Annotated in this window: 106 protein-coding genes and 2 tRNA genes (1 of these 108 only partly in view); 45 read left to right on the top strand and 63 right to left on the bottom strand. The window is 65.7% G+C overall.

Going from position 1 to position 111,428, the window contains the following annotated elements; all coding sequences use genetic code 11:
- The 3 genes from FHT19_RS20900 to FHT19_RS20910 form a co-directional block, all read left to right on the top strand.
- On the top strand, nucleotides 1–267 hold the 3' end of the coding sequence (locus tag FHT19_RS20900; protein ID WP_169476662.1) for an arginine N-succinyltransferase. 771 nt of this gene lie to the left of the window's left edge; only the last 267 of its 1,038 coding nucleotides appear in the window; the start codon falls outside the window, past its left edge; it ends in the stop codon at nucleotides 265–267.
- Between the two features lie 17 nt (nucleotides 268–284).
- Entirely contained in the window at nucleotides 285–1,550 is a 1,266-nt protein-coding gene (locus tag FHT19_RS20905) for an N-succinylarginine dihydrolase (RefSeq protein WP_169476664.1), read from the top strand.
- 224 nt (nucleotides 1,551–1,774) lie between these two features.
- Entirely contained in the window at nucleotides 1,775–2,029 is a 255-nt protein-coding gene (locus FHT19_RS20910; RefSeq protein ID WP_168556399.1) for a hypothetical protein, read from the top strand.
- Between the two features lie 36 nt (nucleotides 2,030–2,065).
- Here the strand turns inward: FHT19_RS20910 and FHT19_RS20915 are convergent, their stop codons facing one another.
- The 3 genes from FHT19_RS20915 to rplU all read right to left on the bottom strand — a co-directional run bounded on the left by FHT19_RS20915 (nucleotide 2,066) and on the right by rplU (nucleotide 3,460).
- Nucleotides 2,066–2,644 (bottom strand): GNAT family protein, encoded by a 579-nt coding sequence (locus tag FHT19_RS20915; protein WP_169476665.1) that lies wholly within the window; start codon nucleotides 2,642–2,644, stop codon nucleotides 2,066–2,068.
- Between the two features lie 226 nt (nucleotides 2,645–2,870).
- A complete protein-coding gene (gene rpmA / locus FHT19_RS20920; RefSeq protein WP_110761659.1) occupies nucleotides 2,871–3,140 on the bottom strand; it encodes a 50S ribosomal protein L27 in 270 nt (89 codons plus the stop codon).
- Between the two features lie 23 nt (nucleotides 3,141–3,163).
- Entirely contained in the window at nucleotides 3,164–3,460 is a 297-nt protein-coding gene (gene rplU, locus FHT19_RS20925; RefSeq protein ID WP_022678098.1) for a 50S ribosomal protein L21, read from the bottom strand.
- 227 nt (nucleotides 3,461–3,687) lie between these two features.
- Between rplU and FHT19_RS20930 the strand changes: the two genes are divergently transcribed.
- Nucleotides 3,688–4,242, top strand: coding sequence for a hypothetical protein (locus FHT19_RS20930; RefSeq protein WP_169476667.1), 555 nt, complete (start codon nucleotides 3,688–3,690; stop codon nucleotides 4,240–4,242).
- 1 nt (nucleotide 4,243) lies between these two features.
- Here FHT19_RS20930 and FHT19_RS20935 read toward each other — a convergent pair whose 3' ends face one another.
- The 15 genes from FHT19_RS20935 to FHT19_RS21005 all read right to left on the bottom strand — a co-directional run bounded on the left by FHT19_RS20935 (nucleotide 4,244) and on the right by FHT19_RS21005 (nucleotide 17,325).
- Nucleotides 4,244–4,687 (bottom strand): molybdenum cofactor biosynthesis protein MoaE, encoded by a 444-nt coding sequence (locus tag FHT19_RS20935; RefSeq protein ID WP_169476669.1) that lies wholly within the window; start codon nucleotides 4,685–4,687, stop codon nucleotides 4,244–4,246.
- A gap of 4 nt (nucleotides 4,688–4,691) precedes the next feature.
- Nucleotides 4,692–5,507, bottom strand: a complete 816-nt coding sequence (locus tag FHT19_RS20940; RefSeq protein WP_168556395.1) for a ferredoxin--NADP reductase — start codon at nucleotides 5,505–5,507, stop codon at nucleotides 4,692–4,694.
- 270 nt (nucleotides 5,508–5,777) lie between these two features.
- Complete coding sequence (locus FHT19_RS20945; protein WP_168556394.1) at nucleotides 5,778–6,014, bottom strand: MoaD/ThiS family protein; 237 nt, start codon at nucleotides 6,012–6,014, stop codon at nucleotides 5,778–5,780.
- A gap of 5 nt (nucleotides 6,015–6,019) precedes the next feature.
- A complete protein-coding gene (moaA, locus tag FHT19_RS20950; protein WP_168556393.1) occupies nucleotides 6,020–7,027 on the bottom strand; it encodes a GTP 3',8-cyclase MoaA in 1,008 nt (335 codons plus the stop codon).
- Nucleotides 7,024–7,815 (bottom strand): SDR family oxidoreductase, encoded by a 792-nt coding sequence (locus tag FHT19_RS20955; protein WP_168556392.1) that lies wholly within the window; start codon nucleotides 7,813–7,815, stop codon nucleotides 7,024–7,026. Before FHT19_RS20955 ends, moaA begins: the two co-directional genes overlap by 4 nt.
- Nucleotides 7,812–8,186 (bottom strand): dihydroneopterin aldolase, encoded by a 375-nt coding sequence (locus FHT19_RS20960; RefSeq protein WP_168556391.1) that lies wholly within the window; start codon nucleotides 8,184–8,186, stop codon nucleotides 7,812–7,814. The genes FHT19_RS20955 and FHT19_RS20960 overlap by 4 nt, the downstream gene beginning before the upstream one ends.
- Before the next feature lie 49 nt (nucleotides 8,187–8,235).
- On the bottom strand, nucleotides 8,236–9,138 hold the full coding sequence (locus FHT19_RS20965) for a class I SAM-dependent methyltransferase (RefSeq protein WP_169476670.1): 903 nt from the start codon (nucleotides 9,136–9,138) through the stop codon (nucleotides 8,236–8,238).
- The gene (thrC, locus tag FHT19_RS20970) at nucleotides 9,138–10,568 is read right to left on the bottom strand and encodes a threonine synthase (protein ID WP_169476672.1); all 1,431 of its coding nucleotides are present in this window, start codon (nucleotides 10,566–10,568) and stop codon (nucleotides 9,138–9,140) included. Before thrC ends, FHT19_RS20965 begins: the two co-directional genes overlap by 1 nt.
- Nucleotides 10,569–10,623: 55 nt before the next feature.
- Entirely contained in the window at nucleotides 10,624–11,262 is a 639-nt protein-coding gene (locus FHT19_RS20975; protein WP_169476673.1) for an SURF1 family protein, read from the bottom strand.
- Nucleotides 11,262–11,648, bottom strand: coding sequence for a DUF983 domain-containing protein (locus tag FHT19_RS20980; RefSeq protein WP_169476675.1), 387 nt, complete (start codon nucleotides 11,646–11,648; stop codon nucleotides 11,262–11,264). Before FHT19_RS20980 ends, FHT19_RS20975 begins: the two co-directional genes overlap by 1 nt.
- 48 nt (nucleotides 11,649–11,696) lie before the next feature.
- Nucleotides 11,697–13,133, bottom strand: coding sequence for an ATP-binding protein (locus tag FHT19_RS20985; RefSeq protein ID WP_248290586.1), 1,437 nt, complete (start codon nucleotides 13,131–13,133; stop codon nucleotides 11,697–11,699).
- The gene (locus FHT19_RS20990; RefSeq protein ID WP_168556386.1) at nucleotides 13,133–13,864 is read right to left on the bottom strand and encodes a response regulator; all 732 of its coding nucleotides are present in this window, start codon (nucleotides 13,862–13,864) and stop codon (nucleotides 13,133–13,135) included. Before FHT19_RS20990 ends, FHT19_RS20985 begins: the two co-directional genes overlap by 1 nt.
- An 18-nt stretch (nucleotides 13,865–13,882) precedes the next feature.
- Nucleotides 13,883–14,611, bottom strand: a complete 729-nt coding sequence (locus FHT19_RS20995; protein ID WP_169476677.1) for an EF-hand domain-containing protein — start codon at nucleotides 14,609–14,611, stop codon at nucleotides 13,883–13,885.
- 457 nt (nucleotides 14,612–15,068) lie between these two features.
- Nucleotides 15,069–15,446, bottom strand: coding sequence for a VOC family protein (locus tag FHT19_RS21000; protein WP_169476678.1), 378 nt, complete (start codon nucleotides 15,444–15,446; stop codon nucleotides 15,069–15,071).
- A gap of 64 nt (nucleotides 15,447–15,510) precedes the next feature.
- Nucleotides 15,511–17,325, bottom strand: coding sequence for an aminopeptidase P family protein (locus FHT19_RS21005; RefSeq protein WP_169476849.1), 1,815 nt, complete (start codon nucleotides 17,323–17,325; stop codon nucleotides 15,511–15,513).
- Nucleotides 17,326–17,447: 122 nt separating this feature from the next.
- Between FHT19_RS21005 and FHT19_RS21010 the strand changes: the two genes are divergently transcribed.
- Complete coding sequence (locus FHT19_RS21010) at nucleotides 17,448–19,517, top strand: S9 family peptidase (protein ID WP_169476680.1); 2,070 nt, start codon at nucleotides 17,448–17,450, stop codon at nucleotides 19,515–19,517.
- A 103-nt stretch (nucleotides 19,518–19,620) separates the two neighbouring features.
- Here the strand turns inward: FHT19_RS21010 and clpX are convergent, their stop codons facing one another.
- The 5 genes from clpX to FHT19_RS21035 form a co-directional block, all read right to left on the bottom strand.
- Nucleotides 19,621–20,877, bottom strand: coding sequence for an ATP-dependent Clp protease ATP-binding subunit ClpX (gene clpX / locus FHT19_RS21015; RefSeq protein ID WP_168556382.1), 1,257 nt, complete (start codon nucleotides 20,875–20,877; stop codon nucleotides 19,621–19,623).
- A 148-nt stretch (nucleotides 20,878–21,025) separates the two neighbouring features.
- Nucleotides 21,026–21,721, bottom strand: coding sequence for an ATP-dependent Clp endopeptidase proteolytic subunit ClpP (clpP, locus tag FHT19_RS21020; RefSeq protein ID WP_168556381.1), 696 nt, complete (start codon nucleotides 21,719–21,721; stop codon nucleotides 21,026–21,028).
- Between the two features lie 126 nt (nucleotides 21,722–21,847).
- On the bottom strand, nucleotides 21,848–22,789 hold the full coding sequence (locus FHT19_RS21025) for a hypothetical protein (RefSeq protein ID WP_169476681.1): 942 nt from the start codon (nucleotides 22,787–22,789) through the stop codon (nucleotides 21,848–21,850).
- A gap of 163 nt (nucleotides 22,790–22,952) precedes the next feature.
- Complete coding sequence (gene tig / locus FHT19_RS21030) at nucleotides 22,953–24,518, bottom strand: trigger factor (protein ID WP_169476683.1); 1,566 nt, start codon at nucleotides 24,516–24,518, stop codon at nucleotides 22,953–22,955.
- 76 nt (nucleotides 24,519–24,594) lie between these two features.
- Nucleotides 24,595–24,679 (bottom strand) — tRNA-Leu (locus tag FHT19_RS21035).
- A gap of 145 nt (nucleotides 24,680–24,824) precedes the next feature.
- On the opposite strand from FHT19_RS21035, the gene FHT19_RS21040 reads away from it, so the two are divergent.
- Complete coding sequence (locus FHT19_RS21040) at nucleotides 24,825–24,992, top strand: hypothetical protein (protein ID WP_168556378.1); 168 nt, start codon at nucleotides 24,825–24,827, stop codon at nucleotides 24,990–24,992.
- On the opposite strand, the gene sppA is transcribed toward FHT19_RS21040, so the two are convergent.
- Entirely contained in the window at nucleotides 24,993–26,879 is a 1,887-nt protein-coding gene (gene sppA / locus FHT19_RS21045; RefSeq protein WP_169476685.1) for a signal peptide peptidase SppA, read from the bottom strand.
- 84 nt (nucleotides 26,880–26,963) lie between these two features.
- Between sppA and FHT19_RS21050 the strand changes: the two genes are divergently transcribed.
- Together FHT19_RS21050 and FHT19_RS21055 are read left to right on the top strand one after the other, a co-directional pair.
- Nucleotides 26,964–28,007, top strand: a complete 1,044-nt coding sequence (locus FHT19_RS21050; protein ID WP_169476686.1) for an aspartate carbamoyltransferase catalytic subunit — start codon at nucleotides 26,964–26,966, stop codon at nucleotides 28,005–28,007.
- A complete protein-coding gene (locus FHT19_RS21055; RefSeq protein WP_169476688.1) occupies nucleotides 28,004–29,236 on the top strand; it encodes an amidohydrolase family protein in 1,233 nt (410 codons plus the stop codon). Before FHT19_RS21050 ends, FHT19_RS21055 begins: the two co-directional genes overlap by 4 nt.
- 53 nt (nucleotides 29,237–29,289) lie before the next feature.
- On the opposite strand, the gene FHT19_RS21060 is transcribed toward FHT19_RS21055, so the two are convergent.
- The 3 genes from FHT19_RS21060 to FHT19_RS21070 form a co-directional block, all read right to left on the bottom strand.
- Entirely contained in the window at nucleotides 29,290–29,544 is a 255-nt protein-coding gene (locus FHT19_RS21060; RefSeq protein ID WP_211185025.1) for a ribbon-helix-helix domain-containing protein, read from the bottom strand.
- Between the two features lie 42 nt (nucleotides 29,545–29,586).
- Nucleotides 29,587–30,309 (bottom strand): acetoacetyl-CoA reductase, encoded by a 723-nt coding sequence (phbB, locus tag FHT19_RS21065; RefSeq protein WP_169476690.1) that lies wholly within the window; start codon nucleotides 30,307–30,309, stop codon nucleotides 29,587–29,589.
- A 290-nt stretch (nucleotides 30,310–30,599) separates the two neighbouring features.
- Entirely contained in the window at nucleotides 30,600–31,394 is a 795-nt protein-coding gene (locus FHT19_RS21070; protein ID WP_248290587.1) for a hypothetical protein, read from the bottom strand.
- Nucleotides 31,395–32,063: 669 nt separating this feature from the next.
- Between FHT19_RS21070 and FHT19_RS21075 the strand changes: the two genes are divergently transcribed.
- From FHT19_RS21075 to FHT19_RS24800, 9 genes are all read left to right on the top strand, one after another.
- A complete protein-coding gene (locus FHT19_RS21075; RefSeq protein ID WP_246866153.1) occupies nucleotides 32,064–32,486 on the top strand; it encodes a DUF3576 domain-containing protein in 423 nt (140 codons plus the stop codon).
- Nucleotides 32,487–32,562: 76 nt separating this feature from the next.
- Nucleotides 32,563–35,103 (top strand): leucine--tRNA ligase, encoded by a 2,541-nt coding sequence (leuS, locus tag FHT19_RS21080; protein WP_169476692.1) that lies wholly within the window; start codon nucleotides 32,563–32,565, stop codon nucleotides 35,101–35,103.
- 16 nt (nucleotides 35,104–35,119) lie between these two features.
- On the top strand, nucleotides 35,120–35,653 hold the full coding sequence (lptE, locus tag FHT19_RS21085) for an LPS assembly lipoprotein LptE (protein WP_248290611.1): 534 nt from the start codon (nucleotides 35,120–35,122) through the stop codon (nucleotides 35,651–35,653).
- 9 nt (nucleotides 35,654–35,662) lie between these two features.
- Nucleotides 35,663–36,685 (top strand): DNA polymerase III subunit delta, encoded by a 1,023-nt coding sequence (gene holA, locus FHT19_RS21090; RefSeq protein ID WP_169476694.1) that lies wholly within the window; start codon nucleotides 35,663–35,665, stop codon nucleotides 36,683–36,685.
- A 224-nt stretch (nucleotides 36,686–36,909) separates the two neighbouring features.
- Nucleotides 36,910–38,331 (top strand): sugar transferase, encoded by a 1,422-nt coding sequence (locus tag FHT19_RS24485; protein WP_348981812.1) that lies wholly within the window; start codon nucleotides 36,910–36,912, stop codon nucleotides 38,329–38,331.
- Nucleotides 38,332–38,465: 134 nt separating this feature from the next.
- Entirely contained in the window at nucleotides 38,466–39,476 is a 1,011-nt protein-coding gene (locus tag FHT19_RS21100) for a cellulase family glycosylhydrolase (protein WP_169476695.1), read from the top strand.
- 360 nt (nucleotides 39,477–39,836) lie between these two features.
- Entirely contained in the window at nucleotides 39,837–40,094 is a 258-nt protein-coding gene (locus FHT19_RS21105) for a hypothetical protein (RefSeq protein WP_168556369.1), read from the top strand.
- A gap of 193 nt (nucleotides 40,095–40,287) precedes the next feature.
- Nucleotides 40,288–40,536, top strand: coding sequence for a hypothetical protein (locus FHT19_RS21110; RefSeq protein WP_168556368.1), 249 nt, complete (start codon nucleotides 40,288–40,290; stop codon nucleotides 40,534–40,536).
- A 209-nt stretch (nucleotides 40,537–40,745) separates the two neighbouring features.
- Nucleotides 40,746–42,362 carry an O-antigen ligase family protein gene (locus FHT19_RS24800; RefSeq protein WP_169476697.1) on the top strand — a complete coding sequence of 539 codons (1,617 nt, stop codon included), beginning with the start codon at nucleotides 40,746–40,748 and terminating at the stop codon, nucleotides 42,360–42,362.
- Nucleotides 42,363–42,387: 25 nt separating this feature from the next.
- Here FHT19_RS24800 and FHT19_RS21120 read toward each other — a convergent pair whose 3' ends face one another.
- The 3 genes from FHT19_RS21120 to FHT19_RS21130 form a co-directional block, all read right to left on the bottom strand.
- Nucleotides 42,388–43,212: a WecB/TagA/CpsF family glycosyltransferase gene (locus tag FHT19_RS21120; protein WP_169476698.1), complete on the bottom strand. Its 825-nt coding sequence runs from the start codon at nucleotides 43,210–43,212 to the stop codon at nucleotides 42,388–42,390.
- 10 nt (nucleotides 43,213–43,222) lie between these two features.
- Nucleotides 43,223–44,389: a nucleotide sugar dehydrogenase gene (locus FHT19_RS21125; RefSeq protein ID WP_168556365.1), complete on the bottom strand. Its 1,167-nt coding sequence runs from the start codon at nucleotides 44,387–44,389 to the stop codon at nucleotides 43,223–43,225.
- A 227-nt stretch (nucleotides 44,390–44,616) separates the two neighbouring features.
- Complete coding sequence (locus FHT19_RS21130; protein WP_169476700.1) at nucleotides 44,617–46,107, bottom strand: phosphomannomutase; 1,491 nt, start codon at nucleotides 46,105–46,107, stop codon at nucleotides 44,617–44,619.
- A 280-nt stretch (nucleotides 46,108–46,387) separates the two neighbouring features.
- Here FHT19_RS21130 and FHT19_RS21135 point away from each other — a divergent pair, with 280 nt between their 5' ends.
- Nucleotides 46,388–47,485 carry a glycosyltransferase family 4 protein gene (locus tag FHT19_RS21135; RefSeq protein WP_169476702.1) on the top strand — a complete coding sequence of 366 codons (1,098 nt, stop codon included), beginning with the start codon at nucleotides 46,388–46,390 and terminating at the stop codon, nucleotides 47,483–47,485.
- 117 nt (nucleotides 47,486–47,602) lie between these two features.
- A complete protein-coding gene (locus FHT19_RS21140) occupies nucleotides 47,603–48,745 on the top strand; it encodes an acyltransferase (protein WP_169476704.1) in 1,143 nt (380 codons plus the stop codon).
- 113 nt (nucleotides 48,746–48,858) lie between these two features.
- Here the strand turns inward: FHT19_RS21140 and phbB (FHT19_RS21145) are convergent, their stop codons facing one another.
- From phbB (FHT19_RS21145) to FHT19_RS21155, 3 genes are all read right to left on the bottom strand, one after another.
- Nucleotides 48,859–49,581, bottom strand: a complete 723-nt coding sequence (gene phbB / locus FHT19_RS21145; RefSeq protein ID WP_169476705.1) for an acetoacetyl-CoA reductase — start codon at nucleotides 49,579–49,581, stop codon at nucleotides 48,859–48,861.
- 221 nt (nucleotides 49,582–49,802) lie between these two features.
- Nucleotides 49,803–50,906 carry an acyltransferase gene (locus FHT19_RS21150; protein ID WP_169476706.1) on the bottom strand — a complete coding sequence of 368 codons (1,104 nt, stop codon included), beginning with the start codon at nucleotides 50,904–50,906 and terminating at the stop codon, nucleotides 49,803–49,805.
- 83 nt (nucleotides 50,907–50,989) lie between these two features.
- Entirely contained in the window at nucleotides 50,990–52,297 is a 1,308-nt protein-coding gene (locus FHT19_RS21155) for a hypothetical protein (RefSeq protein ID WP_169476707.1), read from the bottom strand.
- 235 nt (nucleotides 52,298–52,532) lie between these two features.
- Here FHT19_RS21155 and FHT19_RS21160 point away from each other — a divergent pair, with 235 nt between their 5' ends.
- Nucleotides 52,533–53,576 carry a glycosyltransferase gene (locus tag FHT19_RS21160; RefSeq protein WP_169476708.1) on the top strand — a complete coding sequence of 348 codons (1,044 nt, stop codon included), beginning with the start codon at nucleotides 52,533–52,535 and terminating at the stop codon, nucleotides 53,574–53,576.
- A 64-nt stretch (nucleotides 53,577–53,640) separates the two neighbouring features.
- Here FHT19_RS21160 and FHT19_RS21165 read toward each other — a convergent pair whose 3' ends face one another.
- Together FHT19_RS21165 and FHT19_RS21170 are read right to left on the bottom strand one after the other, a co-directional pair.
- Entirely contained in the window at nucleotides 53,641–54,822 is a 1,182-nt protein-coding gene (locus FHT19_RS21165) for a polysaccharide pyruvyl transferase family protein (protein WP_169476709.1), read from the bottom strand.
- A gap of 75 nt (nucleotides 54,823–54,897) precedes the next feature.
- Nucleotides 54,898–56,334 carry an oligosaccharide flippase family protein gene (locus FHT19_RS21170; RefSeq protein WP_169476710.1) on the bottom strand — a complete coding sequence of 479 codons (1,437 nt, stop codon included), beginning with the start codon at nucleotides 56,332–56,334 and terminating at the stop codon, nucleotides 54,898–54,900.
- A 3-nt stretch (nucleotides 56,335–56,337) separates the two neighbouring features.
- Between FHT19_RS21170 and FHT19_RS21175 the strand changes: the two genes are divergently transcribed.
- Nucleotides 56,338–56,670, top strand: coding sequence for a hypothetical protein (locus FHT19_RS21175; RefSeq protein WP_168556354.1), 333 nt, complete (start codon nucleotides 56,338–56,340; stop codon nucleotides 56,668–56,670).
- Between the two features lie 76 nt (nucleotides 56,671–56,746).
- Nucleotides 56,747–57,637: a glycosyltransferase gene (locus FHT19_RS21180; protein ID WP_169476711.1), complete on the top strand. Its 891-nt coding sequence runs from the start codon at nucleotides 56,747–56,749 to the stop codon at nucleotides 57,635–57,637.
- A 26-nt stretch (nucleotides 57,638–57,663) separates the two neighbouring features.
- Here the strand turns inward: FHT19_RS21180 and FHT19_RS21185 are convergent, their stop codons facing one another.
- The 7 genes from FHT19_RS21185 to FHT19_RS21215 all read right to left on the bottom strand — a co-directional run bounded on the left by FHT19_RS21185 (nucleotide 57,664) and on the right by FHT19_RS21215 (nucleotide 65,326).
- The gene (locus FHT19_RS21185; protein ID WP_169476712.1) at nucleotides 57,664–58,866 is read right to left on the bottom strand and encodes a hypothetical protein; all 1,203 of its coding nucleotides are present in this window, start codon (nucleotides 58,864–58,866) and stop codon (nucleotides 57,664–57,666) included.
- Nucleotides 58,867–58,875: 9 nt separating this feature from the next.
- Complete coding sequence (locus FHT19_RS21190; protein WP_248290588.1) at nucleotides 58,876–61,116, bottom strand: polysaccharide biosynthesis tyrosine autokinase; 2,241 nt, start codon at nucleotides 61,114–61,116, stop codon at nucleotides 58,876–58,878.
- Nucleotides 61,116–61,703 carry a polysaccharide biosynthesis/export family protein gene (locus FHT19_RS21195; protein ID WP_168556351.1) on the bottom strand — a complete coding sequence of 196 codons (588 nt, stop codon included), beginning with the start codon at nucleotides 61,701–61,703 and terminating at the stop codon, nucleotides 61,116–61,118. Before FHT19_RS21195 ends, FHT19_RS21190 begins: the two co-directional genes overlap by 1 nt.
- A 530-nt stretch (nucleotides 61,704–62,233) precedes the next feature.
- Nucleotides 62,234–63,256, bottom strand: coding sequence for an NAD-dependent epimerase (locus FHT19_RS21200; protein ID WP_168556350.1), 1,023 nt, complete (start codon nucleotides 63,254–63,256; stop codon nucleotides 62,234–62,236).
- A gap of 113 nt (nucleotides 63,257–63,369) precedes the next feature.
- A complete protein-coding gene (locus FHT19_RS21205) occupies nucleotides 63,370–63,960 on the bottom strand; it encodes an LptA/OstA family protein (RefSeq protein ID WP_169476713.1) in 591 nt (196 codons plus the stop codon).
- A 43-nt stretch (nucleotides 63,961–64,003) separates the two neighbouring features.
- Entirely contained in the window at nucleotides 64,004–64,657 is a 654-nt protein-coding gene (lptC, locus tag FHT19_RS21210) for an LPS export ABC transporter periplasmic protein LptC (protein WP_168556348.1), read from the bottom strand.
- Nucleotides 64,658–64,705: 48 nt separating this feature from the next.
- On the bottom strand, nucleotides 64,706–65,326 hold the full coding sequence (locus FHT19_RS21215; protein WP_169476855.1) for a ribonuclease D: 621 nt from the start codon (nucleotides 65,324–65,326) through the stop codon (nucleotides 64,706–64,708).
- 305 nt (nucleotides 65,327–65,631) lie between these two features.
- Here FHT19_RS21215 and FHT19_RS21220 point away from each other — a divergent pair, with 305 nt between their 5' ends.
- The 4 genes from FHT19_RS21220 to FHT19_RS21235 are packed head-to-tail and all read left to right on the top strand — an operon-like array spanning nucleotide 65,632 to nucleotide 68,825.
- Nucleotides 65,632–66,666 (top strand): mannose-1-phosphate guanylyltransferase, encoded by a 1,035-nt coding sequence (locus tag FHT19_RS21220; protein WP_169476714.1) that lies wholly within the window; start codon nucleotides 65,632–65,634, stop codon nucleotides 66,664–66,666.
- Nucleotides 66,663–67,472, top strand: coding sequence for a class I mannose-6-phosphate isomerase (locus FHT19_RS21225; protein WP_169476715.1), 810 nt, complete (start codon nucleotides 66,663–66,665; stop codon nucleotides 67,470–67,472). The genes FHT19_RS21220 and FHT19_RS21225 overlap by 4 nt, the downstream gene beginning before the upstream one ends.
- A 13-nt stretch (nucleotides 67,473–67,485) precedes the next feature.
- Complete coding sequence (gene ung / locus FHT19_RS21230; RefSeq protein WP_248290589.1) at nucleotides 67,486–68,172, top strand: uracil-DNA glycosylase; 687 nt, start codon at nucleotides 67,486–67,488, stop codon at nucleotides 68,170–68,172.
- Complete coding sequence (locus tag FHT19_RS21235; protein ID WP_169476717.1) at nucleotides 68,169–68,825, top strand: M24 family metallopeptidase; 657 nt, start codon at nucleotides 68,169–68,171, stop codon at nucleotides 68,823–68,825. The genes ung and FHT19_RS21235 overlap by 4 nt, the downstream gene beginning before the upstream one ends.
- On the opposite strand, the gene FHT19_RS21240 is transcribed toward FHT19_RS21235, so the two are convergent.
- Nucleotides 68,804–69,397 carry a TetR family transcriptional regulator gene (locus FHT19_RS21240; RefSeq protein ID WP_169476718.1) on the bottom strand — a complete coding sequence of 198 codons (594 nt, stop codon included), beginning with the start codon at nucleotides 69,395–69,397 and terminating at the stop codon, nucleotides 68,804–68,806. The genes FHT19_RS21235 and FHT19_RS21240 overlap by 22 nt on opposite strands.
- A gap of 74 nt (nucleotides 69,398–69,471) precedes the next feature.
- On the opposite strand from FHT19_RS21240, the gene FHT19_RS21245 reads away from it, so the two are divergent.
- Nucleotides 69,472–70,506 (top strand): aromatic ring-hydroxylating dioxygenase subunit alpha, encoded by a 1,035-nt coding sequence (locus FHT19_RS21245; protein WP_169476719.1) that lies wholly within the window; start codon nucleotides 69,472–69,474, stop codon nucleotides 70,504–70,506.
- A gap of 70 nt (nucleotides 70,507–70,576) precedes the next feature.
- Here FHT19_RS21245 and FHT19_RS21250 read toward each other — a convergent pair whose 3' ends face one another.
- From FHT19_RS21250 to FHT19_RS21265, 4 genes are all read right to left on the bottom strand, one after another.
- On the bottom strand, nucleotides 70,577–72,010 hold the full coding sequence (locus tag FHT19_RS21250) for a glutamate synthase subunit beta (RefSeq protein WP_168556341.1): 1,434 nt from the start codon (nucleotides 72,008–72,010) through the stop codon (nucleotides 70,577–70,579).
- 13 nt (nucleotides 72,011–72,023) lie between these two features.
- On the bottom strand, nucleotides 72,024–76,664 hold the full coding sequence (gene gltB / locus FHT19_RS21255) for a glutamate synthase large subunit (RefSeq protein WP_169476720.1): 4,641 nt from the start codon (nucleotides 76,662–76,664) through the stop codon (nucleotides 72,024–72,026).
- Nucleotides 76,665–76,868: 204 nt separating this feature from the next.
- A complete protein-coding gene (locus FHT19_RS21260) occupies nucleotides 76,869–78,449 on the bottom strand; it encodes a hypothetical protein (RefSeq protein ID WP_169476721.1) in 1,581 nt (526 codons plus the stop codon).
- 106 nt (nucleotides 78,450–78,555) lie between these two features.
- Nucleotides 78,556–79,788 carry a TIGR04063 family PEP-CTERM/XrtA system glycosyltransferase gene (locus FHT19_RS21265; RefSeq protein ID WP_169476722.1) on the bottom strand — a complete coding sequence of 411 codons (1,233 nt, stop codon included), beginning with the start codon at nucleotides 79,786–79,788 and terminating at the stop codon, nucleotides 78,556–78,558.
- Nucleotides 79,789–79,899: 111 nt separating this feature from the next.
- Here FHT19_RS21265 and FHT19_RS21270 point away from each other — a divergent pair, with 111 nt between their 5' ends.
- Both FHT19_RS21270 and FHT19_RS21275 read left to right on the top strand, forming a co-directional pair.
- Entirely contained in the window at nucleotides 79,900–80,088 is a 189-nt protein-coding gene (locus FHT19_RS21270) for a hypothetical protein (protein WP_169476543.1), read from the top strand.
- Nucleotides 80,081–81,439 (top strand): putative O-glycosylation ligase, exosortase A system-associated, encoded by a 1,359-nt coding sequence (locus FHT19_RS21275; protein ID WP_169476723.1) that lies wholly within the window; start codon nucleotides 80,081–80,083, stop codon nucleotides 81,437–81,439. The genes FHT19_RS21270 and FHT19_RS21275 overlap by 8 nt, the downstream gene beginning before the upstream one ends.
- Before the next feature lie 39 nt (nucleotides 81,440–81,478).
- On the opposite strand, the gene phaZ is transcribed toward FHT19_RS21275, so the two are convergent.
- Complete coding sequence (gene phaZ / locus FHT19_RS21280; protein ID WP_348981811.1) at nucleotides 81,479–82,756, bottom strand: polyhydroxyalkanoate depolymerase; 1,278 nt, start codon at nucleotides 82,754–82,756, stop codon at nucleotides 81,479–81,481.
- 391 nt (nucleotides 82,757–83,147) lie between these two features.
- Between phaZ and FHT19_RS21285 the strand changes: the two genes are divergently transcribed.
- The 8 genes from FHT19_RS21285 (at nucleotide 83,148) to ribA (ending at nucleotide 90,148) form a co-directional block, all read left to right on the top strand.
- Entirely contained in the window at nucleotides 83,148–84,869 is a 1,722-nt protein-coding gene (locus FHT19_RS21285) for an ABC transporter transmembrane domain-containing protein (protein WP_168556554.1), read from the top strand.
- Nucleotides 84,870–85,072: 203 nt separating this feature from the next.
- Entirely contained in the window at nucleotides 85,073–85,888 is an 816-nt protein-coding gene (locus tag FHT19_RS21290) for an undecaprenyl-diphosphate phosphatase (RefSeq protein ID WP_169476724.1), read from the top strand.
- Nucleotides 85,889–86,078: 190 nt separating this feature from the next.
- A complete protein-coding gene (locus FHT19_RS21295; protein WP_168556335.1) occupies nucleotides 86,079–86,345 on the top strand; it encodes a GlsB/YeaQ/YmgE family stress response membrane protein in 267 nt (88 codons plus the stop codon).
- 48 nt (nucleotides 86,346–86,393) lie between these two features.
- Nucleotides 86,394–86,678: a hypothetical protein gene (locus tag FHT19_RS21300; RefSeq protein WP_168556334.1), complete on the top strand. Its 285-nt coding sequence runs from the start codon at nucleotides 86,394–86,396 to the stop codon at nucleotides 86,676–86,678.
- A gap of 185 nt (nucleotides 86,679–86,863) precedes the next feature.
- Entirely contained in the window at nucleotides 86,864–87,031 is a 168-nt protein-coding gene (gene rpmG, locus FHT19_RS21305) for a 50S ribosomal protein L33 (protein WP_054132393.1), read from the top strand.
- Between the two features lie 139 nt (nucleotides 87,032–87,170).
- On the top strand, nucleotides 87,171–87,821 hold the full coding sequence (locus FHT19_RS21310) for an outer membrane lipoprotein carrier protein LolA (RefSeq protein ID WP_168556333.1): 651 nt from the start codon (nucleotides 87,171–87,173) through the stop codon (nucleotides 87,819–87,821).
- Between the two features lie 459 nt (nucleotides 87,822–88,280).
- Complete coding sequence (locus FHT19_RS21315) at nucleotides 88,281–89,075, top strand: exodeoxyribonuclease III (protein WP_169476725.1); 795 nt, start codon at nucleotides 88,281–88,283, stop codon at nucleotides 89,073–89,075.
- A complete protein-coding gene (gene ribA / locus FHT19_RS21320) occupies nucleotides 89,072–90,148 on the top strand; it encodes a GTP cyclohydrolase II (RefSeq protein WP_168556331.1) in 1,077 nt (358 codons plus the stop codon). The genes FHT19_RS21315 and ribA overlap by 4 nt, the downstream gene beginning before the upstream one ends.
- A gap of 78 nt (nucleotides 90,149–90,226) precedes the next feature.
- On the opposite strand, the gene FHT19_RS21325 is transcribed toward ribA, so the two are convergent.
- From FHT19_RS21325 to FHT19_RS21350, 6 genes are all read right to left on the bottom strand, one after another.
- Nucleotides 90,227–90,526, bottom strand: a complete 300-nt coding sequence (locus tag FHT19_RS21325) for a hypothetical protein (protein WP_168556330.1) — start codon at nucleotides 90,524–90,526, stop codon at nucleotides 90,227–90,229.
- A gap of 68 nt (nucleotides 90,527–90,594) precedes the next feature.
- Complete coding sequence (locus FHT19_RS21330) at nucleotides 90,595–90,951, bottom strand: hypothetical protein (RefSeq protein ID WP_169476726.1); 357 nt, start codon at nucleotides 90,949–90,951, stop codon at nucleotides 90,595–90,597.
- Nucleotides 90,952–90,991: 40 nt separating this feature from the next.
- On the bottom strand, nucleotides 90,992–91,996 hold the full coding sequence (locus FHT19_RS21335; protein WP_248290590.1) for a right-handed parallel beta-helix repeat-containing protein: 1,005 nt from the start codon (nucleotides 91,994–91,996) through the stop codon (nucleotides 90,992–90,994).
- 103 nt (nucleotides 91,997–92,099) lie between these two features.
- The gene (recQ, locus tag FHT19_RS21340; RefSeq protein WP_168556552.1) at nucleotides 92,100–93,899 is read right to left on the bottom strand and encodes a DNA helicase RecQ; all 1,800 of its coding nucleotides are present in this window, start codon (nucleotides 93,897–93,899) and stop codon (nucleotides 92,100–92,102) included.
- Between the two features lie 45 nt (nucleotides 93,900–93,944).
- On the bottom strand, nucleotides 93,945–94,424 hold the full coding sequence (locus FHT19_RS21345; RefSeq protein ID WP_168556328.1) for a DUF3592 domain-containing protein: 480 nt from the start codon (nucleotides 94,422–94,424) through the stop codon (nucleotides 93,945–93,947).
- A gap of 53 nt (nucleotides 94,425–94,477) precedes the next feature.
- Nucleotides 94,478–95,668 (bottom strand): cation:proton antiporter, encoded by a 1,191-nt coding sequence (locus FHT19_RS21350; RefSeq protein ID WP_169476727.1) that lies wholly within the window; start codon nucleotides 95,666–95,668, stop codon nucleotides 94,478–94,480.
- Nucleotides 95,669–95,874: 206 nt separating this feature from the next.
- On the opposite strand from FHT19_RS21350, the gene FHT19_RS21355 reads away from it, so the two are divergent.
- The 3 genes from FHT19_RS21355 to fumC all read left to right on the top strand — a co-directional run bounded on the left by FHT19_RS21355 (nucleotide 95,875) and on the right by fumC (nucleotide 97,899).
- The gene (locus FHT19_RS21355; RefSeq protein ID WP_169476728.1) at nucleotides 95,875–96,096 is read left to right on the top strand and encodes a hypothetical protein; all 222 of its coding nucleotides are present in this window, start codon (nucleotides 95,875–95,877) and stop codon (nucleotides 96,094–96,096) included.
- Between the two features lie 92 nt (nucleotides 96,097–96,188).
- Nucleotides 96,189–96,449 carry a hypothetical protein gene (locus FHT19_RS21360; RefSeq protein WP_168556325.1) on the top strand — a complete coding sequence of 87 codons (261 nt, stop codon included), beginning with the start codon at nucleotides 96,189–96,191 and terminating at the stop codon, nucleotides 96,447–96,449.
- 46 nt (nucleotides 96,450–96,495) lie between these two features.
- Nucleotides 96,496–97,899 (top strand): class II fumarate hydratase, encoded by a 1,404-nt coding sequence (fumC, locus tag FHT19_RS21365; protein WP_168556324.1) that lies wholly within the window; start codon nucleotides 96,496–96,498, stop codon nucleotides 97,897–97,899.
- 27 nt (nucleotides 97,900–97,926) lie between these two features.
- On the opposite strand, the gene FHT19_RS21370 is transcribed toward fumC, so the two are convergent.
- From FHT19_RS21370 to FHT19_RS21380, 3 genes are all read right to left on the bottom strand, one after another.
- Nucleotides 97,927–98,847, bottom strand: coding sequence for a cation diffusion facilitator family transporter (locus tag FHT19_RS21370; RefSeq protein WP_168556323.1), 921 nt, complete (start codon nucleotides 98,845–98,847; stop codon nucleotides 97,927–97,929).
- A gap of 105 nt (nucleotides 98,848–98,952) precedes the next feature.
- Nucleotides 98,953–100,689: a HAMP domain-containing methyl-accepting chemotaxis protein gene (locus FHT19_RS21375; protein WP_169476729.1), complete on the bottom strand. Its 1,737-nt coding sequence runs from the start codon at nucleotides 100,687–100,689 to the stop codon at nucleotides 98,953–98,955.
- 313 nt (nucleotides 100,690–101,002) lie between these two features.
- Nucleotides 101,003–101,992: a magnesium and cobalt transport protein CorA gene (locus FHT19_RS21380; RefSeq protein ID WP_169476730.1), complete on the bottom strand. Its 990-nt coding sequence runs from the start codon at nucleotides 101,990–101,992 to the stop codon at nucleotides 101,003–101,005.
- 80 nt (nucleotides 101,993–102,072) lie between these two features.
- On the opposite strand from FHT19_RS21380, the gene FHT19_RS21385 reads away from it, so the two are divergent.
- The 4 genes from FHT19_RS21385 to FHT19_RS21400 all read left to right on the top strand — a co-directional run bounded on the left by FHT19_RS21385 (nucleotide 102,073) and on the right by FHT19_RS21400 (nucleotide 107,085).
- Complete coding sequence (locus FHT19_RS21385) at nucleotides 102,073–103,587, top strand: NAD(P)/FAD-dependent oxidoreductase (RefSeq protein WP_169476731.1); 1,515 nt, start codon at nucleotides 102,073–102,075, stop codon at nucleotides 103,585–103,587.
- Entirely contained in the window at nucleotides 103,584–104,345 is a 762-nt protein-coding gene (locus FHT19_RS21390; protein WP_169476732.1) for a molybdopterin-binding protein, read from the top strand. Before FHT19_RS21385 ends, FHT19_RS21390 begins: the two co-directional genes overlap by 4 nt.
- Nucleotides 104,346–104,425: 80 nt before the next feature.
- Nucleotides 104,426–106,513 (top strand): DUF3857 domain-containing protein, encoded by a 2,088-nt coding sequence (locus tag FHT19_RS21395; RefSeq protein WP_169476733.1) that lies wholly within the window; start codon nucleotides 104,426–104,428, stop codon nucleotides 106,511–106,513.
- Entirely contained in the window at nucleotides 106,510–107,085 is a 576-nt protein-coding gene (locus FHT19_RS21400; RefSeq protein WP_169476734.1) for a hypothetical protein, read from the top strand. The genes FHT19_RS21395 and FHT19_RS21400 overlap by 4 nt, the downstream gene beginning before the upstream one ends.
- Here FHT19_RS21400 and FHT19_RS21405 read toward each other — a convergent pair.
- From FHT19_RS21405 to secE, 5 genes are all read right to left on the bottom strand, one after another.
- Nucleotides 107,058–108,203 (bottom strand): FUSC family protein, encoded by a 1,146-nt coding sequence (locus FHT19_RS21405; RefSeq protein ID WP_248290591.1) that lies wholly within the window; start codon nucleotides 108,201–108,203, stop codon nucleotides 107,058–107,060. The genes FHT19_RS21400 and FHT19_RS21405 overlap by 28 nt on opposite strands.
- An 86-nt stretch (nucleotides 108,204–108,289) precedes the next feature.
- Nucleotides 108,290–108,991, bottom strand: coding sequence for a 50S ribosomal protein L1 (rplA, locus tag FHT19_RS21410; RefSeq protein WP_022675307.1), 702 nt, complete (start codon nucleotides 108,989–108,991; stop codon nucleotides 108,290–108,292).
- Nucleotides 108,992–108,995: 4 nt separating this feature from the next.
- Nucleotides 108,996–109,427, bottom strand: a complete 432-nt coding sequence (gene rplK / locus FHT19_RS21415; protein WP_022675306.1) for a 50S ribosomal protein L11 — start codon at nucleotides 109,425–109,427, stop codon at nucleotides 108,996–108,998.
- Nucleotides 109,428–109,628: 201 nt separating this feature from the next.
- Complete coding sequence (gene nusG / locus FHT19_RS21420; protein ID WP_168556316.1) at nucleotides 109,629–110,165, bottom strand: transcription termination/antitermination protein NusG; 537 nt, start codon at nucleotides 110,163–110,165, stop codon at nucleotides 109,629–109,631.
- 29 nt (nucleotides 110,166–110,194) lie between these two features.
- A complete protein-coding gene (gene secE / locus FHT19_RS21425; protein ID WP_168556315.1) occupies nucleotides 110,195–110,389 on the bottom strand; it encodes a preprotein translocase subunit SecE in 195 nt (64 codons plus the stop codon).
- 308 nt (nucleotides 110,390–110,697) lie between these two features.
- Here secE and FHT19_RS21430 point away from each other — a divergent pair, with 308 nt between their 5' ends.
- Complete coding sequence (locus tag FHT19_RS21430) at nucleotides 110,698–111,237, top strand: hypothetical protein (protein WP_169476735.1); 540 nt, start codon at nucleotides 110,698–110,700, stop codon at nucleotides 111,235–111,237.
- 84 nt (nucleotides 111,238–111,321) lie between these two features.
- Here the strand turns inward: FHT19_RS21430 and FHT19_RS21435 are convergent.
- Nucleotides 111,322–111,397: transfer RNA gene (locus FHT19_RS21435), tRNA-Trp, on the bottom strand.
- Nucleotides 111,398–111,428: the final 31 nt, after the last annotated feature.

A 111,428-nucleotide genomic window follows, 5' to 3' on the forward strand; every position in this document is an offset into this window, starting at 1 on the left:
ATTTTCGATGGTGGCCCCACGCTGAGCGCGCGGACCGACCAGGTGCACTCCATCGCCGGGGTGCGCGCTGCCACGCTCGCGCAGGTGGCCGCGCCCGAAGGGCATGGCCCCGCCCGCCAGGCATTGGTCGCCACCGGGCGCCTCGCCGAATTTCGCTGCACCCTGGGGGAAGTGACCGATGGGCCAGAAGGCCTGATCCTCGATCCGGTTGCCGCTGCTGCGCTCGATGTGCGGCCCGGCGACACGGTGTGGCATGTGGACCGCTGAAGGACGGAAACAAGCAGATGGCAACGGTGGAAATCAACTTCGACGGCCTGGTCGGCCCCAGCCACAACTATGCCGGGCTGAGCTTGGGCAACCTCGCTTCGGCCAGTCACGCGGGTCAAGTGTCCTACCCGCGCGCGGCGGCACTGCAGGGCCTGGGCAAGATGCGGCACAACCTGGGCCTGGGACTGGCGCAGGGCCTGTTTGTACCCCTGCCCCGCCCCAACCCGGCGTTTCTGGCCCAATTGGGCCTGACGGACCGCGAGCCTGCCGACGAGGCCGAGCGCCGGCTGCGCGCCGCCGCCTGGTCGGCCAGCGCGATGTGGACGGCCAATGCCGCCACGGTCAGCCCCGCAGCCGATACCGCCGACGGGCGCTGCCATCTCTCGGCCGCCAACCTCGTCACCATGCCCCACCGCGCGCAGGAATGGCCCGACACCGTGCGCCAGTTGCGCCTGGCCTTTGCCAGCAGCGCGCACTTTGCCGTGCACGATGCCGTGCCGCCCTGTTTTGGCGACGAAGGCGCGGCCAACCACATGCGCATGGCCACCAGCCATGATGCGCCGGGCCTGGAAATCTTCGTCTATGGCCGCCCCGGTGGCGCCTTTCCCGCGCGCCAGCACGAACAGGCCAGCCGCGCCGTCGCGCGCGTCCACGGGCTCGATCCGGCCCGTTGCCTGTTTGTGGAACAGGCCCCCGAAGCCATCGCGGCCGGCGCGTTTCACAACGACGTTGTGGCCGTGGCGAACGAGCGCGTGCTGTTCACCCACGAACAGGCCTTTGCCGATCCCGAAGGCACTTATGCCGCGATTCGCGCGCGCCTGCCCGAGGCCGAGATCGTGGTCGTTCCTGCCAGCGCGGTCAGCCTGGCCGACGCGATTCGCTCTTACTTGTTCAACGCCCAGTTGCTCACCCTGCCCAGCGGGGAAATGGCGCTGGTGATTCCGCTGGAAGCCTGGGAAACGCCCTCGGTCCGCGGCTGGCTGGATACCATGCTCGCCGGCAATGGACCGATTCGCCAGGTCCTGCCGGTGGACGTGCGCCAATCCATGGCCAATGGCGGCGGGCCGGCCTGCCTGCGCCTGCGCGTGGTGGCCGATCCGGCCACGGTCGATCCACGCTTCCTGCTCGATACCGCGCGAATCGAACGGCTGGAGCATGTCGTCGCCACGCACTGGCCCGAGCAGATCGACGCGGCCGATCTGGGCCAGCCGGCGCTGGCGGCAACGGTCGTGGCGGCCCGCAACGCGTTGCTCGATGCGCTGGACCTGGGCGAACTGGCCTGAAGGCCGAACTTTCCCGACCAAGGAACTGGCCTGAGGCCACGCGCGTTGCTGTCCTGTCCCTGGATTGTCGCCCCCCTTTACAATGAAGGGCGCATTAAGGTTTAATGCGCCCGGAAACATTGGATTGGCACGAAGGTTGCGACAGCCTGTAGGGATCGCAAGCCGCCCCGGGGATGCCAGCCCCGGGGGTGGAGACCACCCGCGAAAGGGGACAAGGACAGGACATGCTCCGCAAGATCGGCCGCCTCTTCATGATCAAGAACCGCTTCGAGGCGTTTGCGGTGATCTATGCCCTGGCGCTGGGCGCCGTGGAGCGCGGACAGGCCTATCTCACGCGGTTTCCCGGCTTTGGTGGCAAGCTGCTGTTCCTGGCGACGACCTGCGCGGTGTTCATGGCAGGGGCCAAGATCCTGGATTGCTTGCGTTTCGAGCAGGAACGCGCCGCGCGCAACGCGGTGGAGGCAGAACCGCCGGCCTGACCGGCACTGCTGCCCCCGCGCGCGTTGCCGCGGGCCTCAAGCGGCGCGGGGCACGGGCACCATCGAACGGCAATCCCCGTCGCAATTGCCCGGCGGATCAAGATCGAGCGCGTAGCCGAGCGTGGGCGCCACGCCTTCACGCGCGGGGCTGGCACCCGGGCGGATTTCCCCGGTGGACCGAAAGCCGAGCTTGGCCAGGACGCGACCCGATGCCGGATTGTCGAGGAAATGGCGCGCGGCCACGCGACGATGGCCGAGCGTGGCGGCAAGGGCCAACACGGCGCGCGCCGCTTCGGTTGCAAACCCCCGCCCCCAATGCGCCCGCGCGATCCAATAGCCCAGCCGGGGTGGCCCGTTGGGGTCATGATCGTCGGGCATCAGGCCGACGCAGCCGATCAGCTGTGCACCTTCCGCACCGGGCAAAGTGACGAAGAAATGCGGGTACAGCCCGCTCTGCGCCCGTGCGGCATAGGCACGGGCATCATCGGGATGATAGGGCCAAGGCACGCGCACCAGATGGCGCACGACGGCTTCATCGTCGATCAGGCCAAACAGTTCGGCCCAGTCTTCCGGCCAGCCGGGCCGCAGGAACAGCCGCTCGCTGCGAATGAACATCGGTAGTCTCCAGTCAACCGCTCCCTTTCGCCGGATGCTTATGCACTTTCCGGTGACAAGGATATTGCGTGGTGCGCCAAGTGCTTCGGTTTTCGAGGCAAATGGCGCGGTTGCGGATGAGGGAGACAAAGAAAAAGGGAGATGGGGCAGGCCCCTCTCCCTCGTTCAGCCGGCGCGAAACCGGCGGGGCCATCCCAACAGGATGGCCCTTGGCATGACCATCCGATTACTCGGCAGCTTGCGCCATCAGGTCCACCGACACGTACTTGCGGCCAAGCTTGCCGGCGTGGAAACGCACGCGGCCGTTAGCAAGCGCAAACAGGGTGTGGTCCTTGCCCAGGCCAACGTTGGCGCCGGGGTACACGCGGGTGCCGCGCTGGCGGATGATGATGTTGCCGCCGACCACTTCCTGGCCGCCGAACTTCTTCACGCCAAGGCGCTTGGACTGCGAGTCGCGACCGTTGCGCGACGAACCGCCTGCTTTCTTATGTGCCATCTCTGCTTACTCCGAACTGGCGCTCAGGCGACCGACACGATGCGCAGCAGGGTCATCTGCTGGCGGTGGCCGTTCTTGCGGCGATAGTTGTGACGGCGGCGCTTCTTGAACACCACGACCTTTTCCGACTTGGCCTGGGCGATGATTTCCGCCGAGACGGTAATGGCCGAAGCATCGGCCAGTTCGCCATCCTTGCCAGCCAGCAGGACGTCACCGAGGGTGATGGTTTCACCGGCTTCACCAGCCAGCTTTTCCACCGCGATCTTGTCTCCGGCGGCCACCCGATACTGCTTGCCGCCCGTGCGCACAATTGCGAACATGGTTCTGCTATCCGTTTCAAATGCCTGGCCCACCAAGCACCCCGATCGGCCAATTCCGAATCGCGGACAGCGGGCAATGTGCCGGTTCCCCGCAATGATGCGAAGCCCCGGAAAGAGCGGCGCGGATAGTCCAACCGTGCCAGCATGTCAACGCCACAGCGCCGGGAAATCCGCAATGGCGCCCTGCCGGCACTGGCGAATACCGGTAACCATGCTATGGCACCGCCATGGCCTGCCTGTCCAATCGCTTCACCACCCTGCAACGGCTTTGCATGTTCGGGGCGATCGCTGCCCCGGCGCTGTTGCTGGGCGCCTGCTCACCCGATCGGGGGCGCTTTCCCTCGCTGGCGATTCGCCCGGCGGAACGGGCCTTTGGCCAGGCCCAGGCCGCCCCTGCCAATCCGGCCCCGGCCAACCCGGCACCGCTTCCCACCGATGCCAGCCTGCCCCAGCGCCTGGCGGCCATCGAAGGGCGCGCACGCGAGGCCGACAGCCGCTTTGCCGCCCTGGTGCCCGAGGCCACGCGCGCCGTTGCCCGCGCGCAGGGCACGGCAAGTGGCGGCGAAACCTGGAACCTGGCGCAGGTGGCGCTGGCGCGGCTCGAATCGGCGCGCAGTGAAACCGCCATCGCGCTGGCCGATCTGGACCAGATGGCCACCAAGGCCGAAATCACCGCGGTGGACCAGCCCGGCCCCGATGCCGAGACGATTGTCGCCGCGCGCGATGCGGTGGCGGCACGGGTGGCGCAGCAGGATGCCGTGCTGGCCCGCATCAAGGGTTGAATCACCAGCGCGCGCGGTCGGCAAAGTCCTCGTCGCGCGGTTCGATCCAGCGCCAGCCGGCTGCGGTCTTTTCCCGCTTCCAGAACCAGCTGTCGCTTTTGAGGTGATCCATCACGAAATCGGTGGCGGCAAAGGCATCACGGCGATGCCGTGCGGCGGCGGCGACCATCACGATCGGATCACTGGGTGCCATCACCCCGTGGCGGTGGATCACCAGCAGCCCTTCAAGATGCCATCGGGCCAGCGCGGTTTCGGCCAGCGCTTCCATGCCGGGCAAGGTCAGCGGCGCATAATGGCGCAGTTCCAGCGCTTCCACGCCTTCACCGCCGCGTACCTGGCCCAGAAAGCTGACGACCCCGCCCGCGCTGCCAAACCGCCCGGTAAAGGCGGAAAGCAGCGCGGCGGGGTCGAATGCCGCATCGGTCAGACGAACGTCTGCCGTCATGCCATCAGCCGACGAACGCGCGTTCGATAACGAAGTCGCCAGGCTTGGCATTGGAGCCTTCGACAAAGCCCAGGCCTTCGAGCAGGGCGGCGAAATCCTTGATCATTTCCATCGAGCCGCACAGCATGACGCGGTCGGTGGCCGGATCGAGCCTGGCCTCGCCCGGAATGCCCTCGAACAGCGCGCCGCTTTCGATCAGCTTGTCGATGCGCACGTTGTTCTTGAATGGCTCACGCGTGACGGTGGGCACATAGTGCAACTGCTGCGCAGCCTGCTCGCCCACCAGCGGATCCTCGGCAAAGCCGCTCGACAGTTCCTCGTGGAACGCCAGTTCGCTGACCTTGCGCACCGAATGCACCACGATCACCTGCTCGTAGTATTCATAGACATCGGGATCGCGCGCCAGCGACAGGAACGGCGCAAGGCCGGTGCCGGTGGACAGCATGAACAGCCGCTTGCCCGGCAGCAGCGCATCGGTGACGAGCGTGCCGGTGGGCTTCTTGCCGAGGTAGATCTGGTCGCCGGGCTGGATCTTCTGGAGGCGCGAGGTCAGCGGGCCATCGGGCACCTTGATCGAGAGGAATTCCAGTTCCTCGGCCCAGGCCGGGCTCGCCACCGAATAGGCGCGCAGCAGCGGGCGGCCATTGTCACCCTGCAGGCCGATCATCACGAATTCGCCCGAGCGGAAGCGGAACGAAGCCGGGCGGGTGATGGTGAAGCTGAACAGGCGCTCGTCCCAGTGCCGGACGGTGAGCACGGTTTCCACCGTGGCTGCGGCCGTGGGTTCAAGCGTGGCGACTTCCACCTGGGGCTGAGACATCGAAAGGGCTTTCCTTGGCATGCGGCCGGCAATCCGTCGCGGATCGTGGGCTTAAGGGGCCGGGCAAGCTGGCCCGGCAAGCGCCGCCCCCATACGGATTGGGGCGGCCGCTGTCAAAAACTGCCCCTGCGAAAATAGCTTTCAGGGCCTAAAGCCTTGGGCTTGTCGCTTACTGCCCGTCGACACGCTCAGGGCGAACGAAGGTGGGGGTAATCCTAAAAACCCGTTCGGGCCGGGCTTGTCGAAGCCCCTGCACCCAAACCGGCCGCCCTACCCCCCGCTCACCGGCGGCAGGAATGCCAGTTCGTCGCCCTCGCCCAGGACCATGGCTTCGCTTTCGCCCACCAGCCTGCCGTTGAGCGCCCAGCGCACGCGCTCGCCCAGCAAATCCAGCGCCAGGGCCGAATCGAGCCTGGCGAGAATGTCCGCCAGGGGCCCGGCGGGCACAGCCATTTCGGCGCAGCCCGCGCGATCTTCCAGGCGGCCGAGGAATACCAGCTTGGCCATCGCGCTCAGCCGCCGGTCATCGACATATGGCGCGATACCGCCGGCGCTGCCCCGGCACGGTCGATGACGAAGCTGTGGGCTTCCTGCTTTTCCCCCATGGCGCGGGCAAAGGCATCGGCCAGCGCGGCATCGGGATCTTGCGAACGCAAGGCCGCACGCAGATCGACGCGCCCTTCCCCGCCCAGGCACATGTAAAGCTGGCCCGTGGCAGTAACGCGCACGCGGTTGCACGTGGCGCAGAAATTGCCGGTCAGCGGGGTGATGAAGCCCAGCCGACCGCCGGTTTCGGCAATGTCGACATAGCGCGCCGGGCCGCCGCTGCTGTGCCCGTTGGGCACCAGCGTCCAGCGCTGCTCGAGATCGCGGCGCACGGCGTCGAGCGGCAGGTAATGATCGATGCGATCCTCGCCCACATCGCCCAGCGGCATGACCTCGATCAGCGTGACATCGTGCCCCTGCCCGTGGGCCCAGGCGACCAGGTCGGGCAGTTCATCCTCGTTCACGCCCTTGAGCGCGACGGCATTGAGCTTGACTTTGAGGCCCGCTGCACGCGCAGCCGCCAGCCCTTCGAGCACCTGGGGCAGGCTGTCGCGCCGGGCCAGCGCGGCAAAGCGCGCGCGGTCGAGCGTATCGAGCGAGACGTTGATGCGCCGCACGCCCGCCGCCGCCAGATCGTCGGCGAATTCGGCAAGGCGCGTGCCGTTGGTGGTAAGCGTGAGTTCCTGAAGGCCGCCCTCGCCCAGGTGCCGGCCGAGCGCGCGGACCAGGTCCACCATGTCGCGCCGCACCAGGGGCTCCCCACCGGTCAGCCGCAACTTGGTCACTCCGCGCGCGATGAAGTGCAGGCTGAGCCGATAGAGTTCCTCCAGGCTCAGCACTTCCGCCCGTGGCAGGAACGTCATGCGCTCAGGCATGCAATAGGTGCAGCGCAAGTCGCAACGGTCGGTCACCGACAGGCGAAGGTAGGTTATGGCCCGCGCGAAGCGGTCAACCAGGGGCGCGGGCGCGTTCATCTTTCCAGATATACGAAGTCACGGGGGTAGGATTCAAGGCTCGCGCCGGCATCCACGAAAAGAGTTTGTCCCGTGACGGCGCGGGCTGTCGCCAGATAGTGCACCGCATCGGCAATTTCGTCGGCGCCGGGCAGCCTTTTCAGGGGCATGATCTCTTCCAGCCGCTGCCACTGCGCCGCGTCATAGTCCTGCGTCGGCAGGATCAGGCCAGGCGCCACGCCGTTGACCCGGATGCCCGGCGCCAGAGCGCGCGCCAGCGTGCGCACCGCCGCATGCAGGGCCTGTTTCGACAGGGTGTAGCTCAACTGGTCGGGCACCGGGTTCTGCACCCGCTGGTCGAGAATGTTGACGACCGCGCCCTCGCGCGGCGCCCCAGGTCCGTCCCCGAGCGCCTGGGCAAAGGCGCGGGTCAGCAGCAACGGGGCAAACAGATTGACGCCAAAGTGCTGGTCGAGCGCTTCGGGCACGAGCGACGCGATCGTGTCGTCCTGAAACAGCGACGCGCAATTGACCAGCAGGCAAGGCGCGCGCCCGGCCCGCGCGATCACGTCAGCCAGCATCACGGCCGGAAAGGCACTGTCGCCCAGGTCTCCGGCCACCGGATAGACCGCGGCGCCCAGCCACTGCAATTGCGCGGTGAATTCGGGATCGAACGTGGCAACGTGGTGCGCGTGCAGCGCCAGGTCCCAGCCTTCGCTGGCCAGCTTGCGGGCGATCGCGGCCCCGATTCGGCGCCACCCCCCGGTGACGAGAGCGAGCGGGCGCGCCTCGCTCGTGTCCCCGCTCATCCGCGCCGTGCGCGGGTGAGCGTCATGCCGATGTCTTCACCAGCCTGGCTGATCGCCAGCTTCACGATCTTCACTTCCACTTGCTTCACGCGCGCATCCTGAACGAACAAGGTTTCACAGATATGGTCTGCAACCGATTCGATCAGTTGGAAATGCACATCTTTGGGCAAACCGTCGCTGGCGGCGTGCTTGAGGTCCATGTAGTTCTTGCTGGCGTTGAGTGGACAATCGGCCGTGTAGCGATCCTGCGGGTTGAGCCACGCCCGGATGGAAATCCGCAAGGGCTGCGGACGGCCGGTCTCCTCCGAATAGATCCCGGTCAGGACATCGGTTTCGACATTGGCGACTTCGAGGATCAGGCTGTCAGACACGCGCGCGCCCTTGGCACTTGGCGGCGCGAATGTCCAGCATCAGCCGCGCTTATGGGGTATTCCGCCAGCGCGCGAAGATCGCCGTGGGCAGCACGCGCCCGCCCGGCCCTTCCTCGGCCCCCTCTTCGGCAATGCCCAGGTCACCATGCTCGATCGTGCCGGGCAGGTGCGCCAGCGCCTCGGCGAGCAGGCCGCCGATCGCCAGGCTCGACATGCGCACGGCATAGACCGTGAGGAACAGGAAGCGGCTGTTTTCATCCAGCAGCTTGGCGCAATCGGCGATCAGGCCGGGCAGGCTTTCTTCCAGCCGCCACACTTCCCCTTCCGGGCCGCGCCCGAACTTGGGGGGATCGAGAATGATCCCGTCGTAGCGCCTGCCGCGACGCACTTCACGCGCAGTGAACTTGGCCGCATCATCGACGATCCAGCGTACGGGCCGCGCGTCCATGCCCGAAAGCGCCGCGTTGGCCCGTGCCTGCGCCACCGATTTCTTGGATGCGTCGACATGGGTCACCGGGCCGAAGCGCGACAGCGCCAGGGTGCCCACGCCCGTATAGCCGAACAGGTTGAGCGTGGCGGCATCATCGCGGCCATCAAGCTGCGAGCCCATCCAGTCCCACACCGGGGCCATGTCGGGAAAAAAACCGAGATGGCGAAACGGCGTGCACGAGGCGGTGAAGCGCACGTCATTCCACGCCAGCGGCCAGCCTTCGCGCGGGACAGGCCGATCGAATAGCCAGCGGCCGCCGCCGTCCTCGTCGGAACCGGGCACGAATTCGCCATCGGCCTGCCAGTCGGCCAGCGCGGGCGCCCACATGGCCTGCGGCTCCGGACGAATGAAGCGATGTGGGCCATAGCGCTCCAGCTTGCGCCCATGGCCCGAATCGATGAGGGCGAAATCCCCCCAGGGCGATCCCACCATCAGTTGCGGCTGGAGCGTGAGAGCCGCCATCAGCCGTTCTTCTGGCCGGTCTTGAGCCCCGTCTTGGGCGTCGCGCGCGCAGCGACATAGGCGGAAACCGCCTCATAAGTGCCGGGCAGGTGGTCGCAACGCTCCTCGCGGTCGAACAGGTCGCCCACCCGCGCGGGCAACGGCGGGCGCACACCGGTGGCGCGTTCCACCGCATCGACGAACTTGGCCGGATGGGCCGTGGCCAGCGTCACCACGGGTACGTCGGCGGGCAGATCGTCGGCCACGCGCGCGGCATGCAGGCCGATCGCGGTGTGCGGATCGAGCACTTCGCCGGCCGCTTCATAAGCCCAGCGCATCGTCTGGGCCATTTGCGCCGGATCGCAACGCGCGCTGGAAAACAGCGAACCGATCGCCTCGCGCTGGGCATTGGTGAGTTGCAGCGCCTTGGTCGCATCGAACTGTTGCATCTGCGCGGCGAGCACGCCGGCATCGCGGCCGCAGGCGTCGAACAGCAGGCGCTCGAAGTTGGAAGAGACCTGGATGTCCATCGACGGCGCGGCCGTGGGCGTCACGGTGCTGGCCGAATAGTCCCCTGCCGAGAGCGCGCGGTGCAAAATGTCGTTGATGTTGGTGGCCACGATCAGCCGCTCTACCGGCAGGCCCATGCGGGCGGCGACATAGCCGGCGAACACGTCGCCGAAATTGCCGGTGGGCACCGAAAACGCCACCTTGCGGTGCGGGGCGCCCAGTTGCAGCGCGGCGGCAAAGTAATAGACCACCTGCGACATGAGCCGCGCCCAGTTGATCGAATTGACCGCGGCAATGCCGAACGTGCCGGTCATCGCGGCATCGTTGAACATGCGCTTCACCATCGCCTGCGCGTCGTCGAAACTGCCGTCGATGGCGATGTTGTAGACGTTGGGCGCGATCACCGTGGTCATCTGGCGGCGCTGCACGTCGGACACGCGGCCTTCGGGATGGAGCATGAAGATATCCACCTTGGCGCGGCCGGCCACGGCATCGATCGCGGCAGAGCCGGTATCGCCCGAGGTGGCGCCCACGATGGTCAGGTGATCCTCGCGCCGGGCCAGGAATTCCTCGAACAGCAGGCCCAGCATCTGCAGCGCCACGTCCTTGAACGCCAGGGTGGGGCCATGGAACAGTTCGAGCACCCAGTGGCGTTCGTCCAGCTGCTTGAGCGGGGTGACGCCGGCATGGGCAAAGCGGCCATAGGCGGTGGCCGTCAATTCACGCAGCCGCTCGGGCGAAAGGCTGTCACCCACGAAAGGCGCCATGATCCGCGCGGCCAGCTCGGCATAGGGCAACCCGGCCATGGCGGCGATTTCTTCGTGGCTGAACTGCGGCCAGGCTTCGGGAACGTAGAGGCCACCGTCGGACGCAAGGCCCGCCAGCGTGACGCCTTCGAAATCGAGCGAGGCGGCCTGCCCCCGCGTGCTGACATACTTCATCGCCAATCCCCGTGTGCCGCGCGCTGCGTGCCCGCCGCCAGTGTTGGTGGGGCGCCTAGCCTTCCGGGGCGGATGTGACAACCACTCGCGAAGCTTTCACCGGTCCGTCTTTCGCGCGCCGGCGCAGGGCGAGCGGATAGATCACCAGGGCCACGGCGGCGAACAGGAACCATTGCACAGCATAGGCCAGGTGGTTGTTGGGAATGTCAGACGGGTCGGGCTGGGCGTTGGCATCGAGCCCGGCCAGCGGCGGATCGGCGATCAGGCGGGTGATCTTGTGGAACGGCGCGATTCGGCCCGTCACGCGGCCGCCGCCCCATTCCGGCGGGTGCGGATCGCGCGACCAGCCAAGCTGGACCAGCGCCGGCGTGCCATCGGCCGTTTCACAATGCGCGATATGGACATAGCCGCTGTCCCCGCCCGCGTTGCGGCCGGCCACCGAATCCCACAAGCCCGGCTGCACCCGGCAATCGAACCTGGCCCGGCGATAGAGCACCGCGCTGCCATCCCCTGACACCGGAAACGCCACCTGCGCGGGATTCACGAGCGCGGCGGCATAGCGAGCCAGCAGGTGTTCCTTCTGCGCCTTGCGCTGCAATTGCCAGAAACCCAGGCCGATCATCGTGGCAACCGCCAGCAGCACGACGATCGTGGGTAGTACGGGAAGCCGGAACGGCGCGGGCCGGTGGGGCATCAGCGCTGCCCGCGCGGGGCCACGCGCGCCGCCAGCACGGCCGCCCGCGTGGCACGCACGGCAAGGCCCACCAGCAAGGCGCTGGCCGGCCCCCACACCACGGGATAGACCCACAGCGGCAAGCGCCAGATATCGTCCACGCGCAGTGCGGAAAAAACCAGCAGCGCCAAAAGCGGAATGACCACCGGATAGAGCGCGCGGCCGCTGGCCTCGTGCACGGCCAGGGCCTCGCCGCAGGTGCGGCAATGATCGGCGAGCTTGGGGGGCTCCCACACGCGGCCGGCCCAGACCATGCCTGGCGTGCCGCAAGCCGGGCATGTCCCAGCGCGCGCCACCTGCCACCAGCCGGGCCCGTTTGCCGGCCCGCTACCGCTGCTATCGTTCATGGCCGCCGGGATAGCGCCGTGGCGCGGCGGGGTCCAGCGGGCAAAGGCTCAGGCCGCCAGCGGCAGGCACAGCGTCGCGGTAAGGCCGGTGATGCGGCCAGCCTCCCAGCGATTGGCAAGAACCAGCGAGCCGCCGTGCTGGTCGGCAATCGCGCGCGCCAGGGTCAGGCCCAGGCCGGTGCCGCCCGTGGCCGTGTTGCGCGAGGCTTCCAGCCGGGTGAACGGCTCCATCATGCGCAGGATATCGCCTTCGGGAATACCAGGGCCATCATCCTCGATGCGCAGCACCGCCTCGGCCCCTTCGCGCGCCAGCGAGACGCGCGCGCGCTGGCCATAGCGCAGGGCGTTGGACACCAGGTTGCGCATCGCACGGCGCAGCCAGGTGGCGCGCAGCGGCAAGACGATGCGCACGGTGTCTTCCAGCGTCACGTCCTCGCCCATGTCCTCGTATTCGCCCATCACATCGGCGACGAGCGCGGAAAGCTCGGTGGTTTCAAGCGGGTCGGACGGGCGCCCGACGCGAGCGAGCGAGAGAATGTCGTCGAGCGAACGATTGATGTCCTCGATCGTGGCGGCCATGCGCGCCCGTTCGGTATCATCCTCCACCGCCTCGATCCGCACGCGCAGCGCGGCGAGCGGGGTCTTGAGATCGTGGCCGATCGCGCCCAGCATCACGTCCTTTTCATCGAGCAGGGCAATGATGCGCCCTTCCATGGCGTTGTGCGCCACGATCAGGCGGCGGATGTCATCCGGTCCCTCGGGTTCCAGCTGGCCATCGGCACTGCGTTCGCGGGCAAAGGCTTCTACCCGGCCGGTCAAGGCCTTCAGGGGACGGGCGATGCGCCGCAGGATCAGCGCGACCGCCCCTACCAGCACGAGATAGAGCAGCACCGTCTGCATCAGCAACGACAGGATCACCTGGCGTTCGTTGGCCGGGGCCAGGATGCGCGCGGTCAACCACGTGCCGTCGGGCCGCTGGATCGAGGCGATGATCAGGCGCGCATCGGGGTGATGGTCGCCATAGCTTTCCAGCCGCTTGCTGACATTGCCGAACCACGGCCCGACGATGGCATCGGTGCGGGGATCGCGCTCCACCACCAGCACCTGGCGATGGACAAGCCCCTGGGTGTCGAGCACGTCGTGCAGCGCACCGGCCACGTCGTCGCGCTGCCGGTCCCCAGCCTGTGCGGGAGACTGCGCATCCACCCGCACGCGCAGGGGGCGCGGCAGGCGCCAGATGTCATCGGGCGGTGGCGGCCCATGCGGCCGGCCGTCCGGGCCATGGCTGTCGCGCGGGGGCTGGCCGATCAGGCGGAAAGCCGCCTCGTTGACCGTCAACTGCACGCGCCGCTCGTTCTGCTCGCGCCAGATCAGCCCGGCCGAAAGCCCCTGCGCCACCAGCAGCGCCAGGGCGATGGCCAGCAGCATCTGCCCTTGCAGGCTGCGTGGGGTGCGCGAAAGCGTCCAGGCGGGAAAGCGCCACATCAATCGCGGCCCGCCACCTTGCGCACTTCGGCCGCAAGCATGTAGCCACCCCCCCAGACCGTCTGGATCAGTTGCGGATTGCGGCTGTCTTCCTCGATCTTGCGACGCAGGCGGCTGATCTGGTTGTCCACCGCGCGATCGAACAAGTGCGCTTCGCGGCCCTGGACCATATCGAGCAGGCGATCGCGATCGAGTACCTGGCGCGGATGATCGAGAAAGGCCATGAGCAGGCGGAACTCGGCCGAGGAAATCGCCACGACCGCGCCCTCGCGGTCGGTCAGCCGGCGTTTGAGCGGATCGAGCGTCCAGCCTTCGAATTCATAGACTAGGGCTTCGGGCGCCTCGGTCGCCACGCGCGCGCTGCGCCGCAGGACCGACCGGATGCGCGCCACCAGTTCGCGCGGGTCGAACGGCTTGACCACGTAATCGTCGCCGCCAATTTCCAGGCCGACGATGCGATCGGTGGATTCGCCCTTGGCAGTGATGAAGATCACCGGCAGCGCGCGGCTTTCCGCCAGATGGCGGCACAGCGACAGGCCATCTTCGCCCGGCATCATGATGTCGAGCAGAACGAGGTCGAACGTATCGGCTGCGATGCGCGCGCGCGCTTCCACCGCATTGCCGGCCTGGGTCACGGCAAAGCCCTGGCGGACCAGATAGTCCGCCAGCACTTCGCGCAAGGCCGCTTCGTCATCGACCAGCAGGATGCTGGTTGCCGCTGCTTCACTCATGCCCGAATGGCCCGATGGTCAGTTGCCAGCCGGTGGCGGGGGCGGCGGCATGTCGTCGCCGTCACCCGGAGGGGGCGGCGGGCCATCCATGCGTTCGCCATCGCGGCCGCGCGGGCCGCCCTTGTGGGGCCCGTGCGGTCCGCCGTTGCGGCCGAACGCGGCGCGGATTTCATCGCGGGTAAGCTTGCCATCATGGTTGGTGTCGGCCTTGTCGAATTGAGACTTGACCGCCGCATCATACGCAGCGCGGGTGACGGCGCCATCCTTGTCGCGCAACGCATCGTGCAAAACCGGCCCCAGCAAGCCCATTCCTGCGGGCCGCGGCGGCATGCCAGGGCGGCCATCGCGCGAGCCCGGCCCGTCGCTGCCGGGCGGCGGCGGGGGCGGCATGGCGCCATCAGGCCCCGGATGCGGGCCGTGGCCCGGCTTCATGGCGCGATGGTGGGCGAGGAATTCGTCGCGGCTGATCACGCCATCATGGTTGGCATCGATGGCATCGAACCGCTCGATCAGGCGCGCATCGCGATCTGCCTGGTCGATCTTGCCATCCTTGTTCACGTCCATCCGCTGCCACAGGGCGTCTGCCTGGGCCTTGGCATCAGCCCAGGTGATCGTGCCATCGCCATTGGGACCGCCGGCAAAGCGGGCCGGATCGGCACCAGGGCCGGCCGGGGCAGCGGCGCAAAGCACACCGGCACCCGCCACGGCGACAACCGCCGTAGACAGACCGAGCACGAGTTTCTTCATTTCGGCAAGCTCCCGAAGAATTCAGGCCGTTCGCCATCGAGGGCGCGACGGCAGGCGTAAGGGGGATGAGGAAGCTGCGGCGCCGCCTTGCCGAAAGAGGCTAGGGACTAAGGGGGGAGGGACACCCCTTCCGGCCGTGGGGACTGAGGTGGCGGGCACCGCAGCTTCCATGTCCCAATATATAGTCGGCGGATGTCGCGCGATTATGTCGGCGCAGGGGGTATTTTGTCGCCAATTGTCGCATGGTGTTGCTGGCGCCCCAGGCAGCGGAACAGCTGCATCATTTTATATATAAATCAAATCTTTAAAATTATAAAAGCGGCGATATCCGGCCGGTGATGCGGGGTTGCCGGCCGCATTTCCCAGGCTTGGGTGCAATTCGGCTGAAACATGGCCGATACATTCGCGACAGGCCGGGATCGGCCCGGCCTGCGCCCGAACGCTTCGTATGCCGCGCTTATTCCGTGCCCATCACGAAGGCGTTGAGCTTGTTGCCATCGGGATCGCGGAAATAGGCGGCATAGAAACCGCCTTCGCCGCGTGGCCCGGGTGCGCCTTCGCACACGCCACCATTGGCCAAGGCCAAGGCATGCAACCGATCGACCTGCCCGGGGTCCTTGGCCTCGAACGCGACCATCACGCCATTGCCCACGGTGGCAGGCTGGCCATCGAACGGCGTCATCAGCGCCACGCCAGCCGCGCCGCCTGCCGTCCCCCAGGCGATCGCCCCCGGCCATTCGTACATGCGCCCCGTGCCCAGTTCGGCCGACAGCGCATCATAGAACGGCGCGGCGCGCGCCAGGTCGTTGGTGCCCAGAGTCACATAACCGATCATCGTCGTTCTCCCTGCCGCGAATCGCGACAAAGAGAACGTACCATGAACGATGCGCCCATCAAACTCAGATCGCGGCGCAGGCCCCATCCAGCCATGCCAGGTCTGCCCCATCGAGCAGCGGCGCCAGCAAGGCGTGGGTGCGGGCGTGGTAATCGTTCCACCAGGCGCGTTCGGCCGGCGTCAACAGCGCCACATCGACCAGCGCCCGGTCGATCGGTACGAACGTCAGCGTTTCGAACCCGCAGAACGCGCCTTCGGCCCCGGCGATGTCGCGCGTTTCCACCAGCACGAGATTCTCGATGCGGATGCCGTACTCGCCGGCCTTGTAATAGCCCGGCTCGTTGGACAGGATCATGCCCGGCAGCAGCCCCTGCCCGGTGCCGGCCTGCGCGCCGGTGGCCTTGGCAATGCGCTGCGGCCCTTCGTGCACCGCCAGGAAGCTGCCCACGCCATGGCCGGTGCCGTGGGCATAATCCAGGCCGGCCGCCCACAGGAACTGGCGCGCAAAGCTGTCGAGCGCGCCGCCCGGCGTGCCCAGCGGAAACACCGCCTGGTCGATGGCGATATGGCCCTTGAGCACGCGGGTGAAGCGATCCTTCACTTCGGCCGGCGCCTCGCCCGGGCCGATCCACACCGTGCGGGTGATGTCGGTGGTGCCATCCAGGTATTGCCCACCCGAATCGACCAGATAGACGCTGCCGGGTGCGATGGCGCGGTTGGACTGCTCATCGACATGGTAATGCGGGATCGCCGCGTTCGGCCCGGCGCCGGAAATGGTGTCGAACGACAGGTCCTTGAGCAGGCCAGTCTTCTCGCGCTCGGCCAACAGGCGCGCGGCGGCGGAAAGCTCGGTCTCGCCCCCCTGGGGCGCGGCCTGCGACAGCCAGTGGAGGAACCGGCTGACGGCGGCGCCGTCGCGGGCCTGGGCGGCGCGGTGGCCAGCCTGCTCCACCGGGTTCTTGCACGCCTTGGGCAGCACGGTGGGATCGGTCAGCGTCAGCACGCGCGCGCCTGCCCCTTCGAGCGCGTGGAACACGGCCGCCACCGCGCGTTCGGGATCGACCGCCACGGTCTTGCCGGCCAATGCCTGAAGCGCGGGCACGAACGCGGCGCGATCCTGCACGCGCACGGCATTTCCCAGGTGCGCGACCAGATCGGCATTGACCTTGTCCGGGGCTATGAACAGGTCGACCGTGCCATCGGCGTGGGCCACCACGAACGAGAGCGCCACCGGCGTGCGATCGACATCGGCGCCGCGCATGTTGAGCAGCCAGGCCACCCCATCGAGCGCGGTTACCACCGCCGCATCGGCGCCTTGGTCCGCCAGCCATTGTGCCAGGACAGCCCGCTTTTCCGCCACGCTTTGTCCGGCATATTGGTCGGCATGCGGCACTGCCAGGGCGGGCGAAGGCGCCGGCTGGTCTTCCCACACGGCGTCGATGGGATTGCTCTCCACCGCCACCAGCGTGGCGCCCTTGGCGGCCAGCGCCTTGGCCACGCCATCGGCCCAGGGCTTGGCATGCAGCCAGGCATCATAGCCGATCCTGGCGCCCGCGGGCGCATTCTGCCCCAGCCAAGCGGCTGGGCTGGTCTGCGGCACGGACTGGTATTCATAGAGCCGCCCATCGACCTGCTCGCGCACCTGGATGGTATAGCGCCCGTCGACGAAGATCGCGGCCCCAGGCCCGTTCACAGCGTCCTTGAGCACCACCGCCGTGCCGGCCGATCCGCCAAAGCCGGTCAGCCAGGCCAGCCGCTGCGCATAGCCACCGACATATTCGCTCATGTGCTCGTCGGAGATCGGGATGACAAAGCCATCCAGCCCCCGGCGCCCCAGTTCGGCGCGCAGCGCTTCCAGGCGGGCTTCGTGGGTTTGCATCAACATGGCAGAACGTCCTTGAGCGGTGATGGCAGGTAACTGGTTCACGTTGTAACCAACCGGGGCGGTGGACGCCAGAGGCGCGCCTTGCAGGCCGGGCACAGGCACCATAGATGGCGGTGATGAACACTGCCGCCAAGCCCCCCGTCGCCGCGAAAAAGCCCCAGAGCTTCACCCACCACGGCGTGACTGTCACCGATGATTACGCCTGGCTGCGCGATCCCGGCTATCCCGAGGTCAAGGACCCGGAAATCCTCGCCCACCTGGAAGCGGAAAACGCCTGGTTCCAGGCACATATGGCGCCGCGCCAGCCGCTGATCGACACGCTGTTTGCCGAAATGCGCGGGCGCATCAAGGAAGCGGACAAGTCCGTGCCGCAAAAGGACGGGGACTGGCTCTACTGGATCGAATACGAGGAAGGCGCCGAATACAAGAAGTGGTGGCGCCGCCCGGTCGATGCCGCCGCCGATGGCAGTGCGGACGAGCTGATTCTCGATGAAGTGGCGCTGGCGCAGGGCCACGACTATTTCCGCCTGGGGGCGATTTCGGTGTCGAACGACGGGCGCCTGCTCGCCTGGTCGGTGGACGACAACGGCTCGGAACGCTTTACCGCGCGGATCAAGGTGATCGCCAGCGGCGAAGTGCTGCCCGACGAAATCCCCGGCACCAATTCCGGCCTGATCTGGGTGAAGGGCGACACTGGCCTGGTCTATAGCCTGGCCAACGAGAACTGGCGGACGGACAACGTGCGGCTGCACTGGCTGGGCCAGCCGCTGGATGCCGACGTTGAACTCTATCACGAGGACGACGAAGGCTTCCGCGCCGGCGCGGCGCTTTCGGCCAACGAGAAATGGCTGCTGCTTTCCACCGGCGACCATGAAACCAGCGAAGTGCGCCTCGTTCCGGCCGATGATCCGCTGGCCGCACCGATCCTGGTGCGACCGCGCGAAAAGGGCGTGGAATACGATGTGGACGTGCGCGACGACACGCTGTTCATCCACGCCAACGACACCCACGAGAATTTCCGCCTGGTCACTGCGCCGCTCGCCGATCCCGCGCAGTGGACCACGCTGATTGCCGGCAGCGACGAATTCTACCTCACCGGCTTCGAGCTGTTCCGCGATTTCTATGTGGTCGAAGGCCGCGTGCGCGGGCTCGATCGCATCGAGGTACGCTATTACGACGATCCGGCGCGGATCGAGCCGATCGCCTTTCCCGAGGCGAGCTATGAAGCGAGCCTGGGCGACAATCCCGAATGGGCGACGCAGACTCTGCGGGTCGGCTACGAATCGATGGTCAGCCCTTCGTCGGTCTATGACTATGATGTGCCCACCCGCACGCTCACGCGGCTGAAAGTCCAGGAAATCCCCTCGGGCTATGACGCCAGCCTCTATGAAACCGCGCGGCTCGACATTCCGGCCCGCGATGGCACGCTGGTGCCGGTCTCGGTGGTGTGGCGCAAGGATCGCGCGGCCGGTGGCCCGCTCCATCTCTATGGCTATGGCGCCTATGGCATTGCCATCGGGCCGGGCTTTTCCACCACGCGGCTTTCTCTGCTCGATCGCGGCATGGCCTATGCCATTGCCCATATCCGCGGCGGGGACGATCTCGGGCGCGGCTGGTACAAGGCCGGCAAGCTGGAGGCACGCACCAACACGTTCAACGACTTCGTGGATGTGGCGCGCGGGCTGATCGGCCACGGTTTCACCACGGCGGGCAAGATTTCCGCTTCGGGCGGCTCGGCCGGGGGCGAACTGATGGGCGCGGTGATCAACCAAGCACCCGAACTGTTCGGCGCCGTGGTGGCCGATGTGCCGTTCGTCGACGTGCTGGCCACCATGCTCGACGAGAGCCTGCCGCTCACGCCGGGCGAATGGCCCGAATGGGGCAACCCGCTGGAAGACGAAGCCGCCTTCCACCTGATCCGCTCCTATTCGCCTTATGATCAGGTCAAGGCCCAGCCCTACCCGCCGCTGATGGTTACCGCCGGCCTCAATGACCCACGCGTAACCTATTGGGAGCCGGCCAAGTGGGTGGCGCGCCTGCGCGAACGGAAGACCGACACCAATCCGTTGATCTTCAAGACCAACATGGGCGCGGGCCACGGCGGCAAGTCGGGCCGCTTTGAAAGCCTGAAGGAAGCGGCCGAGGAATTCGCGTTCCTGCTGACCGAGCTGGGCATCGAAGGCTGAGCGGCAGAAGGGGGCAACGCCCCCTTCCCCATCGCGCGCCGGCCCAAACAAAAACCCCCGCTGTTACCAGCGGGGGTTTTTCATGTCGTCGGGTTGGAAAGCCTCAGGCGGCTTGTTCCTTGCCCTTGTGGACCTGAACCGGTTCCTTGCGGCCATCGACCACGTCCTTGTCCACCACCACTTCGGTCACGCCATCGAGCGTGGGGAGGTCGAACATGGTGTCGAGCAGCAGGCCTTCGACGATCGAGCGCAGGCCACGCGCGCCGGTCTTGCGTTCGATGGCCTTCTTGGCGATCGCTTCCAGCGCGTCGTCGGTGAAGGTCAGCGTGACGTCTTCCAGCTCGAACAGCTTGGCATATTGCTTGACCAGCGCGTTCTTGGGTTCGCGCAGGATCTGCACCAGGGCCGGCACGTCAAGATCGTTGAGCGTGGCGATCACCGGCAGACGGCCGATGAATTCGGGGATCAGGCCGAACTTCTGCAGGTCTTCCGGCTCTGCCTTCTGGAGCAGTTCGCCCACGCGGCGCTTGTCAGGATCGGCCACATGCGCGCCGAACCCGATCGAACGCTTCTGCAGGCGATCGGCGATGATCTTTTCCAGGCCGGCAAAGGCGCCGCCGCAGATGAACAGGATGTTGGTCGTGTCCACCTGCAGGAATTCCTGCTGCGGGTGCTTGCGGCCGCCCTGCGGCGGAACCGAGGCAGTGGTGCCTTCCATCAGCTTGAGCAGCGCCTGCTGCACGCCTTCGCCCGAAACGTCGCGCGTGATCGACGGGTTCTCGGCCTTGCGGCTGATCTTGTCGATTTCGTCGATGTAGACGATGCCATGCTGCGCCTTTTCGACGTTGTAGTCGCTGGCCTGGAGCAGCTTGAGGATGATGTTCTCCACGTCCTCGCCCACGTAACCGGCTTCGGTCAGCGTGGTGGCGTCGGCCATGGTGAAGGGCACGTCGAACGTCTTGGCGAGCGTCTGCGCCAGCAGCGTCTTGCCCGAGCCGGTGGGGCCGACAAGCAGGATGTTGGACTTCGACAGTTCGATGTCGCCGCCCTTGCCGCTGTGCTTGAGGCGCTTGTAGTGATTGTGCACCGCCACCGAGAGCACGCGCTTGGCACGGTCCTGGCCGATCACATAATCGTTGAGCGTCTCGAAGATGTCGCGCGGGGCAGGCACCCCGCCGTCCTTCTTGCCGGCGATGCCCTGCTTGGTCTCTTCCCGGATGATGTCGTTGCACAGCTCGACACACTCATCGCAGATGAAGACCGTGGGCCCCGCAATGAGCTTGCGCACCTCATGCTGCGATTTGCCGCAGAAGCTGCAGTAGAGCGTGCTTTTAGAGTCCGATCCGGAAAGCTTTGTCATTCTTCAATCCCAGGCGCCCCTCCACGAGGGGCGGGCCCGGCCATCCTACTACCGCAAGGGTATTAATCAACCGGACACGAAACGAGGTGATGATTCCTGCCACGCGGCTCCTTTCGCAAGGCTTAAGGAGCCGGGACAGAAGGCAAAATCAGGCCGAAGGTGCGCCCCCGCTGCCGCTTTCGAAGCCAACCTGTTCAGATTGGGGACGCGATTCGAACACCTTGTCGACCAGGCCGAAGGCCAGGGCTTCGTCGGCTTCGAGGAAGGTATCGCGGTCCATCGCCTTTTCGACCTCTTCCAGGCTCTTGCCGGTGTACTTCACGTAGAGGTCGTTCATGCGCTTCTTGATGCGCAGGATTTCGCGGGCCTGGATCTCGATATCCGAAGCCATGCCCTGCGCCCCGCCCGAAGGCTGGTGGATCATGATGCGCGCGTGAGGCAGCGCGATACGCATGCCCGGCTCACCAGCGGCGAGCAGGAAGCTGCCCATCGAGCAGGCCTGGCCGATGCACACGGTCGACACGCGCGGGCGGATATACTGCATGGTGTCATGGATCGCCATGCCCGCCGTCACCACGCCGCCGGGCGAGTTGATGTACATCGAAATGTCCTTCGAGGGGTTTTCCGACTCGAGGAACAGGAGCTGGGCCACGATCAGCGACGCCATGTGGTCTTCGACCTGGCCGGTCACGAAGACGATGCGTTCGCGCAGCAGGCGGCTGAAAATGTCGAAGCTGCGTTCGCCACGGCTGGTCTGCTCGACGACGACCGGGACGAGCGCGCCGGTCACCGGATCAGCGTGGAACTTTCCTTGGGCAGAGCGGCTGCCGAACACGTCGAGCATGGGAATCCTCATCTGGTTGCGATGGCCTATGTCGCGTGCCAGCAAAGGATGTTCAAGGGCATTAACCGCGAATGCGCGGGAATGCGTGGATAGTGGAGCAGTTTCTCGCCGCTTTTGGCCGCTGCTTCAGGCCTTCACCCGCTCGCGCAGCGCTTCCAGCGCGGCCAGTTGCGCTTCCATCGCGCGCAACCGGGCCTCGGCGCGGGCAACCCGCTCGCGCAGTTCGCGGCTGCGCTTGCGGCCGGGCAGCAGGCTGGCGAGCAGGCGCCCGGCATCGCCGAGGCTGGCCGCCAGCGCATCGAGCAGCCCCTGGCGCGGCATGGCCGGGGCGCGATGCCGCGGTAACGGGCTGCGATCATCGGGACCCACCCACTGCACGCTGGGCGGCGGCGCGGCGGGCGCAGATGCCGCAGCCATCCCGCTTGCCGGCGCCGTTGCCCTTTGCCGCGCCACCGCCGGCGAGGTGCGCTGGCGCCCCGGAGGCGGGGCAGATTCGGCTGCGGCGGGGGCGGCCGCGCGCGCGGCGGCAACGGCCCGGCGGGCCAGTTCCGCCTCGATCATCGCGCGGCGTTGCGCCTTGCGGGCGGTGCGGGTGCCGGGGCGCGGCGGCAGATCGCGGTGCGGGGTCTTGCGCTGGGGGTCCTGGCGGCGGGGATCGCGGCCTGGCGCCTCGCGATCGGGTTGGCCTTGCGGATTGGTTGCCGGCACGCGCGGCATGATGAACGGCGCGCGCAAGGGTGGCGTGGCCGGCAAAGGCGCGGGGATCATGCCTGCCGGCCACGCCGCAGTGGTGATGATGGCGCCCCGATGGGGCGGCAGGATCAGATCGGCGGGAAACGCCGGCGCGGCCGGCTGTCCCAGCAAGAACGGCGGCTTGGCCCCTCCCTTGCTCGCTGGCTTGACATGGGCCTGCACCGTTGCGGTGACCAGCGCCTTGCCCCCGGTATGGCCACCCGCCTTTTCAGGGACGGCGGCCCGCGGCGCGGGCTTGCCGGTGGATGGAACCGGCGGCTTGGCCGGCGTGGCATTTCCTGGGCGAGCGCCCTTGCGATTGCGCACCGTATGCATCGGCAGGTCCCCCCTTCCGGGTTCCGTTCCTGCCGATTCTCTCATGCCGAGAATCAACGCGCCAATCCGTATGATAGCTAAGGAATAGCGCGTAAACGACGAGGGGCGCCACCGTTGCCGGCAGCGCCCCACATTGTCTCGATCAGGCCCTATGGGCGCTGGATCAGGCCTCTTCGCCTTCGGCAGGCGCCTTCTTGGCGGCCTTCTTCTTGGCGGGCTTGGCTTCGCCTTCGGCCACTTCAGCTTCTGCTTCGGCTTCGGCAGCAGCCTTCTTCTTGGCCGGGGCCTTCTTGGCGGGCTTGGCTTCTTCGGTTTCGCCAGCGGTTTCGGCTTCGGCGTCGGCCTTCTTGGCGGCCTTCTTCTTGGCCGGCTTGGCTTCGGCCGGAGCAGCGGTCACGCCTTCCTCGGCTTCGATCGCGGCCTGGAGTTCGTCGCGGGTCACTTCGCGCTCGGTCACTTCGGCCTTGTCGAACAGGAAGTCGACAACCTTGTCTTCATAGAGCGGCGCGCGCAGCTGGGCCGCGGCGAGCGGCTCGGAGCGGACGTAGTCCACAAAGCGCTGACGGTCCTGTTCGCGGTACTGCTGGGCCGCCTGGCGGATCAGCATTTCCATTTCCTGGGCGGTCACCACCACGCCGTTGGCCTGGCCGATTTCCGACAGGAGCAGGCCAAGGCGCACGCGGCGCTCGGCGATCTTGCGGTAATCGTCCTTTTCGGCTTCAATTTCCTTGAGCGCTTCCTCGGGGTTTTCCTCGTTCTGCGCTTCCTGGGTCAGCTGCTGCCAGATCTGCTCGAATTCGGCGTCCACCATCGAGGGCGGCACGGCGAAGTCATGGCCGGCGGCCAGCTGGTCGAGCAGGGCGCGCTTCATCTGGGTGCGGGTGAGGCCGGCGGTTTCCTGTTCGAGCTGGCCTTTGAGCAGGCCGCGCAGCTGTTCCAGACTTTCCAGGCCGAGCGCCTTGGCGAATTCGTCGTCAGCCACGAACTCGCCCGGGTTCTTCACCGCCTTGACCTTGATGTCGAAGGTGGTTTCCTTGCCCGCCAGGTTGGCGGCCGGATAGTCTTCCGGGAACGTCACGGTGATGACCTTTTCGTCACCAGCCTTGGCGCCGACGAGCTGTTCTTCGAAACCGGGGATGAAGCGGCCGGCGCCGATTTCCAGCGCCTGGTCTTCCGCCGCGCCGCCTTCGAACGGTTCGCCGTCAAGCTTGCCGAGGAAGTCGATGATCAGCTGGTCGCCGTCCTTGGCTTCCGCGCCTTCTTCGGCGTCCGAAAACTTCTTCTGGCCAGCAGCGATGCGGTTCACCGCTTCGTCAACCTGGTCTTCGGTCACGGGCACGACCAGCTTGTCGAGCTTGAGGCCATCGAGCGCGGGCGCTTCGACCTTGGGCAGCACTTCCAGGCTGACGGTCAGTTCGGCGTCCTTGCCTTCTTCATAGCCTTCGCCCAGGGCCACGTCGGGCTGCATCGCAGGGCGCAGCTGGTGGTCGGCCACCAGCTTGTCCATGGCTTCGCGAATCGTGGTCTGCAGCGCTTCCTGGTGCAGGGCCGGGCCATGCATCTTCTTGACCAGGTTGGCGGGCACCTTGCCGGGACGGAAGCCGGGCATGCGCACCTGCGGGGCGATCTTCTTGATTTCACCTTCCACGCGCGCGGCGATGTCTGCCGCCGGGATGGTCACGGCATAGGCGCGCTTCAGGCCCTCGTTGCTGGTTTCGACGATCTGCATCCTGATCCAACTTTCTTGACTGACGCCGCGACAAGGCGCCTGAAAAATCCGTGCACAGCCGGCGGGGGATGATCCCTGGTGCGGGCGAAGGGACTCGAACCCCCACATCTTGCGATACTGGAACCTAAATCCAGCGCGTCTACCAGTTCCGCCACGCCCGCATCCGGCAAAAAGCGAGCGGTGCCCCTATCCCAGCGCGCTCAAAAGCACAAGCCCGGCGCGAAAACGGAGGGAACAAGCCCCCTCGCGCAGCGGTTGATAGGAAAAGCCCGCCCGCCACGGGCCGGCCGCAAGGAGCCTGACGTGATGGCCAGCACGCCCCCGCCCGATCGTATCGACCCGCAATCGCCGCCCGATGTTCCCCCCGCGATCACGCCCGACGAAACGCCGCTCGAAGAACCGCAGGAAACCCCGCCGGTCAGCCCCGACCGGATCGACCCCGTCACCCCCGACGAGGTCCCGGCACCGGATTGATCAGAACAGCTTGCCGACCACGCCCAGCCACGAAGCCTGGGCGACAAGGCCTTGGGCCGGGCGCGCCGCGACCGGTCCGAGGCTGCCACATTCCAGGCAATAGACCTGCGCCCCGGCAGCACTGTTGAGGCGTGCCAGATCCGACAGGACCCGCCAGCCCAGCGCCTGCTGGCGCAGCGCCAGCATTCCCGTCACATCCCCGGCTGCGCGCGATTCGGTGCTACTGTCGTCATTCATCAGGTCGGCCAGCAATCCCTGCCAGCTTCCCGGATTGGCCCCGAGGAATTCGGCGTGCCAGCTATCTGCCTTGGCGGCCTTGGCCGCCCAGGCCACGGCATCTTCGAGTTCACCGAACTGGTCGACCAGGCCAAGCTGGCGCGCCGTGCCGCCATCCCACACCCGCCCTTGCGCGATCTTGTCGATATCCTGCGGGCTCTTGTGCCGGGCATCGGCGACCAGGCGCAGGAAGCGGGCGTAATAGCTTTCAACCGAGGCCTGCGAGAGCGCTTCGAATTCGGGGCTGAGGCCGCCGACGATATCGGGCTGGCCCGAAAGCGGCGTGGTTCGCACGCCGTCGGCCGTCACGCCATAATTGGCGAGGGTGTCTTCAAAGCTCGGGATCACGGCAAAGACCCCGATCGAACCCGTGATCGTGGCCGGTTCGGCAAAGACGCGCTGCGCCGGGGTAGAGACCCAATAGCCGCCGCTTGCGGCAAGATTGGCCATCGAAACCGCCACCGGCAGGCCCTTGGCGCGGGCGCGCGCGATCGCGGCGCGAATGCGCTCGGCCGCCGTGACCGATCCACCGGGTGAATCGACCCGCACCACCAGCGCAGCATAATTGCCACTGGTCACCGCCTGGTCGATCAGATCGGCAATGCGCGTGCCGCCTGCCGTGCCCGGCCCCGCCTCGCCGTCGACGATCGTGCCAGCCACGGTGACGACGGCAATCGCCTTGCCGGTCTTGGGCGCGGGCTTGTCGGCCAGGTATTGCGCCAGGGTGGTGCCCTTGTAGCCGCCATCGCCGGCGGACAGGTCGTGCCCGACCAGATCGCCCACGCGCTTGCCAAAGGCCACCTTGTCGCCCACCTTGTCGACCAGGCCCGCCTTGACCGCGGCCTGGGCCATGTCGCCACCGCTTTGCGCCAGCCACTGCGCCGGATTGCGGGTGACCAGGTCGATATCGGCGCGGGGCCGCGCCTTCTTCACGTCGGCCTTCCAGGCGTTCCACAGCGCGCCATAGATCGCCGTCAGGTTTTCCTTCGCCTCGGGCGAAGCATCGCTGCGGGCATAGGGTTCGACTGCGGACTTGTAGGTGCCAACCTTGAAGATATGCGCCTTGATCTTCAGCTTATCCATCAAGGCCTTGTAATAGAGCTGCGATCCGCCCGGCCCGGTCACCACCGCGCCGCCGATCGGATCCACCCAGGCTTCGCTGGAATGGGCGGCCAGTTGCACGGCATCGTCGGTATAGAGCAGCGCGCGCACCAGCACCGGCTTGTGCGCGGCACGCACCTTGTCCATCGCCGCGCCGATGCGGCTGATGTGCACCTGGCGGCCGCCGGTAAACGCCTCCAGATCGAGCACCACGGCCTTGATGCGCGTATCGTCGGCCGCAGCCTCGATTGCGCGGGCCACGTCGCGGGCCTGGAATTCCTTTTCGGGCGCTTCTCCCGACAGCAGGATCTGCGCCGGCTGCAAGCTGCTGCGTTCTTCCACCACGCTGCCATTGAGCGTGATCGTCAAGGCGCCGTCATGCACCTGGCCTGGCACGGGCCGGATGGTGAGCGCAGCATAGAGCACCCAGAAGAACAGCAGGAGGAACAGGAGGACGAGGCCATCCTTGATCGCGACGAGGACTTTCCAGACCGAGCGGGCAAATTTCATGGGGGATATCTAACCACCTGCTTATCGCTGCGCCAGTCGAAAGGCTTGCCCGTTGGCCCGCGCAAGTCTAGGGCGTGGTCTTCGATGCATCCATCGAGCCAATCCCCCTCGTCAGCCAGCCCGGCGCGCAGCTATCCTGCGGGCGGCCTTGCCTTTCCTCACCGCGATCTGACCGGAATCGGCCAGCTTGCCCGGCACGAGATTCTCTATCTGCTGGACGAGGCAGAGCAGTGGGTGGAACTCAATCGCCAGCCGCAAAAGCGCGCCGACCTGCTTTCGGGCCTGACCATCATCAATGCCTTTTTCGAGAACAGCACGCGCACGCTGCTGTCGTTCGAAATCGCCGGCAAGCGGCTGGGCGCCGACGTGGTCAACATGCATGCCGCCACCTCCAGCGTGAAGAAGGGCGAAACGCTGATCGACACGGCGATGACGCTCAACGCCATGCGGGCCGATGCCATCGTCATCCGCCATGCCAGTTCGGGCGCGGTGCGGCTGATTGCCGAAAAGGTCGATTGCCCGGTGCTCAACGCCGGCGATGGGCAGCACGAACACCCGACCCAGGCCCTGCTTGATGCCTTGACCATCCGCCATGCGCTGGGCCTGCCCAAGGGCAGCGATCTCAATGGCCTGCGCGTGACGATCTGCGGCGACATCCTGCACAGCCGCGTGGCGCGCTCCAACATCCTGTCGCTCACCGCGCTGGGCTGCGACGTCAGCGTCTGCGCCCCACCCGCGCTGATGCCGGCGGAAATCGAAGTGATGGGCGTCAAGGTCTTCCACGATTTCGATGCCGCGCTCAAAGGCGCGCAAGTGGTGATGATGCTGCGCCTGCAGATGGAGCGCATGCAGGGCCAGTTCATCCCGTCCCCGCGCGAATATCGCCATCTCTATGGCCTCTCGCTCGATCGCCTGGCCAAGGCTGATCCTGCTGCGCTGGTCATGCATCCCGGCCCGATGAACCGAGGCATCGAAATCGACAGCCAGGTGGCCGACCATGTCGAACGCAGCCTGATCACCCGGCAGGTGGAAAGCGGCGTTGCCATTCGCATGGCCTGCCTGGAAGTGCTCACCCGCCGTGCCCGCCAGCTTCCCGGCTGGGACCACCTTGGCGGAGAAAACGCATGACGCCCCAACCCCTTGTCATCACCAACGGTCGCCTGGTCCTGCCTTCGGGCGAGCCGGTTGAGGCCGATCTGCGCTGCCAGGGCGGCCGCATCGTGGCGATTGGCGCGCAAGCCGCGCCGCAGGACGGCGACGCGGTGTTCGACGCACGCGGCGCGCTGGTTGCGCCCGGCCTGGTGGACCTTGGTGTGTTTGCCATAGACAAGCCGGCTTTCCACTTCGGCGGGATCACCCGCGCCGCGCTGATGCCCGACCAGGGCCCGCCGCTGGATCATCCCGCCCGCGTCCGTTTTGCCGCGCAATCGGGCAAGCCCGATTTCTGGGTGCACCCCTTGGCGGCGGCCACCCGCGCGCTGGAAGGCACCGAACTGGCTGAACTGGCCCTGATGCGCGATGCCGGCGCCCGCGCGGTCAGCACCGGGCGGCGCTGGATTGCCGATTCGGGCGTCATGCTGCGCCTGCTCTCCTATTGCGCGATGCTCGACCTTGTCGTCGTCAGCCATGCCGAGGACGCGGGCATCACGGGCCAGGCCGTGGCCACGGCTGGCGAAGTGGCGACGCGGCTGGGCCTGCCCTCTGCCCCGGCCGAGGCGGAAAGCCTCGCCGTGGCACGCGACATTGCCCTTGCCGAAATGACGGGCGCGCGCCTGCACATCCGCCAGGTTACCACGGCCAAGGCGCTCGACCTGGTGCGCGCGGCCAAGCTGCGCGGCGTGCCGGTAACGGCCGGCGTCACCCCGGCGCACTTCATGCTGTCGGACCTCGAACTGGTCGATTTCCGCACGTTCTGCCGCTTTTCACCGCCCTTGCGCGCCGATGCCGATCGCAAGGCGGTGATCGCCGCGATCGCCGATGGCACGATCGACGTGATCGCCTCGGGCCACGATCCGCGCGGCCCAGAAGACAAGCGCTTGCCCTTTGCCGATGCCGAACCGGGCATGGCCGGCGCCGAGACGCTGCTTGCCCTGACCCTGACCCTGGTGCGCGACGAGGTGATCGACCTGGCCCGCGCCTTTGCCCTGCTCGCAGCCAATCCGGCGGCCCTGCTGGGCGTCAACGCCGGCCGCCTGGCCGTGGGGGCAGAGGCGGATATCGCGGTCATCCATCCCACCCGGCCATGGATCGTCAATTCCGACAAGATGGCCGCCAGCGCCGGCAACACTCCGTTCGACCGTCGCCCGGTGGAAGGGCGCGTGCTCGCCCTGTGGAAAGGCGGCGCGCGGATCGATTGATTGCGCCCGCCATCGGGCTGCGCGTCGCGCCGGCTCCTGGTCTGGCGGGTTGATCAGTCCTGCGCGTCAGGCGGATCGGGCAAGGCCCGGCTGGCCAGCCAGAGGCGCACGGCGCTGGCCAGGCCCGGTGGCGTGGGGCTGGCGATGCGTTCGGCATCGATGCGGGCCACCAGCGCGTTGAGCGGCAGCCCTTCGGCTTTGGCCGCCGCGCGCAGCCAGTCCCAGAACAGCGGTTCGAGGCTGATCGACGTCTTGTGCCCGGCGATTTCGACCGAGCGCTTGACCGGGGGATGATAGGGACTGGTCATCTCGGGTATAAAGGGCGGCAACCGCGCCGCCCTTCATGCCACTTAGTACATGTGCTGCCCGCCGTTGATCGACATGGTCGACCCGGTGACGAAGCCGCCCTCTTCGGACGTGAGGAACGCCACGCCGCGCGCGATTTCGCTCGCCTGGCCCAGGCGCCCGGTAGGAATGCGCGCCACGATCTTTTCCAGCACCGCCGGCGGCACGGCCGCCACCATGTCGGTGTCGATATAGCCCGGCGCGATGGCGTTGACCGTCACGCCGTACTTTGCGCCTTCCTGGGCAAGGGCCTTGGTAAAGCCGTGGATGCCCGATTTGGCCGCCGCATAGTTGACCTGGCCATATTGCCCGGCCTGGCCGTTGATCGATCCGATGTTGACGATGCGGCCCCAGCCGCGCTCGCGCATGCCGGGGAACGTGGCCTTGGCCATGTTGAAGCAACCGCCCAGGTTGATGCGCATGACTTCGTTCCAGTCGTCAAAGCTCATCTTGTGCAGCACGCCGTCACGGGTGATGCCAGCATTGTTGACCACGATGTCGACCGCGCCGACCTCGGCGGCCACGCGCGCGCAGCCCTCCTGGGTCGCTTCGAAATCGCCCACGTCCCAGCGGTAGGCCTTGATTCCGGTTCGCTCCGTAAAGGCCTTGGCCTTTTCCTCGTTGCCCGCATAGTTCGCAACGACGGTGCACCCCTGCTCTTGCAAGGCAAGGCAGATCGCCTCGCCGATACCCCGGGTCCCGCCCGTTACGATAGCCACTCGCGTCATTCCTGGTACTCCCGTACTCACCAGCTTGGAGAGCGCTAGGCTAGGGTGATGACATGCCCGCGACAAGTCGCGGCAGCACCGAACCGATAAATTTCTTCGACGGATATTGATAAACCTTGCCCGTGCATTGCCCATGCATTGCCAACCGCCGGCGCAGCATGCGCGCGGGCAGGACGGGGCCATTTTTCTGCAAACACGGCAGAGCCACCAAGGGCCTGCGTGGGCCCGCATCGTGCAACAAAAAGGCCCGCCGAAGCGAGCCTGTTGTTCCACCGAAATGGAGTGGAAAATCAGAAGCGGAACTGGGTTCCGAGATAGACCGCCTGGCTGTCCTGGCGCCCATCGGTGAGCGGACGAAGACGATCGCGATCCGACGAATAGCGGATGCCGGCGGTAACATCGAGATTGCGCGTCAGGCGGTAGCTGCCGCCGAAGTCCACCTGGTAGTCGCCCTGGCTTTCCAGCGTGCGCGGCGCACGGCCCGCACGCTCCTTCTCGTCCAGCGCAATGCGCGGGGCAATGCGGCTGGTGGAAGCCGAAGCCGCGCTCGCCGACGGCGAAGCAGCAGCAAAGTGGCTGAGATCGGGCATGTCGATCCGCTGCATGTCGCGGTCGAAACCATTGGACGGGCCAAGGCCGCTGGTGACGGCAAAGCTTTGATAGCCGCGCGCCATGCCCAGGTTGAAGGCATTGGGCACGATGCGCAGCGGCGTGCCGTTGCCGGCCGCGCCACCGATGTTGCCCAGAACGCCGCGCACCGAAATGGCCTGCGCCACGTCGGTATTCACCCGAACCGCCACGGTGATGGCACGGTCGGAACGCGAATCGGAACCGGCCGGGGTGAAGCGGAACAGATGGCTGTTGCTCAGCCCGCGCACCGTGATCGCCGCGGCCAGCTTGGGATCGGCCGAAGCCGGCGTGAACGAACCGATGCCACCGCGCGCCGCCAGGCTCACCTGGGCCAGCGGCTTGAACGAGCCGGTGACCGCGCTACTCACGGTGGGGGCTATGAACAGACCGGCGGCAACGCACATGGCAGCCAGCAGCGGAGCCCGCAAGGCGCGCGGCAGCGCGGAACGGCGCATGCCGTGCGCGTTCGCTGTTTTGCTGCCCCTGCCGCTCATGTCCTGCCTGCTTCCTGTCGTTATTCGTTGCGAATCACGGTACCTGATCATGCGATCCGTCTTGCGGCCAAAGGGCACGAACATGACATCGGCATGACAACTTCTCCCATCTACTCTCTCACCACGGCGATTTCCAGATTCGAAACGTCCGAACTCGCAAGGATTTCCAATGCTGTGGCCAAGTGGTTACACAAATCGCCCCCCTGGCCGCAAACCGCCCGGAAAGCGTGCTTCCCGGGCGCCGTCGCGAAGGGTTTTCCCCGCCCGGTGCGTTCATCGGCCGTTCACCGCTGCAACGGCTTGACCAAGGCCCGCCTTTTGCCTTGTTGCCCGGGCGCATGCTCGCATTGCCACAACAATGCAGATGGCTTGGCAACGCGGCTTGCCGGGCGACGGGCCAGGGTGATAGAGGCGTGCCCATCCAGCCGTGCAGCCGCACGGATTTTTCATTGCTGCGGGGATGACCGCCGCTGCGCCAGACAGGACAGGATTGACGTGACGATCAGCGCCATCGCCCGCCACAACACCACCGCCGCCCAGCCTGCCAAGCAGGCCCCTGCAAAAGCGCGCAGGGATCGATCGGCGGCTGGCCGGCTGATCGGCCGCGCGCTTGCCGCGGGCGTGCTGGCCCTGGCGGTTGCCGGCTGCGCCGGCCACGGCGAAAAGAAGCTGTCCAAGCTTTCCAAGCTCCACCCCGACATGGCATCGAGCAAGGTGACCACCATCGGCGTGAACGCCTATCTGTGGCGCGCCAGCCTCGATGCGCTGTCGTTCATGCCCCTGCTGCAGACCGACAGCAACGGCGGCGTGATCGTGACCGACTGGTATGCCAACCCGCGCAATCCGGGCGAGCGGATCAAGGTGACGGTCTCGATCCTCGACCAGGACTTGCGCGCCGACGCCCTGCGCGTGGCGGCCAGCCGCCAGGTGTCGCAGAACGGCAACTGGGTGGATGCCCCGGTCCAGGCGGCCACCGTACAGAAGCTGGAAGACGTGATCCTGACCAAGGCGCGCGACTTGCGCCGCCAGGCCCTCCCCGCCGGCATCAACTGATCGTCTGCGAAAAAGCGGCACGCCTGGAAGCGGCACGCGCTTGCGATAAGGCGTGCCGCTACCTAAAGAGCCGCGCATGACCTCTGCCACGCCTTCTGAACCGACCCGTTTCGATCCCGCATCCGCCGATCTGCGCTGGCAGCAGGCCTGGGACGAGGCGCAATCGTTCCGCGCCGACGATTCGAGCCCCAAACCCCGCAGCTACGTGCTCGAGATGTTCCCCTATCCTTCGGGGCGCATTCACATCGGCCACGTGCGCAACTACACCATGGGTGACGTGCTGGCGCGCTACAAGCGCATGACCGGCCACGAAGTGCTGCATCCGATGGGCTGGGACGCCTTCGGCATGCCGGCGGAAAATGCCGCCATGGAAAAGGGCGTTCATCCCGGCGGCTGGACGCGCGAGAACATCGCCAACATGAAGGCGCAGTTGAAGCGCCTGGGCTTCGCGCTCGACTGGAGCCGCGAGATCGCCACGTGCGAGCCCGAATACTATGGCCATGAACAGGCCCTGTTCCTCGATCTCTATGCCGCGGGCCTGGTCTATCGCAAGGAATCGGCGGTCAACTGGGATCCAGTCGATCACACCGTGCTGGCCAACGAACAGGTAATCGACGGGCGCGGCTGGCGCTCGGGCGCGCTGGTCGAAAAGCGCAAGCTGAACCAGTGGTTCCTCAAGATCACCGACTTTGCCGACGAGCTGCTCGACGGGCTGTCCAGCCTCGACAAGTGGCCGGAGAAGGTGCGGCTGATGCAGGAAAACTGGATCGGCAAGAGCCAGGGCCTGCAATTCGCGTTCGATCTGTCAAACGGCGAAAAGCTGGAGGTCTATACCACCCGCCCCGATACGATCTTTGGCGCCAGTTTCGTGGCCGTGGCCGCCGATCATCCGATCGCGCAGGGCGTGGCCGCTGGCAACCCGGCCGCGCTGGATTTCATCGCGTTGTGCAAGCAGGGCGGCACGACGGCAGCCGAACTCGAAACCGCCGAGAAGCTGGGCTTCGACACCGGCATCACCGCGCGCCATCCGTTCACCGGCGCGGCACTGCCTGTGTACATCGCCAATTTCGTGCTGATGGACTATGGCACCGGCGCGATCATGGCCGTGCCCGGCCACGACCAGCGCGACTTCGATTTCGCCACCAAGTATGGCCTGCCGATCCTGCGCGTGGTCGCGTCCGACGCGGCCGATGCCGACAAGCCGTTCGGCACCGAGGCGGAAGCCGGCGATGGCGTGCTGGTCAATTCGCAGTTCCTCGATGGCATGGCCGTGACGGAGGCCAAGCAGGCGGTGATCGATCGCGCGCAAGGCCAAGGTTGGGGCCAGGGCCAAACAGTGTGGCGCCTGCGCGACTGGGGCGTGAGCCGCCAGCGCTATTGGGGCACGCCGATCCCCTTCGTGCACTGCGAAGTGTGCGGCGTGGTGCCGGTGCCCAAGAAGCAGCTGCCCGTCACCCTGCCCGAGGATGTCGATTTCTCAGTGCCGGGCAATCCGCTGGATCGCCATCCCACCTGGAAGCACGTGCCCTGCCCGCAATGCGGCCATGCCGCGCGGCGCGAGACCGACACGCTCGACACTTTCGTCGACAGCTCGTGGTATTTCCTGCGCTTTGCCAGCCAGCCGGCCGACCGGCCGTTCGATCCCGAGGTGATCAAGCAGTGGCTGCCGGTAGAGCAGTACATCGGCGGGATCGAGCATGCGATCCTGCATTTGCTCTACGCCCGGTTCTGGACGCGCGCCCTGGCCCGCATCGGCAAGATCGACGTGGCTGAGCCGTTCGCCAGCCTGTTCACCCAAGGCATGGTCACGCACGAAACCTACAGCCGTGTCGATCCGGCCAATGGCCAGCCGATCTGGTATGCGCCAAGCGATGTCGATCGCAGCGGCGATGGCGCCACGCTCAAGGCCGATGGCCAACCGGTGGAAATCGGCCGCGTGATCAAGATGTCCAAGTCCAAGAAGAACGTGGTGGACCCGGACGACATCGTCGCACGCTATGGCGCCGACGCAATCCGCTGGTTCATGCTGTCCGACAGCCCGCCCGAGCGCGACCTGCCTTGGTCGGAAGCCGGCATCGAAGGCTGCGCGCGCTTTGTCCAGCGGCTGTGGCGCCTGTTCGCCCAGGTCGATGCCGCCGCCACCGGTGAGGACAAGGCGCTCGACCGCAAGGTGCACCAGACCGTGCACGCCGTGGGCCAGGATATCGCCGCGCTGGGCTTCAACAAGGCCGTGGCGCGCATCTATGAACTGACCGGTGCCACGGAAAAGGCCGCGCCTTCGGCGAGCCGCACCCAGGCCATCCGCACCTTGCTGCTACTGGTGGCGCCGATGATGCCGCACCTGGCCGAAGAGGCCTATGCCGCGCAGGGCGCTGGCCTCGTCGCCGATGCCGCCTGGCCGAGCGTCGATCCCGCGCTGCTGGTGGACGATGAAGTGACCGTGGCGGTGCAGGTCAAGGGCAAGCTGCGCGATACGCTCACCGTGGCCAAGGGAACCCCGCGCGAGACCCTCGAAGCCCTTGCGCTGGCTTCGGACAAAGTGCAGCGTGCACTGGACGGGGCAGCTGTGAAGAAGGTGATCGTGGTGCCCGATCGTTTGGTGAACCTTGTTGTCTAAATTGCCCAAATCCGGCCTGTTCGTGGCACTTGCCGCCCCTTCGCTGTTGCTGGCTGGCTGCGGGTTGCAGCCGATGTATGCCGGCGGTGGGTCGGGCGCGGTGGCGCGTTCGGTCGCCAGCGTCGATGTGGCGCCGATCGCCGGCAAGTCTGGCTGGCTGGTGCGCCACGCCCTGTCCGATCGGCTGGGCAGTGGCACGCAGCCGCACTACCGGCTCGACGTGCGGTTGGATGAAAAGCTCCAGGGCCTGGGCCAGCTCTCAGACGACACCATCACCCGCGAACGCCGCACCATGCGCGCGCGCTATCAGCTGGTCGATCTTTCCTCCGGCGCAGTGATGCTCGATGCTACCGCCACCGCCGACGCGGGGATGGACGTGGTATCCAGCGAATATGCCGTGATCGCGGCCGAGCAGACGGCGCAGGAAAACCTTTCGCGCGAGATCGCCGACCAGATCGTGACGCGCGTGGCCACCCGCCTGCGCGAATCGACGCAAGGCACGGCGCCCGTGGCAGTGCCGGCGGCCCCCGCTCCTGCTGCCGGGCAATAAGCGCAACTTGTGAAGGCCACGCAGAAAACCTTTGCCGGCATGGCCGCAAGGGCCGCGCAGGACTGTCGCATCTTCTATTTCTGCGGCCCCGATGAAGCCGGCGCAGCCGATGCCGCCGCGCGCATTGCCGCGCTTTTGGGCGAAGCGGAACGCGTGGAACTTTCGGGCGCCGAACTGCGGCGCGATCCCGTCCGCCTGGCCGACGAGGCGCGCTCGGTCTCCCTGTTCGGCGACAAGCGGCAGATCCACGTGCGCACCGCAGGCGACGAGGCATTCGACGCGGTGGAAACGCTGTTGGCCAGCCCGGTGGATGGCTGGCCGGTGCTGATCGTGGCATCGTCGGCCACCGACAAGTCTCGCCTCGCCAAGCTGCTGGGCGATCGGGCCAATGCGCTGGTGGGCATGTTCCACCCGCCCGACCTGCGCTCCGTGGTCGATGCCGTGCGCGACATGGCCGGCGCCGCCGGCCTGCGCATCACCGGTGACCTGGCCGAACGCATTGCCAGGGCGACCGCGCTCGACACGCGAATGGCACGCAGCGAAGTCGAAAAGCTCGCACTCTATCTCGATGCCAGCCAGCAATCGCCGCGCACGGTCGATGCCGCTGCGCTCGATGCCATTGGCGCCTCGACCGAGGATGATGGCATGATGCCGGTGGTCAACGCCGTGCTTTCCGGCGATTCCCGCCGAGTCGGGGCCGAGTTGGCACGCGCACGCGAAATGGGGATTAACCCGGTCGGTTTGCTGCTGGCATTCGAACGGCGTGTCGCACAATTGGCACAGCTCACCGGACGCATGGGAAGCCGTAGTGATATCAATAGCTTCCTTGAGCAGGAAATGTCTGCTCGGCGCGTCTTCTTTCGGGACAAGCCCGATCTGGCAAATCAGCTCAAACGTTGGCGTGGCCGCCGCCTGGAGCGCCTGCTGGAGCGTCTGATATCGTTGCATCGCAGCCTCTTGGCAGACAGCCGCAATGCCGACCTGGCGCTGTGGCAAGCGCTCGCCGAATTTGCACGTGCCGCTTCACGCTAGATTCGGCGGATTTGCCGCGCGTGGATCGCCCTGCGAAAACATGCTAAGCAGAGATACTTGCCATTACTGCGCAAGCATGTAGATATTGCAGCGCAACAAAGACCTGTTTTGGCGCTTCGGCAGCCGCAGGTCCATCGGGCGGGGCGTGATTCGTCCCTTTTGCGCACCGGTGAACGCGGCCGCTGGCATCGCAACGCCGGCATCGAAGGACAGTGAGAGCGGCAATGACCACGCTAGATCTCCCGGCCCAGACGGCCCAAGCCAAGGCAGGCGAGCAACGCCCGACGGGTGGCGCGCGGCTGAAGCTGCCGCTCGCCTCCTCGCTCGAGCACCGCCGCCTGCAGTGCTATGTGCTGCTCATGGCGGTCGATGTGCTGATGATTACCGCAGCGATGCTGGGCATCAGCCATTTCCAGTTCGGTTCGGTCACGCCGTCGGTGCTGCGCCAGCTGGTGCTGCTCCTGCCGTTCTATGTGATCGGCGCGCTCACGTTCAACGCCTACTCGATCACCGCCCTCACCTCGGCCCGGTTCGGCCGCCACAGCGCTTTCTTCTCGCTGCTGGCGGCTTTTTCGATGGTGATCTTCGTCGCCTTCTTCGCCAAGGTTTCCGACCAGATTTCGCGTGCCTCCACCGGGGCAAGCTTCCTGGCCTGCGCACTCCTGCTGACGCTGGCGCGCACGTGGATGCAGCCACTGATCCGCAAGCTGTGCGGCCCCACCGCGCAAAACGTGCTGATCCTGGACGACGGCGGTTTGCCGGTGCGCATTCCCCATGCCTGGCACATCGATACGCGCCAGCATCGCCTGGTGCCCAATCGCAACGACCCGCACATGCTCGATCGCCTGGCGATGTTCATGACCAACATGGATCGCGTGCTGGTCAGCTGCCCGCCAGAACGGCACATGGAATGGGCCATGGTCCTCAAGGGCGCCAACATCACCGGCGAACTGATCGACCAGAACGTGGTGGCGATGGGCGTCCTCGGCGCGCGCCGCATCAACGACACCGGTTCGCTGGTGGTTTCGGCCGGACCGCTGGGCATGCGCGGACGCGCCTCGAAGCGCGCGATGGACTTGGCCATTGCCGGCTCGGCAGTGCTGTTCCTTGCGCCCCTGCTGCTGACCGTTGCTGCGCTGGTCTATCTCGAAGATCGCGGCCCGGTGTTCTTCAAGCAGCAGCGCCAGGGCCGTAACAACCGCTTGTTCTGGATTTACAAGTTCCGTTCGATGCGGGTGGCCCAGCTCGATGCCGCCGGCGCGCGCTCGGCCAGCAAGGAAGACGATCGCATTACGCGGATCGGCCGCTTCATCCGCCGCACCAGCATCGACGAACTGCCGCAGCTGCTCAACGTGCTGCGCGGCGACATGAGCATCGTAGGCCCGCGCCCGCACGCACTGGGCTCGCTCGCCGGCACCAAGCGCTTCTGGGAAGTCGATCCGCGCTACAACCAGCGCCACTCGCTCAAGCCCGGGCTCACCGGCCTTGCCCAGGTGCGCGGTTTCCGCGGCGCCACCGATACCGAGGCGGATCTGTCCGGCCGGCTCCAGGCAGACCTTGAATATCTCGACGGCTGGACCATCTGGCGCGACGTGCAGATCATGTTCGCCACGTTTACCGTGCTGGTTCACGACCGGGCATTTTAAAGCCAGTTTACGACAGGGCCGCTGCCATGCGGCCCTTTGTTGCGTCCAAGCGGATGGCTTGTGCGGCAGGCCGGGCGTCGGCGCCTCATTTTCCATGTTGCATTGCGGCATGACACGCCGCAATCCTTCGCCCCATGGCAAAACACACGCGTCGCACCTTCATCCGGGGCAGTGCCCTCTCCCTGGCCCTGGCCACCCCCGCCGGATCGGCCCTGGCCGCCGTGGTCCAGCCCAAGGGTTTTCGCCTCGGCGTCAACCTGGCCGGCGCGGAATTCAAGGATATCGGCGGGCGATGGAAATGGCCCGCACTCGATAACCTCGCCTATTACCTGGGCAAGGGTTTCAACGTCTATCGCGTGCCGTTCAAATGGCGCCGCTTGCAGCCGCAGCTATCCGGCCCCCTCGATGAAGCCGCCCTTGCCGGGCTGGATCAGATCGTTGCCACCGCCACTGCAGCGGGTGCCGTCGTCCTGCTCGATGCACACGACTATGGCCGCCGTGACAACCAGGTGATCGGCGACGTAGGGTCGAGCGTGACGGCGGAAATATTCGCCAATTTCTGGGGTCGCATGGCGCGGCGCTATAAGAACAACGCGCTGGTCTGGTACAACCTGATGAACGAGCCGCACGACCAATCGGCCGATTCCAACATTCGCGCGCAAAATGCCGCCTGCGCCGCCATTCGCGCCGCCGGGGCTCGCTCGAAAGTGCTGTTTTCCGGCACCGCCTGGACCGGCGCGCACTCCTGGCTGCGAACCGCCAACGCCGCGGCCACGTTGCAGATGGTCGATCCCGGCAACAACTTCGCGTTCGACGCGCACCAGTATCTCGATCGCGGATTTGGCGGCGGCAGCCTCGATGCCATTCCCGGCGTGGGCGCCCGTATCCTGCAGGACATCACCGGCTGGGCGCGGCAAAACCGCAAGCAGATCTTCATCGGCGAATTCGCGTCCGGCCCCACCCCGCCTTCGTTGAAAGAACTCAACGACCTTTTGCAGTTCATGGTTACGCACAAGGACGTCTTCATCGGCGCGACCTATTTCGCCGGCGGCGGCACGTGGGGAAAACGAATGGGTTCGGCCGATCCGGTCGACGGCGTGGACAAGCCGCAGACCCTGCTCATGCAGCGCTATCTCAAGTACTGATTACGCTGAGAAACAAGCATGCCGGCCAGGCCCGATTGCGGGAATGGCCGGCATGCCTGCATTGGCGACTGGGGCGCTGTACCTCGCCAATCTGGCCCACCAAGCATACAATATTGTGATTTTACAATATTTTGATCTGGCGAATCGCCGCCAACCTCAAATCCGAATCTGCGCACAAGTCCTTTTGGCACAGATTTGGTGAGATATTGTTGCTGCACCACACACCAAGCCCGTCGCAATCCGCATCAAAATCGTTTCATTTCATGAGATTGTTTGAAATGACACACTGCAAACAACGGCGTTGTCAATTCGGCCGATTTGCAGTAAATAAAACCCTACGATTTATAAAGTGAGGGCAATATGAAACTGCTTGGTATTCTCGGAACGGCAGCACTCGCATCTGTTGCCATCGCTGCCCCTGCACATGCTGCGGCCACCCGCGCCGGCATTGCCGCTCCTGTCCAGGCCGTGCAGGCCAAGATGCTCAAGCGTTCTTCGCAGGCGGTTTCCACGCGCAACAAGAACGTGAGCGAGGAATTGCTCGTGGCCATTCCGGTCGTGGCCACCGGCGTGCTGATCGCCGTGGGCAACAGCAACGACGATTCGCCCGGCGGCTGATCCCTGCCGCAGCGTGCGAGTGCTTCTTGTGGGCTGCGTTGAAGGCCTCAGTTCGTGCCAAACAAGCGGGGTCCGGGCAGTTGTCCTGGGCCCCGTTCGTCGTTCCAGGTTATTTTGCACTGCAAAATGTTCTTGAACGGCAGGGCCAAGTCCTATAAGTATTCTTCTGTAAGCCGATTCTGGAGTTGTGACCATGAACATCATGAAGATCGGCGCCCTCGGCGTCGTTGCCTCCCTGCTGGTTGCAGGGACCGCCCAGGCCGCTGGCACCCGCGCTGGTGTGCCCGTTGCCTCGGTAACCGCAAAGAAGCTGGTGCGTTCGTCCGCTCCGGTCGCCAAGCAGTCCAAGGACGCTGACGGCGTGATCATCGGCGTTGCTGCCGCTGCCGCGTTCGGCGTGGGCGCCTACGAAATCTTCAAGAGCGATTCTTCCGGCAGCTGAGCTGGATCTTGCTCTTGGCAAAAGAAAAGGCCTGCACGCCCAGCGCGTGCAGGCCTTTTCTTTTGCCTGATGATCCCCGCTAAGCGCACGATTGCGCCGCGGGCAACCCGTCGGTAAAAGACGGGACGACAGCCGGCACAGACCGCCGGCGGCGTGGGGGCGATGCCGCTGTCCATGCCATTTTCCCCTTATCATCGAGCATCATCCCCGTGGAAGAAAGCCCCGCCTCGCAGCCGCAGCGCCGCTCTCGCCGGCGCAGGTCCAGCGCCTCGCCCACGCCACCCAGACCACTGGCCGTTCCCGACAGCACGCAAGGCCAGCGCCGCCGACGCTCGCGCAGCGGAAGCCGTGGCAGCAGCCGCAGCCTGCGCCTGCCCGCTGACATCGCCTTGACTCCGCCGCAGGTTGGTGTGATCGTCGTGATGGCAGCGCTGGCCGTGGCCCTGGTGCTCGGCGGCGGCGGCACAACCAATCCCGGCACGGAAATGATCCTGCAGCCGCTGGTGGCGCTGATCCTGGCTCTGCCCCTGCTGCATCCTCGCCTGGCGACGGGATTGGGCCCGGTGCCGCGGGCAGCCTGGGTGATTGCGGCGCTGGTCTTGATCGTGCCCGTGCTGCAACTCATCCCGCTGCCCCCTGCGATCTGGCACGCCCTGCCCGATCGGGAAATGGAAGTGGCGTCGCTCGCCCTGATCGGCCAGGCCGATCGGTGGATGCCTTGGTCGATGGCACCGGCGCGCACTTTCATCTCGTTGTTGGCGATGGTGGTGCCCGTGCTGATGCTGCTGGCCGTTTCACGCACCGATCTGATTGGCCGCCTGTGGCTGTGCGCCACGATCGTGGCTGTTGCCGGCGCTTCGGTGATGCTCGGCGCGCTGCAGCTGTCGCACGCCGCCGGCCACAACTGGACGCTCTATTCCTATGCCCACTTCGGGGTGATCGTGGGCTTCCAGGCAAACCACAACGCCGAGGCAGACCTTTTGTCGATCGCACTGATGGCGTGTGGCGTGATCGCCACCGCGGTGGTGGGCCTGGTTCCGAACCGATCGCTGTTCTGGGGCGGCGTGGCGTTTACCGGCGCAATCATGCTGGTGGTGGTGTTCCTCACCGGTTCGCGCACCGGCATCGCGCTCTTGCCGATTGCGCTGGCGTTCTGCGCAGCGATGGTCTGGCCCCTGGCGCGCCAGCAGTTTTCCCGCCGTACGCTTTGGCTCGGCGTGGGCGGCGGGGTGGCCGCCGTCGGGCTGCTCCTGGCGGTCGGGTTGCATTCGGTCGATCGCATCATGAACCGCTTTTCCAACCTCAACGATTCGCGCCGCGATATCTGGATCGATACGATCCACGCCCTGGGCCAGGTCTGGCCGGCCGGTGGCGGCGTGGGCAGCTTCCCCCCGATCTTCAACGCGGCTGAACGCCTGGAAGTGGTCCGCAACACCGTTGCCGGCCGTGCGCACAACGACTGGATGGAATGGACGCTGGAAGCGGGCCTGCCAGGCCTGATCGTGCTGGTGGCCGTGCTGGCGATCGTGGGCACCATGGCCTGGCGGCGGCTCGGCTTCGAACTGCGTGAAAAGGGCACGCTGCATTCACGCGCGCAGGCATTGTTTGCCTTGGGCATCATGGCGCAATTGGGCGTCCACGCGCTGGACGACTTCCCCATCCGCGAAATGTCGCTTGCTTCGTTGCTGGCGATGGCGGGAGCCCTGCTGTTCACCCCGCGCGCCATTGCCGCCTTGGCAGACCGCACGCCCGAAACGCTGCCGCTCCCGGCATCCGCCGCGCCGGCAGACAGCGCACCTTTGCCGCAACTGCTGGAAAACGTCTGACCCGCGGCCTGGCGGGCCAGACGGATCAGGGGCGCGGCGGGAAGACCGGCACCAGTTTCCGTCCGGCCAGGATTTGCGCCAGAAACAGCGCGTCACCGGCATAGCGGGGCAACAGGCGGCGCGGTTCGCTCAACATGCGATGGGCCCATTCCAGGCTCAGCGCACGCACCCACGCCGGCGCGCGCGCCTTGAGGCTGGACGAGAAATCCAGAGCGGCGCCAACGCAAAAGATGTGCGCGGCCGGCAGCCCAGCAAAATGGCGGGAAACCCAGATCTCTGACTTGGGCGCGCCAACCCCCATGAACAGGTGCGTGGCATCGAGTGCGGCAATGCGCGCGACGAGGTCGGCGCTATAGGCTGCATCCCGCTCGAACCCATAGGGCGGGCTGTCGCGCCCGATATCGGCAGGGTCGAAACCACGCGCCACCAGCTTGTCGCGCAGGATCTGCGCCGCCTGCGCAGAGCTCGCCACGAAGAACGGGCGATCGATCCCCGGCCGCAGCGCGTCGAGCAGCGCCGGGAACATGTCTGCCCCGGTCACCACCGGCACATCGCGCTTGGCCTGAAGGCGCGCGAGCATGCGGATCGGGCGGCCGTCCACGGTAACCACGGCCGCGCGGGCATAGGCCGCGCGAAAATCGGCATTGCCCTGCAGTTGGCGCAAGTGATTGAGGTTGCACGTGCAATAGAGCTGCGGCGTGGTGGCCGGCAGCAGCGCCCGCGCCACCACATCTTCCAGCGGATAGGAATCAAATTCCAGGCCATAGCGCGCGAACAGATCGCCCTTGCCCGTGGTGCCCGCTGCCTCGACCGCCGGCCCCCCGGCCAGGCCCTGCTGATTCGATCCCATGGCGCGCGCCTCAGTCGGAGCCGAAGAGATCGCGGGTGAACACCTTGTCGGCCACATCGGCCAATTGCGGGGACGCGCGGTTGGCCACGATCACGTCGCACTCGCGCTTGAACGTGTCGAGATCGCGGATGACCCTGGACCCGAAGAACTGGTCTTCCTCCAACGCCGGCTCGTAGATCACCACTTCGATGCCCTTGGCCTTGATCCGCTTCATGATCCCCTGGATCGAGGATTGGCGGAAATTGTCCGATCCGGCCTTCATCACCAGGCGGAACACGCCGACCTTGCCGGGGCGCCGCTGGATGATCTGCTCGGCCAGGAAATCCTTGCGGGTGCGGTTGGCATCCACGATCGCGCGGATCAGGTTCTGTGGCACATCGAAATAGTTGGCCAGCAACTGCTTGGTATCCTTGGGCAGGCAATAGCCGCCATAGCCGAAGCTGGGATTGTTGTAGTGCGAGCCGATGCGCGGATCGAGGCCGACGCCGCGGATGATCTGGCGCGTGTCCATGCCGCCGGCGATGGCATAGCTGTCCAGTTCGTTGAAGAAGGCCACCCGCATGGCGAGATAAGTGTTGGCGAAGAGCTTGATCGCCTCGGCCTCGGCCGGGCCGGTGAACAGCACTTCCACGTCCTTTTTCACCGCGCCTTCGCGCAGCAATTCGGCAAACACGTGGGCCCGTTCGGATTCCTCGCCCACGATGATGCGCGAGGGGTGGAGATTGTCGTAGAGCGCGCGGCCTTCGCGCAGAAACTCGGGGCTGAAGATCACCTGGTCGGTGCCCAGCCGTTGCCGCACGTCGGACACGAAACCCACCGGGATGGTGGACTTGATCACGACCACGGCAGTGGGATTGTGGTCCTTGACCAGCCGGATCACCGCCTCGACCGACGAGGTATCGAACTTGTTGGTTTCGACATCGTAGTTGGTCGGCGTGGCGACGATCACATAGTCTGCCCCTTCGAGCGCGGCCACCGAATCGGTGGTTGCCGAAAGGTCGAGTGGCCGGGTCGCGAGGAAATCCTCCAACTCGGCATCCACGATGGGGGATTGCCGGGCATTCACCTTGGCCACGCGATCGGCCGAGATGTCCACGGCAACGACCTGGTTATGCTGCGCAAGCAGCACGGCATTGGAAAGGCCGACATAGCCAAGCCCGAAAACGGCGATCTTCATTCGTGAATACTCACATCAAGCGTTTTGGCATCAAGCGTTTTGGCATCAAGCGTTGGCGGCGCCGGGCCGGTGCAAGGCGCGGCGATCATTCGCCTCGCTGCGCCTGGCCCCTCGCACGATGATCATGCTGCGCCCGGAAAATTGCTTGTCGTTACCCGATATTCCGCACCGAAGGGCAGGCCGTCAACGCATTTATGCTGCACCTGCACATTTCCCGCCAAAACCGTTCAGGCCGGGGGGGGCAGATGGCGCACCAGATCAAGCGTTGCGGTGTTGAGACCGGCCGCTCGGGCCGCCGTGGCGCTTTCGGTATAGACGCGCAGTTCCGGGGCGTTGCCGCTGGGGCGCAAGTGGATGATATCGCCATCGGCAAACGTCACGCGCAGCCCATCGGTCTTGTCGAAAGCCACCGCCTTGCCCGCCAGCGTGCCGAGCAGGTCGGTCAACCGCCCCAGCACGGCTTCGTCATCGCCCGCTTCCAGCTTGGCGATCAGCGCCTGGCTATGTGCGGTGGGATATTCCTTGAGGCGGTCGCTATGGGTGTAGCGTTCGGGCAACTGCGCCTGGAGTGCCGACAGGGAAAGGCCCTTGGCCCGCGCGTCGGCGAGCACGGCCACCATCGGCAAGACCGCGTCGCGCGTGGGCAGGGCCGCCAGCGTGCGCCCGTTTGCGGTGACCGCGCTGCCCAGCAGGAAGCCGCCGTTGGCTTCATAACCGCAGGCAGCCAGGCCTTGCGCCAGCAATTGGTCCATCGCTTCGATCACGAACGGTGAGCCGATGCGCGTCCGACGCACTTGGGCAAACCGGCCCGATGCCTCGAGCGCGGTGTTGGAGCTGACCGGCGTGGCAACCGCGGCAAGGTCCAGCGCCTGCGCGCACAGGATACCGAGCACGTCGCCGCGCATCCACGCACCGCTTTCATCGGCCAGCAGCGGCCGATCCGAATCGCCATCGGTGGAAAGGATCGCATCCAGGCCATGTTCGGCTGCCCATTGCTTGCCCAGCGCCACGTCTTCGGGGCGGACCGCTTCGGTATCGACCGGGATGAACTTGTCCGATCGGCCCAGCAAGACCACGTCTGCGCCCAGGCCGGACACGATCTGCGCCACCACATCGCGGCCCACGGCCGAATGCTGATAGACGCCGAGCTTCAACCCCTTGAGCGCCTCGCCCCCGAAAAAGTCGATGTAACGCGCGACATAAGGCGTGGCCGCGTCCACCAGGGCAGGCGCAGTTGCCGCATCGCGGAGCATGCCATCGGCATCGAAGAGATCCGGCAGGTCGACGTGCTGCGCGCGAATCGCGGCTTCGTCGGGCTTGAGCACTTCGCCGTCGGCGCGGTTGAATTTGATGCCGTTGCGATCGTCGGGAATGTGGCTGCCGGTAACCATGAGCGAGGGAATGCCGCGGGCAAAACCGAGTGCCGCCACGGCCGGCGAAGGCACGAAACCGCAATCGACCAATTCCCCGCCCATGTGCGCGATCGCGGCACGGCAGGCCGCCATGATGCGCGGGGTTGAAGGCCGCAGATCACCCGCGATCGCCACGCCGCCACCGGGTGCGAACTGGCCGATCTCGGCCATGTGCTGCAGGAATGCGCAAGTATAAGTGAAGCATACTTGGTCGGTCATCGCCGTCACCAGGCCGCGTGCGCCGCTGGTGCCAAAGGCCACGCCAGAGCGCGCCATAACATCGGTCACCGCCACTGTCTGCGTCATAGATCCTCGCTTTTCCTTAACCATAAGCCGTCTTGCCCCGGCAGGTGGAAACCCCCGCCGCCCGGGCGCTGTGTTAGGCCATAGCGCGTGGTTCGCATATGCAAAATTTACATTGCTGCCACGCGCCGCTGCCTTTTGGCAGACCAACGGCCCAGCCAGCGAATTGTGCCTTTACAAAACCTATTGCATTGCAACACGCGCATTGTGCATGCACAAGACGCCTGGACCGGCGCAGCGAACAGCGCGCGCCGCGGGGCTGTGTCGAAAGGGTGGACCGACCGTGAAACCGAGCATGATTCTGGTGTGGCACGAAGCCGGCAACAAGCTTTACCATGATCGCTTCCGGGAATTGGGCAAGCTGTTCGATCTCACCGTGTTGGGCCCGCAGGTCTTTGCCGGCAAGGAATACGCCGAGGTGACCGAGCCCGAGTTCACGCTCAAGCTGTTTCCCAGCATCGCGCCCGGCCATTGGCTCACATATGTCAGCCCGGGCATGCTGTCCTACATCCGGGCCCATCCGCCCCAGGTGCTCTACATCCATGAAGAGCCGCACTCGCTCACGGCGTTCCTGGCTGCCCTGCTCAAGCGCAAGAGCACGTTCGTGCTGGAAAGCAGCGCGATCAACCTTAAAGGCAATTTTTCCGGCGCGAACGTGATGGAGCGCGTGGTTCATGCCCGGGCGGACATCGTGTTTCCCAAGAACACCGAAGTGGCCGGCGTGCTGCTCGCGCGCGGTGCCAAGGCCGAGCGGATCGTGGCACCGCTGGGCAACGGCGTCTCGCTCGAATCGTTCAGCCCCATTCCCAAGGACGAGGCGCGGGCCAAGCTGACCGCGCTGTTCCCCCAAGCCGCCCGTGCGTTCGACGGGCGCGTGCTCGCCGGCTATGCCGGGCGCATCTGGCGGCCCAAGGGGCTGGAATGTTTCTCCCGCGCCGCGCACCAGGCCGGCGCCGCCCTGCTCCTTTGCGGGCCGGTGAGCGATCCTGACGTGGCCGAAGCGGTGCAGCAATTCGGCGGTGTGCTGCTCCCGGCGCTCAACAAGGAACAGCTGCCGATCTTCTATTCGGCGCTCGACCTGTTCGTGTTGCCCAGCGTGCCCACGCCCAACTGGCGCGAACAGTTCGGCCGCGTCTGTGCCGAAGCGGTGTTCTGCGGCACGCCCGCGCTCGGCTCCAACGTGGGCGGCATTCCCGGCGTGGTCGGCCCCAACGCAATCTTCGAGCCCGGCGACGAGGCGGGCCTCGCCACCCGCATCGACGCGTTGCAAGACCCTACCGCGCGTGCGACACTACTCGCCGCACAGATTGCGCACATCAACGACAACTTTTCGTGGACCTCGATCGCGAAGCGCATCCAGCGGGAGACGGCGAGGTTCTGAACCACCAGGCGCTTTCCAGGCACATCTTGGCGCAATAATCACCAAAACGGTTGTATTTTGTGCGGCGCAGCGTAGCAGAGCGAAAGGACCGTGACGCTCTGCTAAGCCGAGGTGACGATGACAGCTGCCCACCGATACCAGGCCTTGGACAGCTTGCGCGGCATTGCCGCCCTGTCCGTGGCCGTGTTCCACCTGCAAGTGGCCAGCCACATCTACTTTTTCACGCTCACCCGGCATGCCTACATGTTCGTCGATTTCTTCTTCGTGCTGTCGGGCTTCGTCATCTCGCATGCCTATGCCAGCCGGTTGAACAGCGCGGGGGACCTCGTGCCTTTCGCGATTCGCCGCTTTGGGCGGATATATCCGCTGCATTTCGTCATGCTGGCGGTGTTCGTGGCGTTCGAGCTGGCCGTGCTGGTGATGTCCCACCACGCCCCCGGCGCCCTGCCCCGCCCCCCATTTTCCGAAGACCGCACGCCGATGGCCATCCTGGTCAATCTGCTGCTGCTCAATGGCGTGGGCATCTATGAAGGGTCTACCTGGAATGGCCCCTCGTGGAGCATCAGCGCCGAATTCTTCACGTACCTGATATTCGCCATCACTGTCGTCGTTGCACGACGGCGCTTGCCGCTGGTGGCGCTGGTCTATGTGGTGGCGGCGGGGCTGTCGCTCTATCTGCTGGCGCCCAAGTTCCTGGCAACGAGCAGCCAGTTTGGCCTGGAGCGCTGCGTCTATGGCTTCTTTGCCGGGCACCTGGTGTGGTGCCTGCGCAATCGCCCGCTGCCGATCAAGGGCACCCTGGCCGAAGTCTTGGCCATCGTGCTAGTGCTGGGCTTCGTCTATCTGGCCGAGGTTGGCCCGCTTCAACTGCTGGCACCCGTGGTGTTCGGCATCGCCATCCTGGTTTTTTCCCGGCAGGATGGGCACGTGTCCCAGGCGCTATTGCGCCCGTTCCCGCGCAAGTTGGGCGATATGTCCTATTCGATCTACATGGTCCACTTCTTCGGCGCGTTCCTCACCAACAACTTGCTGCGCGCCGCCGGAAAGCTGCTGCACAAGCCCACGACGCTGCCGGGGACCGACCTGGCGCTGGTGGGCAATGCCTGGGTGATGGACGCAATCACCTTGGTATATTTGGCAGCCGTGGTGCTGGTGGCCAGCCAGACCTATCGCTTCATTGAAATGCCGGGGATGAACTGGTTCGGCGCCATAGCGCGCGATGTCGCCCGGCGCAGGACTGTCGCTGATGCTTTGTCATGAGACACCGTTGCGCACGAACCGGTGTCGTTTGACGCGCTATCCCGGCGATGCCAGGCGACTTCTGCGGCGAGGATTGTGAAGGTGCAACACGGCGCAGTCTCATTCGAGGGCGCTTAGTGCATGTACTGTCCGCCGTTGATGCTGAGTGTGGATCCGGTAACAAATCCAGCGCTTTCGCTGGTCAAAAATGCAACCCCCCGCGCGATCTCGCAAGCCTCGCCTAAACGGCGAACCGGGATCTTCGCCACGATCTTCTCCAGGATCGGCGCGGGGATCGCCCCTACCATTTCTGTCGCAATGTAGCCCGGCGCTATCGCATTTACCAATACGCCATACTTGGCCCCTTCTAGCGCCAGTGCCTTTGTGAAGCCTAGAATGCCACTCTTTGCGGCCGAGTAGTTGACTTGACCGAACTGCCCTGCTTGGCCGTTGATCGAACTGATGCTGACGATCCGACCCCAACGCCGGTCGCGCATGCCACCAAATGTACACCTCGCCATATTGAAGCACCCGCCCAGGTTGACGCGCAACACATCATTCCAGTCGTCATAGGACATCCGGTGAAGAGTGCCGTCGCGGGTAACGCCAGCGTTGTTGACCAAGATATCGACAGACCCGATGTCCTGCTCAACCTGCCGAACGCCGGCAAGGCAGGCCTCCGGGTCGCCCACATCCCACTTGTACGAGGGAATGCCAGTTTCATTGCTGAAGGCGGTCGCTGCAGCGGCATTTTCGGCGTAGTTCGCCGCCACCGCATAGCCTTGATCTTTCAAGACAACGGATATCGCCGCACCAATTCCCCTCGTGCCACCGGTGACGATTGCTACACGCGCCATAATTCGCACCTCTGTTGCTGCAGCGACTGGCAGGACATCACCTGCCTTAACAGAGACGTTGTCAAATCAATACGCCAAATGTTCGTTCGACCGAATCCTGCCATAATCAGTGCAGCACGGCATTGCCGCAGCTGCACCGATTAGGCGAAAAATTGCCTCTAATCCGGCCTCAATAATATGCTGAACAATTCGCTAAATCTTCGGGATTTGACAAAACGAAGTCACGAAAGCCAAGCCGTTATAGCCTTCCGCTTTCTCAAGATCGGAGACTCGATACAATGCCAGGAAAATGTCGCGAACGCGGTAGTTGCGGCGAGGCTTCCGGCAAGCATGATCCAAGGATTATGAAATAGGTCTGACGAGGCCGCAAGCGCTTGCTGAATCGGAAACCCGTACAAATAAATTCCGTAGGAATAATCACCACGGCTAAAATATGGGAGCTTCGGTATATCAAGCAGGCCTACAAAGCAGACGATGTAGATTAAAACCGGTGCAAAGACAATTACTAGCACCGTATTTTTCCATGACCCAGGGCCAAACATAATACCTGCAATCAGGACGACCAGCAGGCATCCCAGGAAAATACGCCAGTCCATCGGAATTTTGTAGCGCAAGGTATAGGCCAGCGCGCCCAGAAGGAAGCACGGCAAAAGAGCAGAGCCCTTACCATCGTGAATGTAAGCCTTCATGACTTTGTCGAGCAGTGCGGCATGAGGCAGAAAATCAACGCACGCCTGCAACACGATCGCCGCAACCATTACAAAGATCGAAAACGCCAGAAGCTTTTTCGGCTGGTTGATAAACTGCCTTACAATGACGAACGCCATCGCAAAGTAGCACAGGAACTCAAAAGGCACGGTCCACAATGATCCATTGACGGTGCCGGGGTAGGGATTAGAAAGAAAAACCCCGGGAAGCTTGAAATTGATCAGCGCAATCATGTTAAGAAAATATATGTAAAACTGCTTATTCGTAAAATATTCGCCAAGAGGAAGATTTGTAAAAATCGGGCCCAGAATAAGCGCGGACAAAGCAATTTCTACAATCAGCGCAGGAAAAATTCGAATCCCACGATTAATTGCAAATATTTTTAGCGTGTTCCTCTGCGCGCTTCCGGCAACCAGAAATCCACTAAGGCCAAAAAACATTGGCAATATTGAATAATTATAAATCCAAGCTGGCGTGGATATAAATGGTTGATAGCCGCCCGTAGACATTAATAAGACATGCCAAAGAAGCACACTTATTGCTAAAAAAACTCGCGCAAAATCAAATCCTGGCCCAAACCCATTATTACGCTCCAGGATATCACCGAATGTCTTCATCGCTACCCCCATGAATTACCCAAGCGAGATGCCGACAAGATCAACGTCTGCATGCGCGTCATTTGAATAAACAAGCCCTGGCGTCATGCCCGCGCGTTACGCAGGCGGCGCAGCCGCTTTTCTCCGCTCTTGGGCACGGCATGCGGCCACGTCGCAAGGCCCAGGACGAAACCCGTAAGGCTAGCCGTCTTAATCGAGAAAACAGCACCGCCAAAAATCAGCATGGTTGTGATGTAGACTGCCATCATCACATAGACGGACGATGCGGAATCCGGCCGCCGTGAAAAGAGGCCGGCAAAATAGAACAGAGCCAGCAAAAGTCCTACGATGCCCAGACAATTTACGAGATAGAGAATGCCGCTATCGCCAACACGATCGGTATTGACCTTGCCGATGATAAGGTCGCCGACGCTAAAGCCCGCCATACCGTCGAACGTCAGACCGATGCGATACAGGGCGTCGCCTCCGGCAAGAAAAGCCGGCTGTATCCAGTGGATTATCAGCGCTACCGCCAGAATTGCCAGGGGCGCCAGCCATATTAGAATGGCGGGCAATTGAACGCGATATACCAGGATCAGGCTTGACAGGATGATAAGCCCGGAAGCCGCACGCGAGTCAGAAACCAGCGACAGGAACAAGCAGACAGCGATCGCGCCAAGACGCACCCACAATTTGGACTGGTGAATCGCAGCATAGTAAATCGTCATCACCACCGAAAAATAGCCGAGCGACAAAGGCTCGAGAAAGGGGCCCGAGACACGGTGGTCGGCCAGCGAAAATACCGAACCGCCGCCACGCGTAGCACCGATGTAGAGGCCGGAATCTGCGGCGGCCCCGCTGGCTGCAGCAATCCAGCTGCGGGTCGCCATGAAAAATGCTCCGGGATTCACAATGCGCGTGAACAGAGCAGGGGCCACCATTTCCATGAGCACGACAAGCGTCACGGCCGCCAACAGCCAATCCATCCAGCGTGGTTTCACCGCACGCGCCGACCGGCCCAACGCGATGTAAAGCGGTATGATCAAGCAATCGTACACCGCCTTGGGATTGAAGCCGTTCAACGCGCTTGTCATGATCAGCAGCAGGACGATCGCAAACAGCCCATATTGCTCTGCCGGGCGCAGCTTGATCGGCTGCCCTAAGATCACCGCGCAGCTTGCAAGCGTCACCACAATCTGGATCGCCGTCACCAGCTTGTTGTTCATGCCCAGGCCATTGGCATTGGCAATGGCCAGAATCATGTTGAGGAACATGGATATCGCCAAGGCCAGATAGCAGCGCCAAGCGTGCGCCACCGTCGTGACAGGCGAATCCGCGCCCAATGCTGCGGCACGGGCGCGCGTGCGCCGATTAGTCGGCGCCTGCAATCGATGTGTGGCGGCGCTGCTCATTCTCAAGAATTCTTCCGCGGTCCCGGTTGGCGAGTTGCCAAACCTTGTTGCACCGCCGATCATACTGGCCTGCAAGCAATCTAGGCAACCCCTATAGCGCGCGGAGAGGCTTGGATTCGACCTGCCCAACACTCTGATGTTGCATTGCAGCGAAATAGGGGCCAGAGATTATTGGCAAACCCAGCGCGCACCACAACGTGCCACCCGACAACGCAGGTCCCAGGCGGAGAGCAAATTGACCATTGCGATAGACCTGGTTCTGGCCACAAGGCCCAACGCATCCACCGGTATCGAACGCTATGCCATCAACCTGTTCCGGGCGATGCGCAGCCAGGCAACCAACGTGGTGGCCTTCGTGGATGATCAATCGACCGTGCTCGATGATCTGCAGGATGGCAGCGTGATCAAGGTGCCGGGCGGCTTTCGCGGCTGGCTCGCCCTGGCGCGTACGGCGGCCTGGCGCCAGGCGCGCCCGCGCGCCTTGGTCTGCCCAGCCTTTCCGCCCAGCCCGCTCCTGATCGCGACAACACGCACCCCGGTCTACCGCATCATCCACGATGATTTCCCGTGGACGCGCGGCCAGGCCATGAACCTGCGCGGGCGCATGCTGTTCAAGCATGCCGAAACCCGCATGGCGCCCCGCTATCGCGATATCGTTGCCCCCACCACGCTGATGGCCGAAAGCCTGGCGACGATCCTGCGCCGCCCGGTGGCGACGATCGGCAATGCCCCCGGCATCGATCTGTCCACCGCGCCCGCCGCCGATCGCAGCCAGCCCGGCGTGATCGCCGTTGGCACGATCGAGCCGCGCAAGAACTATGCCGCCGTGGTGGCCATGGCCGATGCCCTGCCTGCCCCCTGGGTGGTTCGCGTGGTGGGCCGCAGTGGCTGGGGCCCGGTCGCTGCCGAATGGGAAAGCCAACTCGCCACCCGCGCCGGCAAGCTGGAATGGCACGGCCATGCCAGCGATACCGCGCTGTTGGCGCTGTACCAGCATGCCACCTGCTTCGTCAGCATGTCGCTGGCCGAAGGGTTCAACATGCCGCTGGTCGAGGCGGGCAGCCTGGGCCTGCCGGTGGTGTGCAGCGACATCGAGATCCACCGCCGCGTGGCGCCGCCCTGGGCGCGCTTCGTACCGCTGTCGATCGATGCCAACACCCTGGCGCAGACAGTGGCCGAAGCCGCGGCCACGCCGCCGGCTGCCGATGCGGTGGCGGCCTATCGCCATCAGTTCAGCTGGCATGGAATTGCACAGGCCCTGCTGGCGCGGATCGGCTGAAACGAAAAACCCCGCTGCCGGCATGGGCAGCGGGGTTTTTTACGTCACGCAGGGAACGGAGAGATCAGCGGCCCAGCACGCAGCGGCAAGCCGCCGCCAGGCGCGCCCGCGCGGCCTGCGCCTGTTCGTGGATCGATGCCTTCACAATCTCGATCTGGTCGGTTTCGCCCAGCATCTTGGCGGCATAGCGTGCCGCGGCGGGGATCGCCGTCGGGTTCTGGATATGCTCGCGATAGATGTAGAACGGGCTGCCCAAGTATTGGGCGTAAAGGATTTCCTTCTTCTTGTCGCCCAGGGTGTGGCCCACGTGCTGGCTGCCAAAGCCGATGCACACCGCCGGAATGCCCAGGTTCCAGGCATTGACGCAAAGGTGATACGTATCGGTGACCACTGCCTTGCATTCCAGCAGCTTGGCGATGGCATCCTTTGGCAGCGGCGGTTCGCGCGTGGCGGGAAAGCCGAACAGGCGTGCCAGCGGCAATTGGCGCGGCGCCGAACGCAGCCAGGGCACCCACATCGCCTCTGCTCCCATCTGCCGCGCCACGGCCCGGCCCAACGCCAGGGGCTGGGCAATCCATTTCGATCGACCGAAGAACACGCCCAGCTTCTCGCCCGGCTTTTCGGGGAAGCTATCGACCAGCCCGTACTGGAGGAAATCGTCCTTCGACAATTGCAGCGCGCAGTCGCTGCCCAGCGTGGCCTGGTCGCCGCGCAAGGGCGAAGCCTTGACCGAGGAAAGCGCATCGCGGAAATAGATGCCACCGGCCTTGGTGATCAGGCGGCGCAGCGCCTTGGCATAGCGCGCATCGGCGAGATCGTTGGCGCCGATGGTGATGATCGTGCCGCCGAACACCACGACTTTGGCCAGCACTTCATCGCTGGCGTCTTCCAGCATCAACGCGCGATAGATCAATTCGCGGGCAGCGTCGCGATCGGTGCTGATCCCGTCGCGCACCAGCCAGCCACCAAGGTCTGCTTCCCAATAGCCCTTGGAGTGCAGAAAATCGCCCCAGTAGACGATCAGGTCCGCCTCGCGCACCGCGTCGACATGGTCGCTCAGCTGCTGGTATTCCTGGTGGGTTTCTTCCTTGGAATAGCCCAGCTTGGCCGTGCTGCCGAGGCAGTAGAACGTCACTTCGTCATCGGGAAAGGCCCTGGTGAAATAGGCATAGGCCGACAGATCCACCGTATACATGCCGGTGTTGCGGCTGGGCAGAAAGGCGCAGACGACTGCAATGCGCGCCATGGCGTGGCTCCTTCTTGAGTGCGACGACAAAAAGTGGATACCGGTTTTTGTCAACAAATCGCACGGCAAACAAAACTAGCGCTTCGATTTGACGGCCATCAGGACAGTGCTGATGCGCGCGCGGAAGAACAGGAACGTGATCGCTGCATAAAGCAGCAGCGCCAGGGTGGTGGTGGCCAGCGTGGGCAAGAGCCGCGACAGATCGAGCGAAGCGATCCACGTCAAGGCACCGACCGCGGCCACCACGCCCAGGCCAACCACCGCCGGAAGCGAAGTCACCACATCCTTGGCGATGCGGATATCGGGTGTGACCTTGCGGATCACGAAGATGAGCGCCAGCCCGCCCAGCATGCAGCGCAGGCTGAATGCGCCCGCTGCCCAGACGATACCGAAATAGGCACCCGCCGCGATCATCACCACGTTGGCGATGGTCTGGAAAAAGTTGTTCCACAGCGCCAGGCGCGGGCGGCCAGTGGCCACCAGGTAGGTCTGCAACGGCACGATCATCGCCACGAACGGCAGCGAGATCAGCAGCACCGTGACGGTTTCGGCCAGATGCGGCCATTTGCCCTTGAACACGAGGTCGGCCACGAACGGCCCGGCAAAGGTGGAGGCGACGAACGGCACCGATGCGATCAGGCTGGTAATGCCGCAAGCCTGCCACATCGCCTCGATCGTGCGTTCCCGGTCACCGGCCATGCGCGAGAAGATCGGTAGGAGCGTGTTGTTGACCGGGTTGAGGAACAGGCTGGTGGCCAGATCGAGCACGGTGCGCGCCAGGCGGAACACGCCCGTGGCGGTCGGACCGGCGATCATGCCGACGATCACGTCGACCGAGCGGATGTTGATCTGGTTGAGCACCGAGACGCCCAGGACCGCACCCGAAAAGCGGCTGACATCGGCCATGTCACCCAGCCGGGCAACCGCGGTGGGCCGCCAGCGCGCGGCAAACAGGCTGATGACGGTGGAAATGATCGGCGCCAGTGTCACCTGCACCACGATGCTCCACGCGCCAAAGCCATAGACCGCCATCGCGCAGCAAGCCACGCCGGCAATTGCCTGGCCGGCTGTTTTGCGGATCGCCAGCACGCGGTAGTTGAACGTGCGCATCAGCAGGCCTTCGGGCACCACGCCCACCGCCGCAGACAGCGGCGCGGCCACGGTGGGCAGGATCATCAGCCAGATGTTGTCATAGCCAGGCAGGAGGCGAAAGATCAGCGCCAGCGCGGCGATCACCACGCCGGCGGCAATGCCGATCCCGATGAACAGGCCGAACGCGGTATCCAGAAACCGGGCATCCGCCTCTTCGCGTTGCACAATCAACTGGTTGCCAGATTGCAAAGTCGATGCAGCAATGATGGCTGGCGCGGTGGCCATTGCCGCAACGCCAAAATCGTGCGGCCCCAGGAACAGGGCTGCCGTAAGCATGACCACGGTCTGGGTAAAGCGCTCGGCGAGAACCTGGAGCAACGACCAGATTGCGCCTTTCATCGCGAGTTTGGAGTAGCTCATACCGTGTTCAAAACCGTCCCGAAATTGCAGCAAACCATGGTTTACGAAACAGAAACCAGCCTATCCCGCACAATTTGGCGCTTTTTGCCGCATCGCCATGCCGGATCGGGCTACGGCTTGTCCGTCCCTTGTGCACTGCGCAATGGCCGTTCCCCTGGCAAAGGTCTGTCGGGTCAACCTGTTCTTGTCAATGGATCGCCGACTTTGCCAAGCGCTGGTCAGCCATTTTATTTTGCAGCGCGGAAGATTTTACAAGTTCGCGGCATGACCAATTGCCGCAACGCAGCAAATTTCATGTCATGCCCCCTTGGCAAGACCCGGGGGAATCGCGCATGAAGCCAAAGCGGCGCCTGTGCGCGTCGTCGGCCCATCCGGCGCCAAACCACCGCCCGCTTCACCGACGGAAAACGCCATGACCGCTGACGCCCAGACATCTGCCCCCACGCCCACCACGCCATCGATCACGATCATCATCTGCACGGTGGAAAATTCCGGCCGCGAAGAGCGCCTGCGCACCGTGCTCGACCATCTGCGCGAACAGTTGCACGTGACGGTAGAGATCATCCTGGTGTGGCAAGGCTGGGACGTGGCCAATGCCCCATCCTTCCCCGGGGTGCGCGTCTTGCCGCTCACCATCTGGAGTTCGTCGCTGGCACGCAACAAGGGTGCGGAACTGGCCAGCCATCCGTTCCTGTGCTTCCTCGATGACGATACCTATCCGGTGGGTGACACGGCGCTGCACGATGCCATTGCCCTGCTCGAGCGCGACAAGCTGGATTTCCTGGCCTGCAACATTCGGTCCGAGGGCGCCGTGCAGGCGGCCGACCCCATTGCCGCCGACATCGATTTTTCGCCCAAGACGATCATCGGCAACATGTGGGAGCCAGGCGTGACGATCCGAACCGAAGCGTTTCGCGCCACGGGATTCGATCCCACGCTGGGCATCGGCTGCATTCACGGATCGAGCGAGGGTCTCGATTTCGGGCTGCGCCTGCTTGCGGCCGGCTATCGTGGACGCCGCGTGGCCGGGCTGCTGGTCGATCATCCGCCCCTGCCCGCCAACGATACGATCAAACTGGACCGGTCGTTTTTCTATGCCCTGGGCAATGGCGCCGTGCTGGTCCAGCACAAGCTCTATTCCACTTATGCCTGGCAATTGACCAAGAGCATCGGGCGCTTTTTCGTCTCGCTGTTGAAAGGCGATGCCACGCGGACACGAGCAGCGGCGATCCGCTCATTCTGCCTGGTGCTGGGGCCGATCGTGCCGCGCGGCACGCCACTGATCGTCCCGCGCCGCAAATAGCCGGATAACCGGCTGGCCTGGCTGGCTCAGCCCGTCACGCGCTCCAACCGCACATCGGCGATGTGCACTTGCGTGCCCGGCGCCAGCCAGAACACCAGCGCGCGGGCTTGGCAGGCATCGTCCAGCAGGTATTGCGTGGCAACCCGGCCGCCGGCTTGCGGTATCGGCGTCTGGGCGATGCCCTGGTCGAACGTGCAGCCCAGGCCCACTTTCAACGCGCGCAGTTCGGTCGCCGTGGTGCCAGGCATCGCCCACGAGAGGCGATAGCTGCCCGCCGGCAACACCACCACCTGGCGCAGCACCGAAAAGGGGCTGGCCCCGGAAACCCGCAGGTCGAGCTGGTGGGCACCATTGTTGCCAAAGTCGCTGACCAGCAGTTCCACGGTCCCGCTGCTCGGCACCTGCCAGTCGAACACCGAATTGTGCGCCTGTGGATCGGGATTGATGCGCAGGAACTGGCCATCGTGCACCAGGGCGTTGCCCGGTTCGCATTCGCGGCTCCAGATATCCTGCGCCTCGTTGAACAGGCCCACCCGCATCAACCCGGTGGTCAACCCGCTCACCGCCGGGCAGCCCAGGCTGCCGGCGCGCATCTGCCGCACCACGGCATACCGGTTGGCAAAGTCCTGCTGCGCCATGGTGGAGGGCGCGGAGAGGAACATGCGCTGCCACGTGGGCGCCTCGGCCAGCCGGGGCACGATCGCGGCGCGTCCTTCGGGGCTTGCCACCATGTCGTTCAGCATGGTCTGGGTGCGGTCATCGTCCTGCACCTGGCGCAGATAGGCGTCCAGGCGCTGGGCGGCGACATCGGCCTGGCCCAGGTCCAGCCCCCGGTTGAACCAATAGATCTGCGTGGGCAGGTCGCGCCAGCCCATGCCGGCGGACAGGCGGAATGCCGCATCGGCATCGTCGGACTGGCCGGCCAGGAAGTGGGCCGCCCCAACCAGGCCCACCACCGAGGCATCGACCGGGTCTGACAGCAAGGCGCGCTGCGCAAGGGGCAGCGCATCCTTGGGCCGGGCTGCCGCGTTGGCATCCCCGGCCAGCGCCCGCGCGCTGAAGGTATCATAGGCCCAACCGGTCGGCGCGCGCACGTTGGGATCGACGATCGAAAGCCGATCCCATCCGCTGAAAGCGGCCACCCCGGCATAGGCGGCCAAGGCAAGCGCCGCAGCATAGCCCGACACCTTGCCAAGCCCCGACACTTTGCCCAACGGCGAGCCCGTCATGGCTTTACCTCAGGCCTCGTTCTCGGGCGTGTAGCGGTAGTAGTTGTAGCCATAGTATTCGGAGTAGCGGTTGCCCGACTTCGACGCGTCGAACATCGTCAGCACCGCACCCAGGACATTGGGGTGCATCGCGCGCAGGCGGCGCAGCGAAGCGCGCAGCGAGCCGCGGCGGCTACGGTCGGACTGGACGACGAGCATCACGCCATCGACGATGGCCGACATCAGCGGCGCATCGGCCAGGCCCAGCACCGGCGGACTGTCGAGGATGACCACGTCATAGATCTCGTTCAGTTCGCGCAGCAATTGGGTCAGGCGGCCCGAGCTGAGCAGTTCGGTCGGGCTGGGCGGCAGCGGACCCGAAGTGATCACCTGCAGGTTGGGCTCATCCGTTTCACGCACCACGTCGGCCAGCGTATCCTGCGCGGTAAGCAGGCTGGACATGCCGTGTTCGTTGGTCACCCCGATCACCGCATGGAGCGCGGGGCGGCGCATGTCGACGTCGAGCAGCAGCACCTTCTTGCCCAGGCGGGCAAGGCCCGTGGCCACGGCCAGGCTGGTGGTGGACTTGCCTTCCGAAGGCTGCGAGCTGGTGACCAGCAGCGAGCGCGGCAGGCCGGTTGCCGTCGAATAGAGCAGCGAACCGCGCAGCGAGTTGTAGCTTTCGCTGACCGCCGACTTCGGATCGGCCAAGGCCGCGGCCGGCGTGGTGTCTTCCGCCTTGGGAATGACGCCAAGCAACGGCATCCCCAGCTTTTCCTCGATGTCTTCCGGCACGCGGACCGCATCGTCCAGCTGGAAGCGGATCAGCACCACCAGCGCCGAGATCGCCAGGGCCGCAAGCAGCGCGATCAACATGTTGTTGACCAGCACCGGCGAACTCGGGATCGACGGCGGCTCGGCCGCATCGATGATCGAGATGTTGCTGGCGCTGATGCCGGCCGCCGCATTCAGTTCTTTGAAGCGCTGCAGCAGGCCGTCATACAGGCTGCGGTTGGTATCCGCTTCGCGGGCAAGCAGGTTGTATTGAACCGACTTGTCCTGCTCTTCGAGCGAAGTGCCCTTGAGCTGCGAGAGTTGCTGCTTGAGATTGTTCTCGGCTTCGACCGTCGCGTCGTACTGTTCCTTGACGGACGTACGGATGCTCTGCGCCACCGAATTGATCTGCTGGTTGATACCAACGATCTGGGCCTTGACCTGCACCACCGACGGAAAGTCGTCGAGGTGGCGTGCGCGTTCGCGCTGCAGTTCGGCCTCGGCGCGGGAGCGGTCGGCCAGCAGCGACGTGATCGTGCTGTTGGCCAGCACTTCGGGCGCGCCCAGCAGGTTGCCACCCGACAAGGCCTTCCAGCGCTGCTCGGCCGCCATGCGGTTGACCTGCGCCTGGTTCAGCGCGGTGTTGATCTGCAGCAGGCTGGCCGTGGTCACCGAACCGGTGGTCCCGCCGCTGTCGGCGTCGCCGGGCGTGGGCGCGGCATCGCGCGTGCGGATCAGGCCGACCTGGCGGGCATAGGCGTTGAGATCACGTTCCGACTGCTCGAGCTTGGCCTTGGCTTCGGCGAGCTGGCCCGAGATGAAATCGCGGGCATAGGCCGAGCTGTCATAGCGGCGCTGCAGGTTGGCCTGGATGAATTCGTTGGCCCAGGCATTGGCGATGCGCGCGGAAAGCTGCTGATCGATGCTGGTGAACGTGATCGTTGCCAGGCGGGAAGCCGGCGTCATGTCGGCCAGCTCGTTGTTGTTGAGCAGGTTGAGCGTGTATTCGCGCACCTGCTGCGGGCTGGCCGTGGGCTTGGGCGCGGGCACACCCATGCCGGCATAGAACTGCGGATTGCCGGTCAGGCGCAGGCGCTGGGCCACGCGCTCGGCAATGGCGCGGCTGTTGAGAATGGCGATCTGCGTCTTGAGGAAGCGATCGGTATCCTGCGGCGAGGCTACTTCGCCCTGCGAGGCATCCTGCTGATCGTCACCCAGCACCTGGGCCGACTGGTTGTTGATCTGCACCGTTGCCACTGCGGTGTAGCGCGGTGTCTTGAGCATGGTGAAGACCAGCGCCAGCGCCAGCGAACCTGCAATGATCAAGCCGATGAGCCACAAGTTGGCGCGGATGACGAGCAGGATCTTGCGAACGTCGATCTTGCTGCCCTCGTCGTCGTATTCGGCAAGATCGGCAAAGGCATCCGACATCGCGCGCGGCGCGGCGCTGCCAGCAGGAGCGAAGGAGGGGTTGTTGTGCACGGTACCGCCGATCATTAGAAACGGGTCAGGACGTTGAGGAGCCCGGCCATCGAGATGATGTCGCGGTAGATCGACTTCGACTGCGAGAAGCCGACCACGATCACGTCTCCGGCAAACACCTGCGGATCCGGGTCGATGCCCGCACGAATGCGCTTGATGTCGAACCGCGCCACCATGCGCTGGCCGTTCACGTTGCGGAACAGCATGGTCTCGTCCAGCTTGGCGATGCGCGTCGGGCTCTGCGCCATGGCGATCGCGCCCAGCAGGGTGGTGTTGGGCGTGATGGGATAGGAACCGGCGTGGTTGACCTGGCCTTCCACCGAAACCAGCTTTTCAGCGGCGGTGGTCACGTTCAGCGTCACCTGGGGATCGCGCAGATAGCGTGAGCCCAACCGGTTCTGGATTGCCTTCGTCGCCTCGTCAGGAGACATGCCGGCAACCACCACCGAACCGACCAGCGGCACCTGGATGCGGCCGGCCTCGTCCACGACCAGTTTCGCCGCGCTCAGGTCAGGCTCGCCGAACACCGCGAGCGAAAGCTCGTCGCCCTGGCCGATCTTGTACTGATCGGGCAGCTTGGTTTCCGCCTGGGGCTGTGCCACCTGGTATGCGTCTTGGCCCTGCTTCACGGTGGGGGCAACGGGCGTTGCACAACCCGACACGGCAGCGCTCGCAAGAAGAACCGCAATTCTGGGTGGAAGCTTCACTTGGATACGTGCTCCTGCTTTGGTCATTCGAAGCGATCGTCAGCGATCTGTTGCCGCCATGGAAGACGACAGCACACGCCTTTCTCCCTGCCGAAGAAATCTCCGGAACGGAGCGATGCCAGCTATTGCTGCTTTGCACAATAGCATTCTGCGCAGCTTGTCGTGCTGTGACATGGCGCCCCCCATGATTACCCCGGCGGTGTAACAATGCCATTGCAATGCCAGCAGTTCCAGCCGGCATATGGCAAAGCCCGCCTAAGTGTTTCCCCGCTCATCGCCTTTACGACCCGTTTCGTCGCACAAGTAACGATATACCATTATCTCGCAGTGCAAAATGGATCGCTTCTGCTGCGCGGAATTCCGCACAGTACAAACCAGGCAATCCATCTCGCAGTTGCGTAAGAACCGCCGCGCGGGGACTTGCCCTACACCCCGTGGTAATCGCGATACCAGGCCACGAATCGGCTCACGCCCTCGCGCACCGTGGTGGCCGGCTTGTATCCCAGGTCCCGCTCCAGATCGGAAACGTCGGCATAAGTATCGGGCACATCGCCGGCCTGCAGCGGCAGCAGATTGCGTTCCGCCTTGCGCCCCAGGGCTTCTTCCAGCGCTTCGATATAGGCGGTCAGCTTGACCGGCGCGTTGTTGCCGATGTTATAGATCCGATAGGGCGCGTTCGACGTGGCTGGATCGGGCTGGTGTGCATCCCACGCCGGATCGGGCGCCGCCGGACGATCCAGCGCACGGATCACGCCGGCCACGATATCATCCACATACGTGAAATCCCGGGTGTGATTCCCGTGGTTGAACACGTTGATCGGCTTGCCTTCCAGGATCGCGCGGGCAAACAGGAACAGCGCCATGTCCGGCCGGCCCCAGGGCCCGTAGACGGTGAAGAAGCGCAGGCCGGTGGTGGGCAGCCGGTAGAGATGGCTATAGCTGTGCGCCATCAATTCGTTCGCCTTCTTGGTGGCGGCATAGAATTGCAGCGGGTGATCCACGCCAACATGCTCGCTGAACGGCATGGCCTTGTTGGCGCCATAGACCGAGCTGGTCGACGCATAGACCAGATGCTCGATTCCCTGATGGCGGCAGGCTTCGAGGATGTTGGTAAAGCCGACGATATTGCTTTCGACGTAAGCGTGCGGATTCTCGATCGAATAACGCACCCCCGCCTGCGCCGCGAGGTTCACCGCGCGGCGCACCTGACCGTCTTCGAACGCACGCTCCACCGCCCCGCGATCGGCCAGGTTGGCGCGGAAGAAGCGATACGACGAACCCGTGCGCGCCGCCGTCTCTTCCAGGATTTTCAGCCGGGCTTCCTTGATCGCCGGGTCATAGTAATCGTTGACCACGTCCAGCCCCACGACGGCATCGCCTCGTTCGAGCAAGGTCTTGGCGGTGTGAAAGCCGATGAAGCCGGCATTGCCGGTAACCAGGGTAGCCACGCTGCGTCTCCACTTGCGGCGCACGAGCCTGTCCGCCTTGCCGCTGCCATAACCGGCAGAAGCGAAAAAAGGGTAACGCTTTTGCGCCGTTGGCTGGGTCGCGACCTAAACGCTCAGGTGCTCTTCTTCGCCACGTTGAACGTGCCGGTGACGCGGCCGCTCGGCGCGGTGGTGGTGCCGGTCCCACCCGGTGCCGGCGCGCTGCTGCGTCCGTCCACGCTGGAAAGGCCGGTGTTGAGATCGATCACCAGGCGCCCGCCGTTGAGCGTGTCCTTGCCGCGCCGCAGCGCGACATTGCCCACCATCGTGATGATCCGGCGCGGAATGTCATAGACCGCGCTGTTGCCGCTGGCGCGCTGGTCGCCACGCGTGACCACCACGCCACCGGCCGCATCGATGCGCTGCACCTGAACGGCATTGGTGTCGGTATACGCCAGCGTGGTGCGCGCCGCCTGAAGCCGCAGGTCTTCCTGCGTGATATCGACATTGCCGGTCAGCACGACGCGCTTTTGCCGGTCCTGCAATTCCATGCGGTCTGCGCCAAAATTCACCGGCGCGTTGGAATTGTGCTTGGCAAAGGTCTGGGCATCGAGATGAACCGCGCCCGCCACGATCGCGGCCGACAGGGCAAAGCCCGCAGCCAGCGAGCGCAGCGCCAGAACGCGCGTGGAAACGCGGGGCGAGGAAGAGAGCGGGTCGGTCATCTGCGTTGTCCTCATCGAATCGCGCGTCATGGCTTGCCCGGCGTCAGGGCTTGGCTGGAAGGGGCAACTTGCCTTGGTCCATCCGCATGCGTGCATGCCCTTCCAGCGTTACCACCCGATCGTCAAGGTTGGCCGTGATGCGATCGGCCGAAAACGTGCCGGTCGGCAGGCGCCCTTCGACGTGCCCATCGCTGACCATGCGCCGCTTGTTCAGGTCGATCGATGCGCCGTCGGTGATCATGCGATAGCCATCGGAACTTTCGAAATTGACCACGCCGGGCACAGTGATGAACTGCTTGCCAAAGTCATAGGCGCCCTGCTGCGTGGTGAGGATCGCCGGCCCGTCCTTGAGCATGACCCGTGCGGTCACGTCCTTGAGTTGCACCACATCCTGCGCCGCGGAATGCTGCACGGCGGTGCCGGCTGTCACCGAAAAGGTCCGACCCTTGTTGTCCGCGCCGCGATACATCGCGCTGACCACGCGCAGGCGATCGGCCACGACTGCCACCTTGGTGCGGTCAAGCAGGAAGCTGATTTCCCCACGCGGGGCGAGCGGGCTGAGCACCATGACCGCCAGCATCGCCCCGATCAGGCCCGGCAACACAACCGCCAGCGTGCGCACGACACGATCGTGCCGGCCGCCGGGGGCGGCCTTGTGCTGGCGGCGATTGCGCATGCGATCGGCCTGGACTGTCATGGCGTCACAACGTTCATGGGCGTTACAGCGATCATCAGGGCGGGTTGATTACTCGTGGCTGAAGATATCCCGGTCGGCCCACCCGGCAATGTCGAGCAGGGCCCGCGTCGGCAGGAAGTCGAAACAGGCCTGGGCGATCTCGGAACGCTTTTCGCGTACGAGACGTTCCAACAGGATGGAATGGGCCCCATGCAGATAGCGCACGTCGGATGCGGCATATTCGAGTTGCGCATCGCTCAACACCGCGCCACCCCAGTCGCTAGACTGCTGCTGCTTGGAGATTTCCTTGCCCAGCAATTCGCGCACGAGGTCCTTCAGGCCATGCCGGTCGGTGTAAGTACGCACCAGTTTGGATGCGATCTTGGTGCAGAAAACCGGCGTCGCCATGACACCAAGGTAATGATGAATGGCCGCCAGATCGAACCGTGCGAAATGATAGAGCTTGAGCCGGGCGGGATCGGCCAGGACGGCGCGCAGATTGGGCGCGGCATAGTCGCTGCCCACCTTGAAACGAACGAGGTGCTCATCGCCCTGCCCGTCGGAAATCTGCACCACGCAAAGCCGGTCGCGCGGCGTGATCAGCCCCATCGTCTCGGTGTCGACAGCAACGATGCCCGGCGCCAGCAAATCGGCGGAAGGCAGGTCTTCTTCATGCAGGTAAACGGCCATGCCCGCGTGCTTAGGCCCGTTCGGCGCAAGCGGCAACCCCAAGGCCCGGCCGATCCCACCACCCGCACGCACCTGCAACCCGGCCAAGCCTTTCTGCGCGGCGCACAATCGCCATGCCGTGGTGCAGCGTATTGGCGGTTGCCGCCCTTGGCGGCGTACACTAGGAATAGGGGGCGGTGCCGTGCCACCCTGCCGGAAGGCGCGGTCGATCCACCGCCCCATGCATTTTGGCAGAAAGAGGCATGTTACTGTAAGAAGGCCAGAAAATGGTACCTGGGACCACGCAATCAGGAACGTCTACTACGATGATCACACCGGTTATTCTGTGCGGCGGCAGCGGCACCCGTCTGTGGCCGCGTTCGCGCAAGATCAAGCCCAAGCCGTTCCTTCCGCTGGTTGGCGACACCACGCTGTTCGAAGCCACCGTGCTGCGGTGCAGCACTGAAGCAGGTTTTTCGCCGCCGGTGGTCGTGACCGGGGCGCATCACCTCGATCACGTGGTCGAACAGTTGCCCGATCCGGCCAGCAGCCAGATCATCGTGGAGCCCGAGGGCAAGAACACGGCTGCGGCCATCGCCCTGGCTGCGCTGCGCCTGCCCGAAGACGCTATCATGCTGGTGTGCCCCAGCGACCATCACATCGGCGATTGCGATGCCTTCCAGGCCGCGGCCACCGCCGCCGCCGCGCTGGCCGCCGATGACTGGCTGGTGTCTTTCGGCATCGCAGCGACGGCGCCCGAAACCGGCTTCGGCTATCTCAAGCAAGGCGATCCGATCGAGGGCAGCGGTGGCCGCCGCGTGGAACGCTTTGTCGAAAAGCCCGATCTGGAACGCGCCAAGAGCTTCCTGGCCGATGGTGGCTATGCCTGGAACGGCGGAATCTTCGCGTTCCGCGCCGGGCATTTCCTGGACGAACTGGAACAGCACCGCCCCGACATCGCCAGCGCCGTGCGCGCCGCGGTGGCCAAGGGCCAAGCCGACGGCAACGCCTTCCACCCCGACGCGGCCGAATTTGCCAAGATCGCGGGCGAATCGGTGGACTACGCGGTGATGGAAAAGACCGGCCGCGCCGCCATGGTGCCCGCCACCATGGCCTGGTCCGACATCGGCAACTGGCAGGCACTGCACGAAGCGCTCGACAAGGACGAAGTGGGCAATGCCACCAAGGGCCGCGTCGAACTCAAGAACTGCAGCAACGTGCTGGTCCACACCGATGGCCCCCGCGTTTCGGTCGTGGGCGCCAGCAACCTGATCGTGGTGGTCGATGGCGACGACATCCTGGTGTGCACGCCCGAAGGCGCGCAACTGGTGGGCAAGCTGGAAGGTGCGGTGAATCAATGAGCAAGCTGCCGATCCGCTCGGTCGAAAAGCCCTGGGGCAAGGATGTACTGCCCGCACCGTTCAGTGCGCCCGAAGGCCAGCGCATCGGCGAAATCTGGTTCGTGCCCCCGCCCGAAGTGCCCAGCCTCCTGGTCAAGTACATCTTCACCAGCGAAGCGCTGTCGGTGCAGGTCCACCCCAGCGACGCGCAGGCGGCCGCCGCCGGTGAGAAGGACCGCGGCAAGGAAGAATGCTGGCTGGTGATCGATGCCGAGCCCGGCGCCACGCTCGGCGTGGGTTTCCACGAGCATGTGGACCACGACACGATGCGCGCCGCCGCGCTCGATGGCAGCATCGAGGACATGCTGGTGTGGCATCCGGTCAAGCCGGGCGATTTCTTCTATATTCCGGCCAACACCGTCCACGCCATCGGCGCCGGCGTCAGTCTGATCGAAATCCAGCAGAACAGCGACATCACCTATCGCCTCTATGACTATGGCCGCCCGCGCGAGTTGCATCTCGATGCTGGCATCGCCGTGTCCAAGGGCGAGCCGCTCGATCCGGCGCTGCACAAGCACATCCCCGATACCGGCACGGTAGAGCTCGCCAGCGGCGCCTACTTCACGGCGCACCGCCTCGATGGGCTGCCCGATGCAACCCTTGCTGCCGACTATGCCGGCCCGCTGCTGGTGATCCCGCGCATCGGCACCGTGGCGCTTGGCGATGAAATCCTCAAGCCGGGCGATTGCGCCTGGGCGCCGGGGATCGATGCGCTGGCGTTCGACGCGCAGGGCCAGGCGATCGTCGTGCGGCCGGCCGCTGCCTGACGGGGCGACGGACGTGTCCGCGGTCCCTGAAAGCTGGGCATCCGCCCTCGATCCGGTGCTCGCCAGCCCGCCCTTGCGGGCGCTGGGTGGTTTCCTGCGTGCCGAGGAAGCCGCCGGCAAGACGATCTACCCGCCGCGAGGGCAGCGCCTCGCTGCCCTCGAACTGACGCCACTGCAGGCAGTGAAAGTCGTGATCTTGGGGCAAGACCCTTACCACGGCCCCGGCCAGGCGCATGGCCTGGCCTTTTCAGTCCAACGCGGCGTGAAAGTGCCGCCCAGCCTGGTCAACATCTACAAGGAACTGGAAACCGACCTCGGCCTGCCGCGCCCGGCGCATGGCAATCTCACCCATTGGGCGGAGCAGGGCGTGCTGCTGCTCAACAACGCGCTGACGGTGGAAGCCGGCCAGGCCGGCTCGCACCAGGGCAAGGGCTGGGAGGAATTCACCGACGCGGCCGTTGCCGCCGTCGCGGCACGGCCCGATCCGATCGTCTTCCTCCTATGGGGCAGCCACGCCCAGAAAAAGGCCGCACGCGTGCCCGGCCTCGCGTCCGGCCCTCATCTCGTGCTCAAGGCACCTCACCCCAGCCCCTTGTCGGCCCACGCCGGCTTCTTCGGCTGCCGCCATTTCAGCAAGGCCAACGCTTTCCTGGAAAGCCACGGGCAGAGCCCGATCGACTGGCGGGTAGACCCGGCATGAACGCGGCGGTCGACTCCGTCGGCCCCGCCTGGTCGCTGCCGGCCATGCGCGCGGCGCAGGCCCAGGCCTGGACCGCCATCGAACGCCTCGCCGCTGCGATCCATCCCGGCCTGCGCGAAAGCGAAGCCAAGGCGCTTGGCGAAGCAATCATGGCGGACCTCGGCATGGGCCAGGCCTGGCACCCGATGGTGGTGCGCTTCGGCGCCAACACCCTGCGCGTGTTCAGCGATCGGGGTGGCGAAGACCTGACCCTGGCCGAAAACGACATTTTCTTCATCGACATCGGCCCGGTACTGCTGGGCCACGAAGCCGATGTCGGCGCCAGCTTCGCAGTAGGCGACGATCCAGACATGCACGCCTGCGCCGCCGCCGCACGCGAGTTGTGGCAACGGGTGGCAGCGATCTGGAACCATGGCGCTGTGCGCGGCACGGCGCTCTATGCCCGCGCCGCGGAAGAAGCTGTGGCGATGGGCTGGCAACTCAACCTCGACGTGCGCGGCCATCGCGTCGCCGATTACCCCCACCCTTCGCGCCAGGCCGGCAAGCTTGGTGATCTCGACGGCTTGCCCACGCCAGGCCTGTGGATCCTGGAAATCCAGCTTCGCCACCCCACCCGCCCGTTCGGGGCGTTCTACGAGGATTTGCTGGCCTGATCCGGCGCGAGCGCCGGCGTGCCCAAGCCGCGCACCAGTGCGCCCAGACCGCCGGCAAAATTGCCTTCAAAATCCATCATTCCCTGCAGAAAGGCCCGCATCGGCCCGTTCGCTTCGAACGTTGCCCATCCCAGCGTGAAGGCGATCACCGCAGCCTGGAACGCCAGCGCCTGGTTCTGATCCAGCCCCAGGTCAACCAGCGGCGCGGCAATATGGCGGGCATGGTCTGCCGGGGCCGTCGGCGCAGTGGGATAGGCCAGCGCGCATAGCCGCGGGCCATCGCGCCGCCCCGCCAGGCTCGCACGCAGGGCCGTGCCAAACGCGATCAACCAGGCCTGCCAATCGGGCGCGTTGGGCACGGCGGAATACGCTGCCGCATAGATTTCGGCCGCCATCATGCCCAGCAATTCGGCCTTGTCCCCAATGTGCCAATAAAGTGCTGGCGCCTGCACGCCCAGCCGCGCCGCCAGGCTGCGCATGCTCAACTTTTCCAGACCCTCGTCCTCCAGCACGGCAAAGGCGGCGGCTACCAGGCGCTGGCGATCAAGAGCGGGTTCGGGGCGGGGCGGCATGGAACCGTCTTGACTCCTTAACACTGTTAAGTCAACCTGCCGGACGGAGAGCGATCAGAAGGAGGCAACAGCCCATGACTTATGCCCGCGATGCCTGGTACGTTGCCGGGTGGAGCCACGAACTGGAACCACAGACCCCCTTTGCCATCACCATCCTGGACGAACGCATCGTGCTGTGGCGCACGCCGACGGGGGCACTTCATGCCCTGGAAGACCGCTGTGTCCATCGCCTTGCCCCGCTATCGCTGGGCCGGTGCGAGGGCGAGGCCTTGCGCTGTGGCTATCACGGGCTGCTGTTCGATGGATCGGGCAAGTGCATCGCGATTCCGGGGCAGGAAACCATCCCACCGCAGGCCCGCGTGCGCCGCTATCCCGCGATCGAGCGGCACAGCTGGATCTGGGTGTGGATGGGGGATCCGGCGCGGGCCGACGAAGACCTTGTCCCGCCGGCCGTGGGCCTGGACAATCCCGATTATATTCTCGGGCACGGTCATCTCGACTATGCGGCGCAGGCGCGACTGATCTGTGACAACCTGCTGGATTTCAGCCACCTTACCTTCGTTCATGCGCAAAGCTTTGGTGCCGGGTCGGAATTTGCCGATACGCCGGCGCGCATCACGCCACTGCCACGCGGCATCCGCTATGAACGATGGATCGAGAACAGCCTCGGTTCGTCCTCGCGCATGTCGGCCACGCCGATGGACAGCTACATGGCCTACGATTTCCTGGTCCCGGGCGTGCTGTTGATGAAGGGTGGCACGTTCGCACCCGGCACCGCCACGCGTTGCGGCTACGGTGCGCCTGATTATGCCGGGGCGACCGGCGGTGTCACCTTCACGAGCCAGGCCGTGACGCCGATGACCGGCGATACGGCGCGCTATTTCTTTTCCTGGGGCCCGCACCGCGCCCATGGCGATGCGGCCTTGCGCGATACCCTGATGGACATCGCGGGCCGCGCCTTTGCCGAGGACAAGACGATGATCGAAGCGCAACAGCGCGTGATCGCCGCGACGCCCGATCCCGCGGTCATGCCCACGGTCCATGACAAAGCGGTGATCTTGTACAACCGCCTTGTCGAGCGGCTGGCCCGACAACCGCAGCCGGCCTGAACCCGCACGAGAAAGGGGGCGCTCGCTGCCGAGCGCCCCCTGTCCTGTTTTCGCGGTACGATCGGGTCGCTCAGCGCGGCAGTTCGGTCACACCCATCAGCGCTTCGTCCACCGCGCGGGCGCACTGGCGGCCTTCGCGGATGGCCCAGACCACCAGGCTCTGGCCCCGGCGCATGTCGCCGCAGGCAAAGATGCCGTCCACGCTGGTCTTGTAGTCCACCGTGTTGCCCTTGACGTTGCCACGCGGATCGAGATCCACACCGGCCTGTTCGAGCAGGCCCTGCTTGCGCGGACCGACAAAGCCCATGGCCAGCAGGATGAGATCGGCCTTGAGCACGAATTCGCTGCCCGGCACTTCCTGCATCTTGCCATCGACCCATTCGACGCGGACGCATTCCAGCCCGGTCACGTCGTTTTCGCCCACCACGCGCTTGGTCAGCACCGCGAATTCGCGGGTCACGCCTTCTTCGTGGCTGGACGAGGTGCGCAGCTTGAGCGGCCAGTTCGGCCAGGTCAGTGCCTTGTCTTCCTTCTCGGGCGGACGCGGCATGATTTCCAGCTGGGTGACGGACAGCGCGCCCTGGCGGTTGGACGTGCCGACGCAGTCCGAACCGGTGTCACCGCCGCCGATCACCACCACGTGCTTGCCCGTGGCAGTGAGCGAACCACGCGGCGCGGCGCGGATTTCATCGTCGCCGGCCACGCGCTTGTTCTGCTGGGTGAGGAATTCCATGGCAAAGCGCACGCCCGGCAGTTCGAAGCCGGGAATACCCAGGGGCCGCGGATCTTCTGCGCCGCCGGACAGGACCACCGCGTCGAAGTTTTCCTTGAGCGAGTCGACCGAGACAGTCACACCCACTTCCACCGACGTGCGGAAATCCACGCCTTCGGCCATCATCTGGATCAGACGACGGTTGATTAGGTGCTTTTCCATCTTGAAGTCGGGAATGCCATAGCGGAGCAGGCCGCCCACGCGATCCGACTTTTCGAACACGGTCACTGAATGGCCCGCACGCGCCAGTTGCTGCGCGGCAGCCATGCCCGCCGGGCCCGACCCGACCACCGCGACCGACTTGCCGGTCTTCTTCGCGGCGACCTGCGGCTCGATCCAGCCTTCCTTCCACCCCTTGTCGACGATCGCGCATTCGATCGACTTGATGGTGACGGGTTGGTCGACGATGTTGAGCGTGCACGCCGCCTCGCATGGGGCGGGACAGACGCGGCCGGTGAATTCCGGGAAGTTGTTGGTCGAATGCAGGTTGTCCAGCGCTTCGCGCCAGTCGCTTTCATAGACCAGGTGGTTCCAGTCCGGGATCTGGTTGTTCACCGGACAGCCATTGTGACAGTAGGGAATGCCACAGTTCATGCAGCGCGAGGCCTGGCCCTTGAGCGAGCCTTCGTCGTGCGGAACGATGAACTCGCGATAGTGCTTCAGGCGCTCGGCCGGGGCATCATAGCCCCGGTCCTTGCGGTCGAGTTCGAGAAAGCCGGTTGCCTTACCCATTGTAGTCTATTCCTTATTCCGCAGCGACCGACGCGGCTTCAAGGCGCTCGGCCTCAAGCTGGCGGAGCGCACGCGCATAGTCGCGCGGCATGACCTTGACGAAACGCGACACTTCCTGATCCCAGTTGTCGAGGATCGCGCGGGCCCGCTTGGACCCGGTGTGCAGCAGGTGACGCTCGATCAGCACGCGCAAGCGTTCGGCGTCATGACGCAGCATGTCGCCCATGCCGAAGTCGTTGACGTCCACCCCGCGCTGCTGCGGTCGGCCGGCACCGTCGTCTTCGTCGCGCGCGGCCGAAACCGGCAGCACGTCGACCATGGCGCCGTTCACCAGCGAACCGAAGTTGCCATCCACGTCATAGACATAGGCCACCCCGCCCGACATCCCGGCGGCAAAGTTGCGCCCGGTCTTGCCCAGCACGACGACCACGCCGCCGGTCATGTATTCGCAGCCATGATCGCCGGTGCCTTCGACCACCGCCAGGGCACCGGAATTGCGCACGCCGAAACGTTCGCCACCCACGCCGTTGAAGAACGCCTCGCCGGCAATCGCGCCATAGAGCACGGTGTTGCCCACGATGATGTTCTCGGCTGCCTCGCGCTCCACATGCGCCGGCTGGCGCACGATCACGCGGCCGCCCGACAGGCCCTTGCCGACATAGTCGTTGGCATCGCCCACCAGGTCGAGCGTGACGCCGTGGGCCAGGAACGCGCCGAACGACTGGCCCGCCACGCCCTTGAACGCCACGTTGATCGTGTTGTCGGGCAGGCCGGCATGACCATAGCGACGTACCACTTCGCCCGAGAGCATCGCGCCCACGGTGCGGTTGACGTTGATCACCGCACGCTCGATGCGCACCGGCTCGCCCGCTTCAAGGGCAGGCGCCGCCGCCGCGATGAGGTCGTTGTCGAGCGCGGCATCGAGGCCGTGGTCCTGGTGCCCGGTCCAGTTGAGGCCGGTGCCTTCCACCGGTTCCACCTTGTGCAGCAGACGCGACAGGTCGATCCCTTGCGCCTTCCAGTTCGCCACGACCTTGCGCGTGTCGAGACGGTCTACCCGGCCGACCATTTCAGCCACCGTGCGGAAGCCCATCTCGGCCATGATCGCGCGCAGTTCTTCGGCCACGAAGAAGAAGTAGTTGATCACGTGCTCGGGCTGGCCGGTGAAGCGCGCGCGCAGCACCGGGTCCTGCGTCGCCACACCCACCGGGCAGGTGTTGAGGTGGCACTTGCGCATCATGATGCACCCGGCCGCGATCAGCGGCGCGGTGGCAAAGCCGAACTCGTCGGCACCCAGCAGCGCGGCAATCGCCACGTCGCGGCCCGTGCGCAGGCCACCATCGGCCTGCACACAGATACGGCTGCGCAGGTTGTTGAGCAGCAGGGTCTGCTGGGTTTCGGCCAGGCCGATTTCCCAGGGGCTGCCGGCGTGGGTCAGCGAGGTGAGCGGCGAAGCGCCGGTCCCGCCTTCATAGCCCGAGATCGTGACATGGTCGGCACGCGCCTTGGAAACGCCCGCGGCCACGGTGCCCACGCCCACTTCCGACACCAGCTTGACCGAAACGCGCGCCTTGGTGTTCACGTTCTTGAGATCGTGAATGAGCTGGGCAAGGTCTTCGATCGAATAGATGTCGTGGTGCGGCGGCGGCGAGATCAGGCCGACACCCGGGGTCGAGTGGCGGGTCTTGCCGATCACCTTGTCGACCTTGTCACCCGGCAGCTGGCCCCCTTCACCGGGCTTGGCGCCCTGGGCCATCTTGATCTGGATGTCGTCGGCATTGACGAGATATTCAGCCGTGACGCCAAAGCGACCCGAGGCGACCTGCTTGATCGCCGAGCGCATCGAATCGCCGTTGGGCAGCGGCTTGAAGCGATCGGGCTCCTCGCCGCCTTCGCCGGTGTTGGACTTGCCGCCGATGCGGTTCATCGCGATGGCCAGCGTCGTGTGTGCCTCGCGGCTGATCGAGCCGAAGCTCATCGCCCCGGTGGCAAAGCGCCGGACGATCTCGTTCGCCGGCTCCACTTCGCTAATGTCGATCGGCTGGTCGGCCGGCTTCAGCTCCATCAAGCCGCGGATGGTGAGCATCCGTTCGGACTGGTCATTGATGGTCTGGGCAAATTCCTTGTACTTTTCAGGAATGTTGCCGCGCACGGCGTGCTGCAGGCTGGCGATGTTGCCGGCCGTCCAGGCGTGCTCTTCGCCGCGCAGGCGCAGCTGGTACATGCCGCCCACGTCGAGCATCTTCTTGTAGATCGGGTTATCGCCATAGGCCGTTGCATGACGGCGCACGGTTTCCTCGGCCACTTCCTTGAGGCCGACGCCTTCGATCGAGGTTGCCGTGCCGGTGAAGTACTTGTCAACGAAGGCCGAAGACAGGCCAACCGCGTCGAAGATCTGCGCCCCGCAATAGGACTGGTAGGTCGAAATGCCCATCTTGGACATGACCTTGAGGATGCCCTTGCCGATCGCCTTGATGTAGTTCTTCTGCACGTCATAGGGCGTGAGCGGCAGGCCCTTGTCGATGCGGATGGCTTCGAGCGTCTCGAACGCGAGGTAGGGATTGACCGCTTCGGCGCCATAGCCGGCCAGCACGCAGAAGTGGTGCACTTCGCGCGCCTCGCCGGTTTCCACGACCAGGCCGGTCTGCATGCGCAGGCCCTGACGCACCAGGTGATGGTGCACCGCGGCCGTCGCCAGCAGTGCAGGCATGGCAATGCGATCTGCGCTTTGCGCACGGTCCGACAGGATCAGGATATTCTTGTCTGCCAGCACCGCTTCGGTGGCGGCCCAGCACATTTCCTTGATCGCCATGGCCAGGCCATCGGCACCGGTGGTCGCGTCCCAGGTCGTGTCGATCGTGGCGGTGCGGAACGCGCCATCGAGCGCAGCCTCGACCGAGCGGATCTTGGCCACGTCCTCGTTCGTGAGGATCGGCTGGTCCACTTCAAGGCGCTTGTGGCTGCCGGCGTCATGGCCGAGCAGGTTCGGGCGCGGGCCGATCATCGATACCAGGCTCATCACCAGCTCCTCGCGGATCGGGTCGATCGGCGGGTTGGTGACCTGGGCGAAGTTCTGCTTGAAATAGTCGTAGAGCAGGCGCGAGCGCTTGGAGAGCACGGCAATCGGCGTGTCGGTGCCCATCGAGCCGATCGGGTCTTCCCCGATCGCGGCCATCGGCTCCAGGAACTTGGTCACGTCTTCCTGGGTGTAACCGAAGGCCTGCTGGCGATCGAGCAGGCTGTCGGTCGCGGTAGGCAGCGCAACGACTTCGGGCTCGACCACTTCAAGCTCCTTGAGCTTGTACTGGGCGGCACCGAGCCATTCCTCATAGGGTTCGGCAGCCGAGAGCTGGGCCTTGAGCTCATCGTCTTCCACGATGCGGCCCTGCTCCAGGTCGATCAGCAGCATGCGGCCGGGCTGGAGGCGCCACTTGCGCACGATGTCTTCCTCGCGGAACGGCAGAACGCCGCTTTCCGAGGCCATGCAGACCAGATCGTCGCGCGTGATCGAGAAGCGCGCCGGGCGCAAGCCGTTGCGATCGAGCGTGGCACCGATCTGGCGCCCGTCGGTGAACGCCACGGCGGCCGGGCCATCCCACGGTTCCATCAGCGCGGCGTGATATTCATAGAACGCGCGGCGCTTGGGATCCATCAGCGCGTTGCCGGCCCAGGCTTCGGGCATCAGCATCATCATGGCATGGGCAATGCCATAGCCGCCAGCCACCAGCAGTTCGAGCGCGTTGTCGAGGCTGGCTGTGTCGGACTGGCCATGCGGGATCAGCGGCCACATCTTGTCGAGATCCGGGCCGAGCAGCTCGGATTCCATGGTGCGGCGGCGCGCGTTCATCCAGTTGACGTTGCCGCGCACGGTGTTGATTTCACCATTGTGCGCCACGAAACGGAACGGATGCGCCAGCTTCCAGCTGGGGAACGTGTTGGTCGAAAAGCGCTGGTGCACCAGGCCGAGCGCCGAAACGCAGTCCGGATCACGCAGATCGTCATAGAACGAGCCGACCTGGCCGGCCAGCAGCAGCCCCTTGTACACGATCGTGCGCGAGGAGAAGCTGGGCAGGTACAGTTCGGTCACGCCGGGCAGGCCATGCTTTTCGGCCATGGCTTCGAGCGGGTTCTGCGTCTGCTTGCGGATCGCCAGCAGCTTGCGCTCGAACGCGTCCTGGTCGGCGCAGTTCTCGCCGCGCTTGATGAAGCACTGGCGGATCACCGGCATCGATTCGATCACGGTCTTGCCCAGGCCATCGAGCGTCACGGGCACATCGCGCCAGCCGATCAGCTCCTGGCCTTCCTTGGCCACGAACTTTTCGAACTTTTCGATCACGAAGTTCCGCGCGGCTTCGTCCTGCGGCAGGAAGCACATCGCCACGGCATAGTCGCCCGGCTGCGGCAGTTCCTTGCCTTCGCCCGCGGCCCACTTGCGGAACAACTGGTCGGGCAGCTGGATCAGCAGGCCGGCGCCATCGCCCAGCAGGGGATCGGCGCCCACCGCGCCGCGGTGGTCGAGATTGCGCAGAATCTCCAGCGCTTGGCCAATAATCGCGTGGCTTTTGACGCCTTTGATGTGGGCAACAAAGCCCATGCCACATGCGTCATGCTCGTTACGCGGATCATACAGGCCCTGAACCGGCGGAAATCCCATCGCGTTGATCGTCCCTACACCCAAAGAAAGAAAGCTCGCACGAATCACGGCGCCGGAAAGCGTCGAAAGTTGCGCGAGAATCCCCCATGACTGTTGGAAAGTTATTTTGCAACCGGGGAGGGCCGCCCAAATGGGAAACCGTGCCGGGAAATACGGATGCGATGCTTAAATGTCGCACCGCAGCAGGGCGATGCGATCACACCCCTAGCGGTTCGCCGTCATCCGCTGCAGCGTGGCGAGGGCATCGCGCAAGGCCTGCTCGGTGCTTTCCGCATCGGGTGCCGCTGTGGTCTCGCTGCCATCAAACGCCTGGAATTGGCTGGGAACGGCGGCGAGATAGGGTCGTTCGAACGGCGCCGCCAGAGGGGCGGCCGCGCCCTGTTCATCGATGCGCTGGGCACGCGCCTGACCCGGGAAGATCACAACCGGCTGCGGCGTTGCAGCAGGGCTGCCGGAAAGGGCATGGCGGCTCGAATCCGCCCGACGCACGGCGGCGGCCATGTCGAGCAACGACGAATAGCGTTGTTCCAGCACCGCTGCCTCGCCGGTCGGCTCTCCCGCCTGGCCGGTATCAGCCGGGCCAACACGGTGGAGGCGAGGCATGGCCAGGACATCGCCCGGAGCATGGCCACGCGCCGCGTCCACCACAGGCGTACCAGCCTCATCGCCGCTGTCGAAGCCGGTCGGCGCCCGGGGCGTCAGGTGATAGGCCGGGGCGCTGTCTTCCACCGCGTTGTCAAGGGCACGACGATGATCGGCAATGGCCAGCGCCAGGCGCTCGACCAGTTGCACCAGGCCCAGTCCATCAAGGTCGGCCTGGGCAACGGGGGAGCGGCCGCCTTCGCCAACGGCCTGGCGGGCCATGGCAAACAGCGAGGGTCCCGCCGGAACGGTCACGCGGGCAGGTTCTTCCGCTTCATCCGTCTCTTCGGCGGGCCGGGCGTCGCTGGCTTCGTCCACGGCCTCGGGCAATACCGGTTCCGGCTCCACAGCCGGAGAAACACTGTTCGCCGTGTCGGCCGCTTGCTCAGGCCCACGCCCAGGCTCGGCCTCAGGCACTGTTTCCGCCACAGTTTCGGGTGCCGCTTCGGGAAGGGGCACGATGTCCTCGCGCGCCGCTTCGCCCAGCGCCTCGGCCAGGAATGCGGGTGGAACGAACGGCTCGGCACTCTCGGCCGTGCCTTCGTAGATGGCAAAGGGGTCAAAGGCGTCGCGCGCGAAATCGCTGCCGCCGGGCAGCAGGTCTTCCACCGGATCGATCGCCTGCGGCGCGCTGGAGCCATTCTGGGTCACCAGCGGGCGCCGGCGTAGCGCCAGCGCCGAATCGTCAGCCACGATCGTGGTCTCGGATTCATCGATCATGTCGGCGCTCACCACCAGCGGGCGGCGGGGCGGCGCATCGGGATGGGCGTCGCGGGCCCGCACGCGCGGCGCGGTGGCCACAACAACAGGCGCTGCGATTTCCAGGTCGCTTTCAGCCGAGTCCGCCATCGGGCGATGGCGCGCGCCCAGGCGCAGCCCGATCAAGAGGCCCAGCATGCCGCCAACGCCGGTCAGCAGCAGCGCGACCAGCGCCCGCGCGGTAAAGCCCAGCGGCGGCGCGGCAGCCGCCACCAGATGGGGCAGGCCGCTGGCCACGACAACGCGCTGCAACAGATCCACCGGCACGGCAAAGCTGGCCAGCCCGAACAGCGCCGCAAACCACAAGGCGGCAAAGGCGGGAAACAACCGATGCGCGGTGATCGGCTTGTGCCGGGCCCCTGCCTTGCGCTTGGTCTTGGTCACCTGTGCATACCCCCAATCGTGAACCGTCCACCCATCAACCACTTGCCATGGTGCAGGGCGAATCGGTCTTCAGGCAAGCCTGCCGCTGTGCCAATCCCCTGACATTTCAGGCAGCCAGAACGGGCTTGTCCAGTGCATGGGCTATCAGGCCTTGGTAAACGGGAAGATAACGCGCCGCGTTGGCCGCCCAGTCATGGGCCTGCTCGACAAAGGCGCGGGCGACCTGGCGCTGCTGCCCCCATTCGCTGCGCCGTGCGAACAACGCCACCATGGCCGCCGCCAGTGCGGCGGGATCATCGGGTGCAAACAGCGTGCCGGTCTGGCCATCGCGAATCAGTTCGCGGTGGCCGCCCACGTCGCTCGCGGCCACCAGCTTGCCTTGGGCCATAGCCTCCAGCGGCTTGAGCGGGGTGACCAAGTCGGTCAGGCGCATGGCCTTGCGCGGATAGCACACCACATCGGCCAGCGCGTAATAGCGGTCCACCTCGTGATGCGGCACGCGGCCGACAAAGCGAATGGCATGCGCGGCCGGGCTGGCCGCCGCCTGGGCGCGCAGCGCCTCGGCCGCCGGCCCGCCACCCACCAGCAGTAGCCGGGCACCGGGCACTTGCGCCACGATCGCCGGCATGGCCGCGATCATGTCGTCCAGCCCCTCATAGGGATAGAAGCTGCCGAGGAAGCCGATCACCGGCCCCTCGCCCAGCCCAAGCTGGTCAGCCAGTGCCGGATCGGGCGCGGGCGGCGTGCCGAACAGGGCCAGGTCCACGCCGTTGGGCATGATCGTGATCTTGCCCGGTGCCACGCCGCGCGCCACCAGATCGTCCTTCAATCCCTGGCAGATCGTCACCACCGCGTCGGCCCCGGCCACGACGCGGTTCTCCAGTTGCCGTGTCAGCCAATAGCGGGGCGATCCTTCGCGGCCCGTGCCGTTGCCCACCGCCGCGTCTTCCCAGAAAGCCCGGATTTCATAGACCACCGGCAGCCCCAGCCGCTTGCCCGCACGCACCGCCGCGAGCCCGCACAGGGCCGGACTGTGGGCGTGAAGCACATCGGGCCGCCATTCGCGCGCCACGGCCACGATCCGATCGGCCAGCAGCCCCGCCTCGCGCCACTCGCGCAAGCCCGGCGGGCCGCCAGCCTCTCCGGCGGTGCGATGGAACAGCAGGCCGTCATGGCTTTCGGGATCGTTCCCCTCGGCCGGCGCGGCATGGCGCAGCCCCGTCACTCCGCGCACCTCAAGCCCATGCCCTTTCTGCGCCTTGAGGATCGCGCGCGTGCGAAAGGTATAGCCGCTGTGCAGCGGCAACGAGTGATCGAGAACGTGGAGAATCCGGGCCATGCCCCAACGCTTGGCACAACAAGCCTTAACGGCCAGCAAATTCTTCGCTTAACGCGCCGTCAACCGTGTCGCACTATGCCCGTGCGAAAGGCATTCGGGCGACGCAAGACGATGATCGACAAGATAACCATCTTCGTGCCCCATATCCTGATGGCACTGATGATCTGGAAACTGGTGCATCGTGCCGATCTCGACGATGACCCCGCCCTGCCCAACCGCCGCCAGCCGCTGATGGGCCGGCGCCCGCCTGCCGCGTCGTCCCCGCGCGACGACAGCCAGGGTGCGGCCGGCGATGCTTGACCTGTTTTTCACCGCGTTCTGCCTGGCCTTCCTGGGCGCAGGGCTCAAGCGGCCGTTCCTGTTCGTGATGGCCTATGCCTATATCGATATCGTGGCGCCGCAGAAAGTGAGCTGGGGCTTCCTCACGCATATCCCGATCTCGCTGATCGCGTTCTCGTGCGCCTTGCTCGGCTGGATCGTGGCGGAAGACAAGAACGGCATCCGCATTTCCCCGCGCCAGTTCGTGCTGCTGCTGCTGCTGGTCTATTGCGGCCTCACCACGCGCACCGCCGATTTCCCGGTGGAAGCGGCGGCGAAATGGTCGTGGGTGTGGAAAGCGCTGGTCTTTGCCCTGTTCCTGCCGCTCACCCTGCGCACGCGGCTGCGGATCGAGGCGCTGACGCTGACCATGGTGCTCTCGGTCGGGGTGATCGTGATCGGCGGCGGCATCAAGACGTTGGGCTCGGGCGGCGGCTATGGCGAATTGCGCCTGTTGGTGAACGACAATACCGGGCTCTACGAAGGCTCGATCATTTCCACCGTGGCCATGGGGATCATCCCGCTTGCGCTGTGGCTCGCCAACCATGGCACGATCTTCAAGCCCGACTGGAAGGCCAAGCTCTTTGCCGCCGGCATCTGCTTTTCCTGCCTGCTCATGCCGGTGGGAACCCAGGCGCGCACCGGGTTGATCTGCGCGGTAGTGCTGGCGGTGATGATGCTGCGCTCCACCCGGCGGCGCATGCTCTATATCAGTATCGTCTGCGCCGGTGCGCTGGTCGCCGTGCCGCTGCTGCCCTCCAGCTTTACCGAGCGCATGGGCACGATCAAGAACCACCAGGCCGACCAGTCCGCCTCCACCCGCGTGGCGGTGTGGAAATGGACCATCGAATTTGCCAAGACCCACCCGTTTGGCGGCGGCTTCGACGCGTTCCGCCAGAACAGCGTCAGCTATGATACGGTCAAGGCCGACTATGCCGGTGACAACAACGCCGCGATCGAGACCGACCATATCGAGGAAAAAGGCCGCGCCTATCACTCCGCCTATTTCGAGATGCTGGGCGAGCAGGGCTATCCCGGCCTTGGGCTATGGCTGCTGCTGCATCTGATGGGCGTGTTCCAGATGGAGCTGATCCGGCGGCGTTATCGCAAGAACCCGCCCGAAGGCTTTGCCTGGGTTTCGCCATTGGCCGATGCGCTGCAACAGGCGCAGATATGCTATCTTGTCGGCTCCACTTTCGTGGGCATCGCGTTCCAGCCGTTCTGCTACATGCTGGTGGGGCTGCAATGCGGGCTTTCGGCCTATATCGGCCGGGTGCGGCGCGCCGCCCCCAAGCCCTTCGTCTCCCGCCGCGCAGTGCCCGCCCCGGCCTGAACCGGGAACGGGCCCAGGCGGCGGGAAACCGCGCCGGCTTCAGCTTACCGCCGTCAGCTTGCGCCCGCGCCGCGGTTTGGCGGCGGCATCGTCGCGCGTGGCAAAGCGGGCCATCCACGCTTCGACCACCGGGGCAATACTCTTGCGCCAGCGCGAGCCATTGAAGATGCCGTAATGCCCCACTTCGGGCGCCAGGAAATACTGCTTCATCTCGTCGGGCAGGCCCGGCGTCACCTTGAGCGCGGCACGGGTCTGGCCGATGCCCGAAATGTCGTCACGCTCGCCCTCGATGCACAGGATTGCCGTGTCGGTGATCGCGCCCAGGTCCACCGGCTGGCCGCGGTGGATGAATTCGCCTTGGGGCAGGGCATGGCGCTGGAACACCACGTCGACGGTCTGAAGATAGAATTCGGCCGGAAGATCGCAGACCGAGCGATATTCGTCATAGAACCGCTTGGTTGAATCCGCGTTTTCTTCCGCGCCCTGGACCATGTGCTGGAACAGCTTGTAATGGCTCATCATGTGGCTGCCCAGGTTCATCGACATGAAGCTGGTGAGCTGGACGAAGCCGGGATAGACCTGCCGCCCCGCGCCCGGATAGTTTTCCGGCACGCTGGTGATCACGTTGTGCTTGAACCACACATAGGGCTTGGCCACCGCGTGGTCGTTCACCGCAGTCGGGCTTTCGCGCGTGTCGATCGGCCCGCCCATCATGGTCAGCGTCAGCGGGCGGCACGGATGGTCCTGGGCGGCCAGCACCGCCGTTGCGGCAAAGGCCGGCACCGAAGGCTGGCACACCGCCATCATGTGCGCGCCGGGGCCGACATGCTCCAGGAAGCCGATCAGGTAGTCGATGTAGTCATCGAGGTCGAAATGCCCCTCGGCCAACGGCACGTATTTGGCATCGGCCCAATCGGTGATGTAGACCACGGCGCGTTCCAGCAGGCGCTCCACCGTACCGCGCAACAGCGTGGCATAGTGCCCGCTCATCGGCGCCACCAGCAGCATGCGCGGCGCATCGGCGGGCAGGCCTTCGTGGGTAAAGCGCTTGAGATCGCCGAACGGGCGATGCACCACGGTGGTCTCGTGCACGGCGTGGCTCTGCCCGTCCACCTGGATGGTGCGGATGCCAAAGGCCGGCTTGCCCCGCGGCGCGGTGGCGTGGGCAAACACGTCGAGCGCCGAAGCCAGCGTCTGGTTCGGCCCATAAGTGGCAAAGGGGAGCCGCGGATCATTGAGCACGTCGGCCATCATCGAGGCCCAGGCGCTGCTTGCGTTCATCAGCGACCGCTGAATTTCATAAGCCTTGTACAGCACGTCGATACTTGCCTTTCTGTCCGCCGGTCACCACCCGCTCCCGCCGCCAATGGCGTGGCGCATTGCGGCAACCATGCGTTGCTTGGCCCGATTGTGCCTGCGAATCGCGCTGGCCGCAATGCAGCAAGAAGGACAGGGGCGGCGGTAATCGCTCCACAACAGATGGGAACCTGCCAAGTGGCACGCAAGGCCCCTTCCGGTGCAGCCCGCCATCGGCTAGGTCCGCGCCATGGAAGAGGTTCCCCTGGAACGGCCCGCGCCGGACACGCCCGCCCCCGCCGATGCCCCTGCCCGCGGTCCGTCGCGCGCCGATCCAGCCCGCGCTGACGCGGCGGCGGAACCGGCCGGCGTCCCGCCAGGGCCGGTTTCGCGCCGGCTCACGCCGCTGCGCATGATCTGGCGGGAGGCGATCAAGTATCCCGGTCAGGTTGCCGCCGCGCTGCTCGCGCTGGTGACCACGTCCACTGCCACCATCGCCATCCCCGCCCGCTTCAAGGGCATTGTCGACCAGGCCTTTGGCCCCCACGCCCAGCCCGGCGTGATCGACCAGGCCTTCCACGTGCTGCTGCTGATCGTCGTCGTGCTCGGCTTTGCCACGGCGATCCGCTTCTATTACGTCTCGTGGCTGGGCGAACGCGTGGTGGCCGATATCCGCGCCAGGGTGCAGTCCAACCTGCTGCGCCTGCCGCCGGCGTTCTTCGAAAGCAACAGCCCCAAGGAAATCTCCTCGCGCATGACGTCGGACACGGCGATCATCGAGCAGGTGGTGGGCACCACGGTCTCGATCGCGCTGCGCAACACCATCACCGCGCTGGGCGGGCTGATCTACCTGTTCTTCCTCGCCCCCCGCCTCACCGCCGGGCTGGTCATCGGCATTCCGGTCGTGATCTTCCCGATCGCCTGGTTCGGCAGCCGGCTGCGCAAGGTCTCGCGATCGAGCCAGGACCGCGTGGCCGATATCGGTGCGATGACCGCCGAAGTGCTCGGCGCGATCCGCATCGTTCAGGCGTTTGGCCAGGAAGGGCGCGAGCGCGCCCGCTTTGCCGCCGCGGTGGAGCGCACGTTCGACACCGCCCGCCGGCGCATCATGATCCGTGCGGTGATGACCGCCGTGGTCATCTTCCTGGTCATGGGCGGGATCACCGCGCTGATGTGGCAAGGCGCCATGGGCGTGGCCAATGGCTCGCTCACCGGCGGCACGATTGCCGCCTTCGTGCTGACCGGCGGGATCGTCGCCGGATCGTGCGGGGCGCTGACCGAAGTCTATGGCGATCTGCTGCGCGGCGCGGGCGCGGCCGGGCGCCTCAACGAACTGCTGCTCGAACAGCCCGATATTGCGCCGCCAGCCCGCCCGATTGCCCTGCCCAGCCCGCCGCGTGGCGCGCTCGCTTTCCAGAACGTGGCGTTCCGCTATCCCAGCCGCCCCGAGATTTCGGCACTCACCGATTTCTCGCTGACCGTGGAGCCGGGCGAGACCGTCGCCATTGTCGGCCCTTCGGGCGCCGGCAAATCCACCTTGTTCCTGCTGGCACAGCGCTTCTACGATCCGCAGGGCGGCGTGATCCGTATCGACGGGGTGCCCCTGCCCCAGGCCGATCCGGCCGAGATCCGTGCGCGCATGGCGCTGGTGCCGCAAGAGCCCGTGCTGTTTGCCGCCAACGCCCGCGACAACTTGCGCTATGGTGCATGGGACGCCAGCGACGAGGCGATCTGGGCCGCCGCCCGCGCTGCCAATGCCGAGGATTTCCTGCGTGCCCTGCCCGAAGGGCTCGACACCTTCCTGGGCGAAGGCGGCGCACGCCTTTCGGGCGGCCAGCGCCAACGCATGGCGATTGCCCGCGCGGTGCTGCGCGATGCGCCGATCCTGCTGCTCGATGAGGCAACCAGCGCGCTCGACGCGGAAAGCGAACGCCTGGTGCAGGATGCGCTCGATCACCTGATGCAGGGCCGTACCACGCTGGTCATCGCCCATCGCCTTGCCACCGTGCGCGCGGCAGACCGCATCGTGGTGATGGATGGCGGGCGCATCGTCGAACAAGGCACCCATGCCAGCCTGATCGCCGCCGATGGCCTCTATGCCCGCCTGGCCCGCATGCAGTTCGACGGAGCCTGAGCGTCTGTTTGGAATCCGGCGTCGCCGGATTTGCGGCACCGGCCCGCTCCCCACCCAGCCTCCCACAAGGTTCTATGGTTGCGAGGCCGGGTGGGGGAGCGGGCCGGTGCCGCGGTTCAAAACCCCAAGGTTACCAATTTGCCATGCGGCCATTGCATCGTAGCGCTTGAAAGCCGTGCTGCACTGCGGCAAGTCGGTGGCCCATGGACAGCCACACCCTTACCGCCGTCATTCTCGGCATCGTCGAAGGCCTCACCGAGTTCCTTCCCGTCTCCTCCACCGGGCACCTGATCCTGGCCACCGAGCTCCTGGGCTTCAATGCCAAGGAATGGGAAGTGTTCAACGTGGTGATCCAGCTGCCGGCGATCCTGGCCGTGGTCGTGCTCTATTGGCGCACGTTCGTGGACGTGGCCAAGGGCGCGCTGCGGGGCGAACGCGATTCGCTGCACTTCGTGCGCAACGTGCTGGTAGCGTTCATCCCCTCGGCCATCCTGGGCGTGCTGCTCAAGAAGAAGATCGACGCGCTGATGGAAACCCCCGCCGTGGTGGCCGCCGCGCTGGTGGTGGGCGGCATCCTGATCCTGGTGATCGAGCGCCTGGCCCGCCAGGGAGAGTACGAACCCGTCAGCAAGCTGCCCCTGCCCAAGGCGCTCGCCGTGGGGGTGATGCAGTGCTTGGCGATGGTGCCGGGCATGTCGCGTTCGGCCTCCACCATCATGGGCGCGCTGACCATGGGCATCAACCGCAAGACCGCCGCCGAATTCAGCTTCTTCCTGGCCGTGCCCACGATGTTCGGCGCCACGACCAAGCAATTGTGGGACAATCGCCACGAACTGGCCAGCGGTGCAGCCACCGTAGGCTGGGCCGATATCGCCGTTGGCGGCGTGGTGTCGTTCCTCGTCTCGCTCGTGGTGATCAAGTTCTTCGTCACCTACATCGGCCGCCACGGCTTTGCGCCGTTTGCCTGGTACCGCATCGTGGTCGGGGCAGGCGCGCTGGTGTGGCTGCTGGGAGCCTGAACCGCAGCATTCCAGCCCAACAAATGGCCGTAAGAAAAGGCCCTGCCCACCCCGTGTCACCAGGGTGGGCAGGGCCTTTGTGCAAGGGCAGGTCGCAACGATCCGTCGCATATGCGGAACAATCCCCCGGCTGGAGAATTATCCCCGGCAGACAGCCACCTCGTGGCATCCAATCAAGGGGTTTACCGTCATGGGCCTTATTGTTCTTCTGATCGTTGGCGGCATTCTGGGCTGGCTGGCCAGCATCGTCATGCGCACCGATGCCCAACAGGGCATCTTCCTCAACATCGTGGTCGGCATCGTCGGCGCGCTGCTGGGCGGCTTCCTGCTCGGCCCGCTGCTGGGCGGCGGCAGCATCACGAACGGCATCTCGGCCGGCAGCCTGATCGTTTCGTTCCTTGGCGCGCTGATCCTGCTCGCCATCGTCAATCTGGTTCGTCGCGGTTCGGTGCGCTGAGCGCCCGATCCCACGCCTGACCGCATACCTAAACAGGGAGAGCCAGTTATGAAGTTCACCGCCAAGCATGCACTGCTGCTGCCGATTGCCGCTTTGGGCCTGGGCCTTGCCGCCTGCCAGAGCAAGCAGGAAGACGCAGCCGACAAGACCGCCGACGCCATTGCCGAATCGTCTGATGCCGCTGCCGACGCCATCGATTCGCAGGCTGCCGATGCGTCGGGTGCTGCAGCCGACAAGCTGAACAGCAAGGCCGATGCCGTCCGCGCCGAAGGCAAGGACGAATCGACGGCGATCAAGGAAAAGGCGGAGAAGAAGGCCGACCAGGCCAACTGAGCTTCCTTTCAAGGATCGGTTAGCGGGGCGCAGGGCTTAGGTCTTTGCGCCCCGTTTCCTTTCGCCAAGGGTTGACTTTCCCGGCTGCCTCCCGCATGGGCGGCCACCTGTCAGGGCGGCGCGCGCCGCCCCGTTTTGTTTGAGCAGCGGCGCGCAGACGCCTAGAAGGAATTCAGGACAAGCCCATGGCAAAGCCAACTACCGTCAAGATCCGTCTGGTTTCGACCGCAGACACCGGCTTCTTCTATGTCACCAAGAAGAATCCGCGCAACACCACCGAAAAGATGTCGTTCCGCAAGTACGACCCGGTGGTGCGCAAGCACGTGGAATTCAAGGAAGCCAAGATCAAGTAATCTGATCGGCTTGCTTGCCAACGCGTAAAGGCCGGGGCTTGCCCCGGCCTTTCGTGTTTCTGCGGCACGTCCGGCGATGTTGCGATTCGGAACCGAAAGGTTCACGGGCAGTTCAAAGCGCCTGTCCCAAGGAGTGGCAATGAACAGCTTGACCAAGATCCTGAGCGCCGCCGGCCTCGTTGCCGCGCTTTCCGTTTCTCCGGCCCTTGCGCCGGCTCTGGCAGCCCCTGCGCCGGCCGCAGCCCCCTCCAGCGACGTGGAACGTGCCGTGGCGGCGCTGCGCGCGATTTCTTCGCTGCGCGCCGATTTCGTGCAGACCGATCGCAACGGCCAGCGGCTCACCGGCACGCTTACCCTGCAACGGCCGGGCAAGATCCGCTTTCAATATCAGCCCGGCGTCCCGCTGCTGATCGTATCCGATGGCGCGGCCCTGACCGTGATCGATTATGAAGTGCGCCAAGTGTCGCGCTGGCCGATTCGCAACAGCCCGCTCGGCGCACTGCTCAATCCGGACAAGGACGTGGCCCGCTATGCCCGGCTGCTTCCCACCACCAACCCTGACGTGATCAGCCTGGAAATCAAGGATCCGCGCCATCCCGAATATGGCACGCTCACCCTGATCATGGTCCGCAAGCCCGGCGCGCCCGGCGGCCTGCAACTCGATAGCTGGGTCGCGCTCGATTCGCAGAACCAGCGCACCACGATTCGCCTGTCCAACCAGCAGTACGGCGTGCCGGTCCCGGCCAACATGTTCCGCTACAACGACCCGCGTCCGCAAGTGCGGCACTAATCGCAGCGGGCGAACGGTTCATCTTCCTTACCAGCGGTTGTGCGACACTTTGCGAAGAACCAGAGGCGCCCGTTCATCCACCAGCAAGCGGCCCAGCCCTAGAGAGGTTTCAGACGAGACGGACAAGACGGGTTTCCCCCCTGTTGCCCAGTCTGACTTCATCCTCTCGTCGACCGCGTGACGAACGCACATGGAACCCTCGGACCATTGCCCCCGGTCCGAGGGTTTTCCGTTTTTGCGGTGTTGCGGGGCATCCGGTGGGCTGCGAACGGCACCCGTCTGCGCTTTCGGTGCTCACGACCTTTAAAGGTCGCTACGCGCCGGTTCTTGCCGGGCACCATTCTCGCTCCACCGGCCATCCCCGCAACACCACAAAAACCACGACTGCGATGTTGCCCACTCGGACGTTACTCGTGATCCGCCTTGCCGGCCATGGCGGGGGCTCGTAAAGCGCATTCCATGGTTTCTATCGCCACCTGGAATATCAATTCCGTTCGCCTGCGCGCCGATCAGGTCGTGCGTTTTCTGCAAGAACAGCAGCCCGATGTGCTGTGCCTGCAAGAGATCAAGGTGGCCGAGCATCTCTTCCCGCATGATGTCTTCGAAGCCTTGGGCTATACCCACCGCGCGATCCATGGGCAGAAGGGCTATCACGGCGTCGCCACGGTCAGCCGGTTGCCGTTCCGCGAGTTCAGCCGCTACGACTGGCAGGACAATGGCGAAGCGCGCCATGTCGGCGTCGAACTGCTAGGCCCCACTGGCCAGGGGCTGATCCTGGAAAACGTGTACATTCCCGCCGGGGGTGACATCGCCGATCGCACGCTCAATTCCAAGTTCGGGCAAAAGCTCGATTTCCTGGAACGGATGACGCGCTGGGCGGACAAGATCGACCGTCCCACCCTGATCGTGGGCGATTTCAACATCGCGCCGCTGCCCGAGGACGTCTACGACCACAAGGCCCTGCTCAAGGTGGTCAGCCACACGCCGGTGGAGGTCGAAACGCTCCAGCGCTTTGCCGATGCGCACGGCTGGGTCGACCTGGGGCGCAAGCACCTGCCCGCGCCGGAACGCAACTTTTCCTGGTGGTCCTATCGCTCCTATTGGCGCCAAAAGGACCAGGGCCGCCGGCTCGACCATATGTGGGCCTCGCCCGAATTGGCGCCGCAATCGGTGGGCCATCGCTTCGTCGAGGAAACGCGCCGCTGGGACCAGCCGTCGGACCACGTGCCCCTGATCACCGAGTTTGCCCTTTGACCACGCCGGCCGCCGCCACGCGCCGCGTGGCGCGCGCGCTTGACGCGCTGCGCCATGGCTGGGCGATCCGTGTCACCGACGCGGCCGGCGCGTTCGATCTGCTGCCGGCGGAAACGGGCTTTGCCCAGCCGGGCCTCTATGCCGCGCAGATGCTGATTTCAGCCGCGCGCGCCGCCACGCTCAAGCTGACCAACCAGCGCGACGCCGCCCTGCCGCACGCCCCGGTGCTGATTCACGCGGCTGAACCGTTCACACTGGCGATGGCGCGCGATCTGGCCGATCCCGCGCACGATCTGGGCAGCCCCTTGCGCGGGCCGTTCCGGGCCACCCCCATCCCGGCGCCAGAGGCGGCCGGGGCAGCAATGGAGCTGGCGCGGCTGGCCGGCATCCTGCCGGCTTTCCTCGTGGCGAGCGGGGTGGATATTGCCGAAACCGTGGCGGTCGAAGACATGGCCGCATTCACCGACCCGCTCAACCTGACGATCCAGGCCCGCGCCCGCTTGCCCGTTGACGCTTGCGAGGAAGCCGAAATCATCGCCTTTCGCGCCCGTGACGATTTGCGCGAGCATGTTGCCCTGATCGTGGGGCAGCAGGACAATGCCGTTCCCCCCCTGGTGCGGCTGCACAGCGAATGCCTGACCGGCGATATCCTGGGCAGCCTGAAATGCGATTGCGGGCCACAGCTGCAAGCCGCCCTCGCCCGGATGGCCGCGCAAGCCAGCCACGGCGGGTGGGGCGTGCTGCTCTACCTGCGACAGGAAGGGCGCGGCATCGGCCTCATCAACAAGTTGCGCGCTTATCAACTGCAGGACCAGGGCTTTGACACTGTCGATGCCAACGAACGGCTGGGGCTGCCATCCGAAGCGCGCGACTTTCCCGTGGCCGCACGCATGCTCGACCTGATCGGCGCGCGCCGAATTCGCCTGATGACCAACAATCCGGCCAAGGTTGCCGCGCTCGAAGCGCTGGGCGTGACCGTGCTGGAACGCGTGGCGCATCAGTTGCCCGCCAACCCGCACAACGCCCGCTATCTCGATACCAAGCGCGATCGCACGGGACATTTGCTGAAGTAGTTTAGGCAACGTCGCGACAGGCTTCGCCCCCTCCTCTGACGAGGAGGGGGCGGGGGTGGTGCGGGCCTGAAACCAGCGTCAAAACGCCCGGAACATCACCAGCCCCACGCACAGCACCAACACGGCAGTGCCAGCCACGCCCTTGGCAAGATCGGCCCAGGTGAAGCGGTCGAGATGGTCGGCGCGGAAGCGGGCATAGCCGCGCCCGATCGTGTCGTTGCTGGCAATCATGCCCACGTCGAGCGCATTGGCCTCGCGCTTGAAGTAATGCACGAGCATGCCGTGCTCCTCGGGCGTGACATCGGGATAGGCCGCCAGCAGCGCTTCGACATGGGCACGGCGGGCAAGCGCCGAAGCGCTCTGGGTCTGAATGGTCATGGTCTTGGTATCCTGGCAAAAACGGGTTCGGCCCGCGCCACAGGCGGCGCAGGCAATTCACGGTTTTGTCAGGCGTGCGGAGGGGCGCGTGGGGTTCCCGGTGCCCGCAGCGGCAGGGTGGCCAGCGGCGGCCCGGTCGAACGGGGCAGAATATGTGGAGCCCGCGCCAGCGCCAAGGGGGCCAGCACCACGAGCACCAGCGCCACGGCCGGGACCAGCGGCATCGGCGGCAACGCTTCGAGCCGTGCCACTGCCACTTGCGGCCGCGCCGGGGCCACGGCCATTTCCACGGTATCGACCGAGAATGCCGATCCGCTGCGCATGCCGACCAGTGCCGCCCCCGGCGCCAGCGCCGAAAGAGCAACGGTCAGGACCAGCAGCACCGCCCAAAGACGGCCAGCCAGACGCAAAGGCAAACGGCTCAACACGCCAGCAAGGTAGGGGCCCAGGCGCGCAAGGGCAAGCTCAGCGCCGCTCGAACCGGGCAATGCCCGGTCCCAGCGTGTTCTGCCCCAGGTTGATCCGGTCACCCGACCAGTCGGCCACGAACACTGTCGGGCGATTGAGGCCGGGCACCAGCCGCGCGGTATTGCCGGTAATCGTCAGGCCATCGGCGCTGTGCTCATGCCCTTCGGCCGCGTTGGCGATGAACGTGCTGTAGTTTTCCTTGTCGCGCCCCTGGACGAACCAGTTGCCCGAAATCAGGCCAGTGGCGCCGATCGACAGGTCGATCATGTAGTTGGTGGTGTGGCCACGGCTGTCGTCAAAGCTCGAATCGGTCACTTCGATGCGGCCGGCGTGGCTTTTAACATAGTGGCCGCCGGTGCCCTGTTCAAAGCGGCTGCGGCGAATCACGACGCTCGCCTCGTCCCCGAAATAAAGCGAGTGCGCGCAGGACAGGCCCCGGTCGCAGCGCCCCAGCCGCGTGAAGGTCGATTGCTCGATCACCACGTGCCCGGCCGGAAAGTTGGCGGAAAGGATGCCCTGCTCGCTATCGCGGAACCAGGCATCGCGCACGGTCAGGTCGCCCCGCTCCAGCCGGATGCCGGCGCCGTTGGCATCGAACGCGCGCATGTTCTGGAATATCAGCCCTTCCACGCGCATCGATTGGCCGCGCATGACCAAGGCCGCCTTTTCCTCGCAGACCTTGCCATCAAAGATCGATTGCCCGGGAATGGCCGCGATATAGGCCACGTTGCCATGGGGTTGCACGCCGCAGTCATGCCAGGTTCCCGGCGCCACGCGGATGGTCCCATCCCCTTCGCCCAGCGAATTGATCGCATCCTGCAGCCGATCGAAGCCTTGGCCCGTCTGCACCACGGTAAACGGCGCGCTGGCCGCCCGCACCGGCGCGTTCTGCGCCAGCAATGCACCGGCAGGGATCGCCGCCAGCACGGCCATGGACAGGAGCATCAGGCGCGCCCGCAAGGTGCGGTGCCGGCTCAGGCGGGTTTCGATCTCGGTCAACATGGTTTGTTCGCTCGGCTCCCCACCTATTGCAGGCAGCCTAACGAAAAATGGTTGACCGAGCCTTTAGGTTCCAGGGGCGCAAAGCTATGCGCCGCGCCGGCGGTCAGACATGCGCGCGGATCACCGCCAGGAAGCGATCGCCATAGGCATCCCGCTTGCGCGTGCCGACGCCGCCGATCGCGGCCATTTCTGCAAGGCTGGTGGGCTTGGCCGCTGCCATTTCGCGCAGCACGGCATCGTGAAACACCACATAGGGCGGCACATTGGCTTCCTGCGCAATCTCGCGGCGCAGCGCGCGCAGCGCATCGAACAGCGGATCGCCCACGGGATTGAGCGCGGCGCCACTGCCCGCCTTGGCACGGCGACGCCCACCGCGTTCGCGCACCGGCGGCAGGACCACGTCCACCCGCGCCTCGCCCTTGAGAATTGCGCGGGCATCGCCGCCCAGCGCCAGGCCGCCATGCTCGGTCGGCACCAGACTGCCCCGGGCCTGGAGCGCGCGCGCCACCGCCTTGAGCAGTGGGGCCTGGTCTGCCGGCACGATTCCGAACACCGAAAGTCCATCGTGGCCACGCGCGGTCACACGTTCGTCCGCCACGCCGGTCAGCACTTTTTCAAGGTGACCCAGGCCATAGCTTTGGCCCGTGCGATAGACCGCCGAGAGCAGCTTCTGCGCCAGTTCGGTCGCGTCGGTCAGGCCCGGCGGCTCCAGGCAATTGTCGCAGTTGCCGCAAGTGGCAGGCGGGTCCTCGCCAAAGTGGCGCAGCAGCACGGCACGGCGGCAGGTGGCCGTCTCGACCAGCCCGGCCAGGGCATCAAGCCGCGTTCGCTCGCCCTGCTGTCGGCTCTGGTCCACTTCGGAGAGCCGCTGGCGCGCGCGGGCAAAATCGTCCGCACCCCACAGCAACAGCGCCACCGAGGGATCGCCATCGCGCCCGGCGCGGCCGGTTTCCTGGTAATAGCCTTCGATCGACTTGGGCAGGCCGGCATGCGCGACAAAGCGCACGTCGGGCTTGTCGATGCCCATGCCGAACGCCACCGTGGCCACGATCACCATGTCTTCGCTGGTGACGAAGGCTTCCTGGTTGGCGGCGCGCGTTTCGGCCGGCAGGCCGGCGTGGTAGGGCAGCACCCGGCGCCCGGTCTCGCCCAGTTGCTCCGCCAGCTTTTCCACTTGCGCGCGGGTGGGCGCATAGACCACGCCGGGCCCTGGATTTTCGGCGATGAAGCGGGTGAGCTGGCGCAGCGGATTGTCGCGCGGGGCGATGCGATACTGGATGTTGGGCCGATCGAACCCGGCCACGATCAACCCGTCGTGGGGAATGCCAAGCTGTTCGAGGATGTCTGCCCGCGTGTGCCGGTCGGCCGTGGCCGTCAGCGCCAGGCGCGGCACATGCGCAAAGGCATCCATCAGCGGGCGCAGCAGGCGATAGTCGGGGCGGAAATCGTGGCCCCATTCCGAAACGCAATGCGCCTCGTCGATGGCGAACAGGGCCAGCGGCGCACGGCTCAACAGTTCGCGGAAATGCGGCTGGCTGGCGCGTTCGGGCGCCACATAGAGCAAGTCCAGCTCGCCATTGCGGAACCGCTCGATCGTCAGTTCACGATCGGTGTCCACGCTGGTCAGCGCGGCGGCGCGGATGCCGTTGGCCGTGGCCGAGCGCAACTGGTCGTGCATCAGGGCAATCAGCGGCGAGACCACCACGCACGTGCCCGGCAGCATCACCGCCGGCAATTGATAGGTGAGCGACTTGCCCGCCCCGGTGGGCATCACCGCCAGGGTGGATCGGCCGGCCAGTACGCGGCCGACCACCTGGTCCTGCACCCCGCGAAAGCCGGAAAAGCCGAACACTTGCGCCAGACGCTGGCGCGCGGGCTCAAGATCGGGCGAAAGGTCGGGCAAAACGGCAGTCACGCGCCCGCCTATGGCAGATCAGGTGCCGCCCCGCTACCCCAACCAGGCGGCGAGTACCGGCGGCAATCCCACCACTTTGACCGCGTGCAGCGCGATACACAACAGCAACAGCGACAGCACCGCCCAGGCGCCCCAGGTGAACGGGCCCAACACCGTGGCCCGGGTGGGATCGGCCGGATCATACCACACGGTATAGGCGCCCGATGGCTTCCACCCGCGGTGCACCCAGCGGTGCACCAGCGCGCGCCGCTCGATCCCGTCAGAATCGCGAAAGCGGATTTCATCCTCGATATAGCGGGTATCGTCGCCATCGCGCCAGTTCCACCCGCGCGAGGTGAACATCGTCATGCCAAACGACCAGAAGTCTTCCGACTGCTGCCCTTCGGTATAATCGCTGCGCCAGACCATTGCGGGCGCTGGCTGCCAGGTGCCCAGCAGGCGCAGCGCCTGCCACACGCAGAACACGAAAAGCAGCCAGCACGCCAGCGCCGCAATGATCAGGATATCCGCCATGGCCACCCGCCCTAGCGCGAATCCGCCAAGAATTTGCTGATGCCGAGAACGCGTCAGGCCAGCTTTTTCAACAAGGGCCGCACGATCGGCGTGGTCAGCATGGTGCTCATCACCGCCATCAGCAAAAGCGCGGTGAACGCTTCGGCCGTGATGATCTTCTTGTCGAGCAGCACGTTGACGAAGATGATCATGATCAGCGCCTTGGTCTGCAGCATCCAGCCGATCACGCTGGCCTCACCCTTCTTCCAGCCCAGGATGCGGCCGGCCAGATGCACGCCGGCCAGCTTGCCCGCCACCGAAGCGACAAGCAGCAGCAATGCCGCGCCGATCACGGCGGCAAGGCCCAGGCCGCCAACCTGGCCCCACTGCGTGCGCAGGCCAGTGGACAGGAAGAACACCGGCATCACCGCCAGCAGCAGGAAATTGCGGAACGCATCGCGCCGTCCCTGTTCGAACCAGTGGGCATCGAGCACGGCCCCGGCAAGGAACGCGCCGACCATGAAATGCAGGCCCGACCAATCGGCGGCAAACCCCACGGCCGCCAGCCAGATCAAGGCGATGTGCCAGCGATCGTCTTCGCGCACCCAGGCCATCAGGCGCCGCAGGCCCCAGGCGGCCAGGGCGAAGCCCACCAGGAAAAGACCCTGGCGCCCGATACGCTGCCAATCGAGCAGGATCAGCGCGAGCACGCCCCAGATCGCCACGTCATCCATGCTGGCATAGCGCAGCAGGCGCTGGCCCAGCGCGGTGCGGAAAATGTCCAGCTTTTCCATCAGCAGCACCAGGATGGGCAGCGCAGTGACGGCACAGGCCATGCCGATGCCGGCCACGCCCTGGCCCCACGTACCCTTTTCGCCCAGCCAGCCCGGCATGGTAAGCAGAACGGTCGCGGCCAGGCCGCCCAGCACCAGCGGCGTCAGCAGCGCGCACGAGGCGGTCACCAGCGTTTCGCGCGCATTGCCCCAGGCGTCGGCCAGGTCCAGTTCCACCCCGGCGATGAACACGAACAGGCTGACGGCCCACCACGCCACGCCGTTGAGCGCGCCGATCACCTGTGGATTGAACACAAAGGCATAATAGGCCGGATAGAGCGCGCCCAGCACACCCGGCCCGAGCAGGATGCCACCCACGATCTGCACCACCACCAGCGGGGCATGGTCGTCGCGGCGCAGCAGGCGCCAGGCCAGCCACGGCACGGCGAGGATAATCGTCAACGCGATCAGGAAGATTTCACTGGTGCCCATGCCCATACCCCGTCCCTGCCCCCATACTGCCCCGGCGCTGTGGCCGTGGGTCACATCTTGCTATGCATCAAGGCCGGCTCCATCTCTGCTGCTAACGTGCTTACGCAAGAGGGCCGACCACCATGGCGTTTGATCTGCGAAACGCGCTGTTGCGCAAGGAGGAATACGAATCCGCGCGAATAGCCGCGTATGATTTTGCAACAACGGTGCATGCCCTCAAGGCCGTGGCGGCGCAATGGGGACAGCACCCCGTGCCACTGCTCGATCGCATGGTGGAGCAAGGCCTTGCCGCCGCGCTAACCATGCTGGCCGGCCGCAGTGGGCAGCCCGGCACCGCCGTGGATGCCCAGTTCCTGCGCGCGCAGGCCGATGCACGCACGCGCTGGATCGCCCGCTACGGCGACCCCGCGCCCGTGCGGCTGGTTTAACCCCCTCCGCAATATGCCTATGCCCCGCCTTAAAGCCTCGCCCGTCCTGCAAATGTTAGCCTCTGCCCGGCAACAACGGCAGGAGCGACGGCATGGACATGCACCACAGTTTTTCCCCATCGGCAGAATGGCGCGCGGCGCGCGAAAGCGAGCTGGAATTCATCGAGATGGCCCGCGCGATTCGCGACATGGCGCGCGAACTGGGCATTCCCCCCGAAGTGGCGGTGGATCGCCTGGCCGAACGCGGCCTGCATGCCGCGCTTTCGATCCTGGCCGAACAGGCCGGGCCACAGGTGGAGGCCCGCTTCCTGCGCCGCCGCACCCAAGACGCCACCAGCCCCCGCCCCATCTGACAAGCCCGGGGTCCACGCCGCCCCGGCGCCGCGAAAGGACCCCGGCATGACCCCTACCATCGAAAGCGGCAGCATTGGCCGTATCGAGAGCGACAGCATCGGCACGATCGCCGTGCCGAGCAGCGCCTATTGGGGCGCGCAGACACAGCGCTCCATCGAAAATTTCCCGTTCGGCGCCGGTGAGCGCATGCCGATCGGCATCGTTCACGCCCTTGCCCTGGTCAAGCAGGCGGCGGCCCGCGTCAACCGCGACCATGGCCTGGACACGCGCCTGGCCGATGCGATCGAAGCGGCCGCGGCCGAAGTGGTGGCCGGCCGTCATGACGACCAGTTCCCGCTGGTCATCTGGCAGACCGGCAGCGGCACGCAGACCAACATGAACGTCAACGAAGTGATCGCCGGCCGGGCCAACGAACAGCTCGCCGGCACGCGCGGCGGCAAGAGCCCGGTGCATCCCAACGATCACGTGAACCGCGGGCAATCGTCGAACGACAGCTTTCCCACCGCGCTGCACGTGGCCGCGGTGGTTGCTCTCAACCGTGACCTGCTGCCCGCGCTCGACCTGCTGGCCGGCGCGCTCGACACCGCAGCGCGCGAATGGGCGGGGATCGTCAAGATCGGCCGCACCCACCTGCAGGATGCCACCCCGCTTACGCTCGGGCAGGAATTTTCCGGCTATGTCCAGCAGTTGCGCGATGCGCACGAGCGCCTGCGCGGGGCCGAACAACACCTCTTGCGCCTGGCCCAGGGCGGCACGGCAGTGGGCACCGGCCTCAACGCGCCCGAAGGGTTTGCCCCGGCGATGGCGGCAGAGCTTGCCAGCCTCACCGGCCATGCGTTCGTCCCCGCACCCAACCGCTTCGAAGCGCTGGCCAGCAACGACGCGCTGGTGCAGTTTTCCGCAACCCTCGCCACACTGGCCGTGGCGTTGACCAAGATCGCCAACGACATCCGCCTCCTGGGCTCCGGCCCGCGTTCGGGGCTTGGCGAAATCGATCTACCCGCCAACGAGCCGGGCAGCTCGATCATGCCGGGCAAAGTCAATCCCACGCAGTGCGAGATGCTGACCATGGTGGCCGCGCAAGTGATCGGCAACCACCAGGCGGTGACTTTGGGTGGGATGCAGGGACACCTGGAACTCAACGTGTTCAAGCCGATGATCGGCGCGGCGGTGCTACGCAGCGTCCATCTGCTGGCAGTGGGCATGGAAAGCTTTGCCGAGCGGTGCGTCGAAGGGATCGAGCCCAACACCCGCCGCATCGCAGAGCTGGTCGATCGATCGCTGATGCTGGTGACCGCGCTGGCCCCGGAAATCGGCTATGACAATGCCGCGCGCATTGCCAAGCACGCCCACGCCGCAGGGCTCACCTTGCGCGAAGCCGGCCTGGCACTGGGCCTGGTGGACGAAGCAACCTTCGATCGCCTTGTCCGGCCGCAAGACATGGTGTGAGCTGATCCCACCGGGACCGCCAACAGATCAGCCGTCGAGCGCCTGCGTCGAACTGTCGCGCGGGCGCACGTAAACGCGCGCGACGATGGGAAACTGTTGCGAAACCTGGGTTTCGATCGCCAGCACGATGCGCTCCACGTCGCGCGCGGTGATGGTGTCATCGAAATCGGCGCTGATGATCACGGTGACCATGGTGGGTGCGCTGTGCACGGTCAGCACTTCGTGCACGCACACCACGCCAGGGTGGGCCGCCGCGCTGCTGCGGATGGCGGCCACCATCTGCGGATCGGCCGCTTCACCGATCAACAGGCCCTTCGCCTCGTAAAGCAGGATCAGCGCGAGCGCGCCCAGCACGAGGCCGATCAGCACCGAGGCCAGCCCATCCCACAGCGGGCTGCCGGTGATGAGGCTCAAGCCCAGGCCGAGCGCAGCGAGCACCAGGCCGACCAGCGCGCCCGAATCCTCCAGCAGGATGACCAGCGTGGGCGCATCCTTGGTATCGCGGATCGCAGACCACACCGAGCCACGCCGCCCCCGGTTGAAATCGCCCAGCGCGGCCAGGATCGACCAACCTTCCAGGCCGAATGCAACGCCGAGCACGATAAACGCGATCAGCGGGCTTTCCGCCGGCTCGGGGTGCAGGATGTGCAGCACCCCTTCATACACCGAAACCCCGGCGCCCAGGGCAAAGACCAGGATGGCGACGATGAAGCTCCAGAAATAGAGCTCGCGGCCATAACCGAACGGGTGGAGGGCATCGGCCGGCTTCACCGCGCGCGAACGGCCGTGCAGCAGCAGCAGCTGGTTGGTCGAATCGACCATGCTGTGCACGCCTTCGGTCAGCATCGCCGATGAGCCGGTTATGGCCGCTGCCATGAACTTGGCCGCGGCAATGCCGAGGTTGGCACCCAGTGCGATCAGGATGGTACGTGTCGATCCCCCGGCCATGGCGCGGTATGTTCCCCTAAATGTCGTGCGTGACGGTATCGGGGGGCTAACGCGTGAGGGCCGGGAATGTCACCCGAATTGTTAAGCAGCGGGGCAGCCGCCAGGTCAGGCGGCCAGGCGTTGATAGCCTGATGCGCCGCCACCGCCGCTCAGGTCGAACCGGCCGACAAGCTGGCCCAGAGAATTGGCCTCGTTCGACAGGCTGCGCGAGGCAGCGGTGGTCTCTTCCACCAGGGCGGCATTGGCCTGGGTGATGCGGTCCATGTCGGATACAACCGTATCGACCTGGCGGATCGCGCCGGCCTGCTCCTCAGCCGAGCGGGCAATGGCCTCGATCATGTCGGACAGGCGCGAGGTGCGCTCCACGATCTGGCCCAGTGCGCCTTGCGTTTCGCCGATCATCTGCACCCCGTTGCCCACGTCGCGGTCGCTGGTGCGGATGATCGCGGTGATTTCCTTGGCAGCGTCGGACGAACGCTGCGCCAGGCTGCGCACTTCCGATGCCACCACGGCAAAGCCCTTGCCGGCGTCCCCGGCACGCGCCGCTTCCACCCCGGCGTTGAGCGCAAGCAGGTTGGTCTGGAACGCGATGCCTTCGATTAGGGCGACGATTTCCTGCATGCGATTGCTCGACTTGGCGATTTCTTCCATCGCCGCCACGGCCTGGGTCATCGTCTCGCCGCTCGCCCGCGCCTCGTGGCGGGTCTGCCGCGCGGTGTCGCTGGCGTCCTTGGCGGTCTGGGCGGTCTGCGCCACGGTGGTGGTCAGCTCGCGCACGGCGGCAGCGGATTCTTCCAGCGCGGCAGCCTGGTTTTCGGTGCGGCTCGACAGGTCGTGGCTGGCCGAGGCAATCTCGCTCGCCCCCACGCGCACGCCTTGTGCCGCCTGGGTCACCTGGCCCAGCGCATCGGCCAGACTCGCCATCGATTGGTTGAAGTCGAGCCGCAGCTGTTCGTAATCGCCGGGGAATGTCTCGTTGATGCGATGGGTCAGGCGGCCGTCGCGCAGGGCAGAAAGCCCAGCACCGAGCGCTCCCACCACCTGCTGCTGCACGGCCGCACGCTCTTCGCCGGCCCGCGCCGCGCGCCGCGCGACAAAGTCCTTGATGCCCTCCAACGCGCGGGCGATGTCGCCCACTTCATCGGCCAGGTCGTGGCCCGGCACGGTGCGATCGATCTGCCCGGCGGCCATTTCCTGCATCGCGCCCGAAAGCCTCGCCAGCGGCAGGGTGACGCGGCTGTGGAAAAGGAACGCCACGCCCAAGCCGACGACGATCGCGGCCACCCCGCTCAGCGTGGCAAAAAGCTTGAGCCGATCGGCCTGGGCCATGCCCTCGGCCGAATCGTCCTTGGCGAGGCCAGCGTTGCGCTCGGCCAGGGCCGTGATCCGCTTGCCCAGGTCCAGGCCCAACGGATTCATCCGGTCGCGAAACTGGACATAGGCCTCTGCGTTGCGATTCTGGAGCGACAGGGCGCGCACCGGCCGTGCTTCCTGCACCCAGGCGTGGAACACGTCCTGCAGTTCGCTCACCTTGGTCACTTCATCCCGGTCGTCGCCTTGCTGCTGGAATGCGCGGTAGTCGGCCAGCGCCTTGTCGAATTCGGCCACGCGCTTCTCGAAATCGGCGTCGAGCTTGTGCGTTTCCGTCAGGTCGTCGGACAGGATGTGCTTGGCGATGGTCAGGCGCAAATCCCCCATCATGCCGCGCAGCTGCGCCAGCGCGGTGAGCGTCGGCACCGTATCCCCGGACAGCGCGGTCAGCCGGCCGCCCAGGCTGCTGGTGGCCGTGATTGCCATCGCCGCGCCGCCGACCGCTGCCAACGCCAGCAGCAGTGTGCCCACCAGGGAAACTGTCCGGATCCGCAATCCACCAAGCACCGACATGCAAACGACCCCTGCAACCATGATCCCGCACGCCATGCGCGGCTTTAGCAGGCTAGATGGCGCAGCGCTGGTTAAACCTGGGAGCGGGACGGCATAGGGATATGTCCTAGGGCCTGTGGGGATTTAGCCCATGGCGGGCTGCGAACGGCCGCTTTCCGCGCTTCCGGTGCTCACGTACATAAAAGTACGCTGCGCTCCGGGTCGAAGAAATCAGCCATTCTCGCTCCACCCTGACCTAAATCCCCACAGACCCTAGGCGGCGTGGACGGGCCTAAAGCCAGCCGATCTTGCGGAAGCGCCAATAGAGCCCGCCGCAGACCGTTGCGATCAGGCCGAGCACGAAGAAATAGCCGTAGCGCCACTTGAGTTCGGGCATGAAATCGAAATTCATCCCATAGATTCCGGCAATTGCCGTGGGCACGGCGAGCAGGCCGGCCCACGCGGCGAGTTGCCGGGTCATTTCGCCCTGGCGATGCTGTTCTAGCAGGCTGGCGGTTTCCACGATCGCGGCCAGCGTCTCTTTCAGCCCGCGCATGCGGGCCATGGCGCGGCGCACGTGGTCGAGCACGTCGCGAAACCAGATCCGCGCCGTGGGATCGACCAGGGCGAGATGCGCCTCGGCCAGGCGCTCGCACACTTCCTCCATCGGCCCGATGATCCGTTCGAACCGGCGCAACTGGCGGCGCAGGCGGAAGATGCGGCGGATCGTCTGCTGTTCGGGAAAGACGTCGATTGCGGCTTCTTCCATGGCGTGGGCCACGGCTTCCAGTCGTTCCATGATCGGCAGATAGCCATCGACGATGAAGTCGAGCACCGAATGCAGCACATAGTCGGCGCCTTCGGCCAGGCGCTCGGGATCGGCTTCCAGCGCGGCGCGCAAGTCCAGGTGGGCGCGGCTCGAACCAAAACGCACCGAGATGATGAAGTCTGCGCCCAGGAAAAACGCGGTCTGGCCATAAGTAAGCGTTTCGCCTGGCTCCAGCGTCGCGGTGCGCGCCACCACGAACAGATGCTTCTGGTACTGGTCCAGCTTGGGCATCTGCTGCGGGTTGAGCGCATCCTCGATCGCCAGGGGATGCAGGCCATAGTGCCGGGCCACGCGATCCATTTCCTCGTGCGATGGTTCACACAGCCCGATCCAGTCAAACGCCCCATCTGGCACGGGGCAAAATCCATCATCCAGATCGAGTGGGCCGGGAACACGGGCGGCTGATCGGCCCGTGGGATCCGGCACATAGCGGCGCGCGGCAATGATCGTCATGCGCGCCACTGTGGCAATGCCACGGAGAAAGCGCAATCGGGCTGGCATTTGCCCGGCTTTGCCCTACCTCGGACACTGTCATGACCAACACCCCGCGCCCACCCGATCTCGACGTGGCCATCATCGGCGCCGGCATCAGCGGCATCAGCATGGCCGCGCACATCGCCCGCGATTGCCCCGGCCGCAGCTTTGCCCTGCTCGAACGGCGCAGCGCGGTGGGCGGTACCTGGGACCTGTTCCGCTATCCCGGCGTGCGATCCGACAGCGACATGCACACGCTGGGTTTCGGCTTTGCCCCCTGGCGCGGCGCCGATGCCATTGCCGATGGAGCGGCCATCCGCGATTATCTGAACGAGGTCGTTTCATTGCACGGCCTTGCCCGGCACATCCGCACCGGCACGCGGGTGACGGCCGCCGATTGGGACAGCGCGGGCGCCCGCTGGCACCTGACGCTGGTGGACGAAGCCGGCCGGGCCGATCGTCTTTCGGCCCGGTTCCTGGTGCTCGCCGCCGGCTATTACGACCATGACGCCGCGCACGATCCGGCCTTGCCGGGCGAGGCGGACTTTGCCGGCCGCATCGTCCATCCCCAGTTCTGGCCGCAGGATCTGGATGTGGCCGGCAAGCAGGTGACGGTGATCGGATCGGGCGCAACGGCGGCCACGCTGGTGCCGGCCCTGGCCGCGCGGGGCGCGCAAGTGACCATGCTGCAACGCACACCCACCTGGTTCATTGCCAGCCCCCGGCGCGACCGGCTGGCCCACGCGCTGCATCGCATGCTGCCCGCGCGCCTGGCCGCGGCCCTGGTGCGGGCACGCAACATCCGCCTCAACGCCTGGTTCTACAACCGCGCCCGCCGCGCGCCGGACAAGGTGGGCGCCTGGCTCAAGCGCCGCGCCGCCCGCGCGCTGGGCCCGGCGTGGGACGAGGCCGCCTTTGCCCCACCCTATGGCCCCTGGCAGCAGCGGCTGTGCCTGGTCCCCGATGGCGACTTGTTCGCCGCGATCCGATCGGGCCGGGCCCGCGTGGTGACCGGCACGATCGCCAAGGTTGCACCTGCCGGCCTTGCCCTCGCCGATGGCCAGCACCTCGCCGCCGACGTGATCGTCAAGGCCACCGGCCTCAAGCTGGCCGTGGCGGGCAAGATCGCGCTGAGCAAGGATGGCGCGGCGATAAACCTGGCTGACCATTTCCACTACAAGGACTGCATGCTGTCCAACCTGCCCAACCTGGTGCAGGTGTTCGGCTATCTCAACGCCTCGTGGACCTTGCGCGCCGATCTGGTCGCCGCGTTCACCGTGCGCATCCTGGACCACATGGCGCAAACCGCCACGCAAGTGGCCACCCCGGTGCTGCCAGCCGACCATGGCCTGACGATCGACGATACGCTGGCCTTTTCGTCAGGCTACCTGCAGCGCGGCTGGGCGATCATGCCACGCAGCAGCACCGAGCGGCGCTGGCGGCTCAACCACGACTACCTGGCCGATCGCGCGTTCCTGCGCCGCGATCGGCTGGAGGATGGCGTGCTGCGGTTTGACCGGGCGCCCGCCGCGCTTGCACCCGCGCCCGATTGCGTTATCGATACGTCCCGATGAGCGACGCTTCCCGCATATGGACTGCAGCCCTGCTGGTGATTGGTGACGAGATTCTCTCGGGCCGCACCCACGACAAGAACATCGCCCAGGTTGCCACCTGGTTGAATGTCCAGGGCATCCGCCTCAAGGAAGTGCGCGTGGTGGCCGATGACATGGCCGCCATCGTCGAGGCGGTGAACGCCCTGCGCGCGCGCAACGATTACCTGTTCACCACCGGCGGCATCGGCCCCACGCATGATGACATCACGGTCGATGCCGTGGCTGCGGCACTGGGCGTGGACGTGGTGATCCACCCGGCGGCCCGCGCGATGCTGGAGGAATATTACGGCCCGCGCGGCGGAGTGAACGAGGCTCGGCTGCGCATGGCGCGGGTGCCCGCCGGCGCCAGCCTGATCGAAAACGCGCTGTCGGGCGCACCCGGCATTGCCGTTGCCAATATCCACCTTTTGGCCGGCGTGCCGCACATCGCCGCCGAAATGCTGGCCGCGCTGACCGGCACCCTGGAAGGCGGGCTGCCGGTGCTTTCGGACACGATCGGCTGCTGGGTGGCCGAAAGCGAAGTGGCCGACCTGCTGCGCGAGACCGAAAAGGCGCACGCTGGCTGCCAGATCGGGTCCTATCCGTTTTTCCGCGAAGGCCGGGTCGGCGCCAACTTCGTGATCCGCGCCACCGACCAGGCGATCATCGATGCCTGCGCCACCGACTTGATGGCTGGCCTCGCCGCGCTGGGCCGGCAGGGTGTCGCTGGCGGGATCTGACCGAAACCGAGTGGAAATTCCCTCGACACCACGGGCACTTCCGGCATGATCGGCTGGCGCCGGGGTATGGCCAAGGGGGAATGATGAACAGCAGGCAGTGGGGACGGGCCAAGGCGGGCTGGCCGGCAAGGGCGGCGGCCACGGTGGCCATGGCGCTTGCCGCACCAGCGGCGTGGGGCGCGCCGGCGCCGGTGCGCACGGTGATCGTGGCCGACCCGGCCAGTTGGGTTTTGCCCCCGCCGCTGATTGCGGCCGCGTCGCCCACCACCGACGCGGCGCTGGCCGCCATCTATAGCGACGCGCAGTACCTGGCGGGGCCAGACGGCATGCAGGCCTATAACGCCGTGCGCTATCGCATCACCAAGCCACAGGGGCTCGCGGCAGGCAATATCACGCTCACCTGGTCGCCCGATTCGGGCAGCATGGTGCTGCACCACTTGCGCGTGATCCATGGCGGCGCGGTGCGCGACCTGACGCGCACCGCGCAGTTCACCGTGATGCAGCGCGAACAGAACCTGGAACTGGCCGCCCTGGATGGACGGCTAACCGCGGCCTACCAGATTCCCGGGCTGGAAGTGGGCGACGAGATCGAACTGGCCACCACGCAGACGGTCAAGGACCCGACGCTGCCCGATGCGCGCGGCGATCTCTATCTGCTGCCCCAAGCCAGCGCCACAGGCACGTTTCGCCTGCGCGTGGCCTGGCCGCACGGGCAACCGCTGCGCTGGCAGACCACCCCCGATCTCTCGCTCCAGCCGTTTGCAGGTGGCAAGCTGGATGGAATCGGCGTGGAACTGCACGATCCCGCGCCGCCGGCCGACGTGCCGCAGGGCGCACCGCCGCGCTATCGCTGGCGCCGGCTGGTGGAATTCACGAACTATCCCAGCTGGCCCGATTTCTCGCGCCGGCTCTTCCCGCTTTACGACAAGGCCGCCCGGCTCGCCCCCGGCAGCCCGGTGCAGGCGGAAGTGGCGCGGATCGCCGCGGCGTCTACCGATCCCGTGCAACGCGCGGAGGCCGCGCTGCGCCTGGTCGAAGAACAAGTACGCTATGTCTATGTCGGGATGGATGGCGCCAACCTGACCCCGGCCGATGCCGACGTGACATGGCAGCGCCGGTTTGGCGACTGCAAGGGCAAGACCGTGCTCCTGCTGGCACTCCTGCGCGGCCTGGGCATCGAGGCGCAACCGCTGCTGATCCAGAGCCGCGGCGGCGACGGCCTGGCCGATCGGCTGCCCAATCCGGCGCTGTTCGACCATGTGGTGGTGCGCGCGATCATTGCGGGCAAGCCGGTGCTGCTCGACGGCACGCGGCTGGGCGATCGCTCGCTGGCCATGATCCTGCCGCCACCCTGGCGCCAGGGCCTGCCGATCACGCGCGAAGGCGCCGCCATCCTGAGCCTGCCCACGCCGCCCCCCACCCTGCCGCGCCTGGTGGCCGTGCTCGACATCGATGACAGCGCGGGCATGAATGCGCGGGCCAAAGTGCGTGCCCGCCACATCGTGCGCGGTGACGAGGCGCTGGCGATCCGCAGCTACCTGAGCGGCCTGCCCGCGGTCGATGCCGAACGCGCGCTGCGCAAGTATTGGCAGGCGCAGGAAAACTGGCTGGTGACCGACAAAGTCGCCTGGGAAACCGACGAGGCCCACGGCGCCCTGGTGCTGAGCGCGCAGGGATTGGGCGACGTGGACTGGGAAGACCTGGGCGATGGGACCCATCGCTATACCCTGCCCGGCGCCGGCTTTGCCCCGCCCGACCGGCTACGCCGGCCCGCCGACCAGGACCAGACCCTGCCCTATGAAACCGACTACCCGGTGTTTCGCTGCTGGGTGACGACGGTGCGCCTGCCGCCCTCCGGGGACACGCGGATGTGGCGCTATCACGCCGCGCCGGTGGACCGTTCATTGGGAGGCGTGGCCTATTGGCGCCAGGTGGGGTTGACCGGCAACGTGATGCGCACGGTGATGAGCCGGCGCGTGCTCTTGCCCGAAATCACCGCGCAGCAGGCCGCCGATCTCAATCGCCAGATACCCGGCTTCGACAACGACATGTCTTCGGTCTACGAGCAGGCCACGTTCAAGGGCGCCGCGCGGCCCAAGGACGATCCCGCGCCGTTTGCCGACGATACCGACTGGCTGGCTGCGAGGACACCATGCAGCGGCCGATGACGCCAAGGTGGGCCGCGCTACCATTGCTGGCGCCCACGCTGGTCATGGTATTGGCGGGCTGCGTGCCCAGCCGCCTGCCGGCGCTGGAAGCCACCTTGGCGGCGCAGCCCAGCGCCACGGCGGCGCTGGCACAGTGGTGCAGTACCCAAGGCCTGGCCGATCCCGCCACGATTCGCGCCGCTGCCGATCGCACGCCCCGCGCCGCCCCGCCCGCCGTGCGCAGCGCCCTGGGCGTGGCAGTTGGAGAGCCGCTGGGCTTTCGCCATGTGCGGCTTTCCTGCGGGGGCGTGGTGCTGTCGGACGCACAAAACTGGTTCGTGCCGGTGCGGCTGACCCCGGCGATGAACGACACGCTGGCGCATACCGACACGCCGTTCGGCACGGTGGTGGCGCCCTTGCAGTTTACCCGCCAGCGCCTGGCCGCGCGGCGCGGGCGCATGGCCGAATGCCCGGCGGGCACCGTGCTATCGCACCGTGCGGTGCTGCGCCGGCCCGATGGCGCGGCGATCAGCCTGGTGGTCGAATGCTACACCCGCGCCAGCGTTCAGACGCCGCCGGCCTCGCCGCGCTGATCGACCACGCCGCCTCCGCCACGCTCTCCGCCGCGCAGCTTGGCCAGCGCCGCACCGACCAGCAGGACGGGCTCCAGCACGGCCATGCCAACCAGGATGCCGAGCAGGCGATCGTACCCCGGCGCGATATGCGCCGCTTCCCAGCTGTCGGGCACCAGTACGACCAGGACCGCAAGGGTGAACTGCGTGCCGACATAGCCCCGGCCGTGGTTGCCGTTTTCGAGATGGCGCCCCAGGGCCACGCCCAGCGCGGTGCCAGCCAGCATCAGCCCGGCGCGTGCCGGGCCATGAAGCAGCGCCGCCAGAGCCAGGACCAACGCCGCCAGCAGCCCGCCCGCCAGGCAACCGAGCAGGCGATACCACAGGCGGCGGCTGACCTGGCGCAGCCCGTTGGGGCCGGCAACGGCCGTGACCGGGATCAGCATGACCGCCATGATCGTGATCGCGCCCGACACCAGCGAGGGCAGATCCCACAAGTTGGCCAGGCCCAGCAGCAGCGCCAGTGCCACGCCGCCGCGCGCGCCATGCAGCATGGCATCGGGGCGCCAGCCCACGCCCTGGGGCTTGGGCGCGCGCAGTGCCGGCCAGCGGCGGCGCAGCGTCCAGGCAGATACCAGGCTGACCGCCATGCACGCGGTGGTGCCGGCCAATGTCTCGATCATCCGCATCACGGCAAAGGCCCGCGGATCGGCAAGCGGCATGGCCACGCGATCATAGAGCATCATGGCAAAAGTCAGCCCCATGAACAGCCAGGCATAGGCATGGCGGGCGGTGATCGCGCCATAGAGGCTGATCGTGCCGGCCAGCGCCATGGCCAGGGCCAGCGCCACCATGCTGGTGCCCAGCGGGCTTTCCAGCAGCAGCAGGCACAGGAGCGCCCCCACCGCCGTGCCGACGATGCGCAGGATCGCGCGGCGCAGGGTTTCCAGCGGATAGCCGCGCATCACCATGTAACCGGTGAACGCGGCCCACGACACGTGCGTGGCGCCGATCAGATGCGCCAGCAGGATCGCGAGCAGGACCGAGGCGACGCATTCGGCCTCGTCCACCAGGCGGGGCGCGAGCGGATCGATGTCTGGCGGAACGGGCGCTGGGGAAGAAGCAGTTGAGACGGTCACGACATGATGCCTAGCGCAAACGGAAAGGGGCCGGGAAGGCAAACCTTCCCAGCCCCGTAATCCTGTTCGCCTTGGCGAGCGGCAGCTTAGCTGCCGTGCACCTGGGCAACGTCGATCTTCAGGCCGGGGCCCATCGACGAGGACAGGCCGACCTTGCGGACGTACTTGCCCTTGGCGCCCGACGGCTTGGCCTTGACGATCGCATCGACGAACGCGTCGAAGTTGGCGCGCAGCGCTTCGTTCGAGAACGAGAGCTTGCCGATGCCGCCATGGATGATCCCGGCCTTTTCGACGCGGAATTCGATCTGGCCGCTCTTGGCCGACTTCACGGCGTCCGCCACGTTCGGGGTCACGGTGCCGAGCTTCGGGTTCGGCATCAGGCCCTTGGGGCCCAGCACCTTGCCGAGGCGGCCGACGAGGCCCATCATGTCGGGCGTGGCGATAACGCGGCCGTAGTCGAGGTTGCCGGCCTGCATGTCTTCCAGCAGGTCTTCGGCGCCCACGCGGTCAGCGCCAGCGGCCAGGGCCGCTTCGGCCTTGTCGCCACGGGCGAACACGGCAACCTTGACGTCCTTGCCGGTGCCCGAGGGCAGGCTGACCATGCCACGGACCATCTGGTCGGCGTGGCGCGGATCGACGCCGAGGTTCAGCGACACTTCGAGCGATTCGTCGAACTTGGCGCTCTTGAGATCCTTGAGCAGCTGGATGGCTTCATCCACGCCATAGATCTTCTGGTTGTCGCCCAGCTTTTCGACGAGGGCCTTCTGCTTCTTGGTCTGCTTTGCCATGGTCTCAGCCCTCCACAACCTGCAGGCCCATCGAACGGGCAGAGCCCTCGATGATCTTGGCGGCCTGTTCGATGCTGTTCGCGTTCAGGTCCTTCATCTTGGCCTGGGCGATTTCTTCCAGCTGCGAGCGCTTGATGGTGCCGGCCGAAGCCTTGCCCGGAGTCTTCGAGCCCGACTTGATGCCCACGGCCTGCTTGATGAAGAAGGTGGCGGGCGGAGTCTTGGTCACGAAGGTGAACGAGCGGTCCGCATAGACCGTGATCACGGTCGGCAGCGGCGTGCCCTTTTCCACTTCCTGGGTGGCGGCGTTGAATTCCTTGCAGAAACCCATGATGTTGACACCGCGCTGACCCAGCGCGGGCCCGATCGGCGGCGAAGGCTTTGCTTCGCCGGCCTTGATCTGCAGCTTGATATAGCCTTCGATCTTCTTGGCCATGATGGCCTCCTTTCATCCTGTTGGGGCGTCATGCCCCGCAGAGTAAGCGGTGATAGCGAGTGGCCCGAAAGCCGCTCTACCGCGCGGAATCGCGGGCAGCGGATGCCGCCCGCGAAGGGAGCGCCCTTAGCAGGCATGGCCGCAATTGCAACCCGAAAGGGCTGCGGCCAGCGCCAGGGGCGGTAATTCGGGCAGGCCCGGTTACTTGACCAGTTCGACTTCGTCGAAGCCGAGTTCCACCGGGGTGGCGCGGCCGAAGATCGAAACCGACACCTTGACGCGGTGCTTGTCGAAATCCAGTTCCTCGACCACGCCGTTGAACGACGCGAAGGGACCAGCGTTGACCTTGACCGAATCGCCGATTTCGTAATCGACCGCCACCTGGCGGGCGGGCTGGGCTGCGGCCTGTTCGCGCGCGCCGAAATAGCGAGCGGCTTCCTTTTCGGAAATCGGCTGCGGCTTGCCGTTATGGCCAAGGAAGCCAGTGACCTTGGGCGTGTTCTTGACGAGGTGGTAGATATCGTCGTTCATCGCCAGCTTGGCGAGCACGTAGCCGGGCATGAACTTGCGTTCGACCGCGATCTTCTTGCCGCGCTTCACTTCGGTCACGGTTTCGGTGGGCACTTCCACCGCTTCGACCAGCTGCGACAGGCCGATGCGCTCGGCTTCGGCGATGATCGATTCGCGAACCTTGTTCTCGAAGCCGGAATAGGCGTGGATGATGTACCAGCGGGCCATAATGCGTCTCTTGTGCGAAAGTTTGAAGTTCAGGCCAGCTTGAGCAGCCACTGCACGATCATGCCGAACACGGTGTCGATGCCCAGAAAGAACACCGCCAGGATCAGCATCATGATACCCACGAAAATCGCGGTGGTGGTGGTTTCCTGGCGCGTGGGCCACACCACCTTGCGCGCCTCTGCCTTCACCTGATTGAAGAATTCGCCGGGGCTGGTCTTGGCCATGGCCGTGCTGCCTTCGCTGCCTGAATGAATCACATGCCTTCCGCCTAGGGGCCATCGCCGCCCCGGAAAGGTCCGGGAGGGGCAGGTCAAGGCTCCGATGTCGGGAGGTTGGCCGTATCTAAGGCGAAGCGCGGCGCTTGGCAAGGGCAGGCCGTTTGGCAGGCCCTGCCCCGACTGCCGCACGCGCCGGGCAGCATGGCGCAACGATCGGAAACAAGCGGCCGCGCCGACCATTGACTGCGCGAACGGGGCGCAAGCCAAGCGCCCGCACCAGCAACCGAAACACGACACGAGAGGAGCGCCCGATCATGCGCGCAATCGCCGCAACTGCTGCCCTGCTGCTGGGCACCGCGATCAGCTTGCCGGCCATGGGCCAGCAAGCCACCACCCCGCCGCCAAGCGCTGCTGCTGCCGCGCGCGGTGCCGCCGCGACCACCGGCACCGGCGGCATCGCTGCCACCACGCAGGCCAGCCCGAATGGCGCCGCAGTTTCGGCAAACGGCAGCGGCCGGGCCACCACGGGTGCGCGCACCGGAACCGCCACGACCGTGCCCGGCATGGCCGGATCGACCGCCAGCGCTGCCGGTACCAGCCTGAACGGCGGCAGCCGCGTGGGCGTCCAGGCCAATCGCCGCGGCGTGACCGCACAGGGCGGTGCCACCGGCTCTGCCCAGGGCGCGCTCGATAGCACGACGCGATCGGCCGTCGATCCGATGGGCTCGGCGATGGGCGGCGCCACGGGTTCGACGCTCGGCGGCACGAACCTGGGCGGCACGCTCGGCGGCGCGGCGGGCGGCACGCTCGGCGCCACGGGCGCTGCGGCGGGCGGCCTGACCGGCGGGCTCTGACATTTAGCCAAGCACATGAAAAAGGCCGCTACCCGATCGGGGCAGCGGCCTTTTTTCAGCGTTCAGACCATCGCGCGGTTGCGATGGCAGGAGCGGAGGGACTCGAACCCCCGGCCCTCGGTTTTGGAGACCGATGCTCTACCAACTGAGCTACGCTCCTGTGCTGGTGAGGGCCCTTAGTGGGTTGACGC

This window comes from Novosphingobium sp. SG919, from assembly GCF_012932495.1.
In the GTDB taxonomy this organism is placed as follows: Bacteria; Pseudomonadota; Alphaproteobacteria; order Sphingomonadales; family Sphingomonadaceae; genus Novosphingobium; species Novosphingobium rhizosphaerae.

What these genes read in the sequence shown, in the direction of transcription:
- FHT19_RS21380 (WP_169476730.1), bottom strand. Translation starts at nt 101,992, where the DNA reads ATGACGATCATTGCCGCGCGCCGCTATGTGCCGGATCCCACGGGCCGA.
- rpmG (WP_054132393.1), top strand. Translation starts at nt 86,864, where the DNA reads ATGGCAAAGCCAACTACCGTCAAGATCCGTCTGGTTTCGACCGCAGAC.
- gltB (WP_169476720.1), bottom strand. Translation starts at nt 76,664, where the DNA reads ATGGGATTTCCGCCGGTTCAGGGCCTGTATGATCCGCGTAACGAGCAT.
- FHT19_RS24485 (WP_348981812.1), top strand. Translation starts at nt 36,910, where the DNA reads ATGACCACGCTAGATCTCCCGGCCCAGACGGCCCAAGCCAAGGCAGGC.
- FHT19_RS21245 (WP_169476719.1), top strand. Translation starts at nt 69,472, where the DNA reads ATGACTTATGCCCGCGATGCCTGGTACGTTGCCGGGTGGAGCCACGAA.
- FHT19_RS21170 (WP_169476710.1), bottom strand. Translation starts at nt 56,334, where the DNA reads ATGAGCTACTCCAAACTCGCGATGAAAGGCGCAATCTGGTCGTTGCTC.
- FHT19_RS20910 (WP_168556399.1), top strand. Translation starts at nt 1,775, where the DNA reads ATGCTCCGCAAGATCGGCCGCCTCTTCATGATCAAGAACCGCTTCGAG.
- nusG (WP_168556316.1), bottom strand. Translation starts at nt 110,165, where the DNA reads ATGGCCCGCTGGTACATCATCCACGCCTATTCCGGCTTCGAGAACAAG.
- sppA (WP_169476685.1), bottom strand. Translation starts at nt 26,879, where the DNA reads ATGAAATTTGCCCGCTCGGTCTGGAAAGTCCTCGTCGCGATCAAGGAT.
- clpP (WP_168556381.1), bottom strand. Translation starts at nt 21,721, where the DNA reads ATGCTCGACGTGTTCGGCAGCCGCTCTGCCCAAGGAAAGTTCCACGCT.
- FHT19_RS20985 (WP_248290586.1), bottom strand. Translation starts at nt 13,133, where the DNA reads ATGTGGCGCTTTCCCGCCTGGACGCTTTCGCGCACCCCACGCAGCCTG.
- FHT19_RS21155 (WP_169476707.1), bottom strand. Translation starts at nt 52,297, where the DNA reads ATGAGCAGCGCCGCCACACATCGATTGCAGGCGCCGACTAATCGGCGC.
- FHT19_RS21110 (WP_168556368.1), top strand. Translation starts at nt 40,288, where the DNA reads ATGAACATCATGAAGATCGGCGCCCTCGGCGTCGTTGCCTCCCTGCTG.
- FHT19_RS21360 (WP_168556325.1), top strand. Translation starts at nt 96,189, where the DNA reads ATGGACATGCACCACAGTTTTTCCCCATCGGCAGAATGGCGCGCGGCG.
- FHT19_RS20905 (WP_169476664.1), top strand. Translation starts at nt 285, where the DNA reads ATGGCAACGGTGGAAATCAACTTCGACGGCCTGGTCGGCCCCAGCCAC.
- moaA (WP_168556393.1), bottom strand. Translation starts at nt 7,027, where the DNA reads ATGAACGCGCCCGCGCCCCTGGTTGACCGCTTCGCGCGGGCCATAACC.
- FHT19_RS21185 (WP_169476712.1), bottom strand. Translation starts at nt 58,866, where the DNA reads ATGACGGGCTCGCCGTTGGGCAAAGTGTCGGGGCTTGGCAAGGTGTCG.
- FHT19_RS20975 (WP_169476673.1), bottom strand. Translation starts at nt 11,262, where the DNA reads ATGCCCCACCGGCCCGCGCCGTTCCGGCTTCCCGTACTACCCACGATC.
- FHT19_RS21290 (WP_169476724.1), top strand. Translation starts at nt 85,073, where the DNA reads ATGGACAGCCACACCCTTACCGCCGTCATTCTCGGCATCGTCGAAGGC.
- FHT19_RS21040 (WP_168556378.1), top strand. Translation starts at nt 24,825, where the DNA reads ATGGCCAGCACGCCCCCGCCCGATCGTATCGACCCGCAATCGCCGCCC.
- FHT19_RS20945 (WP_168556394.1), bottom strand. Translation starts at nt 6,014, where the DNA reads ATGGCCAAGCTGGTATTCCTCGGCCGCCTGGAAGATCGCGCGGGCTGC.
- FHT19_RS21325 (WP_168556330.1), bottom strand. Translation starts at nt 90,526, where the DNA reads ATGACCATTCAGACCCAGAGCGCTTCGGCGCTTGCCCGCCGTGCCCAT.
- FHT19_RS21240 (WP_169476718.1), bottom strand. Translation starts at nt 69,397, where the DNA reads ATGCCGCCCCGCCCCGAACCCGCTCTTGATCGCCAGCGCCTGGTAGCC.
- FHT19_RS20990 (WP_168556386.1), bottom strand. Translation starts at nt 13,864, where the DNA reads ATGAGTGAAGCAGCGGCAACCAGCATCCTGCTGGTCGATGACGAAGCG.
- FHT19_RS20980 (WP_169476675.1), bottom strand. Translation starts at nt 11,648, where the DNA reads ATGAACGATAGCAGCGGTAGCGGGCCGGCAAACGGGCCCGGCTGGTGG.
- FHT19_RS21295 (WP_168556335.1), top strand. Translation starts at nt 86,079, where the DNA reads ATGGGCCTTATTGTTCTTCTGATCGTTGGCGGCATTCTGGGCTGGCTG.
- FHT19_RS21350 (WP_169476727.1), bottom strand. Translation starts at nt 95,668, where the DNA reads ATGGGCACCAGTGAAATCTTCCTGATCGCGTTGACGATTATCCTCGCC.
- rplU (WP_022678098.1), bottom strand. Translation starts at nt 3,460, where the DNA reads ATGTTCGCAATTGTGCGCACGGGCGGCAAGCAGTATCGGGTGGCCGCC.
- FHT19_RS21005 (WP_169476849.1), bottom strand. Translation starts at nt 17,325, where the DNA reads ATGCAAACCCACGAAGCCCGCCTGGAAGCGCTGCGCGCCGAACTGGGG.
- phbB (WP_169476690.1), bottom strand. Translation starts at nt 30,309, where the DNA reads ATGACGCGAGTGGCTATCGTAACGGGCGGGACCCGGGGTATCGGCGAG.
- FHT19_RS21345 (WP_168556328.1), bottom strand. Translation starts at nt 94,424, where the DNA reads ATGGCGGATATCCTGATCATTGCGGCGCTGGCGTGCTGGCTGCTTTTC.
- rplK (WP_022675306.1), bottom strand. Translation starts at nt 109,427, where the DNA reads ATGGCCAAGAAGATCGAAGGCTATATCAAGCTGCAGATCAAGGCCGGC.
- FHT19_RS21190 (WP_248290588.1), bottom strand. Translation starts at nt 61,116, where the DNA reads ATGATCGGCGGTACCGTGCACAACAACCCCTCCTTCGCTCCTGCTGGC.
- FHT19_RS21370 (WP_168556323.1), bottom strand. Translation starts at nt 98,847, where the DNA reads ATGGCCGGGGGATCGACACGTACCATCCTGATCGCACTGGGTGCCAAC.
- FHT19_RS21430 (WP_169476735.1), top strand. Translation starts at nt 110,698, where the DNA reads ATGCGCGCAATCGCCGCAACTGCTGCCCTGCTGCTGGGCACCGCGATC.
- lptC (WP_168556348.1), bottom strand. Translation starts at nt 64,657, where the DNA reads ATGACAGTCCAGGCCGATCGCATGCGCAATCGCCGCCAGCACAAGGCC.
- FHT19_RS21205 (WP_169476713.1), bottom strand. Translation starts at nt 63,960, where the DNA reads ATGACCGACCCGCTCTCTTCCTCGCCCCGCGTTTCCACGCGCGTTCTG.
- FHT19_RS21165 (WP_169476709.1), bottom strand. Translation starts at nt 54,822, where the DNA reads ATGGCGCGCATTGCAGTCGTCTGCGCCTTTCTGCCCAGCCGCAACACC.
- FHT19_RS21055 (WP_169476688.1), top strand. Translation starts at nt 28,004, where the DNA reads ATGACGCCCCAACCCCTTGTCATCACCAACGGTCGCCTGGTCCTGCCT.
- FHT19_RS20930 (WP_169476667.1), top strand. Translation starts at nt 3,688, where the DNA reads ATGGCCTGCCTGTCCAATCGCTTCACCACCCTGCAACGGCTTTGCATG.
- FHT19_RS21105 (WP_168556369.1), top strand. Translation starts at nt 39,837, where the DNA reads ATGAAACTGCTTGGTATTCTCGGAACGGCAGCACTCGCATCTGTTGCC.
- FHT19_RS21265 (WP_169476722.1), bottom strand. Translation starts at nt 79,788, where the DNA reads ATGGCCCGGATTCTCCACGTTCTCGATCACTCGTTGCCGCTGCACAGC.
- FHT19_RS20965 (WP_169476670.1), bottom strand. Translation starts at nt 9,138, where the DNA reads ATGGCGGCTCTCACGCTCCAGCCGCAACTGATGGTGGGATCGCCCTGG.
- phbB (WP_169476705.1), bottom strand. Translation starts at nt 49,581, where the DNA reads ATGGCGCGTGTAGCAATCGTCACCGGTGGCACGAGGGGAATTGGTGCG.
- FHT19_RS21150 (WP_169476706.1), bottom strand. Translation starts at nt 50,906, where the DNA reads ATGAAGACATTCGGTGATATCCTGGAGCGTAATAATGGGTTTGGGCCA.
- FHT19_RS21275 (WP_169476723.1), top strand. Translation starts at nt 80,081, where the DNA reads ATGCTTGACCTGTTTTTCACCGCGTTCTGCCTGGCCTTCCTGGGCGCA.
- FHT19_RS21120 (WP_169476698.1), bottom strand. Translation starts at nt 43,212, where the DNA reads ATGGGATCGAATCAGCAGGGCCTGGCCGGGGGGCCGGCGGTCGAGGCA.
- FHT19_RS21125 (WP_168556365.1), bottom strand. Translation starts at nt 44,389, where the DNA reads ATGAAGATCGCCGTTTTCGGGCTTGGCTATGTCGGCCTTTCCAATGCC.
- leuS (WP_169476692.1), top strand. Translation starts at nt 32,563, where the DNA reads ATGACCTCTGCCACGCCTTCTGAACCGACCCGTTTCGATCCCGCATCC.
- FHT19_RS21130 (WP_169476700.1), bottom strand. Translation starts at nt 46,107, where the DNA reads ATGACGCAGACAGTGGCGGTGACCGATGTTATGGCGCGCTCTGGCGTG.
- FHT19_RS20940 (WP_168556395.1), bottom strand. Translation starts at nt 5,507, where the DNA reads ATGTCTCAGCCCCAGGTGGAAGTCGCCACGCTTGAACCCACGGCCGCA.
- FHT19_RS21140 (WP_169476704.1), top strand. Translation starts at nt 47,603, where the DNA reads ATGACAGCTGCCCACCGATACCAGGCCTTGGACAGCTTGCGCGGCATT.
- FHT19_RS21050 (WP_169476686.1), top strand. Translation starts at nt 26,964, where the DNA reads ATGCATCCATCGAGCCAATCCCCCTCGTCAGCCAGCCCGGCGCGCAGC.
- FHT19_RS21315 (WP_169476725.1), top strand. Translation starts at nt 88,281, where the DNA reads ATGGTTTCTATCGCCACCTGGAATATCAATTCCGTTCGCCTGCGCGCC.
- FHT19_RS21270 (WP_169476543.1), top strand. Translation starts at nt 79,900, where the DNA reads ATGATCGACAAGATAACCATCTTCGTGCCCCATATCCTGATGGCACTG.
- clpX (WP_168556382.1), bottom strand. Translation starts at nt 20,877, where the DNA reads ATGACAAAGCTTTCCGGATCGGACTCTAAAAGCACGCTCTACTGCAGC.
- FHT19_RS21335 (WP_248290590.1), bottom strand. Translation starts at nt 91,996, where the DNA reads ATGTTGACCGAGATCGAAACCCGCCTGAGCCGGCACCGCACCTTGCGG.
- rplA (WP_022675307.1), bottom strand. Translation starts at nt 108,991, where the DNA reads ATGGCAAAGCAGACCAAGAAGCAGAAGGCCCTCGTCGAAAAGCTGGGC.
- FHT19_RS21225 (WP_169476715.1), top strand. Translation starts at nt 66,663, where the DNA reads ATGAGCAAGCTGCCGATCCGCTCGGTCGAAAAGCCCTGGGGCAAGGAT.
- rpmA (WP_110761659.1), bottom strand. Translation starts at nt 3,140, where the DNA reads ATGGCACATAAGAAAGCAGGCGGTTCGTCGCGCAACGGTCGCGACTCG.
- FHT19_RS21060 (WP_211185025.1), bottom strand. Translation starts at nt 29,544, where the DNA reads ATGACCAGTCCCTATCATCCCCCGGTCAAGCGCTCGGTCGAAATCGCC.
- FHT19_RS21180 (WP_169476711.1), top strand. Translation starts at nt 56,747, where the DNA reads ATGACCGCTGACGCCCAGACATCTGCCCCCACGCCCACCACGCCATCG.
- FHT19_RS20915 (WP_169476665.1), bottom strand. Translation starts at nt 2,644, where the DNA reads ATGTTCATTCGCAGCGAGCGGCTGTTCCTGCGGCCCGGCTGGCCGGAA.
- tig (WP_169476683.1), bottom strand. Translation starts at nt 24,518, where the DNA reads ATGCAGATCGTCGAAACCAGCAACGAGGGCCTGAAGCGCGCCTATGCC.
- FHT19_RS20955 (WP_168556392.1), bottom strand. Translation starts at nt 7,815, where the DNA reads ATGAGCGGGGACACGAGCGAGGCGCGCCCGCTCGCTCTCGTCACCGGG.
- FHT19_RS21070 (WP_248290587.1), bottom strand. Translation starts at nt 31,394, where the DNA reads ATGCGCCGTTCCGCGCTGCCGCGCGCCTTGCGGGCTCCGCTGCTGGCT.
- FHT19_RS21400 (WP_169476734.1), top strand. Translation starts at nt 106,510, where the DNA reads ATGACGCCAAGGTGGGCCGCGCTACCATTGCTGGCGCCCACGCTGGTC.
- FHT19_RS21235 (WP_169476717.1), top strand. Translation starts at nt 68,169, where the DNA reads ATGAACGCGGCGGTCGACTCCGTCGGCCCCGCCTGGTCGCTGCCGGCC.
- FHT19_RS21010 (WP_169476680.1), top strand. Translation starts at nt 17,448, where the DNA reads ATGAACACTGCCGCCAAGCCCCCCGTCGCCGCGAAAAAGCCCCAGAGC.
- FHT19_RS20995 (WP_169476677.1), bottom strand. Translation starts at nt 14,611, where the DNA reads ATGAAGAAACTCGTGCTCGGTCTGTCTACGGCGGTTGTCGCCGTGGCG.
- FHT19_RS21310 (WP_168556333.1), top strand. Translation starts at nt 87,171, where the DNA reads ATGAACAGCTTGACCAAGATCCTGAGCGCCGCCGGCCTCGTTGCCGCG.
- thrC (WP_169476672.1), bottom strand. Translation starts at nt 10,568, where the DNA reads ATGAAGTATGTCAGCACGCGGGGGCAGGCCGCCTCGCTCGATTTCGAA.
- secE (WP_168556315.1), bottom strand. Translation starts at nt 110,389, where the DNA reads ATGGCCAAGACCAGCCCCGGCGAATTCTTCAATCAGGTGAAGGCAGAG.
- FHT19_RS21215 (WP_169476855.1), bottom strand. Translation starts at nt 65,326, where the DNA reads ATGGCCGTTTACCTGCATGAAGAAGACCTGCCTTCCGCCGATTTGCTG.
- FHT19_RS21395 (WP_169476733.1), top strand. Translation starts at nt 104,426, where the DNA reads ATGATGAACAGCAGGCAGTGGGGACGGGCCAAGGCGGGCTGGCCGGCA.
- FHT19_RS21390 (WP_169476732.1), top strand. Translation starts at nt 103,584, where the DNA reads ATGAGCGACGCTTCCCGCATATGGACTGCAGCCCTGCTGGTGATTGGT.
- FHT19_RS21220 (WP_169476714.1), top strand. Translation starts at nt 65,632, where the DNA reads ATGATCACACCGGTTATTCTGTGCGGCGGCAGCGGCACCCGTCTGTGG.
- FHT19_RS21000 (WP_169476678.1), bottom strand. Translation starts at nt 15,446, where the DNA reads ATGATCGGTTATGTGACTCTGGGCACCAACGACCTGGCGCGCGCCGCG.
- FHT19_RS21285 (WP_168556554.1), top strand. Translation starts at nt 83,148, where the DNA reads ATGATCTGGCGGGAGGCGATCAAGTATCCCGGTCAGGTTGCCGCCGCG.
- FHT19_RS21300 (WP_168556334.1), top strand. Translation starts at nt 86,394, where the DNA reads ATGAAGTTCACCGCCAAGCATGCACTGCTGCTGCCGATTGCCGCTTTG.
- fumC (WP_168556324.1), top strand. Translation starts at nt 96,496, where the DNA reads ATGACCCCTACCATCGAAAGCGGCAGCATTGGCCGTATCGAGAGCGAC.
- FHT19_RS20935 (WP_169476669.1), bottom strand. Translation starts at nt 4,687, where the DNA reads ATGACGGCAGACGTTCGTCTGACCGATGCGGCATTCGACCCCGCCGCG.
- FHT19_RS21025 (WP_169476681.1), bottom strand. Translation starts at nt 22,789, where the DNA reads ATGCATACGGTGCGCAATCGCAAGGGCGCTCGCCCAGGAAATGCCACG.
- FHT19_RS21250 (WP_168556341.1), bottom strand. Translation starts at nt 72,010, where the DNA reads ATGGGTAAGGCAACCGGCTTTCTCGAACTCGACCGCAAGGACCGGGGC.
- FHT19_RS21385 (WP_169476731.1), top strand. Translation starts at nt 102,073, where the DNA reads ATGACCAACACCCCGCGCCCACCCGATCTCGACGTGGCCATCATCGGC.
- FHT19_RS21100 (WP_169476695.1), top strand. Translation starts at nt 38,466, where the DNA reads ATGGCAAAACACACGCGTCGCACCTTCATCCGGGGCAGTGCCCTCTCC.